We start from the raw sequence: 115343 nt of genomic DNA, 5'->3' as shown, positions 1-115343 counted from the left end.
TCACGGGTGGCCGTGGTCTCCATACCGCCGGCGACGTCGCTGCCGCCGTGCGGCTCGGTGAGCCCGAACGCGCCGATCTGTTCCATCCGCGCCATCGGCGGGAGCCAGCGCTCGCGCTGTTCCGGCGTGCCGCCGGCGAAGATCGAGCCCATGGCCAGGCCCGTGTGCACGCCGTAGAAGCTGTTCACCGACGGGTCGATCCGGCAGATCTCGGCGTGCAGGAAGCCCAGGAACAGCCGGCGTGCGGGCGGGTCGGCGTAGCCGGCGCCGGCCAGGTCGAGCGCGGCGAAGCCCTTGATCAGCTGCTGCGGGAACTCGTCGCGCTGCCAGGCCTCGTCGACCACCGGTGCCACCTCGGCCGCCAGGAACTCCCGGACCCGCCGCAGCTGCGCCCGCTCGTCGTCGGTGAGCAGGTCGGCGTAGTGGAAGTAGTCCGCGACGTGCGGGGCGTCCGGATCCAGGTCCAGGCGGGGACGGGGCAGGACGGAGTGCTCTTTCGGCATGTCCTCACTGTCGTCTCGGCCGGGCGGGACCGCACGGTCTGACCGGGGGCTCGTCGGTCACACGCGCGCGAGGATCGCCCGGTCGGGTTAGCGTGGGCCGACCGAGCGGCCGATCAGCGGCCGCCGTGGCGACGGGGGTTGCCCGGATGATCGAGTTCCGGGGCGTGACGAAGCGGTTCCCGGACGGCACGGTCGCCGTCGACGAGCTGGATCTCGTCGCCGAGCAGGGGAAGATCACCGTCTTCGTCGGACCGTCCGGCTGTGGAAAGACCACGTCCGTCCGCATGATCAACCGGATGGTCGAGCCGACCTCCGGGGAGCTGCGGGTGGACGGCGAGGACGTGCTCGCCGGCGACCCGGCCGAGCTGCGCCGGGGGATCGGCTACGTCATCCAGCAGTCCGGCCTGTTCCCGCACCGCACGATCGTGGACAACATCGCGACCGTGCCGGTGCTGATCGGGCAGGGCAAGCGCGACGGCCGTCGCCGGGCGATGGAGCTGATGGAGACCGTCGGGCTCGACCCCTCGATGGCCAAGCGGTACCCGAACCAGCTCTCCGGCGGCCAGCAGCAGCGGGTCGGGGTGGCCCGCGCGCTCGCCGCGGACCCGCCGGTGCTGCTGATGGACGAGCCGTTCAGCGCCGTCGACCCGGTGGTCCGGGAGAGCCTGCAGGACGAGCTGCTGCGCCTGCAGTCCGACCTGGGCAAGACGATCGTGTTCGTCACCCACGACATCGACGAGGCGATCAAGCTCGGCGACAAGGTCGCGGTGTTCCGGGTCGGCGGGAAGCTGGCCCAGTACGACGAGCCGGGCGTGCTGCTCTCCCGCCCGGTCGACGAGTTCGTGGACAACTTCGTCGGCCGCGACCGCGGCTACCGGGGCCTGGGCTTCCTGACCTCGGACACGATCCCGATCCGCGAGCTCGACACCGTGGCCCTGGGCGACGACGCCCCCGGGCAGGGCTGGTACGCCGTGCTCGACGCCGAACGACGTCCGCTGGGCTGGTTCGAGGGCGGCACCGGGGGACCGGTCGGCGAGGGTGACGTCGTCCCCGGCGGGTCGCTCTACGAGGTCGGGTCCGGATCGCTGCGCGGCGCCCTGGACGCCGCGCTGTCGTCGCCGTCCGGGCGCGGGGTGGCCGTCGACGCCGACGGCCGGGTCGCCGGCTCGATCAGCGCCGACGACGTGCTCGCGGCCCTGCCCGACGCCCGCCGTCACGACCCGGCGGCCTGACCGGTCATGGACTGGGTCTTCCGCAACTCCTCGCTGGTGCTGGAGCTGACCGGCCAGCACATCGTGTTCTCGCTGGTCCCGGTGCTGATCGGGCTGGTGCTCGCGGTGCCGCTGGGCTGGCTGGCCAACCGCACCCGGATCGGCCGCTCGCTGACGCTCAACATCGCCGGGTTCCTCTACACGCTGCCGTCGCTGGCGCTGTTCGTGTTCCTGCCGCCGATCATCGGCACCCGGATCCTCGACCCGCTCAACGTGATCGTGGCGCTGTCGGTGTACGTGCTGGCGCTGCTGGTGCGCACCGTCGCCGACGCGCTGAACTCGATCCCGTCGACCGTGGTCAACTCCGCCACGGCGATGGGCTACCGGCCGGGACGGCGCTTCCTCACCGTCGAGCTGCCGCTGGCCGTGCCGGTCATCCTGGCCGGGCTGCGGGTGGCCGCGGTCAGCTCGATCAGCCTCGTGACCGTCGGCTCGGTGATCGGCTTCGGCGGCCTGGGCAAGATGTTCACCGAAGGGTTCCAGCGGGAGATCCCGCAGGAGACGATCTCCGGCATCGTGCTGGTGCTCCTGCTGGCGATCGTCGTCGACGGCCTGCTGCTCCTCGCCGGGCGCGCCCTGACCCCGTGGGACCGGCCCGCCCGCACACGCCGCACCGCAGGGACGGCGTCATGACGTATCTGAGCTGGCTGTTCAGCGCCGAGAACTGGGCCGGCGGCGCGGATAACCCGGGCATCGCGCAGCGACTGGTCGAGCACCTGGGCTATACCGCGCTGACGCTGGTCATCGCCCTGGTGATCGCGTTGCCGCTGGGGGCCTGGATCGGGCACTCCGGCCGCGGCGGGTTCCTCGTCGTCGGGATCGCCAACGCCCTGCGCGCCCTGCCCACCCTGGGCCTGCTGGTGCTGCTGTTCCTCGCGGTCGGGCTGGGCCTGCTCGGACCCCTGATCGCGCTCGTGATCCTCGCCGTCCCGCCGCTGCTGGCCGGTACCTACTCCGGCGTGGCCAACGTCGACCCGCAGATCGTGGACGCGGCCAAGGGCATGGGCATGCGCGGACGTGAGGTGCTGTTCAAGGTCGAGCTGCCCAACGCCCTGCCGCTGATCATCGGCGGGGTGCGCAGTGCGCTGCTGCAGATCATCTCGACGGCGACGATCGCGGCCTACGTCGGTCTGGGCGGGCTCGGCCGGTTCATCCTCGACGGCCTGTCCCAGCGCGACTTCCCGCAGATGATCGGTGGCTCGATCCTGGTCGCACTGCTCGCGATCGTCGCCGACGTCGTGCTCGGCGGCCTGCAGAAGCTGCTCGTCTCGCCGGGGCTGCAGGAGCGCTCCGCGGCGTCGAAGCCGGGGCGGCTGCGGCTGATCCGGGGCGGCGCGGACACCGGGGCCTCCCGTGCGGCCTGAGCGAGGGAGATCGATGAGGCGTCTGCTCGCGCTTCTGCTGGTCGCGGTGCTGGGCCTGACCGCCTGCGGGGGCGATCCGCTCTCCGGCGGCGGGTCCGAGTCCGACCCGAACGTGATCGCGATGGGGTCCGGGAACTTCACCGAGAGCCAGCTCGTCGCCGAGATCTACTCCCAGGCCCTGCAGGGCGCCGGTGTGCAGGTCGAGGAGCCGGTGGCGATCGGCTCGCGGGAGGCCTACTTCCCGGCGCTGCAGGACGGCTCGGTGGACCTGATCCCCGACTACAGCGGCGCGTTGCTGCAGTACCTCGACGAGAGCGCCCAGCAGCGCCGCTCCGCCGAGGTCTACGCCGCGCTGCAGAAGGTGCTGCCCCCGGAGCTGGTCGCCGGGGCGATGTCGCCGGCCCAGGACAAGGACGCCGTGATGGTCACCCGGGAGACCGCGGACCGGCTGCGCCTGCGCTCGCTCGACGACCTGACGCCGCACTGCAAGGACATCGTGTTCGGCGGGTCCCCGGAGTTCCAGACCCGCCCGGACGGCATCCCCGCCCTGCGCGAGAACTACGACTGCGCGTTCAAGTCCTACCGGTCGCTCGACGCCGGTGGCGTGCTGACCGTGACCGCGCTCGTCGACGGGGACGTCCAGGCCGCCGACCTGTTCACCACCGACCCGGCCGTCGCCCAGAACGGGCTGGTCGTGCTGGAGGACCCGAAGGAGAACTTCGCCGCCCAGAACATCGTCCCGGTGATGGTGAAGCGCAAGGCGACCCCGCAGGTCACCGGCGTGCTGGACCGGGTCTCGGCGAAGCTCACCACCGAGGAGCTGCTGGCGGTCAACACCGAGGCGGCCGGGCCGGACAAGCCGGCGCTGCGCACGGTCGCCGCCGACTGGCTCGCGCGCAACGGGCTGGCCGGGAACGCACCGTAGGCTCGGTCCGCACACACAGGTGGAGGTGACCGCGATGGCCGCGGAGATCGTCGGATCGGTGGCGTCGCTGCACCGCTACCCGGTGAAGTCGATGCTCGGCGAGGACGTCGACGCCCTCGAGCTCGACGAGCACGGCGTCGTCGGGGACCGCGGGCTGGCGCTGCTCGACACCGCGACCGGCCGGGTCGCCACGGCCAAGCAGCCCCGCTGGTACCGGGACCTGCTCAAGTGCCGAGCCGAGTCCGGCCGCGACGGCGTCACCGTCACGTTGCCCGACGGCCGCGGCCTGCCGGCGGGCGAGGCCGACGAGGCGCTGTCGGCCCTGCTCGGACGCGACGTCCGGATGGCCGCCGAGCGCGCCGACGGGGCGTCGGTCGAGCGCCCGGACCCGGAGGACGTGCTCTCGCACGGTCTCGACGCCGACGTCGAGGCCGCGATCCTGGAGATCGCCCAGGGCACTCCGGGCGGACGGTTCGTCGACCACTCGCCGATCCACCTGATCACCACCGCCACGCTCGACGCCCTCGGCGTGGAGGCGCTGCGCTACCGGCCGAACCTGGTGATCGCCACCCCGCCGGGACACCCGGCGTTCTCGGAGAACGAGTGGGTCGGCCGTGAGTTCACCGTCGGCGGGGTCCGCCTGGCCGGTGCGCTGCCTACCCCGCGCTGCTCGGTCCCGACCCTGGAGCACGGTGACCTGCCGCGCTCGCCGCAGTCCCTGCGCCCGCTGATGACACTGAACCGGGTCGAGGTGGAGGGCTTCGGCGTCCTGCCGTGCGCCGGTCTCTACGCCCGTGTCCTCACCGGCGGCACGGTCCGCACCGGGGACGCGCTGTCCGGCTGAGCGCGGGCAAGGCGCCCGCGAGGACGGGTGCGGCGTATCCCCGTGTCGGTCTTCCATGATCGATCGGAGTGTGACGATCGGTGCCACCGACGGCACCGATCGTCTCCCACAGATCGATCACTGCGGGGAACGGCGCCCGTGCGCCAGGGCGAGCAGCCGGTCGATCTCGGGCAGCGTCGCGTCGGTGGGGTTGAGGACGGCGACCCATCCCTGACGTCCGTAGGCCGGGTGCGGGACGATCCGGTCCAGGACGGAGACGTCCGGTCGGCACTGCTCGAGCTCGGCCGGCGGGGTGCCGAACAGGGCCTCGAACTCCTCGCGCCCGACCCCGATGTTGAGGCGGAACACCCCCGGCCGGTGCAGGGCTGATCGCTCGTCGAACCCCGGTGTGTCGTGGACGACGATCGTCGCGAACGGCATCCGCGCCCCGTCGACGGAGAAGAACCAGTCGCCCATGCTGTGCGCCGCCGCCTCGTGGTCCTCGCCGACCCGCAGGTGCGTGATGCCGGGCAGATCGCGCAGGATCCGGGCCGCGAGGTCGGCGTCGGTGGGCGGTGCCGTGGTCGTGAGCGGGGCGCCCGGTGAGGTCGCCACGTGCAGGACGGCGTCGGCGTGGTCGAGGTTCTCCGCCGACAGCGGGGCGTAGCCGCGGTCGCCGCTCGCGTCGGTCCGGGTGTGCAGGCCGTCGCGGGGGACCTGGCTGGTGGGCAGCAGCGCGCTCCCGCCGGCGACCCGTTCCAGCGCCCCCTCGAACGTCGACGGCGCCGGTGCCGGGAGCCCGTTGACGCTGCTCGCGCCCAGGCTGCCCGCGACGACGGTGCAGCGCTCGACGCCGACCGCGGCGACGATCGCGCCCGCGCCGGACCACTCGACGTCCATCCCGGGGATCGCCCACCGGGCCGGGTGGCGCAGGAGGTGCGCGTTCTGCGCGAAGACGAACGTCGGTCCGCGGTGCCGTTCACGGGCGCGGACGGCGTGCAGGTGCTCGGCCATCAGCGCGCTCCGGATCCCCAGCAGCCGCGACAGGCGCTCCCCGGGACCGCGGCCGGGGTCGGCGGCGTGCGCGTGGATGCGGAGCAGGCCCAGCGCGGAGCGACCGTGCACGGCGGCCGCGTGCCAGTCCTCCGGCGAGGTGGCCGCGACCAGCCGGGGTGCGCCGGTGTGCAGTGCGGTCATCAGGTCGTCGGTGAGCACCCGCAGCGCGCGGGCCTCGGGGGAGCCCCCGATCGAGACCGCGGCGTCGTACAGGGCGGCCCGGTCGGACCAGCGGTCGTCGTCGCCGAGCAGCCGGTCGAGCCCGCCCTGCTCTCGTGTCGCGGCGTCGCGGGGCAGCTCCGCGGGATCCAGGTGGTCGAACAGGTAGCGGTGCAGGTGGGTGAGGTAGGGGCGGGGGCTGGGGATGAGGTCCGCCTCGGTCGGGGCGTCGACGCCGTGGAAGGCCAGGCGCCGGGCCGGGGGCAGCGTGTCGTTGTGGGCGCGCATCCAGGCCACCAGCTCCCGGTTGGCCGGGAGCTCACCGAACCCGTGGGTGAACCCGGACGCCATCACCGCGTCGAGCGTGCCCGTCCCGCCGCGCACGTACGCGTCCACCTCGAGCGCGGCGACGGCGTCGGTCTCCAGCGCGATCGAGCCGAAACCCCGCTCGGCCAGCAGCGCGAACAGCCGGTTGCGCATGGTCGGCAGCGCGGGTTCGCCGTGCGTCGGCTCCCCGAGGGCGAGCAGGTCCGGGGTGGGATCCAGCAGCGCGTCCAGTGCCGCGGCGAGGGCGGTGTCGTCGTCGAAGCCGAAGGAGGGGACGCGATTCGGGGCCGGGAACGAGGAGGTCATGGGCGTTCATCGTATCCTTGAACGACCCGGTGAAGGTTTTCCGCCGAACCTGCAGGAGAAGCATGGTGAAGTCTCAAACCGGAGGTAATGGGCAGTACCGCCCGGTCGACCTCGCCCGGGAGCACGGCCTGTCGGCCCAGGCGGTCCGCAACTACGAGCGCGACGCCGTCCTGCCCCCGGCCCGGCGCACTCCGAGCGGCTACCGCGTCTACACCGAGCGGCACGCGGTCGCGTTGCGCGCGCATGTCGCCCTCGTCGCCGCGCACGGGCACGCGACCGGATCCGAGGTGATGCGGGCGGTCGGCCGCGGTGACCGGGCGGCCGCGCTGCGGGCGATCGACGAGAGCCACGTACGGCTGCTGCGCGACCGGGAGACCCTCGACGCCGTCGAGAAGGCCGTGGGCGCCCTGGCCCGTCCGTCGGTACCGGCCCGTCCGTCGGTACCGGCCCGCCCGTCGGTACCGGCCCGCCCGTCGGTACCGGCCCGCCCGGCGGCGGAGCGCCCGCAGCGGCTGATCCCGATCGGCGCGCTGGCGCACCGGCTGAGCGTGGTCCCGGCGACGCTGCGGGCGTGGGAGCGCGCCGGGATCCTCGTCCCGGACCGGGAGGGTGGCGGTAGCCGCCGCTACTCCGCCGACGACGTCCGCGACGCGGAACTGGCGCACCTGCTGCGCCGCGGCGGCTATCCGCTCGCCCACATCGCCGTCGTCGTCGACCAGGTCCGGCGGGCCGGGGGACCGGAGCCCCTCGCCGCGTCGCTCGACGACTGGCGGGCGCGCCTCGACGCCCGTGCCCGCGCCATGCTCACCGCGGCCGGCCGGCTGGCGGACCACCTGCGGGCCTGCGAGGCCGACCCCGGCCCGTGATCGGCGTCCCGGCACCGATCGCGGCCACCGGTGGCCGCGATCGGGACCCGGCCGCCGATCACGGGCCCGGGGCGGGACTCAGAACAGCCGCTGCTGGACGTCGGTCACCAGCAGGGCCAGGAACAGCACCGACGAGATGCCCAGGATCGCGTTCGACAGCCACCCGGAGCGGCCCTCGGCCACCACCCGCTTGGTGTTCAGCAGGAGCAGCAGCGTGATGGCCAGGAACGGCATGAAGAACGAGCCCAGCACGCCGTAGACGAGCGTGAGCCCGAACGGCTTGTCGAAGAGCAGGAGCAGCATCGGCGGGAACGTCAGCCACAGCAGGTACCCGCGGAACGGAAGGCTCTTCTCCGCAGCCCGTGCCTCGTAGGCGCTCGGCCGTCCCGGGCCGTCGCCGGTGCGCTCGGGCACGGACTCGCCGGGCACGATCGCGTTCGGGGTGGCCGCGTCGGCGCCGACGTCGGCCTTGCGCCCGTGCGGCAGGCGGATCGTCCGGGTCCAGTCGGTGAACAGCAGCGAGACGCCGTTCCAGACCCCCAGCAACGACGTCAGCGTGACGGCCAGGAAACCGACCAGGAACAGGATCCGCGCGGGCTGGCCGTACAGCTCGGCGAGCCGGTCACCGAGCACGAGCAGGCCGGAGTCGGACTCGGTGAGGTCCTGCCCGAGCAGGATCGTGGACCCGACGATCAGCATCGACACCACGAAGATGCCGGTCATGATGTACCCGACGGCGTTGTCGAGGCGCATCATCGACAGCCAGCGCGGGCCCTTCCAGCCCTTCGCGAAGAGCCAGTACCCGTAGGACGCCATCGTGATCGTGCCGCCCACACCGCCGATCAGCCCGAGCACGTAGACCGTCGACCCGGACGGCAGCCGCGGCACCAGCCCGGAGAACAGCGAGCCCAGGTCCGGCCCGACCAGGACCGCGATCGAGACCACCGAGACGAACTTGAGGAGCACCAGCACGGTCATGAACTTCTCGAAGACCTCGTAGCGCTGCGCCCACACCAGGGCCAGGCCGAGCACTCCGGCGATCATCCCCCAGTACCGCACCGACAGGCCGCCGAACAGCGCGTTGAGCGGGAGCCCGACCGCCGACATCGCGGTCGCGCCGTAGACGAAGCCCCAGATCACGATGTAGACGCCGAAGAAGACCGTCGCCCAGTAGCCCAGCCGCCGCCAGCCGTCGAGCATCGTGGCGCCCGAGGCCAGGTGCCAGCGTCCGACGCCCTCGCCGAGCGCGAGCTTCACGGCCGTGCCGACGAGCGCGGCCCACAGCAGGACGGTGCCGAAGCTGGCCCCGGCCACCATCGTCGCGACGAGGTCACCCGCCCCGACCCCGGTCGCGGCGGCGAGCAGTCCGGGCCCGATCGCCCGGATCTTCGCCGACCCTGTCGGCGGCTCGAGGGTGTCGGGCTGCGCGGCGGGGGACGCCATCGTCACACTCCCAGGTCGGGGTCGTCGGAACCTCACGGTAAGCGGCCGAACGGCCCTGCCGGGGAACGAACCGGTCACGACTCCCGTTCACGGCGTCGCGCGTCACGCTCGGCTACGTTGCGCCCGGTGACGGCGCGGCTCACCATGATGACGGCGGTTGCGCCCTAGGTTGCACACGGCGGCCGGACGGAGAAGGTCGCACGCACTCGCACGGAGGGCCTCATGGCGAACATCGACGAGATCCGCGCAGGGATCGGACGGGCCAACCAGCAGGCCACCGAGAGCCTCGGCGCGCTGCGGCACGCCCGTCAGGCCATCCAGGAGGCCGGCGCCGCCTTCGCCCAGAACATCTACGGCACGGCCCAGAACGACGCCGACGACGCCCGCGCCCGTTTCGCCGCCGCGTCGGAGAAGATCGACGAGGTCGAACAGGCCCTCCAGATCGCGATGCAGTCCGCCGACGACGTCGCCGGCCGGCTGTGAGAGCCGTCGACCACCTCGTGTGATGGGCCGTCGCAGCGATCGGATCCGCAGCGCGTTCGCGGCGTTCCACGCGGCCGCCTCCGCCGCGCTCGGGTCCGCCGAGGCGCGCCGGGACGCGGCCGCGCGGCGGCACGCCGAGGTGCTCGCCGAGCTGTGGCTGCGCGAGACCGGGCACGACGCGGCACAGCAGGATCCGGGACTCGCCCGGGTGCTGGCCAACCCCCGGTTCGCCGACGTCTTCGCCCGGGTCGCCGACGACCGCGCGCACGCGTTCGACCGCTGGCAGGGCGACTCGCCGGCCGAGCTGAACGACATCGTCTCCGCCGCCGCGCCGGGTGCCGCCGGGGACCACCCCCGCGACTGGTCGCCGGACGCCGGCGTCGTCGAGGCGGTCGGGCCTGTCCCCGAGATGTGGGCCCTGGGCACCGGCTCGGTGGAGGGCGGCGCGCCGTTCCGCGTCGCCGTCCCGCTGCTGGACGGCGCGCACCTGCAGGTCGTCTCGACCCCGGCCACGCGTGAGCGGGCCGAGGCGATGGTCGAGGCGCTGGTGTTGCGGATGCTGCGCCACTTCCGGCCCGGCGTGGTGAACGTGCACGTGTGGGACGTCGGGCAGCTGGCCGGCGCGCTGCCGGGGCTCTACCCGCTGACCCGGACGGGCCTGCTGACCGTGCACGACCCGACGCGCCTGGAGGCGCTGCTCTCCCAGCTCGCCGACCGGATCCGCCGGGTCCAGACCCGCGTGCTCGCCGAGGGCAGCTCGTCGCTGAAGGAGCTGGCGCAGCGGACCGGGCGGCGTCCGGAGTCCTGGATGGTGGCCGTGCTCGTCGGCGGCGGCCGCGAGCTGCCGGAGGCGGAGCTGCGCCAGCTGCAGCGCGTCGCACGCGGCGGGATCGCGGCCGGCGTCGTGCTGGTGCTGCTCGACGTCCCGGCGGCGTTGCCCCGGCCGGTCGAGACGGTGACGTTCGGCGACCCCCCGGGAGTCGACCCCGAGGGCGTCCCGGCGCCGGTGCGGACGTCGCTGACCGGGCCGCACGTGCTCGTCGGGCCGGACGTCCCGCAGTCCCCGGACGCCGTCACGCGGATCTGCGAGCAGATCGTCGCGGCGCACGAGGAGTGGCGTGGCCGCCTCGGCGCGTTCCGCGACCTGCTGCCCGCCGACGGCGACCGGTGGACCGAGCGCTCGCACGACGGCCTGGTGACCCCGATCGGGGTCGCGGACGGCATCGACGCCGAGCTGCGCCTCGACGACCACTCGCCGCACGCGCTCGTCGGCGGGCCCAGCGGCTCGGGCAAGACGAACCTGCTGCTGGGCTGGATCACCGGGCTCGCCGCGCGCTACGGGCCGGACGAGGTCGAGCTGTACCTGCTCGACTTCAAGGAGGGCGTCTCGTTCGCCCAGTTCGCGCCCGATCCGGACGGGCGCCGCACGGACCGGCTGCCGCAGGCCCGGCTGATCGGCGTCAACATCAACACCGACCGGGAGTTCGGGCTCGCGCTGCTGCGCCACCTCGCCGCCGTCATGCGCTCCCGGGCCGAGACCGCGCGCCGCTTCGGCGCCACCAAGCTCGCCGAGCTGCGCGCCGAGCTGGCCGACCGCGACATCGACGACGAGCGCGCCCGGTTGCCGCGCATCGTCGCCGTCATCGACGAGTTCCAGTTCCTGTTCACCGGCCGCGACGCGGTCAGCGCCGAGGCCACCGCCCTGCTCGAGGACGTCGCCCGGCGCGGCCGTTCCCAGGGCGTCCACCTCGTGCTGGCCAGCCAGGACATCTCCGGCATCGACGCGCTCTGGGGCCGGTCGGCGATCTTCGAGCAGTTCGTGCTGCGGGTCGCCCTGCCCCGCGCGCGGCGGATCCTGGCCCAGGAGAACGAGGCGGCGCTGACGCTGCCGCGCTGGCACGCGATCGTCAACCACGACTCCGGCGTCGAGCACGGCAACCAGGTCGTCACGGTGCCGGAGGTCGGCGGGCCCCAGGTCCGCAAGGTGCAGCCGGACGCGTTCGCGGCGTTCCCGGACACGCCCGAGCCGGTCGTGTTCGACGGGGCGCGCGCCCCGGGCCACGACGCTCTCGCCGCACGCCTGCCGTCCGACGGTGTGCCACGCGCCCTGATCGGCCAGTTCGTCGACGTGGCGGGCAGCCCGGCGGCGCCCGAGCTCGGCGACTCACCGGGCCGCAACCTCGGCGTGATCGGCCCGGATCCGCGCGTCGCCGTCCCCCTGCTGTGCGCCGCCGCCGAGTCCTACGCCGCGACCCTGCCCGAGGAGGGCACCCGCATGGTGCTGGTGCCGCTGGCCGCGGAGGCGGTCGCGGCGGCGGAGGACCTCGCGGCCCGTCTTCCCGTCGACGTCGACAAGGTGTTCGCCGACGGGTTCGTCGCCCGCGTGGGCGAGCTCGCCGGGGTCGTCCGGGACCGGGCGGCCTCGGGCAGCACCGGCGGCGCACACCCGACGCTCGCGGTCGTGGTCTTCGGGGCCGACGTCGCGGAGACGATGCTCGACCGGACCGGTATGGAGGACCTGCGCTCGGTGCTGCGGCACGGCCCCGGTGTCGGGGTGCACGTACTGGGGTGGTGGCAGGGCGCCCAGCGGCTCAAGAGCCTCCTCGCGCCACCCGGTGCGGCGATCGACGACCTCGGGGCGTGGGTGGCGACCGGCGTGCAGGGGGCCGACCTGACGCCGCTGCTGGGTGGTGCGCCGGTGGACTGGCCGGCGTCGCCGGGACGGGGCCTGCTGCTCGACCGTGCCCGCCACGGACGTCCCCAGCTGGTGATCCTGACCGATCGGGGTGGTGGGCAGCGATGAGCGCCGTCGAGCAGTACCGCGACGTCGTCGCCCGGCTGGCCGGAGCCGTCGTCGAGCTCCGCGAGGTCGACGCCGCACGGGCCGAGGAGCTGCGCGGCGAGCTGCGGTCGGCCGAGCGCGAGCTGCACGCCGCCGGTGACGCGCTCGTCCTCGCCCGGGGCATGTTCGAGCTGCGCTGGGAGGACGCGCTGGCGCTGATGTGGTCGACGAGCGAACCCGGCAAGCCGCGGCCACGACCGGACCTCCGGGCCGACCCGACCGCTCACCACGAGCTGGAGAACAACGCCGACGAGGCCCTCGAGACGCTCCGCGCGTCGGGGGACCGCCGCCTGTTCCGCCGCCGCCCCAAGGACGGGTGAGGCGGCGCCGCGCGGAGGACCTCAGTCCTCGAGGTCGTCGGAGTCGTCGCGGGCCAGGAAGCTGGACAGGCGCTCGACCGCCGTCTCGAACTCCGGGTTCAGGTCGACGAACGTGCGCAGGCGCAGCGCCAGCCACTCGATGCTGACCTGCTCCTCGCCACGCCGGTCGACGAGCTCCTCGATACCGCGGTCGGTGAAGTACACGCCCTCCAACGTAGCGAAGCCGGTCGCGGGCGGTGCCCGCGACCGGCTTCGACGACGAGACGGGTCAGTCGCGCGAGAAGGCCTTGTCGATCAGCTCGGCCTGCTCGACCTCGTGCACCTTCGACGAGCCGGGTGCCGGGGCCGCCATCCGGCGGCGCGAGACCCGGGTGATCACCGACAGGCGCTCGGGCAGCTTCTGCGGCAGCTCCAGGCCGTAGTAGGGCCACGACCCCTGGTTCGCCGGCTCCTCCTGGACCCAGCGGACGTCGGAGGCGTTCGGGTAGCGGTCCATCACGGCCTCGATCTGGCGCAGCGGCATCGGGTAGAGCTGCTCGATCCGCACGATGGCCGTGTTCTCGATGGCCGTGTCGCCGTCCTTGCGACGCTTGTCGCGCGCCGCGGCCAGCTCCCAGTAGATCTTGCCGCTGCAGAACAGCACGCGGTCGACCGAGGCGTTCGGGCCGTCCTGGGTGCGGTACTCCGGGTCGTCGATCACCGGGCGGAACCGGCCGCCGGTGAAGTCCGACAGCGGGCTGACGACCTGCTTGGCGCGCAGCATCCACTTCGGCGTGAAGACCACCAGCGGCCGGCGCACCCCGTCGAGGGTGTGCTGGCGCAGCAGGTGGAAGTAGTTCGCCGGCTCGGACGGCAGCGCGACCGTCATCGAGCCCTCGGCGCACAGCTGCAGGAACCGCTCGATGCGGCCGGAGCTGTGGTCCGGGCCCTGGCCCTCCAGACCGTGCGGGAGCAGCAGGGCGACGTCGGACATCTGCCCCCACTTCGCCTCACCGGAGGAGATGAACTCGTCGATGATCGACTGGGCGCCGTTGACGAAGTCGCCGAACTGCCCCTCCCACATCACCAGCGCGTCGGAGTTGGCCACCGAGTAGCCGTACTCGAAGCCGACGGCGGCGAACTCGGACAGCGCCGAGTCGTAGGGCAGGAACCGGCCCTGGCCCTCGGCCAGGTTGCGCAGCGGGTAGTACTCCTCGCCGGTGTGCCGGTCGATCAGGACCGAGTGCCGCTGCACGAACGTGCCGCGCCGCGAGTCCTGCCCGGACAGCCGCACCAGGCGCCCGTCGACGGCCAGCGAGCCCATCGCCAGCAGCTCGGCGAACGCCCAGTCGACGTCGCCCTCGCGGGCCATCTTCGCCCGCTTGGTCAGCACGGGCTCGACGCGCTTGTGGACGGTGAAGCCCTCGGGCAGTGTGCCGTGCGCGTCGCCGATCCGGTGGATGATCTCCAGCGGGATCGAGGTGTCCAGGTCGGCCGGGACGCGCTGCTCCTCCTCGACCGAGGGGGAGACGACCGGCGGGGTCCTCTCCAGCTCGCGGACCTCGTTGAACACGTGCTCGAGCTGGTTGGAGAAGTCCTTGAGCGCGTGCTCTGCCTCCTCCATGGTGATGTCACCACGGCCGATCAGCGACTCGGTATAGATCTTCCGGACGCTGCGCTTGGCGTCGATGATGTCGTACATCGACGGCTGGGTCATCGAGGGGTCGTCGCCCTCGTTGTGACCGCGGCGGCGGTAGCAGATCATGTCGATGACCACGTCGTTGTGCCACTTCTCGCGGTACTCGACCGCGAGCTTGGCGACCCACACGCAGGCCTCGGGGTCGTCGCCGTTCACGTGGAAGACCGGCGCGCCGATCATCTTCGCGACGTCGGTGCAGTACTGCGAGCTGCGGGCGTGCTCCGGCGCGGTGGTGAAGCCGACCTGGTTGTTCACCACGACGTGCACGGTGCCGCCGGTGCGGTAGCCGCGCAGCAGCGCCAGGTTCAGCGTCTCGGCGACCACGCCCTGGCCGGCGAACGCGGCGTCGCCGTGCATCAGCAGCGGCAGGACGGTGAAGCCGCCGTCGCCCTTGTCGAGGATGTCCTGCTTGGCCCGGACGATGCCCTCGAGCACCGGGTCCACGGCCTCGAGGTGCGACGGGTTCGCGGTCAGCGACACGCGCGTCTCGCCGTCGCCGAACATCCGGAAGTACTTGCCCTCGGCGCCGAGGTGGTATTTCACGTCGCCGGAGCCGTGCGCCTGGCCGGGGTCGAGGTTGCCCTCGAACTCGCGGAAGATCTGGCTGATCGGCTTGCCGACGATGTTGGCCAGGACGTTGAGCCGGCCGCGGTGCGGCATGCCGACCACGACCTCGTCCATCTCCTGCTCGGCCGCCTTGTCCAGGACGGCGTCCATCAGCGGGATGACGGTCTCGCCGCCCTCGAGGGAGAACCGCTTCTGCCCGACGTACTTGGTCTGCAGGAACGTCTCGAACGCCTCGGCCGCGTTGAGCTTGGACAGGATGTACTTCTGCTCGTTGCCGGTCGGCTTCTGGTGCGGGACCTCGATCCGCTCCTCGAGCCAGGCCCGCTGCTCCGGGTCGGCGATGTGCATGTACTCGGTGCCGATCGTGCGGCAGTACGAGTCGCGCAGCAGGCCCAGGACGTCGCGCAGCTTCATGTGGCTCTGGCCGCCGAAGCCGCCGACGGCGAACTCGCGGTCGAGGTCCCACAGGGTCAGGCCGTGGCTGAGCACGTCGAGGTCGGGGTGCCGGCGCTGGCGGTAGTTCAGCGGGTCGGTGTCGGCCATCAGGTGCCCGCGGGTGCGGTAGGACTCGATCAGCTCGAGCACCCGGGCGGTCTTGTCGACCTCGCCCTCGGGGATGTCCTGCACCCAGCGGACCGGCTCGTACGGCACCCGCAGCGACGTGAAGATCTCGTCGTAGAAGCCGTCGTCGCCGAGGAGCAGGCGGTGCACCCGGCGCAGGAAGTCGCCGGACTCGGCGCCCTGGATGATCCGGTGGTCGTACGTCGAGGTCAGCGTGATGATCTTGCTGATGCCGAGCTGCGCGAGTCGCTCCTCGCTGGCGCCCTGGAACTCGGCCGGGTACTCCATCGCCCCGACGCCGACGATCGTGCCCTGGCCGGGCATCAGGCGTGGCACCGAGTGGTTCGTGCCCAGCGTTCCCGGGTTGGTCAGGCTCAGGGTGGTGCCCTGGAAGTCCTCGGCGGCGAGCTTGCCGTTGCGCGCCTTGGCGACGATGCCCTCGTAGGCGGCCCAGAACTGCGCGAACGTCAGGTTCTCGCAGCCCTTGATCGACACGACGACGAGCGAGCGCTGCCCGTCCTTGCCCGGCAGGTCGATCGCCAGGCCCAGGTTGACGTGCTCCGGCGCGACGACCGTCGGCTTGCCGTCGGTCTCGGCGAAGTGCCGGTTCATCGTCGGGAAGTCGCGCAGCGCCCGCACCACGGCGTAGCCGATGAGGTGGGTGAACGACAGCTTCCCGCCGCGCGTGCGCTTGAGCTGGTTGTTGATGACGATCCGGTTGTCGGCCAGGAGCTTGGCCGGGACGGCGCGCACGCTCGTCGCGGTCGGCAGCTCCAGCGACGCGGTCATGTTCTTGACGACCGCGTTCGCCGCGCCGCGCAGCGGCGTCGTGGTGACCCCGCCGCCGTCGTTCGCCTGCTTGGCGGCCTTCGAGGTGCTGCCCGCGGCCGGCTTGGCGTCGGTGCCCTTGGGGGCGGGCGCGCTGCCGTTGCCGCCGGCGGCGGGAGCCGGACGTGCCGCCTGCCGCAGCTTCTCGTCCCCCTCCGGGGGCTCGGCCTTCTTGACGGGGGCGGGCGGGACGTCGGCGGCGGAGCCCGAGGACGCGCCGGTGGTCCGCTTGCCGTCGTCCACCGCCCGCTGCGACGGGGCCGAGGTCGTGTCGCCGGTGGGGGTGTCCGCGCCGGTGCTGTCGTCCTCGGTGGCGGTGCCGCTGGTGACGCCGCCGGAGACGCCGTTGCCGCTGTTCGTCCCGGTGGTCTCCGCGGTCTTCGTGCCGGATGTCGCGGGGGAGGAGCCGTTGCCGGTGTCGGTACCACCAGGGCTGTAGTCGGCGAAGAACTCGTGCCAGGCCGGGTCGACCGCGTCCGGATCGTCCTGGAATCGCTGGTACATCTCCTCGACGAGCCACTCGTTGGGGCCGAACCCGCTCGCCTGATGGGAAGTACTGCTCGATGACACGCTACGTCAACCGCCTTGATCAGCTGCTCGAAAGTTGTCGCGACCGGCGTCCAGGTTAGTCCTCCGTGAACGGACACAGGGACGGAGGACGTGCCTACCTCGTCACCGGATCGATACGGAGACGATTCAGCGCCGGCACGGACCCTCTCAGAAGCCCGGCAGCGAGCCCAGACCGTCGACGACCGACGTCGACACGGCCGTCTCGGCGATGACGGTGCCGACCGGCGGACCGACCCGGGCCGGGCGCCGCACGGTGTCCCGCTCGCCGGCGTACTGGCCGTCGACGGGGGAGATCAGCAGCTCGCTGCGGACCGGGCCCTCGTCGTGGATCAGCGCCGTGTGGACCTCGCCGTCGAGGTTCGCGGCCTCACCGACCGAGACGGCGGGCAGCTCGCGCAGCGCCGCGTAGAGGACCGAGCGCAGCTCGGCCGGGACGGCGCAGGTGCGCAGCGCGTCGACGGCGCTCTGGAACGGGCCGGTGTAGCCGCGTCCGGGCGGGCTGTCGTCGACCAGGCGGCGCAGCAGCGCGTCGGGGTCGCGCGGGAGAGCGGCCAGGAACGCCGGGGTGGGCGCGACCCAGCACCCCGGCCGCGCGGCCGGGGTGTGCCCGTGCAGCTCGGCGTAGAAGTCGCCGTAGGGGGCGCGGAAGCGGCCGGTCGGGAACTGGTCGGCGAGGGAGAACCCGGCGTCGACGGCGGCCGCGCCGTCGCCCGAGAGCCAGAACATCCGGCCGGTCAGCTCGCGGTCGAGCAGCCAGTCCTGGGCCGGGTCGGCCGGGGTCCACTGCTGGTGCAGGTGCTCCGAGTAGTGGACGTGCAGGTCGTCGGCGGCGAAGAACGTCCCCATCCACCAGGCGTGCGTCGCGGTGTGCCGGTACTGGCCCGGTGCGATCGGTTCGTCGGAGGTCCGGATGGCCAGCTCGAGCAACGTGCGCTCCTCCTCTACCCGGTTCCCTGCCGACGGCCGGAGATCGCGGCCTCGGGCGTGGAACACGTGGACGACGTCACACATTGTGGAACGAGCCGGATACGCGTGGTGACCCGGCCCCGCCAATTGCGCCGTCCGGCGCAAGGGTGACACGGCCGAAGGGGCCAGCCCGGCAGGGCACGCCGTGCACTCAGGCCCGCGCCGGTTCCAGCACGAAACCGCGGTACCCGTCCTCGGCGACGTCGGTGCAGGTGCGGGTGTAGCGGGCGAAGCCGCCGGCGTAGGGCATGAACACCCGGGGCTTGCCGGGCACGTTGGCACCGAGGTACCAGGAGCTCGCCGCGCGCGGTAGCAGCGTCGCCTCCGCGGCCTCCTGTACGTGCTCGCCCCACGCCCGCTCGGCCTCGGGGTCGGCCTCGATCCGGTCCACCCCGTGCTCGCGCAGGTGCGCCAGGCAGCCGGTGATCCAGTCGACGTGCTGCTCGATCGTGGTGGGCATGTTCGTCAGCACCGACGGGCTGCCCGGGCCGGTGATGGTGAACAGGTTCGGGAACCCGCTCACCTGCAGCCCCAGGTAGCCGCGCGGCCCGGCCGCCCAGGCCTCGCGCAGCGTGGTGCCGCCGGTGCCGGTGATCTCGAACGAGAGCAGCGGCCCGGTCATCGCGTCGAACCCGGTGGCGAACACCAGGTGGTCGAGCTCGATCACGCCCTCCGACGTCCGGACGCCGGCGGGCACGATCTCCTCGATCGGCGTCGCCTTCACGTCGACCAGGCTCACGTCGTCGCGGTTGTAGGTCTCGAAGTAGTGCGTGTCGATCGGCGGGCGCTTGGTGGCGAAACCGTGGTCGCGCGGCACCAGCTTCTCGGCGGTCTCCGGGTCGTCGACGACGTCGCGGATCCGGTCCCGCAGGAACTCCGAGGCGGTCTCGTTCGCGTCGGGGTCGGCGAGCAGGTCGCGGAAGGACGCCCGGAAGCGCAGCCCGCCGCGGTCCCACGCCTCTGCGTAGATGCGGTCCCGCTCCTCGGGGGTGGCGTCGAGTGCGGACCGGTCGCTGACGACGAACGGGTGCCCGTTGGTCGACGCCGCCTGCACGGCCCGGATGTCGTCGTAGGACGCCTTGTAGGCCGCGGACTCCTCGGCGCTCAGCGGCCCGTTGCGGGCCGGGATGGAGTAGTTCGCGGTCCGCTGGAACACCGTCAGGTGGGCTGCGTCCTCCGCGAGCACCGGGATGGCCTGGATGCCGGTGGACCCGGTGCCGACGATGCCCACCCGCTTGCCGGTGACGTCCACGCCCTCGTGCGGCCACCGCCCGGTGTGGTTCCACCGCCCGGCGAAGGTCTCCAGGCCGGGGATGTCGGGCACGTTCGCCGCGGACAGGCAGCCCACCGCGGTGATCAGGTACCGGCAGGTCAGGGTGTCGCCGGCGTCCGTGGTCACCGCCCAGGACCGGGAGTCCTCGTCGTAGCGCGCCGCCGTGACGGCCGTGTCGAACCGGATGTCACGGCGCAGGTCGAAGCGGTCGGTGACGTGGTCGAGGTAGCGCTTGATCTCCGGCTGGCGGGGGTAGCGCTCGGTCCACTCCCACTCCTGTTCCAGCTCTTTCGAGAAGGCGTAGCAGTAGTAGTAGCTCTCGGAGTCGCAGCGCGCGCCCGGGTACCGGTTCCAGTACCAGGTCCCGCCGACGCCGGACGCGCGTTCGAGGACGAGCGCGCCCATCCCCAGCCCGCGCAGCCGGTGCAGCATGTAGAGCCCGGCGAACCCGGCTCCGACGACGACGGCGTCCAGGTCCGTGGTGGTCTTCTTCTCGGACGACACGGTGCTCCTCCTGCGGGGACGGACGGGTCAGGTGCTGAGGGCGAACCCGGGGTAGCCGCGTGCGGCGACGTCGTCGCAGAGGCGGGTGTAGGCGCCCAGGCCCCCGGCGTAGGGCATGAACACCCGCGGCTTGCCGGGGACGTTCGCCCCCAGGTACCAGGACGACCCGGCGAGCGGCAGCAACGTCCTGTCCGCGGCCGCATTGACGTGGTCGACCCACCGGTCCTCGGCGTCGGGCTCGGCCTCGATGAGGGTGGCGCCGCGCTCGTCGAGGTGCACCAGGGCCTCGGCGATCCAGTCGACGTGCTGCTCGATGCACGTCGGCACGTTCGCCAGCACCGACGGGCTGCCCGGCCCGGTGATCGTGAACAGGTTCGGGAACCCGGCGGTCTGCAGCCCGAGGTAGGTGCGCGGCCCGGCCGCCCACTTCTCCGACAGCGCCAGGCCGTCGCGGCCGTGGATGCCCATCCGCAGCAGCGGCCCGGTCATGGCGTCGAACCCGGTCGCGAACACGATGGTGTCGAGCGGGTGCTCGGCCGACTCCGTGCGGATCCCGGCCGGGGTGATCTCGACGATCGGGTCCGACCGGACGTCGACGAGCGTCACGTCGTCGCGGTTGTAGGTCTCGAAGTATTCGGTGTCGATCGGCGGGCGCTTGGCCGCGAACGGGTGGTCGAACGGGAGGAGCTTCTCCGCCGTCGCCGGGTCCGTCACGACCTCGCGGATCTTCGAGCGCAGGAAGTCCGACGCCGCGTCGTTGGCGGCCTTGTCCACCATCATGTCCGAGAACGCGGCCCGGAACTGCAGACCCCCGCGGGCCCAGCCGTCCTCGTAGATGCGGGTGCGCTCCTCGTCGGGGACCGACAGGGTCGCGCGGTCGGCGATCAGGTACGGGTGCCCGTTGGTCGAGGAGCGCTGCAGCCGCCGGATCGCGCCGTAGTGGGCCTTGAAGCTCGCGTTGTCGGCCTCGGTCAGCGGACGGTTGCGCGCGGGGATGGAGAAGTTCGGGGTCCGCTGGAACACCGTCAGGTGCGACGCCGGCTCGGCCAGCTTCGGGATGACCTGGATGCCGGTGGACCCGGTGCCGATCACACCGACCCGCTTGCCGGTGACGTCGACGCCGTCGTGCGGCCAGCGCCCGGTGTGGTGCTGCTCCCCGGCGAACGACGCGCGGCCGTCGATGTCGGGGACGTTCGCCGAGGACAGGCAGCCCACGGCGGTGATCAGGAACCGGGCGGTGAGCACGTCACCGGTGTCGGTGCGGACCTCCCAGTCGCCGTGGGCGTCACGGAACGACGCCGCGGTGACCGTGGTGCCGAAACGGATGTCGCGGCGCAGGTCGAACCGGTCGGCGACGTGGTCGAGGTAGCGCAGCATCTCCGGCTGGCTCGGGTAGCGCTCGGCCCACGTCCACTCCTGCTCGAGCTCGGGGGAGAACGAGTAGGAGTAGGACCAGCTCTCGGAGTCGCAGCGCGCGCCCGGGTACCGGTTCCAGTACCAGGTGCCGCCGACCCCGTCGCCGGACTCCAACACGACGGCGTCCAGGCCGAGGCCGCGCAGCCGGTGGAGCATGTACAGACCGGAGAAACCGGCCCCGACGACGATCGCGTCGAGGGCCGGTCCCCGGGTGCCCTGCGGAACGGTCATTGTTCCTCCCGCAGGTCAATCCATCACAGGACCCGTACGCGGGCAACACGGGTACGGGAACACGGAACCGCCTAGGAGATCCACTCTTTCAGCCGCGAGAGCAGCTTCGGCGAGTCCTGGGTCATCGGGTTGACGTGCAGGTAGGTGATGCCGGCCTCGCGCAGCGCTGCGATGCGCTCGCGGACGTGGCCCTCCGGTCCGATCAGGGTGACCTTGTCGATGAAGTCGTCGGGGAGCGCCGCCATGGCCTCCTCCTTCTTCCCGTCCAGGTAGAGGTCCTGCACGAGCTTCGCCTCGGCCTCGTAGCCCTGCTTGGCGAACACCGTGTTGTAGAAGTTCTTCCCGCGCGCGCCCATGCCGCCGATGTAGAGGGCGTACATGCCGCGGGCGGCCTGACGCGCCGGCTCGAACATCTCCTCCTCGATCGCGCAGACGCCGCCGCCGGCGATCTGCAGCGGACCGAGCTCCGGGTCGCGCTTCGCGAAACCGGCGTCGAGGGCGTCGCCGAAGACGTCGCGGATCTTCTCCGGGAGCACGACGTGCGGCAGCCAGCCCTGGGCGAGCTCCGCGGTCATCGTCAGGTTCTTCTCGCCGAGCGCGGCGACCCAGATCGGGATCGAGTCCCGCTTCGGGTGGTTGATCAGCTTCAGCGGCTTGCCGAGGCCGGTGCCCTCCCCGGCCGGCAGCGGGATCTTGTAGATGCCGTCGCTGTGCACCTTCTCCCGGCGCCAGGTCTGGCGGCAGATCTCGATGATCTCCCGGGTGCGCCCGATCGGCTTGTCGTAGGGGACGCCGTGGAAGCCCTCGATCACCTGTGGGCCGGACGCGCCCAGGCCCAGGTTGAACCGGCCGCCGGACAGCGCGTCCAGGCCGGCCGCCGTCATCGCGGTCAGGGTCGGGGTGCGGCTGTAGATCGGCAGGATCGCGGCGCCGATCTCGACCCGCTCGGTGCGCGCGGCCAGGTAGCCCAGCAGCGAGACGGCGTCGAAGCTGTAGGCCTCGGCGGCCCAGATGGCGTCGAGACCCGCCTTCTCCAGCCCGGTCACGGCGTCGGCGTTGCGGATGGGGTCGTCCCCGTACGGGAGGATCGTGGAGAGCTTCACGCGCATGTGACTAGCCCAGTGGTTACTCGCCGGTCAAGTTGTGCCGGTCGAGTTGCGCCGCTCACACCCCGGAGCGGTTCGGGTTACGCACATCACGCCTTCTGCCGCAACCCGAGGCCGGATAGGGGGGATTACCGCACTGTCTCCCCGTCCGGAGTCGGGTGTCCTTGAATCATGACCCTCGAGGCCGCACCTCCCCGCACTCAGACCGGCACCGCGCCGGCCCCCGGCAAGGCACCGACCACGCTCGGCAGGACCCCCGCCGCCGAGACCCTCCTGGTCGGCATCTTCGTCGCCGTCCCGATGCTGGCTCTGATCGCCGCCGTCCCGTTCGCCTGGGGCTGGGGGCTGAGCTGGCTCGACGTCGGCCTCGCCTTCGTCTTCTACGTCGCCTCCGGCCTCGGCATCACGGTCGGGTTCCACCGCTACTTCACGCACGGCTCGTTCAAGGCCAAGCGCCCGCTGCGGATCGCGCTCGCCGTCGCCGGCAGCCTCGCGCTGCAGGGCGGCGTCATCGACTGGACGGCCGACCACCGCCGTCACCACGCGTTCTCCGACAAGGAGGGCGACCCGCACAGCCCGTGGCTGCACGGCGAGAACGTGGCCGGGCTGGCGAAGGGCTTCTGGCACGCGCACACCGGCTGGCTGTTCACCAAGGAGGTGACCAACCAGAAGCGCTACACCCCGGACCTGCTCGAGGACCGCGACATCGCGCTCGTGCAGAAGCTGTTCCCGGCGATCGTCGTGGTGAGCCTGCTGCTCCCCGCCGCCATCGGTGGCCTGGTGACCATGTCCTTCTGGGGCGCCTTCACCGCGTTCTTCTGGGCCGGTCTGGTCCGAGTCTCGCTGCTGCACCACGTGACCTGGTCGATCAACTCGATCTGCCACATCTGGGGCGAGCGCCCCTTCGCCGCCCGTGACCGGTCGGCCAACGTCTGGTGGCTCGCGGTGCTGTCGTTCGGCGAGTCGTGGCACAACCTGCACCACGCCGACCCGACCTGCGCCCGCCACGGCGTGAAGAAGGGCCAGGTCGACATCTCGGCCGCCGTCATCCGCGGCTTCGAGAAGCTGGGCTGGGCGAGCAACGTCCGCTGGCCCACCACCCGCCGGCTGGAGAAGCTGAGCAAGCCGAAGGTCGAGGCTGCCGCAGCCTGACCGCGACCTCGTAGGGACATACGGGCCGTACACCCCCACCCGGGGTGTGCGGCCCGTTCCGCGTTCCGGGGTCACCATGGGCGGATGGACGACGGACGGCGGCGGCACTTCGGGCGGTTCTACGGGCTGACGCCCCTGCCGGACGGGCCGGTGGCGCTGGTGCACGGGAACTGCCAGGCCGAGTCGCTGCGGGTGCTCCTCGCGGGGTCGCCGACGTTCCCGCTGACGGCCGTCCGGATCCCGCCGGTGCACGAGCTCACCGCCGACGACCTGCCACACCTGCACGCGCTGCTCGCCCGCACCCGTCTGCTCGCCAGCCAGCCCGTCCGCGACGGCTACCGCGACCTCCCGACCGGCACCGGCGACCTCGCCGCGCACCTCCCGGCCGGAGCCTCCGTCGTCCGCTGGCCGGTGATCCGGCACCCGGCCCTGCACCCCTGGTCGGCGATCGTGCGTCACCCGGACGACCCGTCCGCCGTCCCGCCCGGGGTGCCCTACCACGACCTGCGCGCACTGGCCTCCGCCGCGGGACGTGTGCCCGGCCCGGCACCGTCGCCCGGGGACCTGCGTGAGGTGGGGGACCGCGGGATCGCCGAGCTGGCCCGGCGCGAGGGCCGGGACACCGACGTCGGGGTGTCGGACCTGCTCGACGGCCTCGGTGCCGCCGCGGCGCACACGCTCAACCACCCCGGCAACCCCGTGCTGATCGCACTGGCCCGCCGGATCCAGTCCGCGGCCGGCGCCCCGGCCGACGCCTCCGACCCGGGGCGGGAGCTGCTCGGCGGCATCCGTTCCCCGCTGACGGCGCCGGTGATCGAGGCGCGGTCGCTGGACGCCGAACCCCGGCTTTCCTGGACGGTCGGGGACCGCCGGATCAGCGAGGAGCAGGTGCAGCGGGAGCAGATCCGCTGGTACGCGACGCATCCGCAATGGGTCGAGGCCGGCCTGTCACGGCACGCGGAGACGATCCGCCTGCTGGGGCTGTAGCCCGCCGCGTCAACGCGGGGCGACGGGCTGGCGCAGGATCGTCCGGAGCTTCGACGGCTCCACGCGGCGGGAGTCGCTGAGGTAGATCTCGTGGTGCCGCCCGGTCATGGTCAGGCCGTGGGCGGGGACGAACTCGTGATGCATCCGGCGGAGCAGCCCGGCCTCGTCGTCGTAGGACCCGATGTGCAGCGCCTGGACGCACAGACCCTCGGACAGGGTCTCCATGCGTACGTCGCCGAGACGGGCGGGACGGTCCTTCGCGGCGACCTTCGCCCGGGCCGCGGCGAGCATCTCCTCGCTCGTCCAGTCCGGCACCATGATCATCAGCGTCCAGTCCCACCGCGTCTTGTCCCGGGCGTCGGTGTAGGTGTCCATGTCCTCGGCCCACCACAGGCCTTCGAGCGGCATCACGACGTGGTCGCGGCCCAGCTCCTTCCTGCTCGCGAACTTCAGCGCGTAGGCGACGGGGTAGAGCGTCGACACCGCCTCGGCGAAGGCCGCGGTGTTGGGGTCGCCGTGGCCGTCGAGCATGAGATAGCGCAGGTCCGGCACCTCGACGAGGGCGGGCGTGTCGCGCTTCGCCCGGTAGCAGTCGAGGGTCCGCTTGAAGTCGACCTTGTCGGTCATGCCCGCTCCCGGCTCCGGTGTCCGCCCGACCGCCGCCGAGCGGTACACCACGGTTCTTCGATCATGTGACGACAGCCGTGACGTACCGCTCGGTGGCCGGTGGGAGTGGTGGCTCAGACGGTCTGGCGCTCGCGGCCCTCCCAGTACGGCTTGCGGAGGTCCTTCTTCAGGATCTTGCCGGTGGGGTTGCGCGGCAGCTCGTCGAGCACGTCGACCGACTTCGGGCACTTGAACGACGCCAGGTGCTCACGGCAGTAGGCGAGCAGGGCGTCCGCGTCGACCTCCTGCCCGGGCGTGGCGACGACGACGGCCTTCGGCACCTCGCCCCAGCGCTCGTCCGGCACGCCGATCACCGCGACGTCGGCCACGGCCGGGTGCTCGGCCAGCACGCGCTCGATCTCGGCCGGGTACACGTTCTCGCCGCCGCTGACGATCATGTCCTTGATCCGGTCGGTGACGAAGACGTAGCCGTCGGCGTCGATGTGCCCGCCGTCGCCGGAGCGCAGCCAGCCGTCGTCGGTCAGGGCCGACGCGGTCGCGTCCGGCTTCTCCCAGTACCCGCTCATCAGCTGCTCGGTGCGCACCCAGATCTCGCCGGGCTCACCGGCCGGCACCGGTGCGCCGGACTCGGGGTCACGGACCTCGATCTCGACGCCGATGATCGGCTTGCCGGCGGAGACGAGGCGGTGCGCCACGGACGGGTCGGTGTGGTCCTCGGGGCCGAGCGAGCTGACCACGCCGCAGGCCTCGGTCATGCCGTAGACCTGGTGCAGCTTGGGCCCGAACAGCTCCAGGCTGGCGCGCATCACCGGCAGCGGGCACGGCGAGGCGCCGTAGGACACCGCGCGCAGCGACGAGTAGTCGCGGGCGGACGCGTCCGGCACCTGCGTCATCGCGCCCATCAGCGCGGGCACCAGGAACGTGTGCGTGATGCCCTCGTCGGCGAACATGTCGAGCAGCGTGGCCGGGTCGGGCATCCGGGCCATCACGATCCGCGCGCCCTGCCCGAGCGCGAGCAGCGCGTAGCTCATCCCGCCGACGTGGAACAGCGGCATCGCGACCTGGACGACGTCGGTCGGGGCGAGCGCGAAGTCGTGCGCGACGTGCTCGGCGTGGCTGAGCATGCCGCGGTGGGTGAGCATCGCGCCCTTGGGGAAGCCGGTGGTGCCCGAGGTGTAGAGCTGCACGAAGCAGTCGTCGGGGGCGGCGTCGTAGGGGTTCTCGTCCGGCTCGTGCGCGGCGAGCCAGGCCTCGTACTCGTCGGAGGCACCCCCCACGTGCAGAACCTTGCGCACCGACGGGAGCTTGTCGCGCACCTGCTCGACGGCCCCGGCGAACTCCGGGCCGACGGCCAGGATCGCGGCCTTCGCGTCGTTGATCACGTAGACGATCTCCGGCGGCGCCAGCCGGAAGTTGACGACGGCGTTCGCCGCCCCGATCCGCGCGCAGGCCAGCGTCAGCTCCAGGCACGACGGGTGGTTGAGGTCGAGCACCGCGACCCGGTCGCCGACGCCCACCCCTTCGGCACGCAGGGCCGCGGCGACGCGCCGGACCCGCTCGTCGAGCTGTGCCCAGGTGTGCCGGGTCGCGCCGAACCGGACGGCCTCGTCGTCGGGCCGCTCGGTGGCCCAGCGCTGCAGCAGGGTGGACACGGTCGGTCGGGTGTCGCTCACGGTGCTCCTTCGAACCTCGAATCGAACGCCGCCATCGTGACCTCCGGTGGCGGGCAACACCAGAGTCGTTCCGGACCGCCTGTCCGTTTCGTCCCCTCTCCGGACGACCCCTGTCCTCACCCGTGTGGTGGAGCAGGGAGGATGGGTCGCGCATGTCAGAGACGATCGGGGGAACCGGCCGTGCAGAGCACGCACACACCGGACGGCCACGCGGGACGGATCACCGTCGAGGGCCTCGGCAAGCGCTTCGGGCCCGTCGAGGCCGTCCGTGACCTGTCGTTCTCGGTCGAGCCGGGGTCGGTGACCGGCTTCCTCGGGCCCAACGGCTCGGGCAAGACCACGACGCTGCGGATGATCCTCGGCCTCGTCGGCCCGACGACGGGGACCGCGCTCGTCGAGGGGATCCCGTTCGCCGCGCACTCCTCGCCGGGCCGGGTCATCGGAGCCGTGCTCGAGGTGCAGGGCGGGCACCCGAAGCGGACCGCGCGGGCGCACCTGCGGGCCGCCGCCGCCGCGATCGACGTGCCGGACTCCCGTGTCGAGGAGGTCCTGGCACTGGTCGGGCTGACCGACGCCGCGGACCGCGCGGTCGGCGGCTACTCGCTCGGGATGAACCAGCGCCTGGCCCTGGCCGCGGCGCTGCTCGGCGACCCCCGGATCCTGGTGCTCGACGAGCCCGGCAACGGCCTGGACCCCGACGGCATCGCGTGGCTGCGCTCGTTCCTGCAGTCCTTCGCCGCGTCCGGTCGCAGTGTCCTGGTCTCGTCGCACCAGCTCGCCGAGATTGAGCTGACCGCGCAGCGCCTGGTGGTGATCGACCACGGGCGCTGCCGCTTCGACGGTCCGATCGACGCATTGCGCCAGACCCAGAGCGGACGGGTGATGGTCCGCCCGGCCGACCCGGCGAAGCTGGCCGAGGCGCTGGTCGGCGAGGGACTCACCGAGGTCGACGCCGTCGACGGCGGCTGGCTGGCCGTCTCCGGCGCGGACGCGGTGCGGGTCGGCGACGTGGCACTGGCCGCCGGGATCGCGATCTACGGCATGGCCGAGGAACGGGTCGGGCTGGAACAGATGTTCCTGCGACTGCTGGCGGGGGAGAACGCATGACGACCTCTGACGTCCCGAGGGCCGGACTCCTGGCGACGATCGGTCCGGCGAGCCGGTGGCGGGCGGTGCTGCGCTCCGAGGTCCGCAAGACGACGTCGGTGCGGATGTACTGGCTGCTGCTGATCCCGATCGTCGTGCTGGCGCTGGCGATGAGCCTGTTCGGCTCGCTGATCACGCTGCTGGTGCCGGCCGCGAGCGACACCTCGCCGGTGCTGCTGCTGGCCGGGCTGGCCTCGACGCTGAGCGCGGTGTCGATCGTCGGCGGGGCGTTCGGCGCGCTGACCGCCAGCGGGGAGTACCGGCACCGGACCGTCACCCAGGCCTTCCTGACCGGGTCCCGGGGCCAGGTGCTCGGCTCCAAGGTCGTGGTCGCGGCCGTCGTCGCGGCGGTCTACGGGCTGCTCATGGCCCTGCTCGGGCCACTGCTCGGCGGTGCGGTGCTGGGTGGGCAGACATTGCCCACCGCGGGGGCGCTGATCTCGCTGGGCCTGGTCGGCATGCTGGTCTGCGCGCTCTGGGGCGTGATCGGGGTCGCGATCGGCACGCTGGTGCCGAACCAGGCGGGCGCGGTCGCGCTGGTCGTCGGCTACTCGCTGATCGGGGAGAACGTCCTCGCCGGCGTCATGCGGGCGGGCGACGACAGCGACTCGGTGTTCGCGCGGCTGACCTCGTTCCTGCCCGGCAACGCCGGCGACATCGCGCTCTACGAGAGCCCGGTGACCGCGGCGAACCAGGGCGGCGACGGCACGCAGATCCTGGAGTTCCTGGCCGGGGTCAGCTCCCCGCCGCCGGGATGGGTCGCGCTGCTGGTGCTGCTGGCCTGGACCGCCGCCGCGGTGGCGCTGGCCGCCGTCGTCGGCGGGCGTCGCGACATCACCTGATCCCGCGTCCCCCGATGCAGGCGGCCCGCCGGAGGTCTCGCGGGTCACGCCCGATCGGCGGGCGAACTGTCGGGGGCCGGGCATAGCCTGATCCGGTGCCGTCGCCCTCTGCCTCCGCTCCCGCCGGGGGATCGTCCGCACCCCCCGCCGGTTGGATCCGCCGTCTCACCCGCGCGTGCCTGAAGCACCGGGCGGTGACGATCGGCGCGATCGTGGCGTCGATGCTCGGGGTCGGGCTGGAGGCGATCGGCCCGCTGCTGACCAAGGTCGCGGTGGACGGCGCCGTCGTCGGCGAGACGGCCGTGCTGATGCCGGTCGTGTTCGCGATCCTCGGCCTGGCGCTGGTCCGTTTCGGGTCGGCGTTCCTGCGCCGCTACCTCGGAGGCCGGATGGCCCTCGACGTGCAGCACGACCTGCGACGTCAGGTGTTCGCCGCGGTGCAGCGGATGGACGGCGTGCGCCAGGACCGGCTGCGCACCGGGCAGGTCGCGTCCCGGGCGATCTCGGACCTGCAGCTGGTGCAGGGCCTGCTCTCGATCGTGCCGCTCAGCGCGGGCACCGTCGTCCTGGTCGTGACGTCGATCGCGGCGATGCTGTGGCTCTCGCCGCTGCTCACCGTCGTCGCGCTGGTGATGCTGCCGGTGGCGGCTTACATCACCAACCGCACCCGCAAGACGCTGTTCCCGGCCACGTGGTCGGCCCAGCAGCGGGCGGCCGAGATCGCCCAGCAGGTCGAGGAGACGGTCACCGGCGTCCGGGTCGTGAAGGGCTTCGGACAGGAGGCCCGCGAGGTCTCCGGGCTGGAGGGCCGCGCGCGGACGCTGTACGGCGAGCGGCTGCGCGCGGCACGGCTGACCGCGCGGCTCAACCCCGTCCTGCTGGCGCTGCCCGGGCTCGGGCAGGTCGCCGTGATCGGCCTCGGCGGCTACCTGGCCATGACCGGCTCGATCACGCTCGGCACGTTCCTGGCCTTCACCACCTACGTCGGTCAGCTGATCGGCCCGGCCCGGCTGATCGGCGCGCTGATCGTCGCCGCGCAGCTCACCCGCGCCGGCGCCGAGCGCGTCTACGACCTGGTGGACTCCGAGCCCGACGTCACCGACCCGCCGCACCCACGCGATCTTCCCGACGGCGCGCTGGCCGTCGAGCTCGACGACGTCGCCTTCGGCTACACCGACACCGAGGCCCGCAGCGAGCCGGTGCTCGACGGGCTGTCGTTCCGCGTCGAGCCGGGGGAGACGGTCGCGCTCGTCGGGCCACCGGGCTCGGGCAAGTCGACGGTCGCGCTGCTGCTGCCGCGGTTCTACGACCCGCAGGCCGGGGCGCTGCGGATCGGCGGGGTGGACCTGCGCGAGCTGCGCCTGCACGACCTGCGCGCCGAGCTCGGGGTGGTGTTCGAGGAGGCGTTCCTGTTCTCCGACACGATCCGGGCCAACATCGCCTACGGCCGCCCGGACGCGGGCGAGGACGAGATCCGCGCCGCCGCGGCCGCCGCTCAGGTCGCCGGGTTCGTCGAGGAGCTGCCCGAGGGCTACGACACCGAGGTCGGCGAGCGCGGCCTCACGCTGTCCGGCGGGCAACGCCAGCGGATCGCGCTGGCCCGGGCGATGCTCACCCGTCCGCGGGTGCTGGTGCTCGACGACGCGACGTCCGCGGTCGACACCGCCACCGAGGCGGCCATCCACGACACCCTGCGCGAGCTCACCAGCGACCGCACCACCCTGCTCGTCGCGCACCGCCGTTCCACCCTCGCGCTGGCCGACCGGATCGCGGTGCTCGACCACGGCCGCGTGGTGGACATGGGTACCGAGGACGAGCTGCGCGGACGCTGCGCGCTGTTCCGCGAGCTGCTCGCCACCGGGCCCCGGTTCGCCCCGGACAACCCCGTCCCCGCCCCGGACGGGACCACCACTGCCGCGAACGGGACCACCCCCGGGAGCGGGACCGCCGCCGGGAACGGGAACGCCGGGGGCAACGGGTCGACGTCGCCGGCCGCACCGAAGCCGGTCCCAGCCGGGACGGTGTCGGCGGAGACGGTGTCGGCGGAGACGGTGCCTGCAGGGGCGGTGCCGACGGGCGGGGACGTGGCCGCGCCCGCGGGCTTCACCCCGGCGCTGTGGCCCGAGCAGACCGCGGCCGGTCGTCAGCCGGCGACCGCGGGGTCCTCCGCCGCCACGTCCGGTCCGCCCGGCGCGGCCGGGGTCGCCGGCGGGATGCCGGCCACCCCCGAGCTGCTCGCCTCCGTCGACGCGTTGCCGCCCGCCACCGAGCTGCCCCGCCTGCGCGGCGAGTCCGACCCGACGGCACCGGACCCGTCGTTCCGCCTCGCGAGCCTGCTGCGTCCCGTGCGCGGGCTGCTCGTGCTGGCCGTCGCCCTGATCGCGGCGGACGCCCTGGCCACCCTCGCGCTGCCGACGATCGCCCGCTACGCCGTCGACGGCGGGATCACCCCCGGTGTGCAGCGGGTCCTGCTGCTCGCCGCGCTGGCCGGGGTCCTCGTGGTGGCGCTGGACGCGGCCGTCGTCGGCGCGCAGACCGTCGTCACCGCGCGGGCCGGCGAGAGCCTGCTCTACCTGCTGCGCGTGCGCAGCTACGCCCACCTGCAGCGGCTCGGGCTGGACTTCTTCGAGCGCGAGCTCTCCGGCCGGATCATGACCCGGATGACGACGGACGTCGACGCGCTGTCGACGTTCCTGCAGACCGGGCTCGCCCAGGCGTTCGTCAGCCTGCTGACGATCGTCGGCGTCGCGGTCGCGCTCGTGCTCACCGACGCCTCGCTCGCGATCGTCGCACTGGCCGGGCTGCCGATCCTCGTCGTCGCCACGGTGATCTTCCGGCGGTACTCCTCGCAGGCCTACGAGGAGGCCCGGGAACGGGTCAGCCTGGTCAACGCCGACATGCAGGAGAACGTCTCCGGCGTCCGGGTCGCGCAGGCCTACGTCCGCGAGGAGATCAGCGCCCGGCGCTTCAGCGAGCGCAGCGCCGACTACCGCCGCTCCCGGCTGCGCGCCCAGCGCTACATCGCCACCTACTTCCCGTTCGCGGCGCTGATCGCCGACGTGTCGCAGGCCGTCGTGCTCGGGGTCGGCGCGACCCGGATCGCCGGAGGCGACCTCACCCCGGGCGTGCTGACCGCGTTCCTGCTCTACCTGGCGATGTTCTTCGGGCCGGTGCAGCAGCTGTCGCAGGTCTTCGACGGCTACCAGCAGGCCCGGGTGGGCCTGAACCGGATCTCCGGGCTCCTCCGCACCCCGACCTCGGTGCCCGAGACGCCGGAGGGCGAGCAGGTCGCCGTGCCGGAGCGGCTGCGCGGCGGGGTGGAGCTGCGCGACGTCACGTTCCGCTACCCCGGTGTCGAGGAGCCCGCGCTGGACGACGTGTCGCTGCGGGTCGCACCGGGGGAGACCGTCGCGCTGGTCGGGGCAACCGGCGCCGGCAAGTCCACGTTGATCAAGCTGCTGGCCCGGTTCTACGACACGGGCGAGGGTGCGGTGCTGGTCGACGGCGTCGACGTGCGCAGGTTCCCGCTGGCCGACTACCGGCACCGTCTCGGCGTGGTGCCGCAGGAGGCGCACCTGTTCACCGGCGACGTCGCCTCGAACATCGCCTACGGCCGCCCGGACTCCGACCCGGCGGCGATCGAGTCCGCGGCCCGCGCCGTCGGGGCGATGGACCTGGTGCGGTCGCTGCCGGACGGCTTCCGGACGCCGGTCGGCGAGCGTGGCCAGGGCTTGTCCGCGGGGCAGCGCCAGCTCGTCGCGCTGGCCCGGGCCGAGCTGGTCCAGCCGGACCTGCTGATCTTCGACGAGGCCACCGCGGCCCTCGACCCGGCCACCGAGGAGACCGTGCTCTCGGCCGGTGAGGAGCTGACCCGTCGACGCACCTCGTTCGTCGTCGCGCACCGTCTGGCCACCGCGGCCCGCTCGGACCGGATCGTGGTCCTCGCCGGCGGCCGGATCGTCGAGGAGGGCCCGCACGCCGAGCTCGTCGCCTCCGGCGGCTGGTACGCCTCGCTCTGGAAGGCCGGCGAGCTCGAACCCGAGCCCGACTCCCCACTCGCGACCCGCTGACCGGACCGCCGCCGCCCGCCGAGGGCCGGGCGTCCAGCGACCGGCACGTTCGTCGGAAAGGTTGCGACGAGAGTGCCTCTCGCTGATCCGCGGCGAGGCGTGCCCGCCCGCTGCGGGGCCTCGCTGGTTGTCCGGGAGGTGGGCCGGTCCGCTCGCTGCGGGGCCGGGCGTTCAGCGACCGGCACGCTCGTCGGAAAGGTTGCGACGAGAGTGCCGCTCGCTGGACCGGTGGGCGTGGCTACGGCGCTGATAGCAGGAGGCCGGAAGCGGTTGGGGGTGGCGAAGGTGCTGGTTTCTGCCCGATAGCGGGCAGGATTCTCGACATCGACGGCGTTCCGGGCGCATGGTGGTGGCGTGCCGGCCCACGACGACCTCATCGCCCATCTGGTGCGCAGCACGCCGTTGAGCCCCGGTGAGGCGACGCGGGTCGTGGCCGACGTGCTCGGGTACTTCGCCGAGCCGGCCGAGGACTTCGTGCGCCGCCGGCACTCCGAGCTGCAGGCGCGGGGCCTGCGCAACGACGAGATCTTCGACCGGGTCGCGGCCGAGCTGGGGCAGCGCCGGGTGCCGGCTCCGGCGTACTCGGCGCGTCAGCTGCGTCGCCTCGTCTACGGCTGAACCGCCACCACCGACCTTAAGGACACACGCATGTGCGGAATCGTGGGATACGTCGGGCCGCGGGACGCCGTCCCGGTCCTGCTGGAGGGCCTCGGACGCCTGGAGTACCGCGGCTACGACTCGGCCGGGCTGGCCGTGGTGCACAAGCCGTCGAAGGGCCCGGCCGAGCTGCGGGTCCGCAAGACCCCCGGACGCGTCGACGACCTCGCCGCGGACCTGCCCGCCCGGTTCCGCGGCAGCCCCGGCATCGGGCACACCCGCTGGGCCACGCACGGCGAGCCGACCGCGGCCAACGCGCACCCGCACACCGACGCGTCCGGGCGGATCGCCGTCGTCCACAACGGGATCATCGAGAACGCGGACGCGCTGCGCGCCCAGCTCACCGCGGACGGCGTCGTGTTCGCCTCGGAGACCGACACCGAGACCGTCGCGCACCTCGTCGCGGCCGCGTTCGCCGACGGTGCGAAGGACCTGGAGGAGGCCGTCCGGCGGGCGCTGCACCGGGTCGTCGGGGCCTACGGGATCGCCGTCCTCGACGCCGAGCACCCGGACCGGGTGGTCGTCGCCCGCAACGGCTCGCCGGTGCTGCTCGGGGTCGGGGACCGGGAGATGTTCGTGGCCTCCGACGTCGCCGCGATCGCCGGCTTCACCCGCCAGGTCGTCTACCTCGACGACGGCGAGCTGGCCACGCTGACCGCCGGCGGGTACCGCACGTTCACCCTCGACGACCGCGCCACGGCCAAGACGCCGTCCACGGTGGACTGGGACGTCGCCGGAGCCGAGCGTGGCGACCACGACCACTTCCTGGCCAAGGAGATCGCCGAGCAGCCGCGGGCGATCGAGCGCACCCTGTCCGGCCGGCTCGAGGAGCGCTTCTCCACCGCGCACCTCGGCGGGCTCAACATGGACGTGCGGGAGGCGCGCGCGTTCAGGCGGGTCACGATCCTGGGCTGCGGCAGCGCGTGGTTCGCCGGCGAGCTGGGCGCGCAGCTGATCGAGGACCTGGCTCGGATGCCCGCGCACGCCGAACCGGCGTCGGAGTTCCGGTATCGCAACCCGGTCGTCGAGCCGGACACGCTCTACGTCGCGGTCAGCCAGTCCGGCGAGACCGTCGACACCCTGGCCGCGGTGCAGGAGCTGCAGCGCAAGGGCGCCCGGGTGATCGGGATCGTCAACGTCGTCGGGTCCACCATCGCCCGCCAGGTCGACGGCGGGATCTATCTGCACGCCGGGCCGGAGATGTCGGTGGCCTCGACGAAGTCGTTCACCTCGACCGTCGTCGCGTTCGCGCTGCTGGCCCTGCACCTGGGCCGGATGCGGGACCTGTCGCCGAGCGACGGCGGACGGATCGTCGCCGGCCTCGCGGCGCTGCCCGGGCAGATCGAGCAGATCCTCGACGACGAGAAGCGCACCGGCGTGATCGCCGCCGCCGCGGCCGAGCTGGCCCCGAGCGAGAGCGTGCTCTACATCGGACGCCGCCACGGCTGGGCGGTGGCGAAGGAGGGCGCGCAGAAGCTCAAGGAGATCTCCTACTGCCACGCCGAGGCCTACGCCGCGGCCGAGCTCAAGCACGGTCCGCTGGCACTCGTCGGTCCGGAGCTGCCGACCGTCGCGGTGGTGCCCGACGACGACCTGGCCGAGAAGAACACGTCCACGCTGGCCGAGATCCGGGCCCGGCGCGGGCCGGTGGTCGCGGTCGGGCACCGGGAGATCCCGGGCGCCGGGCGCACGCTCGTCGTCCCGCGCAGCGAGCCGGAGCTGGACCCGGTGCTGCTCTCGATCCCGCTGCAGCTGCTGGCCTACCACGCCGCGGTCGCGCTGGACCGCGACGTGGACCGGCCGCGCAACCTGGCCAAGAGCGTCACCGTGGAGTGAGGTCCATCGGGATGAGGACGGCGATCCGGTACCCGTCGTCGTCGTTGTCGGAGACCAGTTGGTAGCAGAAGCGTTCCCGCGCCACCCCGCCGTAGGTCCACCTGACGTCGGCCCACACGCTGCCGGAGGCGGCCGCGCCGATCTCCGGTCTCGCGGTGCTCGGCCCGACCGTCGGCGACAGCGCCGCGTCCGCGATGCGGAAGCTGGTCGCCGCGGTGCGCCCGGCGGAGGAGCCCTAGTCGAGCAGGCGCTGCGCCCGGGCCGCGACGGCGGCGCGGCGCGGGTCGTCGGGGCCGAGGAGCTCGAGCAGCCGCTCGTGCGCCTCCAGGTCCTCCTCGGCCAACGGGTGCTCGGCGAAGCGGTGGGTGAGCTCGACGTCGTCGGAGGCCAGGACCGCGTGGCGCAGACCGGCGGTCAGCTCGTCGCGCAGGTCGCGCACGGCGGGGGCGTCCGAGCGCGGCAGCAGCGGGCCGTGGCAGGCGTCGAGCGCCTCGCCGACCCGTCCGGCGCGCAGGGCCGCGCGGACCCGGAGGAAGTCCGCGTCCGGCACGGCGGCGAGCCGGTAGGGGCGGGTGAGCAGCAGGTCGTTGCCGAGCAGCGCGCGCAGCCGGTGGATCTCGCCGCGCAGTGTCGTGGGGTTGCCGTCGTCGCCGTAGAGCATCAGCGTGAGCTGCTCTCCGGTGAGGCCGTCGGGGTGTAGCGCCAGCGCGGTGAGGATCTCGGCGGGACGCAGCGAGGCCGGGACCTCACGCTCGCCCATGGTGATCAGCGGGGTGCCGGTGCCGGTGAACCGCAGCGCGACCCCGGGCGCACGCTCCGCGGTGCGCACCCGCCGCCGTCCGGTCCCGGGGTGGAGCAGATAGCCCTCGGACAGCGACTCGACGACCATCTCCCGGCCGTCCTGCAGCAGGACCCGGTCGGTGCCCTCGGGCACGCGGACCCGTTCCGGGAACTGGCCGTACGGCGCGCTGGCGATGACCCGGCCGGACTTCGAGAGCAGCGCGCCCTCCGTGCCGTCGAGGCGGGTCAGATGCGGCATGTTGCGCACACGCAACCGCTCGTCGGCGATGGCGAGACGGACCCGGAGCTGGTTCTCGGCCAGCTGCGCCGTCGCCGACACGAGCTGGACCAGCGCCGGATGAAGGGTGTGCAACGGCCCGCTGATGTCGATCGCGCCGACGATCGACCCGGTGTCCGGATCGTGCACGGGCGCGGCCACGCACGTCCAGTCGTGGTAGGCGCGGACGAGGTGTTCGGCGGAGTGGATGCGGACCGGGGCGTCCACCGCGAGCGCGGTGCCCATCGCGTTGGTGCCGATCGCGTCCTCGGACCAGCGGGTGCCCTCGAATAACCCGACGTCGTCGGCCGAGCGCAGCAGCCCGTGCGCGCCGTCGCGCCAGAGGATGTGGCCGTCGGCGTCGGTCACGAGCATGACGTGCATGGCCTCGTCGGCGATGCTCACCAGCGTCGTGCGCAGCAGCGGCATGACCTCGTGCAGCGGGTGGCCCTCGCGCAGGTCCGCCACGTCCTCCGGCGCGTAGACGACGGGTGGCGTCCGGTTCTCCGGGTCGATCGCCGCGGCCAGGCTGCGCTGCCAGGAGTCGGACACGATCGACCGCGGGCTCCCGGCGCTGCCGCCGGATCCGAGGTCGTCGTCATAGATCCGGCGCAGCCGCATCGCGTCCGCGACGAGTTCGTCGGCGGACGACGCGGCATCACCGTGGCCCATCGTCACCTCCGCAGAATCCGGCACCGCCGGGCGCCGGAACGTCCCAGGGTCCCCAGCGTAGGCCGATCGCCGCAACCGGTCGCGCACGACCGTTATTCGGACCTCGTATGACCCGGTCACCATGTTACGCACGTCACAACTGCATGTGCAGACGGCTGCAACGTCGAGGCAACGTGGCAGTACCTACCGTGCGTCCTCAAGTACCCGCCATCGGCGGTGGGACCTGCACGTCCGGGAGGACATGGCGATGACGCTGGAAGCCGTTCGCGAGGCCACCGACGTGACGCGACGGGGTCGCGACGCCGGCGAGGTCGTACGGCGGACGGCCCGGGTGCTGGTCGTGGACGCGGAGCCGATCGTGCGTCACGGCCTGCGCGCCCTGATCGCCGCCGAGCCGGACCTCGTCCACGCCGGGGAGGCCGCCTCCCCGCGGGACGCGCTGATGGCCGCCGAGCGGACCCGCCCGGACGTGATCGTCGTCGACATCGAGTTCGCCCGCGACGAGCGCCCCGGGCTGGACCTGGTCCGTGCCCTTCTCGAACGGTGCAAGGGCGCGCGCGTGCTCGTGCTGACCGGGTGCCGCGACCGCGAGGCGATGATGCGGACCGTGCGCCTGGGCGTGCACGGCTACCTGCGCAAGGGCGCCGAGACCGCCGACGTCGTGCGGGCCGTCCGGTCGGTACTGCGCGGCGAGGGCGTGTTCGACCCCGGCACGAACGGGGCGCCGCTGCAGGTGCTGCGCGATCCGGCCGGTGACGACGTCCCGGACATGTGCCGCACCGCGTCGCTCACCGACCGGGAGAACCAGGTGCTCAAGCTGCTCGCGGTGGGCATGAGCAACCGGGAGATCGGCACCCGGCTGGTGATCTCCGAGGCGACCGTGAAGTTCCACGTGCGCAACCTGCGGGACAAGCTCGAGGTCCGCCGCCGCACCGAGATCGTCTACACCGCCGCCCGCCAGGGCATCGTCTAGCCGGGCCGGGGCGGTGAGGAACCTCCCGCCCCGGCCTGTGCAGCCCGATCGGTGCAGCCCGGCCTGTGCAGCCCGATCAGGGCCGTGTCGTCAGCCGAAGAAGACCTCGGCCTCGGCGTAGAGCGCCGGGTCGACGGTCTTGAGCGTCGTCGTGGCCTCGGTCAGCGGGCAGGTGACGATGTCGGTGCCGCGCAGGGCGACCATGCTGCCCCACTCGCCGTCGTGCACGGCGTCGATCGCGTGCAGCCCGAACCGGGTGGCCAGCCAGCGGTCGCGCGCGGTGGGCGTCCCGCCGCGCTGGACGTGCCCGAGGACGGTCGTCCGGGTCTCCCTGCCGGTGCGGGTCTCGACCTCGCGGCCCAGCCAGTCGCCGACGCCGCCGAGACGGGCGTGGCCGAACGCGTCGGTCTCGCCGGTGTGCAGCGCCTCGTCGCCACCCCGGGGCTTCGCGCCCTCGGAGACGACGACGATCGGGGCGTACTCGCTGCGGAAGCGGCTCTCCACCCAGCGGCAGACCTGGTCGACGTCGAACTCGACCTCGGGGATCAGGATCGCGTTCGCGCCCCCGGCCATGCCCGAGTGCAGCGCGATCCAGCCGGCGTGACGGCCCATCACCTCGACGACCAGCGCACGGTGGTGCGACTCGGCGGTGGTGTGCAGCCGGTCGATGGCCTCGGTCGCGATCTGCACCGCGGTGTCGAAGCCGAACGTGTAGTCGGTGCCGGACAGGTCGTTGTCGATCGTCTTCGGCACGCCGACGACGTGTACCCCGGCCTCGTGCAGCTTCGCCGCGACGCCGAGCGTGTCCTCGCCGCCGATCGCGATCAGCGCATCGATGCCCTGGTCGGTGAGCGTCGTGCGGATCCGGTCGACGCCGTCCTCGAGCGCGAGCGGGTTGGTCCGCGACGAGCCCAGGATCGTGCCGCCGCGCGGGAGCAGGCCGCGCACGGCCGGGATGTCGAGCGTCATCGTCAGACCCTCGAGCGGTCCGCGCCAGCCGTCGCGGAAGCCGACGAAGGAGTACCCGTACTCCGGGACGCCCTTGCGGACGATCGCCCGGATGACGGCGTTGAGCCCGGGGCAGTCGCCGCCTCCGGTCAGTACTCCGACGCGCATGGTGCGCCCTGCTCTCACTCGGTCCAGTGGCGGCGCACACGCTAGTGCTCCGGTGGGGCCCCGGGCCGCCGCCCTCCCGGCCGTTCGGGCCGGGTGATCCGGCCGCTGTGTCGCAGACCTCGTGAACCGGACGATTCGTTCACCCGCCGTCCATGCGCGGGCCATCCTGCGGGCGCGGGCGCTACCTAGCGTGGCCGTGACCACCACCGACGGCGTGATCCGTGCGCCGCCCACCACCCCCAGGAGGACGACCGTGGCCCAGCCCTGCCCCGGCGCCCACGAGGCGCACGACGCCCCGGCCCGCCGCTCCCTGCCCCTTCTGAGTTCGAGCGGACCCCTGTTCGACCGGCGTCCCGCCCGCGGCGAGCGCCAGGGCCTGACCTGCCGCTACCGCTGCGGTGACGCGTGCTCGAAGGAGGCGCCGAACCCGACGTCGAACACGTACTTCGGCGACGTGATGGCGCGTGTGCTCGACCGGCGCGGGATGCTGCGCGCCGGAGCGGTCCTCGGCCTCGCGGCCGGCGCCGGGCTCGCCGTGGGAGCGACCCCCGCCGCCGCGGCCACCCCGGCCGTCACCCCGCTCGGGGCCCCCGCCGCGCCGAAGCCGGGCGGGCAGCCGCCCCGCGGCCTGCGCTACGAGACGGTCGCGCCGAGCAGCGTCGACGCCGTCACCGTGCCGAGGGGCTACGCGAGCGACGTCGTCATCCGCTGGGGCGACCCGATGTTCCCGGACTCGCCGCCGTTCGACTTCGAGGCCCAGACCGCCGCGGCCCAGGAGCGCCAGTTCGGCTACAACAACGACTTCTGCGGGATCCTGCCGATCGAGGGCCGGGGCCAGCGCTTCATCATGTTCTCCAACCACGAGTACACGCTCGAGCCGCTGATGTTCCGCGGCTACGACGAGGAGAACCCGACGCCCGAGCAGGTCCGGATCGGGATCGCCGCGCACGGGCACGGGCTGGTCGAGCTCGTCCGCGAGCGCGCGACCGGGAAGCTGACCGCGGACCGGAACGGCACGCTCAACCGGCGGATCACCGGCAGCACCGAGTTCGCCGTCGACGGCCCGGCCGCCGGGTCGCCGCTGCTGCGTACGAAGGCCGACCCGACCGGCACCGTCGTCCTCGGGACGCTGGGCAACTGCGCCGGCGGCGTGACGCCGTGGGGCACGTTCCTCTCCGGCGAGGAGAACTTCAACGGCTACTTCGCCTCGCCCGCGGTCACCGATCCGCGGCTGCAGCGCTACGGCTTCGAGGAGGGTCCGTCCGAGCGCCGCTGGGAGACCGTCGACCCGCGCTTCGACCTCGCCAAGGAGCCGAACGAGGCGAACCGTTTCGGCTACGTCGTCGAGACCGATCCGCTGAACCCGACCGCCCGCCCGGTCAAGCACACCGCGCTCGGCCGGTTCAAGCACGAGGGCGCGACGATCCGCCTGACCCGCGACGGCCGCGCGGTCGCCTACATGGGCGACGACGAGCGCTTCGACTACGTCTACAAGTTCGTCTCGGACAAGGCGATGCGCCGCGGGCAGAGCCGCGCCGCCCGTGAGCACAACGCGACGCTGCTGTCGTCGGGGACGCTCTACGTCGCGACGTTCACCGGCGACAGCCCGGCCGCGGAGATCGTCGGCACCGGGAAGCTGCCCGCGGACGGGAAGTTCGACGGCGCCGGGAAGTGGACGCCGCTGGCGTCGGGGAAGCGCTCGTTCGTGCCCGGGATGAGCGCGGAGGAGGTCTACGTCTTCACGCGCCTGGCCGCGGACAAGGTCGGCGCGACCAAGATGGACCGTCCCGAGGACGTCGAGGCGCACCCGCGCACCGGCGCCGTCTACATCGCGTGCACGAACAACTCCGACCGCGGCAAGGCCGGCGCCAAGGCGGGCCCCGACGAGGCGAACCCGCGCAAGGAGAACAAGCACGGGCACGTCATCGAGCTGGTGGAGAAGGGCTCGGACCCGGCCGCGACGACGTTCGGCTGGTCGATCCTGCTCGTCTGCGGCGACCCGAAGGACCCGGGCACCTACTTCGGCGGCTACGACAAGTCGCAGGTCAGCCCGATCACCTCACCGGACAACCTGGCGTTCGACGAGCAGGGCAACATGTGGATCGCCACCGACTCCGGCGAGGCACTGAAGATCAACGACGGGCTGTACGGCGTCTCCCTGGAGGGCCCGACCCGCGGACGCACGACGCTGTTCGCCTCCGTTCCGCGCGGGGGCGAGTGCTGCGGCCCGATCGTGCGCGACGACTTCGTGCTGATCTCGGTGCAGCACCCCGGCGACCTCGACGACGCGTCCCCGGAGAAGCCGGCCTCGACCTGGCCGGACGGCCCGGGCACCCAGCCCCGGCCGTCGGTGGTCGCGATCCGGCGCGTCGGCGAGGGCGGACGCCCGGGCAAGATCGGCGCCTGACCCTCGTGCGCGGATATCGCTGCCCGGGCAGCGATATCCGCGCACGGCTGTCTCAGGCGCAGCGGCCGAGGTCCGGGTTGCCGCTGCCGGCGCTCTTGTCGAACGAGATGTGCACGTGGTCGTTGTGGTTGGCGGTGTCGCCGCCGCGGTCCTCCATGGACTCCCAGCCGTCGCCGGAGTTCATCCGCTGTTCCCAGATCACGTACTTCACGCCGAGCTCGTCGGCGTTGGCCAGGGCGCACTCGGCGATCCGGTCGCCCTTCTCGCCGCGGACCATCAGGTCCAGGGCGTGCCCCGTCGGATGGTCGGAGGCGTTGCCGCGGTTGCCGACGCCGAGCAGCTCGGGCTGGTCGTAGGCACAGCCCAGGAACTGTGCTGCGTCGCTGACCCAGCTCTTCACGTCGCCCAGGCCGCTGGTGTCGATGTCGCAGGAGGCACTGCTCGGACCGCCGCCGGCCGGGGCCTCGCTTTCCCCGTCGTCACCGCCGCCACCGCCGCCACCGGCGGGACGGGCGGCGGCGGCGCGCGCCGCCTGCTCGATCCGGCCGCGCTCGGCGACGACGGCCTGGCCGGCGCCACCGGCCGCCTCCAGCAGCCCGGACGCCTTCACGAGCTCGTCCGCGCCGGCGAGCACCGGCTCCGTGCGCGGGCCCGAGCTCGCGGTGGCGGCCGCGGCGGTGGACGAGTTCTCGGCGGCGAGCAGGAACGCGCCGGTGGACTCGCCTGCGGCGTCGCCGAGGTCGTCGAGTCCGACGGCCGGGGTGACGACGGCGAGGGCGCCACTGGCCACGGCGGCCGCGGTGGCGACGTTGCGCAGACCGTCGGCGCGCAGCCGTGCGGTGCGTCGATGTCGGGACACGGGCGTATCTCCTCCACCACGCGGCTCGGGCGGGCGTGCTGGGGAGCGTGGATCTGGGGAATCCGTGCCCGTCGGGGGGAGCCGAGCCGTGCGATTCGTACTCGACGGTAGCGGATCGTGCCGAGATGTCCGGATGGAGGCACGCCTGCGAGGTGATCGGATCGTTATCTGCGACGAGTGGCGCCGGTCGTTCCGATTCTTCCGGAAACGGGCCCCGCGGTGCGACGCTGACGCCGGCCGGCCGAGGGCGTCCGGCCGGGGGGAGCTCACTGATGTCGCCAGAAGCCGGTGCGGTCGAACAGGCCGAGCACGTCTCCGACCCGCGCCAGCTGCGCCGGGTCTCGATCGCGAGCGCGATCGGCACGACGATCGAGTGGTACGACTACTTCATCTTCTCGACCGCGGCCGCGCTCGTGTTCAACAGCCAGTTCTTCTCGTCGTTGTCGCCGGCGTCCGGGACGCTCGCCGCGTTCGCCACCCTCGGCGTCGGGTTCGTGGCCCGGCCGGTCGGCGGGGTGGTCTGGGGCTACTTCGGGGACCGGATCGGCCGCAAGGCGATGCTGGTGACGTCGCTGATGCTGATGGGTGTCGCGACGGTCGGGGTCGGCCTGCTCCCGACGTTCGCCCAGGTCGGGGTGCTGGCGCCGATCCTGCTGGTGCTCATGCGGCTGCTGCAGGGCGTCAGCGCCGGTGGTGAGTGGGGCGGCGCGGCGCTGATGGCCGTCGAGCACGCCCCGCCCGGCAAGCGCGGGCGCTACGGCTCGTTCGCCCAGATCGGCGTGCCGGCCGGGCTAATCCTGGCCCAGATCGTGTTCTTCGCGGTCAGCAACCTGACCACCTCCGAGCAGTTCCAGGCGTGGGGCTGGCGGATCCCGTTCCTGCTCTCGATCGTCCTGGTCGTGGTCGGGCTGCTGATCCGGTTGCGGATCGAGGAGAGCCCGGTGTTCACGGCGCTGCGCACGGAGGCGGCGCGCAGCGGCAGCCCGATCGCCGAAGTGTTCCGGGAGCGCCCGCGCGAGCTGGTGCTGGCGTCGGTCAGCTTCATCGCCAACACCGCGATCGGCTACGTCTTCCTGGCCTACCTGCTGTCCTACGGGACGTCGGTGTTGAAGGTGAACCGGAACCTGATGATCGCGATCGTGATCATCGGCAGCGTGAGCTGGCTGGTCAGCATCGTGGCGGCGGCCATCTGGTCGGACCGCGTCGGCCGCAAGCCCGTCTACCTGGCCGGTTCGGTCCTGCTGGTGGTGTGGCCGGTGCCGTTCTTCCTGCTGCTCGACACCCGCAGCACGGTCCTGATGATCGTCTCGGTGATCGTGCTGACGATCGGCCTCGGGCTGTCCTACGGGCCGCAGTCGGCGTTGTTCTCGGAGATGTTCGAGCCCCGGTTCCGCTACAGCGGGGCCTCGTTCTCCTATGCCGTGGGCGCGGTGCTCGGCGGCGGGTTCGCCCCCCTGATCGCCGCCGCGCTGCAGGCCCGGACCGGCACGTCGCTGGCCGTCTCCGGCTACATGGTGCTGGTCGCGGTGATCAGCCTCGTGGCGGTCGTGCTGATCCGCGAGACGCACCGGCCGGCGCGGGTGGCGGCGGGCTGACGTCCGCGGCCCCGCGCTCTCCCGGGGCGCTCTCCCGGGGCAGTTTCCCGGGGCGGCTTCCTGGGGCGCGGCTCAGAGCAGGGCGGAGCGATGCCGTCCGGAGTCGGTGGCACCGGAGAGGTCGCGGGCCCGCCGGCGTCCGGCGACGGAGGGCTGCAGCTCCTCACGGGCCGCCGGCGCGTGGCCGGCGTCGCGGGTGCCCGGCAGGCCGCCCGAGTTGATGTGCCGGGCCTCCTCGGCCAGCTCGCGCGTCACGCACGGCCACGCCGCGCTGACGCCGGTGGCGTCACGGCACTCACGGCAGTACCCGTTCGCGTCCGGCGTGTGCTCGTCGAGCGTCCGGCGCAGCAGATCGGGCATCTCGGACAGGATCGATGCGAGTGCCAAGACTCACCTCCAGGTCGATTGCGGGGCACGCTAGTACTCACGATCTTGTCCGGGACAGGGGGCCGGGCCCGTCGCCGGTTCGCCGGAGAACGGCGGTTCCCGGGGATGTCGACGATTCCGGCGGTGTGTTCGATCACGTTCCGACGGCGCCGATCGACGATTCCCGAGACGGCCGCCGATTTCTTTTCCGGTGCGTTCCCCGGTGCCGTTCCCGGCGCGATTCACGGCGCCGCCGGGCCGGGTGCGAGGCTCCGTCGTCGTGCGAGGCGGCCACGGACGGTCACCTACACCCGGCGCACGTCCGGCTACGTTCCGTAGATCGGCGGTTCGACCGGCCGGGTCGGTCCCGGAGCGGTCGGGTCACCTCGGCGCGCCGAGCGGTCGCCGTCCCGGTCCTGTCCGTACGGCGTGTCGGCGCGGTGTCGCCGGTTCGGCCGACCGGTCCGGGGCTCGCCCGTGGGCGCGTCACGCCGGTCGCGAGGTGCCCGCTCCCGATGCGGTCGGTGACGGCGGACCGGGCGTTCCCCGTCGGCCCGACGGCCGAACGCACCCGGCTCCGTTCGGTGGACACCATTCCGGCCGGGCCGTGGAATCGTCGTCATCGCGTCGGTGTTCGCGTAATCGCCCGGCACCGGCGGACGTGTCGAATCGGCGACCATTCCCGGAAACGGCCTGACTTCGCCGAGCGAAGCCGTGAGCGGTTCGGTGAACGGTGTCGGGGTCGCGGCGAGAGGTGTTTCGGGTGTGGACGGTCGCCGTGGATTCAGCTCGCGACGGGGCTCGCCGCCGGGGCCCGGCGGGTGCAGGCCAGGACGACCCCGGCGCAGAGCACCGTCAGCACGATGCAGACGACGACGGCGACGTCCCAGCCGTCGAGCAACACCTCCGGCGACTCGGTGCCGGAGGGTGTACTCAGGACGGACACCAGCGTCACGCCGATCGCGGCGCCGAGGTAGCGGCTGGTGTTGTTGATCCCGCTGCCCATGCCGGCCCGGTTCGCCGGAACGCTGGCGACGGCTTCACGGCCCAGTGTCGCGTTGACGACGCCGGTGCCCAGCCCGGCGACGATCAGCCCGGTCAGCACGAGCCATGCCCCGGAGTCCGGACGCACCCAGACCATCGGGACCATCCCCACCGCGACCACCACGAGCCCGGCACCCAGGCGGACGGCTCCGGTGATCCGCTCGCTGATCCGGCGGGTCAGCAGGGCGGTGACGATGCTCGTCCCGGACCAGCCCAGGAGCAGCAGCGCCGCGAACAACGCTCCGTGACCCTGACCGCGCTGCAGCACGACCGGCAGGAACGACGACACCGCGATCACGCCGAGCCCGGTCGCCAGGCTCGCGGTCGTGGCCGCGACCAGCCCGGGACTGCGGAAGAGTCCGAGCGCGACCATCGGGTGCGACGAGCGCCGCTGCACCACCACGAACCCGGCGAGCAGCAGCACCCCGACGACGAGCAGCAGGATCGGGACCGGCCCGATCGGCAGCCGGCGTGCCTCGGTGAGACCGGCCAGCAACGCCGACAGGCCGGCCGCGAGCAGCACCATGCCCGGCAGGTCGACCCGGCGCGGTTCGCCCGAGGTGGACTCCGTCAGCAGCGACCGGGCGGCCACGGCGATCCCCAGCGCCGCCATTGCGATCAGGACGTAGAACACCCGCCACGGGATCAGCGCCGACAGGACCGGTCCGGAGGCGATGCCCGCGGCCAGCGCGGCACCCCAGAGACCGGTCGCGCGGGCCCGCGCCGGTCCCGGCGGGATCGCGTGACTGATCAGGGCGAGGCTGCAGGCGATCATCGCGGCGGCGCCCACGCCCTGCACGACCCGCCCGAGGACGAACACCACCGTGCCCGGAGACGCCGCACCGGCCGCCGAGGCCACCGCGAGCACCACCCCGCCCAGCACGAACAGCCGCCGACGGCCGTGCTCGTCGGCCAGCGTGCCGGCGGTGAGCAGTGCCGCGGTGAGCCCCAGACTCATCGAGCTGAGGATCCACGACTGCCCGGACGGTCCCGACCCGAGATCGGCGGAGATGGACCGCAGCGTGGTCAGCGGCGCGGTGTAGGACACCAGTGCGAGCAGCGTTCCGAGCGCGGAGACGGTGACGGTGCGGCGTTCCATGGGCGTCTCCCGGGCGAGGGTTCGATGGCCGAACCGGACGCTAGCACGATGCGGTTCGGTGATCGAACCATGCGCGTACGATGACGGGATGCCGCTCGGATCCGACTACGCCTCGCAGGCCTGCTCGCTGGCCCGCGCGCTCGAGGTCGTCGGCGAGCGCTGGACGTTGCTGATCCTGCGGGACTGCTTCTACGGCGTGCGCCGGTTCACCGATCTGCACCGTCATCTCGGAGTGCCCCGGGCGGTGCTGGCCGAGCGTCTGGAGTCGCTGACCGAGGCCGGTGTGCTGCGCCGCGAGGAGGCCGGTCCGGGCCGGGTCGAGTACCTGCTCACCGAGCGCGGGCAGGAGCTGTGGCCGGCGCTGCACGCGCTCTACGGCTGGGGCGAGCGGCACGCCGCGGCCGTGCCCCGCCGACGGATCTTCCGGCACGTCGCCTGCGACACCGGATCCGGCGACGCCGAGCTCGACGACGCCGGCCGGTGCCCCTCGTGTGGCGCGACGCCGGAGGCGGGTGAGATCCGGGTGCACCCCGGACCGGGCCTGGCGGGCGAGCCGGAGCCCGCCGAGCCCGTCGGCCGGGCACTCCTGTCCCCGCAACGCCTGCTCGAACCACTCACGTAGCGGTTCGGCCGAACCGCGGACGCGGCCCGACAACCGCCGAGATGCGTCTCAGCGTTGGGCGGAGATCGACGATTCGCGATGAGCCGCATCTCGGCGCGCACGGTTCGGTTCCGGGCCGTCGGTATCGGGGTGCGGAACCACCGTCACCCCGGAGCCAGGTTCTCGAGGCCGAGCTGGGCGAAGCGACGTGCCTCGTTGCAGCCGGTCTGGAGGTCGGCCGGGGACGCGGCGTCGACGTCGAGGGTCTTGTAGATGAACTGCATGCTCGACGTGTCGCCGGTGTCGACAGTGATCGCGCAGTCGGCGGGGGATCCCCGCGTGAGACGCGCCTCGACCGCGCCGAACCCGTCCACTTCGGTTTGGGTCGGATTCGTCAGTCCTTCGATACCTTCCTGGCCGGGAGCACCGGGCAGCAGCTTTGCCGCAGGCGTGTACTTGAGCAGTTGGGCCGTATAGCTGACATCACCCGCCGTGCGGAAGGCGCAACTCGGCAGGGATGGCCTGACGTCGACCCTCGACGACGTGGTGATCTGCCACTCCTGCGCCTGAACAGTGGTCATGGCGCGACAGGGATCGAGCGACTCGATGTCGACGGCCTGAGGACGGTCGGGAAAGACACCGTCACGGGGCGGCGAAGCGGATCCCGCGGCGCCGCAGGAGGTGGCGACAAGGGCGGTGAGGCAAGTTGCCCCTACTGCCACGAGGTACGGAAATCTCACCACCTCAGTTTGACCGATTCGAAGGACTGCTCGATCTGCTCTTCGGTGAGGCTGTATCGCCGGGCGACATCCTTCAATCCTTCCGCTGCGGTATTCAGATCGGCGACATACCGCTTGCAGTCGCCGACCACGGCGTCGATCTTCCGCTGGAACGAGATCTGGGCCGGCCCGGAGACCGGATCGTCGCTGCAGCGCCCGATGCGGAAGCCGCTCGCCGGCGTCCCCATCCGACCCGGCGCCTCCGGCTCTCCGGCGAAGTCGCTGGGGTTTTCGTACCGGTCGATCGTGTCGCGAAGCCGTCTCACCTCTTGGAGGAGCACTTTCCGCACGCCCAGCACGTTCTCCGGTGTCACCTGCGTCATCAGGTGATCCACCGCCCCGCGCAGATGCGGGTTCACGATCTCGGCCACGCAGGGATTCTACGAGCGGTTCGCGACAGCCCGTGGCGGTTCGGCCGAGTCGGTAAGGATTAGATGATCGGCGGATCGGCGGCGATACGCGACACCACTGTCGCGTATCGCAACCGAAACACTGATCACTCCTCCGGCACCTCACGACGGATCTCCTCCAGCCAGATCCGGGCCGACATGTCCGACGGCGCACGCCAGTCCCCGCGCGGCGAGAGGGCACCCGTCGGGGAGACCTTCGGGCCGTTCGGCAGGGCCGAGCGCTTGAACTGGCTGAACGAGAAGAACCGCTGCGCGAACACCTCGAGCCATCGGCGGATCTCGGCGGGGGAGTACTCCGGGCGACGGTCGTCCGGGAACCCCGGCGGCCACTGCCCGGCGGAGGCGTCGGACCAGGCGTGCCCGGCCAGGAACGCGATCTTCGAGGGCCGGAAGCCGTAGCGGAGCACGTGGTGCAGCGTGAAGTCCTGCAGCGCGTACGGGCCGACCTTGGCCTCGCTCGACTGCACCTCCTCACCCTCGGCCGTGGGCACCAGCTCGGGGGTGATCTCGGTGTCGAGCACCGACTGCAGGACGGCGCTGACGTCGTCGTCGAACTGCTCGGAGCTGATCACCCAGCGGATCAGGTGCTGGATCAGCGTCTTCGGCACCCCGCCGTTGACGTTGTAGTGCGACATCTGGTCGCCGACGCCGTAGGTGGACCACCCCAGCGCCAGCTCGGAGAGGTCGCCGGTGCCGAGCACGATCCCGTTCCGCTGGTTGGCCAGCCGGAACAGGTAGTCGGTGCGCAGACCGGCCTGCACGTTCTCGAACGTCACGTCGTAGACGGCCTCGCCGCGGGAGAACGGGTGGTCCATCTCGGCCAGCATGGTGCGCGCCGTCGGCGTGATGTCGATCGTCTCGATCGTGACGCCGAGGGCCTCGGACAGCGCGATCGCGTTGTTCTTCGTGTGCTCGCCGGTCGCGAACCCGGGCAGGGTGAACGCCAGGATGTCGCTGCGCGGACGGTCCTCGCGGTCCATCGCCCGGGCCGCGACGATCAGCGCGTGCGTGGAGTCCAGGCCGCCGGACACCCCGATCACGACCTTCGGCTGCCCGATCGCGCGCAGCCGCTGCTCCAGCCCGGACACCTGGATCGAGTAGGCCTCGTAGCAGTCCTGCTCCAGGCGCTCGGGGTCCGCGGGCACGAACGGGAAGCGCTCGACGGACCGCTTCAGGCCGATGTCGCGGTCCGGTGGGTCGAGCGTGAACGCGATCGTCCGGAACCCGTCGACGCGGTCGGCGTGGGTGCGCCGGTTGTCGTCGAACGTGCCCATCCGGCGGCGCTCGGCGGCGATCAGGTCCAGGTCGACGTCGGCGACGGCCCGCTGCGCGCCCTTCGGGAACCGGTCGGACTCGGCGAGGCGCTCGCCGTTCTCGTAGATCATCGTCTGGCCGTCCCAGGCGACGTCGGTCGTCGACTCGCCCTCGCCGGCCGCGGCGTAGACGTAGGCGGCCAGGCAGCGCGACGACGCCGAGCGGCACAGCAGCCGTCGCTGGTCGGCCCGCCCGACCGTGATCGGGCTGCCGGAGACGTTGGCCAGCACGGTCGCCCCGGCCAGCGCGGCCTCCGCACTCGGCGGGACCGGCACCCAGAAGTCCTCGCAGACCTCGGCGTGCAGCACGAACCCCGGCAGGTCGGTGGCACTGAACAACAGGTCGGGGCCGAACGGGTGATCGTCGCCACCGATCCGGATCGTGCCCCGCTGGTCGTCGCCCGGGGCGACCTGGCGGCGCTCGTAGAACTCCCGGTACGTCGGCAGGTACGACTTCGGCGCGACCCCGAGGATCCGTCCACGGTGGATCACGACGGCCCCGTTGTAGATCCGGTGACGGTGCCGCAACGGGGCGCCGACGACGAGGACGGGCAGCAGGTCCGCGGTCGCGGCGGCCAGAGCGACGAGGTGCTGCTCGACGACGTCGAGCAGCGTGTCCTGCATCAGGACGTCCTCGATGGAGTAACCGGACAGCGTCAGCTCGGGGAACACGACCAGGCCGACGCCGTCGTCGTGGCACTCCCGCGCCGTCGTCAGCACCGCGTCGGCGTTCGCGGCCGGGTCGGCCATCGTGGTGCGGATCGTCGCGGCGGCGACGCGCAGGAAGTGGTGCCGGTAGGCGGAGCGGAACGTCATCGGGGAGCTCTCCGGTGTGGCGGGTGCGGTGGTCCGCAGTCTGCCGCAACAACGTCGAGGCCCACGTGCGAGCCGAGGCGACACCCCGTCGCCACGATCGATGGGTGTGACAAGGATTACCCGTCCGGGAAAATGGGAAAGAAGGTGACGTGCGGACCTCGTCCGCCCCTGCCGAGAGGAACCCCCCGATGTCTACCCGTCCCGCACCCGGTCCCCGTGCGAGCGATGTGCGCCCCGCTCCGTCCCCCGCCGTCGACCCGCTCGCGGTCGCGCTGCATCAGCGTCTCGCGGGGGTCCTCGCCGGGCTCACGTTCCCGGCGCCGCGCTGGCAGGTCGTCACCGAGGCCGAGTGGTACGGCTGCGACATGGTGACCCGGTCGATGCTCGACCGGCTCCCGGACCGTACCTACGTCTCGCTGCCCGACCTGGTCGCGGTGCTCGCGGGCGTGCTGAACAGCCGTCCGGCCGCCTCGCCGCCGGCGGTGGCGCAGCGTCCCCCGCGCCTTCCGTCCCCGGTGCGCGCGGCCGTCCCGTCGTCGGGTGCTCCGGTCGCGCGACCCGTCGCCCGGCCCGCCCCCGGTCTCCGGAGCCCCGCCGCCTGACCCGCCGGGTCGCCCGGCCGGGCCGGGTCAGGTGCCCGCGGCCCGCAGGTCGGCGTTCTCCTTCTCCAGGACGGCGATCCGGTCGCGCAGCCGGGCGACCGCCGGGGCGAACTCCTCGACGGTGTAGCGCGGGGCGATGTGCTGCGGGCAGTTCCACGTCGCGGCCTCGACCCGGATCGCGACGATCCGCTCCACCCGCCCGTCGGTACGCGGCTCCCACAGCTCGGCCGCGAGGTCCGGGGCCGCGTCCGGGTCGATCTCGCGGGCGTGGCCGAGGACCTTGAGCCGGGTCGTGCGGGCGTAGTCCATGAAGAACAGCGCGACCCGGTCGTCGTCGCGCAGGTTGCCGGTCGTGACGTACTACCGGTTGCCGCGCACGTCGGCGAACGCGATCGTCGCGCCGTCGTCGACGACGTGTGCGAAGCCCGCCGGACCGCCCCGGAACTGCACGTACGGCCAGCCCGAGGAGCCGACGCTGGCCAGGTAGAAGCCGTCGCGGGCGGTGACGAACGCGGCCTCGTCGGGGCCCAGCCGCTCCGGTCCCGCGCCGTCGAGCATCCGGCCGACGGCGCGGTCGCTGCCCTCTTCACGCTGGACCTCGCGGACCGACGGGGTGAAGGCGACCTCGGCGAATCGGCTCATGACCCGAAAGTAGGCCGGTCCGGCCGGGGTGCGCACCTACGATCTGCTCCCATGCCGGAGGTGCGGGTCGGGGTCGCGGCCGTCGTCGAGGATGCGGGGCGGTGGCTGGTGCTGCGCCGTGTCGGAGCGCACGGCGCCGGGACGTGGGGCCTGCCCGGCGGGCACCAGGAGTTCGGCGAGTCCCCGGAGACGACGGCGGTGCGCGAGACCGCCGAGGAGACCGGGCTGACGGTCACCGCAACGGCCCGGCTGGGGTTCACCGACGACCCGATGCCCGAGGCCGGACGCCACTACGTGACGCTGTTCCTCGCCTGCACCGTCACCGCCGGGACGGCGACGATCCTCGAGCCGGACAAGGCCGCCGGCCTGGCCTGGCTCACCCCCGGCGAGCTCCGCGCCCGCGACGACCTGTTCGCGCCCCTGCGCCGTTTCCTCGACGAGCACCCCGGCGGCTGATCGTCAGGGGCCCGGTGCCGCGGTCGGCAACGCGCGGGCCGGCACCGGCGGGGCGGGGACGACCTCGGCGCCGGCCGCCGTCGGGGCGTCCGTTCCGTGCGGCGGGGGCAGGTGCCGGCCCAGCCAGTCCACGATCACGGGCAGCTGCGCGCGGACCGCGTTCTGGTTGTGCCCGCCGCCGGGGAAGACCATCGGCTCGACCGTCACCGGTGCCGTCGCCGCGGCCGTGACCCGCTCCAGGGCGGCGCGCTCGTCGGTCTCGTCGTCGCCGGCGGTGACCAGGATCGCCAGCGGGGCCGGGTGCCCGCGCAGCGCGACGACGACGTCGTTCGCCGCGGCGAGGTCGGCCCGCCCGCCCAACAGGTTGCCGGTCACCACGTCGGACGGGGTCCGGTCGTAGCCACTCTGGCTGACGGCCACGCCGTAGAGGTCGGGGTGGCGCAGCGCCAGGTTCATCGCGCAGTAGCCGCCCGAGGACCACCCGGACAGCGCCCAGGCGTCGCGGTCGGTGCGGACCCGCAGCGTCGCGCGCACCCAGTCCGCGACGTCGGTGCTCAGGTAGGTGTCGTCGGCGACGCCGTGCTCGGCGTCCACGCACTCCTCGTCGTGGCCGAAGCGGGGCTCGCCGTTGATGTCCGGGATCACCACGACCGCCGGCGGCATCCGGTGCGTCGCGATCGCGGCGTCGACCAGATCGGGCACCCCGAACAGTGACGCCACCTCGCGCGGCTCGCCGGGGAACCCGGACAGCCACTCGACGACGGGGTAGTGCAGGTCGGCGTTGTCCGGGTCGGTGTACCCGGCGGGCAGGTAGACGTCGGCGTCGCGGGTGATCCCCGACCGCCCGCCGTGCAGGAGCAGGTGCACCGTGGAGCCGTGCCCGTCCGCGGAGCGGGCGGCGATCAGCGGCAGCGCCGCCGCCAGCCCGGTGCCGTCCGGCCCGATGTCGGCGACGGTGCCCTCGCCGGGGTTGGGCGAGGACCCGAGCAGCGAGCCCAGCGTCGGGTAGAAGCCGCCGAGCAGGTTCGCGCCCGCCCCGCACGCCGCGACGACCGCCGCCGTCGCGACCAGCGCGGTCACCGACCGCCCGATGGCGGGACGGCGGCGCCAGGACCCCCAGCTCCACCCGAGCACCAGCACCGCGACGACGGCGACCCCGGCCAGCACCGCGACCACCGCACCGCTGTCGAGCCGGACCGTCGAGGCGTGGAACCCGAGCAGGCCGTCGCCGTTCGGGTCGACGAACGGGATCGGCGTCACCGGCGCAGGAAGCGCAGGAGCAGCGGCGGGCGTCCCCCGAAGCCCTCGGCCTCCAGCACCACGAACAGGATCCGCGGCAGGTCGCGCACCGCCGGGAACATGACGTAACGCGGCGACCACTCGGGCCGGAACTTCGCGTTGAAGCGGTACAGCGAGTCGATCTGCCACCAGCGCGACGCGAAGTGCAGCAGCCGCGCCCAGAACCGGGCCACCGGACCGGCCCCGATCCGCTCGCCGCGCTCCAGCGCGGAACGGAACACCGCGAAGTTCAGCGACACCCGCTTCACCCCCAGGCCCGGCGCGGCCGCCATCAGCTCGGCGATCAGCAGCTCGTTGACGCCGTTGTCGGCGTCGGCGGGGCGCACCATCAGGTCCAGTGACAGCCCGTCCGGGCCCCACGGGACGAGCTGCAGCAACCCGCACGGCTCGCCGTCGCGTTCGGCGGTGACCAGCACGGCCTCCGGGTCGGCGGGGTCGGCGACACGCGACAGGGCCATCGAGTAGCCACGCTCGATGGGCTCCTCGGCGGACCGGGCATCCCCACCGTCGCCGGTGCCTCGCCAGCGGTGTGCGCGCTCGGCGACCTCGGACCGCTCCGCCTCGTCGAGGTCGGACAGGCGGCGCACGACGGCGGTGTGCCCGGCCCGCTGCATCCGGTTGACGGCCTGGCGTACGCCGCGCATCGGGCGTCCGTCCAGGGAGAACGTGGCGGCGTCGAGCACCGCCTCGTCGCCCAGCTCCAGCGCGTCCAGCCCGGCCTTGGCCCACGCCGTCGCACCGCGTTCGGAGCACCCGAGGACGGCCGGGGACCAGGCGTTCTGCACGCACTCCTCGAGAAACGCCTCGATCGCGCCGGGCCAGGCGCCGACGTCGCCGACGGGGTCGCCGGAGGCGAGCGCCACCCCGGCCATGACGCGGTAGGACACCGCGGACTTGCCGCCGGGGGAGAAGACGGCGCCCTTGTCACGGCGCAGCGCGAAGTAGCCCAGCGAGTCGCCCTCGCGGCGCGCCAGCAGCGCGCGCAACCGCTCCTCGTCCTCGGCCGCGAGGCTGGGGCGCGGCTCGGGGGAGCGCAGGAGGTGGTAGCCGGCGACGACGATCGCGACCACACCGAACGTCAGGCCGATCGTGGCCGTCAGGTCGTCGAGCCACTCGGCGCGGAACGCGATCGGGCCGGACACCCCGACCAGTGACAGAGCGGCCTGCGCGGCCTCCTGCCCCCACCCGGGCCGGCCCTCGAGACGACGGTGGTTGAGCGCCAGCAGCACCCAGACCAGCACGAACCCCGCCAGCGCGAACTCCAGGAGCGAGCGCACCGACCGCCCGAGCCCGCCGGGGTCCTGCCGGGCGACGAAGTAGCGCCGGGTCAGGTACAGGGCCACCAGCAGTGCGACGGTGGCGATCGTGGCGACGAGCCCGCGCCGCTCGTCGACCATGTGCAGCACGTTGACCACGGTCAGCACCACGGTCGTCGCGACAGCCAGCCACCACGCCCGCTGCTTGCGCCGGCGCAGCCCGGTGGCCAGCAGCAGCACCGCGACGCCGGCGACGAGCGTGAGCACCGTGCCCGCCAGGCCGACCGCGGGCGGCAGGCCGAGCGAGCTGCGCAGCTCCCCGCCGAACATCCGTCGCGGCGCCGGGAAGACGGCCGTGGCGATCGTGAACAGCGCGACGAGCCGGGCGAACCAGACGACGGCACGCACGGTGGCCGCATCGGACAGCCGCCGGCGGCGGGCCTCCGGATCCGGGACGACCGTCGCGGCACGCCGCGCGGGCGGCTGCTCCTCCGGCTCGGTCCCCGTCGTCTCAGGCCGGTTCACGACGGCCTCCTCCTTCGCCGGTCACGACCGGGCCCGCGAGGTGCGAGCCCAGCCACTGCAGTTGGTCGTCGAGCACGGCACCGGCGCCGGTCCCGGCCGGGACGATCTCGGTGCCGACCGGCGCCGACGGTGTCGACGCGCCGCCGATCCGCCGCGCGGCGCCCACGTCGTCGGGGCGGTCGGCGAGCGCTGTCGCCAGGATCTGCGACGGGCGGGGGTCGTGCGGGAGCTCCCGGCACGCCCGTCCGGTCGCTGCCGCGTAGTCGGAGGGTGCGCGCAGCGCCACGTCGACCGGGCAGCGACCGTCGGACACCGGGCCGACGACGGCCCAGGCCTCCCGGTCCGGTCGCAGGCGCAGCAGGGATCCGGCCACGGCGCGCAGTCCGCGGACCCGGCCGCCCGGGGCCGCGAGCACCACGACGGGCGGCATCCGGTCCCCGTCGACCGCCGCGTCGAGGCGGTCCGGCAGCGGTGAGGCCGACAGCGGGCCGCCGGTCCACACGACGGTGGGGAACAGCGCCTGCGCCAGGGTGGGGTCGGAGTAGGCGGCGGGCAGGTAGGCCTCGACGTCACCCAGCCCGTGTCCGGGGTGCAGCGTGGTCAGCCGTCCGCGTCCGGTCCGGACCGGGACCCGCGCCACCGGCACGACCCCGCCCGGCGGGGTCGCCGACAGCGAGCCGAGCGTCGGGTAGAAGCCGCCGGCCCGGTTCACCAGCACGCCGCCGGTGGCGACCACGGCCGCGACGGCCACCAGCAGCGACACCGCGCGCGCGGGCCCCGGGTGCGACCACCGGTTCCAGCCCCCGGCCAGCACCACCACCGCGAGCATCGCGACGGCCACGACACAGACGACGACGACCGTCGACTCCAACGGGATCGTGGCCGCATCGACGCCCAGCACGCGACAACGATGCCATGACCCGGCGGGGCCACCGAGCGCGGGCGGAATTGGCACGCTTTCAGTGGAACGCCCCTCTCGTGCCCGTCTCGACCAAGATCGTCCCCGTTCCGGAGGGGCGGACACCTGCCCGGGGACGGGGTCCCGCAAACTCGACGATGAGCGGTCGCACGGTCCGGTCCGGTCGTCACCCCGGGTTGTCCGGAAGCACCCCTTCGGGTCCCGTAAGAGGCACTGACCTCCCTCGATGGGCTTGTGCGGCAAGGATTCGGTGTATCAACCGGCGCCGCTGCCGACCCTGGTTGTGTCAGCGATCACGAGCACGGCGATCGCACACACCGCACCAGCACGGAGGCTGAAACCGAAATGATCACCGAGAAGATGACCCGCGAGATCATCGGCCGTCAGGCGTACGACGCCCAGGGCGAGAAGGTCGGCAAGATCGGCCAGGTCTACCTCGACGAGCGCAGCGGCACCCCGACGTGGGCCACGGTGAACACCGGCCTGTTCGGCATGAAGGAGAGCTTCGTGCCGCTCGACGGCGCCGACGTCAAGGGCGGCGACGTCGCGCTGGGCGTACAGAAGGCGGCCGTGAAGGACGCCCCGCACGTCGGCCAGACCTCGGAGCACCTCTCCGGTCGCGAGGAGGACGAGCTGCGTCGCCACTACAACGTCTCCGGCGACCACGCCGCGACCGGCCACGGCGACGCCACCGGCCGGACGGCCGCCGGCGACGTCCGCGACCGGGACCGTGCCACCGACCGGGCCACCGACCGTGACGACAAGGGCTCAATGACCCGTCACGAGGAGCGCCTGCGCGTCGGCACCGAGACCGAGGAGACCGGCAAGGTCCGCCTGCGCAAGTACGTCGTGACCGAGGACCAGCAGGTCACCGTGCCGGTCAGCCACGAGGAGGTGCGGCTCGAGCGCGAGCCCGTCGCCGACGGCACCCCGGCCCGTGGCGCGACGATCGGCGAGGACACCCACGAGGTGACCCTGCACGCCGAGCGCCCGGTCGTCGACAAGACCACCGAGGCCGTGGAGAAGGTCCGCCTCGACACCCGCACCGTGACCGAGGACCACACCGTCTCGGACAAGGTCCGCAAGGAGCAGGTCGAGATCGACGACCCGAACCACCGGGTCTCGGGCCGCGACAAGCACTGATCGACCTCGATCGCACCGGCCGGACCTCCGGCCCCCACGCCGCCGGGCACGCATCGCGTGCCCGGCGGCGGGCGTCTGTACGGGCCCTCCCGGTCCGGGGAATAGTGGAGAGCGCCACGAGGTCGTTGCATCTGCAACTACGCGCCGGGAGGATCCACCCATGACCGAGACGACGCTCGCCCCCCGGGTCGACGTCCGCCGTGCCGCCGACCGTTTCGCGACGGCGATCCCCTGGCTGTACTCGCACCACTCGTTCTCCTTCGGCGGGCACTACGACCCGGGCAACACCCACCACGGCCTGCTGATGGTCAACAACGACGACGTCGTGACGGCCGGGCAGGGCTTCGACACCCACCCGCACCGCGACATGGAGATCGTCACCTGGGTGCTGCAGGGCTCACTGGTGCACCAGGACTCCACCGGTCACTCCGGCGTCATCTACCCCGGGCTGGCCCAGAGGATGAGCGCCGGCACGGGGATCCTGCACTCGGAGAAGAACGACTCCTGGCGCCTGCAGGGCGGTGACGCCCACAGCGAGCCCGTGCACTTCGTGCAGATGTGGGTCCTGCCCGACTCCGCCGGTGTCACCCCCGGCTACGAGCAGCGCGAGATCGACGCCGAGCTGCTCTCCGGCGCGCTGGTGCCGGTCGCGTCCGGGATGGAGCGCCACGACGGCGACACCGCGATCCGGATCGCCAACCGTCACGCCGCGCTGCACGCCGCGCGCCTGCAGCCGGGACAGCACGTCGAGCTGCCGGACGCGCCGTTCCTGCACCTGTTCGTCCCGCGGGGTGAGGTGGTGCTGGAGGGTGCCGGGCCGCTGGGCACGGGCGACGCCGTCCGGTTCACCGCCACCGGGGGGCAGAAGGTGACCGCGACGCAGGCCTCCGAGATCCTGGTCTGGGAGATGCACGCGACGATCGGCGGCTGAGGCCTCGCCCACCCCTCCCGAACGCCCCTCGAACGAAGGAGAGACCCATGTCCGACAAGGCGTCGTTGATCACCGAGGACGAGCGCAAGGACCTGAGCGAGTCGCGGGACCGGATCCGCGACGAGTTCCTGTTCTCCCACGACCACCGCCCGGCGAGCACCGGGCGGGGCATCCACCACACTGCTCTGATCTGCGCCGACGTCGCCACGACCGTCGAGTGGTACCAGAACGTGGCCGGCTTCCCGGTGACGGTGCTGTTCGAGAACCGCGACCTGGCGGGGTCGACGCACTTCTTCTTCGACGTCGGCAACGGCAACTGCCTGGCCTTCTTCGACCTGCCCGGCGTGAAGCCCGCGCCGTACGCGGAGGTCCTCGGCGGGCTGCACCACGTCGCGATCTCGGTGCCGGAGAAGCAGTGGCACGAGATCAAGGGCCGGCTCGACGAGCGGGGCATCGAGTACTTCGTGCACTCCGGATCCTCGATCTACACCCAGGATCCCGACGGCGCCCGGATCGAGTTCATCTCCGACCCGCTCGGCGAGATGTACGGCGAGCCGACGACCTGAGTGTCACAACACCTTCACTGCACCGTTCCCGGCGGTTAGGCTGGCCTGGGTAACGGTGAGGGAGGGCTCATGTCGCTACGTCTGCCGACCGACAGCATCACGGTGCTGCTCGGCCCGTCCGTGCCACGGCGCCGGCTGATGAATCGCCTCGACGACGCGACCGGGCGCTGCGGGTCCGGCCACGACGCCGCCGTCGTGCGGCTGCGCGCGCGGGAGGCCGACCCGGTGGGCGACCGGCTCGCCGCCGTCGCCGCGGCCCGGGGCGGGGACACCGCGATGGTCCTCGTCGACCGCCTCACCGACGGTCTCGACGCGCACGACCGCGGCACGGTGCTGGCCGCTCTGCGCGACCTCGCCACCGGCGGGGTCGCCGTCCTGGTGGACGACATCGACCCGGTGGCGGCCCTCGCCGTCGCCGACCGCGCGCTGCGGGTCGACCGGAACGGCGAGGTCGCCTGGGAGGAGCTGCTCTACCTGGCCTCGTAGGTGAGGCAGTCGGCGGCGTCGGCGCCCTTGCCGATGTTCACCGACGACGCGGTGCACTCGAGCTTCTCGTTGAACCGGCACTCGGAACGGTGGCAGGCGCCGACCAGGGCGTTGCCGCCCGAGCCGCCGCGGAACGAGATCTCGACGAACGTTCCGCAGTGTGCGTGGTCACCGGAGATCGTGATCGCCCCCGCGCCGCAGCTGGAGTCTTCGTTGTACGAGCACTGGGTGGCGGAGCACTGCTGAACCTGGGGCATGTCCTGGGCGGTGGTCATGCGCGTCAGGTTGTCGTGATCGCGCGGCCGTCACCAGCAAACAGAGGCTCCCCTGACCGGCGGTGGGGGCAGGCTGAATCGGTCCGTGCGCTGCACGGACGCTGGGCCAAACGCGCCGTCGTGGTGGTATGCGTCACGACGAGTCACCTCTGTTCGGGTGACGGCGCGGGGCTAGCGTCCTCGCCGTGGACGAACCCGGTTTCCTGCGCGCGACCCGGGAGTCCTACGACGCCCTCGCCGACGACTACGCCGAGCACTTCCGCGACGAGCTCGCTGGGAAGCCGCTGGACCGGGCCGTGCTGGGGCTGTTCGCCGAGCTCGTGCGCTCCACCGGCGACGGCCCGGTGCTCGACGTCGGCAGCGGCGCCGGGCACGTGACGGCGCACCTGCGACGGCTCGGCCTCGCCGTCTCCGGTGTCGACCTGTCCCCGGGGATGGTCGCCGCGGCCTCGGTGCGCTACCCGGAGGTCACCTTCGCCGCCGGCTCGATGACCGCCCTCGACGTCGCCGACCTCTCGCTCGCCGGGCTCGTCGCCTACTACTCGACGATCCACGTCCCCGACGACGACCTGCCCGGGGTGTTCACCGGGTTCCACCGTGCCCTGGCGCCCGGCGGGTACCTCCTGCTGACGTTCCAGGTCGGTGACGAGCCGAGCCGTCTGTCCGAGGCCCTCGGCCACGACATCGCCCTGGACTTCCACCGTCGCCGCCCCGACGACGTCGCGGCGCTGCTGACCACGGCCGGTCTCGACGTCCGGATCCGCACCGAACGCGCCGCGGACCGCGGGGAGAGGACGTCGCACGCCTACCTGGTGGCGCGGCGGCCCGCGGCGTGATCGACACGCATCGAAGCGACCGCACCCGGTTCGGCGCCCTGGAAGGGCCCGCGCCCCGTCCGACGACGGAGGGCATGGGTCAGAGGAGTTCGAGGCCTTCGTGTTCGGCGAAGTCGGCGAAATCCTTGCCGTTGAGTTTCGCGAGCGGGAGATCACGGGCGAGGCAGCACGCGGCGATCCAACTGTCGTTGATCGGACGTGGCCGCCCGCGGATCTGGGCGTGCGCCTGGACCTCGCCCCAGATCGTGGCGACCCTGGTGCTGTAGGGGAGGACGACGACTCCCGAGACGAAGCGGTCCAGCCCGGCGCGGCGCTGCGGTCCCCAGTTCCGGAGGAAGGTCCACTGGGTGAGTTCGCCGACGGTCACGAACGTGATGGCGAGTCGGCGTCCGGTGAGCGAACGGGCGAGCGAGGCGGGCACGCGGCCCTTCAACACCGCTGAGGCGACGTCGGTGTCCAGGACGAGCGGAGTCACTCCAGCCCGGCGCGCCGCGAGGCGTAGAGGTCGTCCAGGAAGTCCTGGTACTCCTCGTCCGACTCCCATAGACCCGGTTCGGCCAGGTCGGACAGGGAGTCGATCGGCTTCACCCCCTGCCTGAGAGCGAGATCGTCGAACGACAGGTCGTCGTCCGTCGGAGCGGGTTCGGGCTGGTCGGTGAGTGAGTTCATCGCGCACCTCCTGGAAGTCCGGACCATCGTGACACGGCCCCTGCTGCCGGATGGTGCGTTCCGGGGGAACCGCACCGGCGGGATCGCTCGAACGTGAACGGGTGGGCCGTTCTCATGCCCGACGCGACACGAGAACGGCCCTTCACCAGGTCGAGAAGGTGAAGGGCCGACTGCGTGATCGTGGCACCGGATCGGTGCCCCCGGCAGGATTCGAACCTGCGCTTTCGCCTCCGGAGGGCGACGCTCTATCCCCTGAGCTACGGGGGCCGTGCACCGTGAACTCTAACGCACCGGGCCGACGGGCCCGCGTGGGGCCTCGTCGACGATCATCCCGGCGACCGGGCCCGCCTACAGCGGCAGCGGCCGGGCCCCGCGGCGGGCCAGCTGCTGCTTCATCAGCTCGGCCTCGGAGGTCTGGGCGCTGAGGATCTGGGTGGCGAGGTTGCGCACCTCGACGGTCTCGGCGTGGTCGCGGCCGTACTCCAACATGCTCACGCCGCCCTCGTGGTGACGCAGCATGAGCTGCAGGAACACGACGTCGAGTGCGGGCTCGGGGGTCTGGCGCATCCGGCGCAGATCCGCGCTGGAGGCCATGCCGGGCATCGTCGCCACGGACATACCCGCGCCGTGTCCGTCGTGCGCGGCGTCGTCCATCCAGGCCATGTGCCCGCCGGTGCCGACCGCCGGCTGGTCCCAGAGGCCGAGCCAGCCCTGCATCCGCCCGACCTGCTGGTTCTGCGTCGTCTCGATGTCGAACGCGAGCTGGCGCAGCGCCGGGTCGGCGGTGCGGTCGCGTTCCCAGGACGCCATCTCGACGGCCTGACGGTGGTGCACCGACATGTCCTGGGCGAAGCCGACGTCGACCGACTCGGCGTCCGGTGACGCGGCACCCGGACCCGTCGCCCCGACGAGCAGCCCACCCAGCAGGGCGACGACGGCGAGCAGCACGACCACCGACCACCACGGCGCCCCCGACGGCCCCGGGCGCGGTGGCCCCGGGGTCGCGGTCGTCGCCGGTTCGCGTGTGTCGGTCTGCTCGCTCACGTCACCACTGTGCCTTCCGGCGGGGTTCCGCCGCGGCGTCCCGCGGGGCAGGCGCCGAGAGTCACGCCCGTGAGGACGGTCACTGCCCGGGGACGGCGCCGTCCTGCTGCGCACCCTGGGCGCCGGCGTCACGCTCACCGAAGACGGTCTGCCGGTTCACCGCGGACTGCGGCGGGGCCGGCACGAACGGCGGCGGGTTGTCCTGGTCGAACGCGCCCGGCCCGAGGGCGTCACAGCTCGCACCGACCTCGGGGTAGGTGAAGCGGTTGAGCCGCAGCGAGCGGATGAACTGGTCGATCCGCTCGTCGTCGGCCGAGGCCAGCTTGAGCTGGTGGCCCCAGGACTGCAGCGCGATCGGCTGGTCCAGACCGGGGTAGGGCGACATCACCGTGTAGGGCTGCCCGTCGACCTTCGCCGTCAGGGTGTCCAGCGCCGCACCGTTGATCCGGGCCGGGTCGTAGGCGATCCACACCGCGCCGTGCTCGAGCGAGTGCACGAGGTTCTCGCTGCGCACCGCGTTCGGGTAGACCACGCCACCGCAGGCGGCCCAGTAGCCGTCGTGCGTGCCGCCGAAGGGCGGGCTGTTGGTGTAGGCGACCTGCTGGTTCGGCAGGATGTGCTGCCCGGCCTCGTACTGCTGGGTGACGACACCGGGGATCGCGAGCGACGGGTCGCGGTTGTCGTCGCTGGGCACGAACGCGCGGTTCTCGTTGCGCTGGAGCAGCGGATAACCGATGAAGACCGCGGCCAGGACGACGACCAGGGCGATGCCGCCGATCATCAGCCAGGGGGTCTGGCGCTGGTTGACCGCGCTGACGTTCGGCTTGCGCTTGTTCTTGCTGGTCTTGCCGCTGGCCATCGGATCCCTCTGGTCGGCGCCGGCCCCCGTCGCGGACGACGCCGGGGGAGATGCGGGCGGGCGTCACGTGTGGCCGAGTCTACGAACGCCGGGGCGCATGCCGTTCAGCGCCACCTCCTAGAATCATCACGGTGAATCCCGACGTGCTCGCAGAACTGGTCCGTGACGTCGCCCGGGACGTGCTGACCGAGCGAGCGCTGGACCTCTCGGCGCTGCCGGACGACGTCGGCGTCGAGCGTCCTCGCAACCCCGAGCACGGCGACTACGCGACCAACGTCGCGCTCCGCACCGCGAAGAAGGCTGGCGTGCCGCCGCGTGACCTCGCGACCTGGCTGGCCGAGGCGCTCGCCGCCCGCGACGGCATCGCCGCCGCCGAGATCGCCGGCCCCGGCTTCATCAACCTGCGCCTGGCCGCGGACGCGCAGGGCGCCGTCGTCGGCGACGTGCTCGCGGCGGGCACCGCCTTCGGCACCGGCGACGAGCTCGCCGGCACGAAGCTCAACCTCGAGTTCGTCTCGGCCAACCCGACCGGGCCGGTGCACCTGGGCGGCACCCGGTGGGCCGCCGTCGGCGACGCGCTGGGCCGGGTCCTCGCCGCGCGGGGAGCCGACGTCACCCGCGAGTACTACGTCAACGACGCCGGGGCGCAGATCGACCACTTCGCGTCGTCGCTGATCGCCGCGGCGACCGGCGCACCGACGCCGGAGAACGGCTACGGCGGCGCCTACGTCGGCGAGATCGCCCAGCGTCTCGTGGACGCCGACCCCGGTGTGCTCGACCTGCCCGAGGCGCAGCGCCACCAGGCGTTCCGCGACCGGGGCGTGGCGCTGATGCTCGAGGAGATGCGCAGCTCGCTGCACGAGTTCGGCACCGACTTCGACGTGTGGTTCAGCGAGCTGTCGCTGCACGCCTCCGGCGCGGTGGAGGAGTCGGTCCAGCAGCTCAAGGACAGCGGCGCGCTCTACGAGAAGGACGGCGCGTGGTGGCTGCGCTCCACCGAGCAGGGCGACGACAAGGACCGCGTCGTCATCAAGAGCGACGGCACCCCGGCCTACATCGCCGGTGACATCGCCTACCTGCGCGACAAGCGCGCCCGCGGCTTCGACCGCTGCATCTACATGCTCGGCGCCGACCACCACGGCTACACCGTGCGGCTCAAGGCCGTCGCGGCCGCGTTCGGCGACGACCCGTCGGTGGTCGAGGTGCTGATCGGGCAGATGGTGAACCTGGTCCGCGGCGGCGAGCCGGTCCGGATGAGCAAGCGTGCGGGCACGATCGTCACGCTCGAGGACTTCGTGGAGGCCGTCGGCGTGGACGCCGCCCGGTACTCGCTGGTGCGCTCGTCGGTGGACTCGAGCCTGGACGTCGACCTGGACGTGATCAGTCGTCAGACCAGCGACAACCCGGTGTTCTACGTCCAGTACGCGCACGCCCGCCTGTCCTCGCTGGCCCGCAACGCGGCCGACCTCGGGCTCACCCCGGGCGACGCCTACGGCCTGCTCGAGCACCCGCGGGAGGGCGACCTGATCCGCACCCTCGGCGGGTTCCCGGACGTGGTCCGCTCGGCCGCCGAGCTCCGCGAACCGCACCGGGTCGCGCGGTACCTGGAGACGCTGGCCAGCGCGTACCACAAGTTCTACGACGCCTGCCGCGTGCTGCCGATGGGCGACGAGGAGATCTCCGACCTGCACCGGGCCCGCCTCGCGCTCTGCGTCGCGGCACGCCAGGTGCTCGCCAACGGTCTCGCCCTGATGGGCGTCAGCGCGCCGGAGCGGATGTGAGCACCGACATGATCGGTCCCGTGGAGGTGCAGTCATGAGGGCGCACCCCGCCGGCCCGATGCACGCCGGCATCTCGCAGCCGCCGGAGTCGGTCGGGCCGCTGCCGGCCGGGCCGGAGGACCTCGACCACCTCGCGCCCGCGGTGTGGCCGCGCAACGCCGGACGCGGCGACGACGGTGCGCTGCGTGTCGCGGGCGTCGACGTCCGTGACCTCGCGGAGCGCTACGGCACGCCGTTGTTCGTCCTCGACGAGGACGACTTCCGCTCCCGCGCCGCGGAGTTCGCGGCGGCGTTCGGGGCGTCGTCGGTGCACTACGCGGCGAAGGCGTTCCTGTGCACCGAGATCGCGCGCTGGGTGGAGCAGGAGGGCCTCTCGCTCGACGTGTGCTCCGGCGGCGAGCTGGCCGTGGCCCTGCGCGCGAACTTCCCGCCCGCCCGGATCGCGTTGCACGGCAACAACAAGTCCACCGACGAGCTCGTCGCCGCGGTCGAGAACGGCGTCGGACGGGTGGTGCTGGACTCCTTCCACGAGATCGCCCGCCTGGACGCGATCGCGCGCGAGCGCGGCGTCGTCTCGCCGGTGATGATCCGGGTGACGGTCGGCGTGGAGGCGCACACGCACGAGTTCATCGCCACCGCGCACGAGGACCAGAAGTTCGGCTTCTCGATCTCCGACGGCGACGGTGACTCCGACGCCGTGGAGGCCGCCCGCCGGGTGATCAAGTCCTCGAACCTGGAGCTGGTGGGCCTGCACAGCCACATCGGCAGCCAGATCTTCGACACCGAGGGCTTCGAGGTCGCCGCCCGCCGCGTCGTGCGGCTGCTGGCCCGGCTGCACGCCGAGCACGGCACCGAGAACCTGGGCGCGCTGCGCACGCTCGACCTCGGCGGCGGCGTCGGGATCGCCTACCGCCCGGACGAGACCCCGCTGTCGGTGCCGGACCTGGCCGAGGAGCTGCGCGGCATCGTCAAGCGCGAGTGCCACGCCGCCGAGCTGGACGTGCCGGAGATCGCCGTCGAGCCCGGCCGGGCGATCGCCGGGCCCGGCACCGTGACCGTCTACGAGGTGGGTACGACCAAGGACGTCCCGCTCGGCGGGTACGCCCGGCGCTACGTCAGCGTGGACGGCGGGATGAGCGACAACATCCGCACCGCGCTCTACGACGCCGCCTACGACGTCCGGCTCGTGTCGCGGGCGTCCGCGCTCGACAGCGCCCCGGCCACCGACGGCAGCGCGGCCGACGGCGGCCTGCCCGGCGGCACCCCGGTGCTCTCACGCGTCGTCGGCAAGCACTGCGAGTCCGGCGACATCGTCGTCCGCGACTGCTGGCTGCCCGCCGACCTCGCTCCCGGTGACCTCCTGGCGGTGGCCGCGACCGGCGCCTACTGCTACGCGATGGCCAGCTCCTACAACCGCCTCCCGCGCCCGGCCGTGGTGGCCGTGCGGGAGGGGCGGTCCCGGGTGCTGTTGCGCCGGGAGACACTGGAGGACCAGTTCCGCTTCGAGGTCTCCCCCGAGGAGAGCGCCGAGGTGCGGAACGGGGAGACCGCCGCTCCGGTGGCCTCGAACGGTCACGCACGCGAGACCGGGGCGTACGCCGGTCGGTGATGAGTCGTCGGCCACCCGCCGTCGCGGCGACGTGGTGCGACCAGGAATGATCGGCGCCCGGTCGGCGGTGTCGTCAGGGCGTGGGCAAGCACGGAACGAGGAGGCGTGGTGGGCAGGGGCGAGGGCGCAGCGGTCCGGGTCGCGTTGCTGGGATGCGGCACCGTCGGTACCGAGGTGGTCCGGCTGCTCACCGGCCAGGCCGCGGACCTGACCGCACGGATCGGCACGCCGGTCGAGCTGGTCGGGGTCGCCGTGCGGCGCCCGCACCGGCACCCGTGGCTGACCGAGAACTTCCCGGACCTGGTCACGACCGACGCCGCGGCGCTGGTCGCGCGGGACGACGTCGACGTCGTCGTCGAGGTGATCGGCGGCATCGAGCCGGTGCGCACGCTGCTGCTCGAGGCGCTCAAGGCCGGCAAGTCCGTCGTCACCGCGAACAAGGCGCTGCTGGCCGAGGACGGCCCCGCGCTGGCCGAGGCGGCCGATGCCTCCGGTGCCGACCTCTACTACGAGGCCGCGGTGGCCGGGGCGATCCCGCTGCTGCGCCCGCTGCGCGAGTCGCTCGCGGGGGACCGGATCACCCGCGTCGCCGGGATCGTGAACGGCACCTCGAACTTCATCCTCTCCGCGATGGCGAGCTCCGGCGCCTCCTACGGCGACGCGCTGGAGGAGGCGACCCGGCTTGGCTACGCCGAGGCCGACCCGAGCGCCGACGTCGACGGCTACGACGCCGCGTCCAAGGCCGCGATCCTGGCCACGCTGTCGTTCCACACCCGCGTCACCGCCTCCGACGTGCACCGCGAGGGCATGCGATCGGTCAGCGCCGCCGACATCGCCGCCGCACGCCTGCTCGGCTGCACGATCAAGCTGCTCGCCATCTGCGAGCGGGTCGAGTCGAACGGCGGCGAGGCCGTCTCGGCCCGGGTCTACCCGGCGATGATCCCCACCTCGCACCCGCTGGCCAGCGTCGACGGCGCGTTCAACGCCGTGTTCGTCGAGGCCGAGGCGGCCGGGCAGCTGATGTTCTACGGCCAGGGCGCGGGCGGGGCCCCGACGGCGAGCGCGGTGCTCGGCGACCTGGTCGCCGTCGCGCGCAACCACGTCGGGGGTGGCCGCGGACCCCGCGAGTCCGCCTACGCCGGGCTGCCGGTCCGCCCGGTCGGCGACGTGCCCACCCGCTACCACGTCGATCTCGAGGTGGCCGACCGCGAGGGTGTGCTGGCCGCGATCGCCGGCGAGTTCGCCCGCTCCGGCGTCAGCATCGCCGCGGTCCGCCAGACCGGCGGCGCGGCCGGTGACCGCGACGGCGACCCCGGGCAGGCCCGGCTCACCGTCGTCACGCACTCGGCGCCGGACGCCGCCCTGGCCGGCACCGTCGCCGCTCTGGCCGACCTCGACGTCGTGCTCGGGGTGGCCAGCGTGCTGCGGGTGGAGGGGCTCGGTCGCGCGGTCAGCGCGCTGGGCATGCCCGGATGACCGAGAACCATGCGATCCAGGAAGGCCCGTGGAGATGACCGGTAGCGCTGCCAGGACCGAGCAGCACGGCGTTCCGCGCCAGGAGATCCGGCCCGGCGCCGTCGCACCGCCCCCGCCCGGGCACTGGCCCGGGGTGATCGAGGCCTACCGCGACCGGATGCCGGTCGAGCCGGGCTGGCGCGTGGTCACCCTGGCCGAGGGCGGCACGCCGCTGCTCCCCGCCCCGCGGCTGTCCGAGCGCACCGGCTGCCAGGTCTACCTCAAGGTCGACGGGGCCAACCCGACCGGCTCGTTCAAGGACCGCGGCATGACGATGGCCGTGACCGCGGCGCTGGCCGAGGGCAAGCAGGGTGTGCTCTGCGCGTCCACCGGCAACACGTCGGCCTCGGCCGCGGCCTACGCGGCCCGTGCGGGGATGACCTGTGTCGTGCTCGTGCCCCAGGGCAAGATCGCGCTCGGCAAGCTCGCCCAGGCCGTCGCGCACGGCGCGCGGATCCTGCAGATCGAGGGCAACTTCGACGACTGCCTGGAGCTCGCCCGCAAGACCACCGCCGACTACCCGGTCGCCGCGCTGGTCAACTCGGTGAACCCGACGCGGATCGCCGGGCAGGCCAGTGCCGCCTACGAGATCTGCGACCAGCTCGGGCAGGCCCCGGACGTGCACTGCCTGCCGGTCGGTAACGCCGGCAACATCACCGCGTACTGGAAGGGGTACCGCGGCTACCACGCCGACGGCCTGATCTCCGACCTCCCGCGGATGTTCGGTTTCCAGGCCGCGGGTGCGGCGCCGCTGGTGCACGGTGCCCCGGTGACGTCGCCGGAGACGATCGCGACGGCCATCCGGATCGGGTCGCCGGCCTCCTGGAACGGTGCGGTCGCCGCCCGTGACGAGTCCCACGGCAAGATCGCCGCCGTCAGCGACGACGAGATCCTCGCCGCCTACCGGATGCTCTCGGCGGAGGAGGCCGTGTTCGTCGAGCCGGCGTCGGCCGCGAGCGTCGCCGGGCTGCTGCAGTCCTCGGCGGACGGCACGCTGCCGCGCGGGTCGCTGGTGGTGTGCACCGTCACCGGGCACGGCCTCAAGGACCCCGACACCGCGTTGCTCACCGCGCCGGAACCGGAGATCGTCCCGATCGATCCGGGGGCGGTGGCGTCCGCCCTCGAGCTGGCCTGATGGGGCGGCCCTCCGAGGTCCGGATCCGCGTCCCCGGCTCGACGGCGAACCTGGGACCGGGCTTCGACTCGCTCGGTCTCGCGCTCGGCATCCACGACGAGCTGCACGTCTGCGCGACGTCCGAGCCCGGCCTCTGGGTCGACGTCGCGGGGGAGGGCTCCGCGCACGTGCCGCGCAACGGGCGTCACCTCGTCGTGCGCGCGATGCGCCAGGCCTTCGAGCTGTTCGGCGACGCCCCGGCCGGCATCCGGCTGCGGTGCACCAACGCCGTCCCGCACTCGCGCGGGCTGGGCAGCTCCGCCGCCGCCGCGGTGGCCGGTGTGGCGGCCGCGGCCGTCCTGACCGGACGCGACGTCGAGGACGAGCACGAGGCGTTGTTGCAGCTCAGCGCCGCGATGGAAGGCCACGCGGACAACGCGGCGGCGAGCCTGATGGGCGGGTTCGTACTCGCCTGGGAGACCTCCGGGCAGGCGCGCCGGTTCCACGCCGAGAAGCTCGACGTGCACCCGGACATCCACCCGGTCGCGTTCGTCGCGGGCACCGAGTCGGCGACGAAGACCACCCGCGGGCTGCTCCCCGAGCAGGTCCCACTGCACGACGCCGCGTTCACCGGCAGCCGCACCGCGCTCGCCGTGCTGGCCATGACCGCGCGCCCGGACCTGCTGATGTACGCCACCGAGGACCGGCTGCACCAGCCCTACCGGCGTCCCGCGTACCCGTCGTCGCTCGAGCTCGTCGAGTCGCTGCGTGCGCACGGCGTGCCCGCGGCGATCTCCGGCGCGGGGCCGACGGTGCTCGCGCTGACCGCCGACGGGACCGTCCCCGACGGACTGCACCTCGACGGATTCACCGTCGCGCCCCTGCCCGTCGACGCCGACGGCGTGCGCGTCGAGACCGCCTGACCCCGTCGCTGACCAGGCACGACACGCGCGAGCGTGGGGGGTTGTTGCCGCCCGTGCCGGATACGTCTAGTGTCGGCCCTGCATGGCGATCCACGCGTCGAACGCGTAGTCTTGTGGCTGGGCCCGCTCGCCCGATCCCCCTCTGGCTGGACTCGGAATCCCGAACGGGCGGCCTGACTCCCGTGACGTCGTCGTGGGGGAATCATCTTTTCCAATTGCCGTCGGCACGGGTCTACCTGCCGGATGAGCGTGTGAAATCCCCTGACCTGGACAGGACAACCGGGTCGGTCAGGAAGGAAATTCGTGAGCGAGACCGATCTCGTCGGCTCCCAGTCCGCAGACACCGAGGCGGCCCCGCGTCGCCGTGGCGGCCTCTCCGGCATGGTGCTGGCCGAGCTGCGTGAGTTGGCCACCGAGCTGAACGTCCCCGACATCGCCGGCATGCGGAAGGGGGACCTGATCGCCGCCATCAAGGAGCGCCAGGGCGCCGCCTCCGCTCCCGCCGCCAAGCGTGCGTCGCGCCCCGCTCCCCGGGCCGCCACCTCCTCGGACGACAGCCCCGCCGAGGCGCCGCAGCTGGCCCTCGGTGACACCGGCGCCTCCAACGGTGCCGTGACCAGCGACGACGCTGCCGAGACGCCCGCCGCTCCGGCTGCGCCGACGCGTCGTCGCCGGGCCGCGAGCCGTCCGGCCGGCGCCCCGTCGACCGAGTCGAAGCCCGCCGCGGTGACCACCGAGACCGCACCGTCCACTCCGGTCGCCGAGGCCGCTCCCGCCGTCGAGGCGCCCGCGAGCGCGGCTCCGGTGCAGGAGGTCGGCGACGGCGCGGGCTCCCGTGGGTCGCAGGACTCCTCGTCGCAGGACGGCGCGTCGGACGACACCGGGTCGAAGGACACCGCGACCACGGACGCCGGATCGCAGGATTCGCAGCCCGAGGGCGGTGGCCGTCGTGGACGGACCCGTCGTCGCGGCGGTGACACCGAGAGCGCCGACGCGCAGGAGCAGAACGGCTCCGCGAACGGCACGCCCACCGAGTCCCCGCGCACCGACGACGGCCGCCAGAACGGCAACGCCGACGGCGACACCCGTCAGGAGCGCCGCGAGCGCAACCGCAGCCGCGGCGGCAACGACCAGGGCGACAACGGCCGTGGCTCGGACAACCGGGGCGAGAGCCGGGACCGCAACGGCGGCAACCGGGACGGCAACGGCCGGGGCAACGACACCGCACGCGGCAACGACAACGGCCGCGGCGGCGACAACGGGCGTGACAGCGGCCGCGGGAACGACAACGGCCGGGGCGGCAACGACACCCGCAACGACCGCAACGACTCGCGGAACGACTCCCGCAATGACAACGGCCGGAACAACGACAACGGCCGCGGCGGGAACGGCAACCGCAACGACCGCAACGACAACCGGGGCAACGACGACACCCGCGGGGGCAACGGCCGGGGCGGCAACGACACCCGCAACGACGTCGAGGACGACGACGGTGACGGCCGCGGCCGTCGCGGCCGCCGGTTCCGTGACCGTCGCCGGGGCCGTGACCGCGAGCGCACCGGCAGCGGTGGCGGCGGCAACGTCGACACCGAGATCCGCGACGACGACGTGCTGCTGCCCGTCGCCGGGATCGTCGACATCCTGGACAACTACGCGTTCGTCCGGACCACCGGCTACCTGTCCGGCCCGACCGACGTCTACGTCTCGATGTCGATGGTGCGCAAGAACGGCCTGCGCCGCGGTGACGCGATCACCGGTGCGGTCCGCCAGCCGCGGGAGAACGAGCAGCAGCGGGCGAAGTTCAACCCGCTGGTGCGCGTCGACACCGTCAACGGCAGCGACCCCGAGGTCGCGAAGGCCCGTCCCGAGTTCACGAAGCTGACGCCGCTCTACCCGAACGAGCGCCTGCGCCTCGAGACCGAGCCGACGAACCTGACCACCCGGGTGATCGACCTGGTGATGCCGGTCGGCAAGGGGCAGCGCGCGCTGATCGTGTCGCCGCCCAAGGCAGGCAAGACCACGATCATGCAGAACATCGCGAACGCGATCACCACGAACAACCCGGAGTGCCACCTCATGGTGGTGCTGGTCGACGAGCGGCCCGAAGAGGTCACCGACATGCAGCGGTCGGTGAAGGGCGAGGTCATCGCGTCGACCTTCGACCGGCCGCCGTCGGACCACACCACGATCGCGGAGCTGTCCATCGAGCGGGCCAAGCGCCTGGTCGAGATGGGCTACGACGTGGTCGTGCTGCTGGACAACATCACCCGCCTGGGCCGCGCCTACAACCTGGCCGCACCCGCGTCGGGCCGGATCCTCTCCGGTGGTGTCGACTCCACGGCGCTCTACCCGCCGAAGCGCTTCCTCGGCGCCGCGCGCAACATCGAGGACGGCGGCTCGCTGACCATCTTCGCCACCGCGCTGGTCGAGACCGGTTCGACGATGGACACGGTGATCTTCGAGGAGTTCAAGGGCACCGGCAACGCCGAGCTCAAGCTGGACCGCAAGATCGCCGACAAGCGCGTCTTCCCGGCGATCGACGTCGGTGACAGCGGCACCCGCAAGGAAGAGCTGCTGATGTCGGCCGACGAGCACGCGGTGATGGTCAAGCTGCGCCGGGTGCTCGCTGCGCTCGACGACCAGCAGGCCATCGACCTGGTGCTCAACCGGCTCAAGAAGTCGAAGACCAACATCGAGTTCATGATGGAGGTCGCGAAGTCGACCCCCGGCAAGGACGAGGACTAGAGCGTTCTCCACACCGGCCCCGGCGGGAACAACCGCCGGGGCCGGGTGGTTGAATGAGATGTCAGCTTCCGGCACCGGTTCACCCGCTCCATCGACATGATGCGGCGGGACCCGGCGGCCACGATGAGAGGAAACGCCATGCGTCCGGGCATCCACCCCGAGTACGTCGAGACCCAGGTCACCTGCGGTTGCGGCAGCTCGTTCACCACCCGCAGCACCAAGACGAGCGGCAAGATGTTCGTCGAGACCTGCTCCGCCTGCCACCCGTTCTACACCGGTAAGCAGCGGATCCTGGACTCCGGCGGTCGCGTCGCCCGCTTCGAGGCGCGCTACGGCAAGCGCCGCGCGGGTTCGGCCAAGTAGCTCTCCGATCGGCGCCCGTCACCTCCCACACGAGGTGACGGGCGCCGTTCGTGTGTCAGAGCCTCTCCCCGCCCCATCCAGAACGGAAACCGCCAGCGATGAGTACCCCGGCCCCGGCCCTGTCCGTCGACGCGCTCTTCGACGAGCACGCCGAGCTGGAGCAGCGCCTGGCCGACCCGGAGGTGCAGGCCGACCCGGCCGCCGCGCGCAAGCTCGGTCGCCGCTACGCCGAGCTGGGTCCGGTCGTCGCCGTCGCCCGTGAGCTCTCCGGGGCCCGCGCCGACCGCGACGCCGCCCTCGAGCTCGCCTCCGAGGACCACGCGTTCGCGGCCGAGGCCGACACGCTGACCGGCCGGATCACCGAGCTGGAGACGCAGCTCGCCGAGCTGCTCGTGCCGCGTGACCCGCACGACGGCGACGACGTCGTCCTCGAGGTGAAGTCCGGTGAAGGCGGCGAGGAGTCCGCGCTGTTCGCCGCCGACCTGGTGCGGATGTACACCCGCTACGCCGAGTCCCGCGGCTGGCGCACCGAGATCCTCGGGTTCACCGAGTCCGACCTCGGCGGGTACAAGGACGTCACCGTGTCGGTGCGGTCGAAGGACCCGTCGGTCGGGGTGTGGGCGTCGCTGAAGTTCGAGGGCGGCGTGCACCGGGTGCAGCGCGTGCCCGTCACCGAGTCGCAGGGCCGCGTGCACACCTCCGCGGCCGGCGTCCTCGTCTTCCCCGAGGTCGACGACGCCCCCGACATCGAGATCGAGGAGAAGGACCTGCGCGTCGACGTCTACCGCTCCTCCGGGCACGGCGGCCAGAGCGTCAACACGACCGACTCCGCGGTCCGGCTCACGCACCTGCCCACCGGCATCGTCGTGACCTGCCAGAACGAGCGTTCGCAGCTGCAGAACAAGGCGCGCGCGATGGAGGTCCTGCGCTCCCGGCTGCAGGCCAAGGCCGAGGCCGAGGCGTCCGCGCAGGCGTCGGCGGACCGTCGCTCGCAGGTGCGCACGGTGGACCGCTCCGAGCGGATCCGGACCTACAACTTCCCGGAGAACCGGATCTCCGACCACCGCGTCGGGTTCAAGGCGCACAACCTCTCGACCGTGCTCGACGGCCACCTCGACGACGTGCTGGGCGCGCTCTCGGCGGCCGAGCGCGCCGAGGCGGTCGCCACGAGCACCGGCGGCCAGGCGACGGCTGAGTGATCGTCTCGTGAGCAGGATGCCGCTGCGGGTCGCGGTGGGGGAGGCGACGCGGGCGCTGGAGGCGGCCGGGGTGTCCTCCCCGCGGGTGGACGCCGAGCTGCTGGCCGCACACGTGCTCGGTGAGCCGCGGTCGAAGCTGCCGATGATCCCGCTGGTCGACCCACCGGTGGTGGCGCGGCTGCGTGAGCTCGCCGCCCGCCGGGCCACCCGCGAGCCGCTGCAGCACATCCTGGGGACCGCCGTCCTCGGGCCGGTGGAGGTCGCCGTCGGGCCGGGCGTGTTCGTCCCGCGCCCGGAGACCGAGCTGCTGTTGGAATGGGGCCTCGGCGCACTGCGCGACGTGCCGAAACCGACCGTGCTCGACCTGTGCACCGGGTCCGGCGCCCTCGCGCTGGCGTTCGCCGCGTCGCGCCCGGACGCGACGGTGCACGCCCTGGAGGCCGACACCACGGCCCTGAGCTGGGCGAAGCGCAACATCGACACCCACGTCGCCGCGGGCGGACGTCCGGTCGTGCTGCACCACGCCGACGTGCGCTGGTCGAACCTGCTCATCGACCTCGAGGCCGCGGTCGACCTGGTCGTCTGCAACCCGCCGTACGTTCCGGACGGCACCGCCCTGCCGCCCGAGGTCACCGAGTGGGACCCGCCGGACGCCGTGTTCGGCGGCCCGGACGGCACCGAGATCATCGCGGCCGTCGTCGGCACCGCGACCGGGCTGCTGCGCCACGGCGCGTCCCTGGCCATCGAGCACGACGACACCCAGGGCGACTCCGTTCCCGCGCTCCTGCGCCGTCGCCGGACGCTGTCCGACGTCGTCGAGCACGCCGACCTCAACGGGCGGCCCCGGTTCGTCACCGCCCGTCGGGTGCCCGCTCGTGCCGGTGCCCGCCTTCCCGGGGGCCGGTCGTAGGCTCCTTCACCGTGACTTGGGTGAACACCGTCCCGACGTTCGACTGCTCCGATCCCGACGAGCGTGTCCGCGGTCTCGCGGCGGCGGCCCGGGCGGTCCGGACCGGCGGCCTGGTCGTGCTACCGACCGACACCGTCTACGGCCTGGGCTGCGACGCGTTCTCGGGTGAGGCCGTCCGCGCGCTGCTGGCCGCGAAGAACCGCGGCCCGGACATGCCGGTCCCGGTGCTCGTCGGCTCCTGGACCACGATCGACGGCCTGGTCACCGGCGTCCCGTCCGGTGCCCGCTCGCTGATCGAGGCGTTCTGGCCCGGCGCGCTGTCGCTGGTCCTGCCGCACGCGCCGTCGCTGGCCTGGGACCTGGGCACCACCCGCGGCACGGTGATGCTGCGGATGCCGCTGCACCCGGTCGCGCTGGAACTGCTCCGCGACGTCGGCCCGATGGCCGTGTCCAGCGCGAACACCTCCGGGCGCCCGCCGGCGTCGAACGTCACCGAGGCCGCCGACCAGCTCGGCCCGAGCGTCGGCGTCTACCTCGACGGCGGCCCCTCCGGCGCGCCGGTCGCGTCCACGATCGTCGACCTCACGGACGCGACCCCCCGCCTCCTGCGCGAGGGCGACATCACCGCCGCCCAGGTCAGCGAGGTCCTCGGCGAGCAGGTCCTCCCCGCCTGACCCGACCCCACGTCGAGCGGCCCGGTCCTGCACCGAGCGGGGTGTCACGGCTCCCGAAACATGATCGAACAGCCCTGACGCCCCGCTCGCCGACGTTCGCGATGGTGACCGACCCGGCGGATCGGGCCCGGGACGGCGAGCTGGACGGCACGCTGCCTGTATGGGGCTGGAACCGTTCCGTGGATCCGAGGCGATCGCGTCCGGGCGGGTGACCCGCGGTGTGCTGCGCGGTCCCCGATATCGCCGGTTGTTCGAGGACGTCTACGTCGACGCGTCGGTGACGCTCACGTGTGCGGTGTGGGACCGGGCCGCGTACCTGCTGGCCGCGGCGTCGGGCGGCGTGCTCGCGGGGTACTCGGCGGCGGAACTGCTCGGTGCGTCGTGCGGCCCGTGGTCCGCACCGGCCGAGATCCTGGCCGCCGGTCACGTGAACGGACGCTCCGGGCTGTGTGTCCGCCGGGGTGCGGTCTCCGCGGCCGACGTCGGAGCCGTCGACGGTGTGATGACGACGTCGCCGGAGCGCACCGCGTGGGACCTCGCCCGCCGGCTCGACCTGGTGGAGGCCGTCGTGGCGGTCGACGCCCTGGCCGCCGCGCGACGTCGGCGGCCCACGTTCGTCCCCGGTCCGGTGCACGGGCCGGAGGCGGTCCGGCGGTCGAGGACGCTGTCGCTCTCACCCGGCTTCGACCCGGCGGCACTGCTCCGCCGGCGTGTCGCAACCCCGGGTGCCCGGGGGGTCCGGCGGCTGGACCGAGTGGTGGAGCTCGCCGACCCGCGGGCGGAGTCGCCACCCGGGACCCGGCTGCGGCTCCTGCTCGTCCTGGCCGGCCTGCCGGTACCGGAGGTGCAGTACCGCATTCAGGACGACCGTGCCGGCGTCGACGTCCGGTTCGACCTCGCCTACCCGGAGGCCGAGCTCGCCATCGAGTACGACGGCGAGGAGCACGACGACGCGCTCGACCGCGCACGCGACCTGCGCACCGCCGGGCTCGGATGGCACACGCTCCGCCTGCTGCGACCGGACCTGACCCGCACCCCGGCCCGAACGGTCGCCGTCGTCCGAGACCTGCGTGCCGCGCGCGCCGGACTGCTGACGAACGCGCCGAGCGGGGCGTGAGGGCTCCCGCGGCAAGATCGAACAGCCCTGGCGCCCCGCTCGGTGTGAGGTGTGACCCTGTGCGGCCCGGACCGGCGGGTCGGTGTCGTGCGGGTAACGTGTACGGGCGTGAGTGAGCAGACCTTTTGGGGCCCGGATTTCACCGCGCTGCAGTCGCAGGATCCCGAGATCGCCGGGGTCGTACTGGACGAGCTCGACCGCCTGCGCGGGGGACTGCAGCTGATCGCCAGCGAGAACCTGACGAGCCCGGCCGTCCTGGCCGCGCTCGGGTCGACGCTGTCGAACAAGTACGCCGAGGGGTACCCCGGTCGTCGCTACTACGGTGGTTGCGGCGTCGTGGACCAGGCCGAGGAGATCGGCAACGCGCGGACCAAGGAGCTGTTCGGCGCAGAGCACGTCAACCTGCAGCCGCACTCCGGCGCCAGCGCCAACCTCGCCGCCTACGCCGCGTTCGCCAAGCCCGGCGACACCGTGCTGGCCATGGACCTCAAGCAGGGCGGCCACCTCACCCACGGCAGCAAGGTCAACTTCTCCGGCCTGTGGTTCAACGCCGTGTCCTACCTCGTCCGCGAGGACACCGAGCTGATCGACTACGACCAGGTGCGCAGCCTGGCCCACGAGCACAAGCCGAAGATCATCATCGCCGGTGCGACCGCGTACCCGCGCACGATCGACTTCAAGATCTTCCGTGAGATCGCCGACGAGGTCGGCGCGAAGCTGATGGTCGACGCCGCGCACTTCATCGGCCTCGTCGCCGGCAAGGCGATCCCGTCGCCGGTGCCCTACGCCGACGTCGTCACCGCCACCACGCACAAGGTGCTGCGCGGGCCGCGCGGCGGCATGGTGCTGTGCCGGGCCGAGCACGCCAAGGCCATCGACAAGGCGGTGTTCCCGTTCTCCCAGGGCGGCCCGCTGATGCACGCCGTCGCGGCCAAGGCCGTGGCCATGCGCGAGGCGGCGCAGCCGGAGTACCAGGCCTACGCCCGTCAGGTGATCGCGAACGCGCAGGCACTGGCCAAGAGCCTCGAGGCCGAGGGCATGCGTGCCGTCTCCGGCGGCACCGACACCCACCTGTCGCTGATCGACCTCCGCCCGATCGGCGTGACCGGTTCGGACGCCGAGACCCGCTGCGACCGCGCGAACATCACGCTCAACAAGAACGCCATCCCCTACGACCCGGCGCCGCCGATGAAGCCCTCGGGCCTGCGCGTCGGCTCGCCGAGTGTCACCACGCAGGGGATGACCGAGCCGGACATGGCCGCGATCGGGTCGCTGCTGGCCCGCGCGGTCAAGGCCGAGCACGACACCCCGGCCGGTGACCGCGAGCTCGACGCCGTGCGCGACGAGGTCGCGACGCTCGTCGGGCGCTCGCCCGCCTACCCGCGCGGCTGACCGGGCCGACGACGACGAGCACACCGGGGCCGGTCACGAACGTGGTGTCGTACCTCGCGCAGGAGCAGAGCTCGTTCGGCTACGGGCTCCCGATCCGGGAGTACCTGCTGGTCGGGCTCTGCGCCGCGGTGGTGACGCTGCTGCTGACCGGCCCGGTGCGGATGCTCGCGCTCAAGGCCGGAGCGGTCGCCTGGCCGCGCGGCCGCGACGTGCACGTCACCCCGACCCCGCGCTGGGGCGGGCTGGCGATGTTCGGCGGCGTGCTCGCCGGGATCGGGCTCGCCGCCCAGCTCCCGGCCCTGCGGCTGGCCTTCTTCGAGGGCAGCACCGACGTCCTCGGTGTCCTGCTGGCCGTCGCGCTGCTGGTCGGGGTCGGCCTGCTCGACGACCGCTACGACCTCGACGCCGTCACCAAGTTCGCCGCCCAGGTCACCGCGGGCGGGCTGCTGGTGCTGTTCGGCCTGCAGATGTCGGTGTTCTGGATCCCCTGGGGCGGCGGGGGGACCGGCATCTCCGGCTCCTACCTGCTGCTCGGGCAGTCCCAGGGCGTGCTGCTCACCGCGCTGCTGACCGTGGCCCTGGTCAACGCCATCAACTTCGTCGACGGGCTGGACGGCCTGGCCGCGGGTATCGGCATGATCACCGCGCTCGCGACGGCGGTGTTCTGCGTCGGGCTGATCCAGGAGAACGGCAACGACCCGTCCACCTACGTCCCCGCGCTGATCGCGGTCCTGCTGGCCGGGGCGTGCCTGGGGTTCCTGCCGCACAACTTCAACCCGGCCCGGATCTTCATGGGCGACACCGGGTCCATGCTGGTCGGGGTGATGCTCGCGGCGGCCACGAGCAGTGCCTCGAACCGGATCGTGATCGGCGTCGGCCCGACCGACTTCCTCGCGCTGCTGACGCCCCTGATCGTGCTGGCCTGCATCGTGTTCATCCCGCTGCTGGACCTGCTGCTCGCCGTCGTACGCCGGACCCGGGCCGGGACCAGCCCGTTCAGCCCGGACAAGATGCACCTGCACCACCGCCTGCTCGAGGTCGGGCACAGCCACCGCCGCGCGGTGCTCCTGGTCTACCTGTGGGTCGCGGTGCTGGCCTTCGGCGGTGTGGCGCTCGCACTCGTCGACGACATCGCGGTGGTCCTCGGGGCGATCCTCGGCGGGCTCGTCGTCGCGGTCGTCGCCTCCGCCGTGCCGTACCGGGCGCGGTCGCGGGCCCGGGGCGGACCGGCCGTCCCTCCGGCTCCGCGGGGCTGACACCGGGGCCCGACTACCATGACGTCCGGGCGGGGAGGACCCTCCCGGCACCGTGGACGGAGGGATCGACCGTGTGGCGTTGGGATCGTTGGGGGACCGTGGACTACGACGGTCCCGCGGTCGGCCAGGCCCAGGTGATCCGCCGGCTCTCCGGTTCGATGGCGCGGGGTGCCGCCCTCGTCGGGGTCGCGACGTCGTTGGTCTGCGTCGCGGTGGCCGCGGTCGTGATGGGGACGCCGGGTGTCTACGGGGCCGCGTTCGCCGGCGTCGTCGCGACCGGGTCCGCACTCCTCACCCCGGTGCTGATGCTCCGCACGACGGAACTGGACCCGGCCGCTGTGATGCTGGCCTCATTCGTCGGACTGGCCACGAAGGCCATCATCCTCCTGATCGTCCTGTTCACCCTGGGGAACGACAGCGGCCTGCACCGCATGTCACTGGCCGTGACCCTGCTCGTCGTGTTCGTCGCGACGACGGCGGCCGAGGCGTGGGCCGGACACAAGATCAAGATCCTGATCGGGTCGGATCCGGCCTCGCCGAGCGCCTGACCTGCTGCTCCCTGACCGTTTTGTCAGGTTCTCCGAAGCCCTGGGAGACGCCTTCGTCACGGCCCGTGGAGACGGTTCGCGGGGAGTTCCACCGGTATTACCTCCGGATTACCCGGACGGCTCCCGGCGGGTCGCCAAGATCGTTGCAAGGCGCGAAGGTGCTGGTGAGTCGCGTGCCAGCCCACGACACGGCGTAGAAGAACGGCTGATAGCATCCCGGCATCGGCGATGTGGGTGACTCCCGGCTCTGACGTCCGGGCATCCGGAGACATCGCGTCACGAGGCACCTTGCAGGCGATCCTCCGTTCCGTACGACCACGGGACGGGAGCACCGGAAGGACCCCCATTGGGCACGTTAGTACTGGCGGCCGAAGAGTTCACGCCTCCCGGCGCGAGCCTTTTCGAGTACCCGCCGATCTTCGGCTCGGTCACCAAGCCGATGGTGCTGGCCGTGCTCTCGCTGGTGATCATCGTTGCGGTGTTCACGCTCGGCACACGCAAGCTGTCGCTGGTACCGAGCAAGGGCCAGTTCGCACTGGAGTCCTTCTACGACATCCCGCGCAACACGATGGCGCGCGACCAGATCGGCTCGCAGGACTTCAAGAGGTTCATCCCGCTGATCCTGGGCCTGTTCAGCTTCATCCTGGTGAACAACCTGTTCGCGATCGTGCCGGTGATCCAGTTCCCGACGCTGTCGCGGATCGGCTTCCCGCTGTCGCTGGCGCTGTTCGTCTACGTCTTCTACCACTACGCCGGGTTCAAGAAGCACGGCTTCGCGGGCTACATCAAGCACGCCGCACTGCCGCCGGGCGTCCCGGTCTTCATCGCGCCGCTGATCATCGTGATCGAGCTGCTGCAGAAGTTCGTGGTCCAGCCGCTCTCGCTGGCCCTGCGTGTGTTCGCGGCCATGTTCGCCGGGCACCTCATCATCGCGCTGACCGCGGTGGCCTCGGCGTTCCTGATCACCGCCGGTGGGGCACTGGTGATCGCCGGACCGTTCGCGTTCGTCGCCGGCATCGCGTTCACGTTCCTGGAGGCGCTCGTCCAGGTCATCCAGGCCTACGTCTTCGCCCTGCTCGCCGCCGTGTTCATCGGTGCGGCGATCTCGGAGGACCACTAGACCCCGGCGCCACCCGGCGCCGATCCGATCCGCCGGTACTCCCCGGCACGATTCACCGAACGACCCCGCTTCCCGCGGACCCGACGGAAGGAAACCTGAAGTGAGCGCAATGGTTCTGGCCCAGGAGGCCGCCAACATCAACCCGGGCCTCGCGGCCATCGGCTTCGGCGCCAGCGCCATCGGCGCCGGCATCGGCGTGGGCCTGATCTGGTCCGCCGTCATCAGCGGCACCGCCCGTCAGCCGGAGGCCCGTGGCCAGCTCATGGGTATCGGCTGGACGACGTTCGTTCTCGCCGAGCTCGTCATGCTGATCGGCCTGGTCCTGTTCTTCATCGCCCAGGGCGGCTGAGCATCTCCATGCCGGTCCCGTCACGGGCGGCCACTTCTGGGAAGGACACACGGTGGATTTGATTCTCGCCGCCGAGGAACCACTGCCGATTCTCCCGCACGTCGACGAGCTCGTCCTCGGCGTCGTGGCGTTCGCGATCCTGCTCTTCGTGCTCTGGAAGTTCGCGGTCCCGCGCTTCGAGGCGATGTACGAGGAGCGCACGGACGCGATCGAGGGCGGCCTCAAGCGCGCGCAGGAGACGCAGGAACAGGCCGACCAGCTCAAGAAGCAGTACGAGGAGCAGCTGGCGGGCCTGCGGGCCGAGGCGGCGCGCATCCGCGACGACGCCCGTGCCGAGGGCCAGCAGATCAAGACCGAGCTGCGGGAAGAGGCCGAGCAGGAGGTCGCGCGGATCAAGGCCCGTGGCGAGGAGCAGATCGCTGCTGCCCGCGAGCAGGCCGAGCGCAACCTCCGTGGCGAGGTCGGCGGGCTGTCGGTCCAGCTGGCCGAACGCCTGCTGGGTGACTCGCTGGCCGACGACTCGCGTCGTTCGGCCACGATCGACTCGTTCCTGGGTGAGCTCGGCGGGATGACCGGCCAGCGGACCGGAGCGAGCTGATGGTGGCCGTCCTGCAGCCGTCGAGCCGCAAGTCCCTGGCGACCCTGGTCGAGCAGCTGGACTCCTACGTCGACCGCACCTCGGCCGAGGAGCTGTCGACGACGGCGGGAGAGCTGTTCTCGGTCACCCGGCTGCTCGCCGGTGAGCGGGAGCTGCGCCGGGTCCTGGCGGACGACTCCTCCCCGGAGGAGTCGCGGGTCCAGCTCGTCGAGCGGGTGCTCGGCGGGCAGCTCTCGGCCCCGACGATGGACCTGGTCCGCGGTCTCGTGACGGCGCGGTGGTCCGCGTCGATCAACCTGGTCGACGCGGCCGAGTCGCTGGCCCGGCAGGCCACCCTCTCGGTGGCCGACAAGGACGGCTCCCTCGACGACGTCGAGGACCAGCTGTTCCGCTTCGGCCGCATCCTGGACCAGCAGCCGGAGCTCGCGGGGCTGCTGGCCGACACCACGGAGCCGGCCGAGGGCCGGATCGGTCTGCTGGACCGGGTGCTCGGCAACCAGGCGGCCCCGGTGACCTCGACGCTGCTCAACGAGACGCTGCGCCTGCCGCGCGGACGGCACCTGGACGTCGCCGCGGAGGAGCTGGCCGATCTGGCCGCCGCCCGCCGCGGGCGGTCGGTGGCCAGGGTCCGCACGCCCGTCGCGCTGTCCGAACAGCAGGAGTCGACGCTCGCCGACACCCTGGCCCGCATCTACGGCCGCACGATCTCCCTGCAGATCGAGCTCGACCCGAGCCTCCTGGGCGGACTGGTCGTCCAGGTCGGCGGTGAGGTCATCGACGGCAGCGTCGCGGGCAAGCTGGCCGCCGCTCGCCGATCCCTGCCCAGCTGACCACCAGACCCCCGTTCGAGAGAAGGAACGACGCAGCCATGACAGAGCTGACGATCTCCTCCGAGGAGATCCGGAGTGCGATCTCCAGCTACGTCTCGTCGCTGGAGACCGGAACCACCCGTGACGAGGTGGGCACGGTCGCCGACACCGGCGACGGCATCGCCCACGTCGAGGGCCTGCCCTCGGCCATGACCAACGAGCTGCTCGAGTTCGAGGGCGGCGTGCGCGGTGTGGCGCTGAACCTGGAGCAGCACGAGATCGGCGCGGTGATCCTGGGCGACTACGCCGGGATCGAGGAGGGCCAGCAGGTCACCCGCACCGGCAACATCCTCTCCGTCCCCGTCGGTGACGGCTTCCTGGGCCGGGTCGTCGACCCCCTGGGTGCGCCGATCGACGGCCTGGGCGACATCGAGGCCGAGACCGAGCGCGTGCTCGAGCTGCAGGCCGCCTCGGTGGTCGAGCGCCAGAGCGTGAGCGAGCCGCTGCAGACCGGCATCAAGGCGATCGACGCCATGACGCCGATCGGGCGCGGACAGCGCCAGCTGGTGATCGGTGACCGCAAGACCGGCAAGACCGCGGTCTGCGTGGACACGATCATCAACCAGAAGGAGAACTGGGACTCCGGGGACCCGAAGAAGCAGGTTCGCTGCATCTACGTGGCGATCGGCCAGAAGGGCTCCACGATCGCCGGTGTCCGGCAGTCGCTGGAGGACGCGGGCGCGCTGGAGTACACGACGATCGTCGCCTCCCCGGCGTCCGACCCGGCCGGCTACAAGTGGCTCGCCCCCTACACCGGCTCGGCCATCGGCCAGCACTGGATGTACCAGGGCAACCACGTCCTGATCGTGTTCGACGACCTGTCGAAGCAGGCCGAGGCCTACCGCGCGATCTCGCTGCTGCTGCGCCGCCCGCCGGGCCGCGAGGCCTACCCGGGCGACGTCTTCTACCTGCACTCCCGCCTGCTGGAGCGTTGCGCGAAGCTCTCGGACGAGCTCGGCGCGGGCTCGATGACCGGTCTGCCGATCATCGAGACCAAGGCGAACGACGTGTCGGCCTACATCCCGACCAACGTCATCTCGATCACCGACGGCCAGGTCTTCCTGGAGTCGGACCTGTTCAACCAGGGTGTCCGCCCGGCGATCAACGTCGGTATCTCAGTCTCCCGGGTCGGTGGTTCCGCGCAGATCAAGGCGATGAAGACGGTCTCCGGATCGCTGCGCCTGGACCTGTCGCAGTACCGCGAGCTGGAGGCGTTCGCCGCGTTCGGCTCGGACCTCGACGCCGCCTCGGCGCGTGCGCTGGGTCGCGGTGAGCGTCTGGTCGAGCTGCTCAAGCAGGCCCAGTACTCGCCGTTCGCGGTGCAGGACCAGGTCGTCTCGATCTGGCTGGGCACCTCCGGCCAGCTCGACTCGGTGCCGGTGGCCGACATCGGTCGCTTCGAGTCGGAGTTCGAGGACCACCTGCGTCGCAACGAGTCCGGCGTGCTGGACGAGATCCGCGACACCGGCAAGCTCTCCGACGAGAACACCGAGCGCCTGACGAAGGCCGTGGAGAAGTTCAAGAAGGACGACTTCACCGCCACCGACGGCTCCTCGGTCGTGCCGAAGGAGCAGAAGCAGGAAGCCCTCGACGAGGACGACGTCGACCAGGAGACGGTCACGGTCAACAAGCCGGCTCCGGGCGGCGCCCGCAAGGCCGACACCTCGTCGTCGGACGAGAGCTAGGGACGGCGCGATATGGCGGCACAGATCCGGGTGCTGCGGCGGCGGATCAAGTCGACGCAGTCCATCAAGAAGATCACCCGGTCCCAGGAGCTGATCGCGACCTCACGGATCGCGAAGGCCCGGGCCCGGGTGGACGAGGCGCGGCCCTACGCCGAGGAGATGACGCGCACGCTCTCCGAGCTCGCGTCCAACTCGGCGCTGGACCACCCGCTGCTGGTGGAGCGCGAGGAGCCCAAGCGGGCCGCGGTGCTGGTCGTGACCAGTGACCGCGGCCAGTGCGGCGGCTACAACGCGAACGTGCTCAAGGAGGCCGAGCGGCTCCAGGAGCTCCTGCGCGAGCAGGGCAAGGAGCCGGTCCTCTACGTGATCGGGCGCAAGGGAGTGAGCTACTACCGCTTCCGCAAGCGCGAGGTCGAGCAGTCGTGGACCGGGTTCTCCGAGCAGCCGACCTACGAGCACGCGGCCGAGGCGGCCCGCACGCTCGTCGCGTCGTTCATGGCCGGTGTCGACGACACCGACGACCACGACGGCGTGCGCGGCGTCGACGAGCTGCACCTCGTCTACACCAGCTTCAAGAACATGATCACGCAGACTCCGCAGGCACGACGGATGGCGCCGCTGGAGGTCGAGTACTCCGGCGGGGTCTCGGCGGCGGTCGCGGACGCCGAGGCCGAGGAGGAGCAGGACGGCACGTCCTCGCGCTCCAAGGAGCCGGGTCAGCTGCAGTCGCTCTACGAGTTCGAGCCGGACCCGGACACGCTGTTCGACGCCCTGCTGCCGAAGTACATCGGAGCCCGGCTCTACGCCGCGCTGCTGGAGTCGGCGGCCTCGGAGTCGGCGAACCGTCAGCGGGCCATGAAGGCCGCGACGGACAACGCGAACGAATTGATCCGTACCCTGACCCTGGAAGCCAACCAGGCACGTCAGGCCCAGATCACCCAGGAGATCAGCGAGATCGTCGGCGGCGTCGACGCACTCGCGACCGCAGGAAGTGAGAGCTGATGACCGCAACTGCCGATGCCGGCACCCAGACCACCACCGGCCGGGTCGTCCGGGTCACCGGCCCGGTCGTCGACGTCGAGTTCCCGCGCAACCACGTGCCGGACCTCTACAACGCGCTCACGCTGGACGTGAAGTTCGGCGAGGAGACCCGGAAGCTGACCCTGGAGATCGCCCAGCACCTGGGTGACCACCTGGTCCGCACGATCTCGATGCAGCCCACCGACGGCGTGGTCCGCGGCCAGGAGGTCACCGACCTCGGCCGTCCGATCTCCGTCCCGGTCGGCGACCAGGTCAAGGGGCACGTGTTCAACGCGCTCGGCGAGTGCCTGGACAAGCCCGACCTGGAGATCACCGGCGACCTGTGGGGCATCCACCGCAAGGCGCCGTCGTTCGACCAGCTCGAGGGCTCGACCGAGATGCTGGAGACCGGCATCAAGGTGCTCGACCTGATGACCCCCTACGTGGTCGGCGGGAAGATCGGCCTGTTCGGCGGCGCGGGCGTGGGCAAGACCGTGCTCATCCAGGAGATGATCCAGCGCGTCGCGCAGAACTTCGGTGGCACCTCGGTGTTCGCCGGGGTCGGCGAGCGCACCCGTGAGGGCAACGACCTCATCACGGAGATGACCGAGTCGGGCGTCATGGAGAACACCGCGCTGGTGTTCGGCCAGATGGACGAGCCGCCGGGCACCCGTATGCGGGTCGCGCTGTCCGCGCTGACGATGGCGGAGTACTTCCGCGACGAGCAGAACCAGGACGTGCTGCTCTTCATCGACAACATCTTCCGGTTCACCCAGGCCGGCCAGGAGGTCTCCACCCTCCTCGGCCGCATGCCGTCCGCGGTGGGGTACCAGCCCACCCTGGCCGACGAGATGGGCGAGCTGCAGGAGCGGATCACCTCGACCCGGGGCCGGTCGATCACCTCGATGCAGGCGATCTACGTCCCCGCGGACGACTACACCGACCCGGCGCCGGCGACCACGTTCGCCCACCTGGACGCGACCACCGAGCTCTCCCGGCCGATCTCCCAGAAGGGGATCTACCCGGCGGTGGACCCGCTGACCTCGACCTCCCGGATCCTCGACCCGCAGTACGTGGGCGACGAGCACTTCCGGGTCGCGAACGAGGTCAAGCGGATCCTGCAGAAGTACAACGACCTGCAGGACATCATCGCGATCCTCGGTATCGACGAGCTGTCCGAGGAGGACAAGCAGCTGGTCGGCCGCGCACGGCGGATCGAGCGCTTCCTGTCGCAGAACCTGCTGGTGGCCGAGCAGTTCACCCAGCAGCCCGGTTCGACGGTCCCGCTCAAGGAGACCATCGAGGCGTTCGACAAGATCGCCAAGGGCGAGTTCGACGACGTGCCCGAGCAGGCGTTCTTCCTCTGCGGTGGTCTGGACGACCTGGACAAGAACCGCAAGAAGCTCGAAGGCTGATCGGATATGGCGGAGATGACGGTCGACCTGGTGTCGGTCGAGCGTCGGCTGTGGTCGGGTGAGGCGTCGTTCGTCCTCGCCCGGACCACGGTCGGGCAGGTCGGCATCATGCCGGGTCACCAGCCCCTGCTGGGCCAGCTGGAGGAGGCCGCGGTCATCCGCATCGACGGGACCGACGGCACGTCGCAGACCGTTGCGGTGCACGGCGGGTTCCTCTCGGTCTCGGCCGAGCGGGTGTCGATCCTGGCCGAGTACGCGGAGATGTCCGACGAGATCGACACGGACCGGGCCCGCAAGGCGCTCGACCGTGCCGACGCCTCCGACGACGAGGGTGCCGCCGCCAGGGCGCGCGCCGAGGTGCGGCTGAAAGCCGCGGAAGCCTCTTCCCGATAGTCGAGGGAGAAGACGCGGCAGTGGAGCTCGTGGCGACGATCGTCGGGGTTCTGCTGCTGTGTCTGATCCTTCCCCTGGTCTGGCTCGCCGTACGGCGGGTCCGGCTCATGCGAGGCGGCGGTGTGGACCTGTGTCTGCGCCGCCGTTTTCTCGTCAACGACTGGCACTTCGGTGTCGGCCGGTTCCGGGGCGACGAGTTCGTCTGGTTCCGGCTCACCAGCTTCCGGATCGGCCCGACGGTCGTTCTCGACCGGGCGGACCTGGAGATCGTCGACCGGCGGGCGCCACTGCGGTCCGAGGACTTCGCGATCCCGTCCGCGGTCGAGGTCCTGCGCTGTCGTGAGCGCGGTGGCGCCGACGTCGAGCTGGCGATGTCCGCCGACGTCCTGACCGGCTTCCTGGCCTGGGTCGAGGCGACCCCGCCCGGACGACACTCGGGCTGGCCCCGCGCCTCCTGAGCCCCGCGCCCCCTGAGCGCCGCGCCCACCCGTCGGACGAGAGCTCCTCCCGTCCGACGGGGACGTACGAGATGGGCTCTCGTGCGTGCTCTCAGCCCGCGGAGGGAGCTCCGTGGGGGCCGCCGGGCTGCCACAGGACGTCGCCGTCGGGGTTCGCGACGCGGCCGAGGATGAACAGCAGGTCCGACAGGCGGTTGAGGTAGGTCGCGGTGAGCGGGTTCGTCCGCTCCGGGTCCGACTCCAGCAGGGCCCAGACCGAGCGCTCGGCGCGCCGGGTGACCGTGCGGGCGACGTGCAGGTACGCCGCACCCGGGGTGCCGCCGGGCAGGATGAACGAGTTCAGCTTCGGCAGCTCGGGGTTGAACTCGTCGCACCAGGCCTCGAGGCGGTCCACGTAGCCCTGGGTGACCCGCAGCGGCGGGTACTCGGGGTTCTCGACGATCGGCGCGCACAGGTCCGCTCCGACGTCGAACAGGTCGTTCTGGATCTGGCGCAGCGGCTCGATCACCCGGTCGGCCAGCCCGCCCACGGTGACCGCGACGCCCAGCGCCGCGTTGCACTCGTCGGTGTCGGCGTAGGCCGCCAGACGGACGTCGGTCTTCGGGACCCGGGAGAAGTCACCGAGGTTCGTCGTCCCGTCGTCACCGGTCCGGGTGTAGATGCGCGTCAGGTGTACGGCCACGCGGCGAGCGTATCCCGGTGACCCGACGATCGGCGCCGCGCCGGTGGATCGACCACCTGTCGGGCGGATGCGCCGAATGGGACACCCGGGTGCCGAGGGGCAGGGGCAGCCGGGGCGGGGCCGTCCCCGGTGGCTACCGTCGTGGGCGTGGTGGAGCATTTCGCGGTCCGTGGTGGAGCCCGTCTGACCGGGTCCGTCGACGTCGTCGGCGCCAAGAACAGTGTGCTCAAGCTCATGGCCGCGGCGTTGCTCGCCGAGGGGCGCACGACGCTGGAGAACTGCCCGGAGATCCTCGACGTGCCGCTGATGGCGGACGTGCTGCGCAGCCTCGGGTGCGAGGTCTCGATCGACGGCACGACCGTCCTGATCGACGTGCCGGCCGAGCCCGGCGCGGAGGCGGACTACCGGTCGGTCTCGCGCCTGCGCGCCTCGGTCTGCGTGCTGGGCCCGCTGGTGGCCCGCTGCCGGCGTGCGGTGGTGCCGCTGCCCGGCGGGGACGCGATCGGGTCCCGGCCGCTGGACATGCACCAGAACGGTCTGCGCAAGCTCGGCGCGACGACCGAGATCGAGCACGGCTGCGTCAAGGCCCGCGCCGAGGACCTGCACGGCGCCCAGATCTGGCTGGACTTCCCCAGCGTCGGCGCGACCGAGAACATCCTGATGGCGGCCGTGCTGGCCGAGGGCACCACGATCATCGACAACGCCGCGCGCGAGCCGGAGATCGTCGACCTCTGCGTGATGCTCGTGCAGATGGGCGCGAAGCTCGAGGGCATCGGCTCGTCGACGTTGATCGTGCACGGCGTGACCGGCCTGCAGCCGACCGAGCACCGCGTGATCGGGGACCGGATCGTGGGCGCGACCTGGGCGTTCGCCGCCGCGATGACCTCCGGTGAGGTCACGGTGCGCGGGGTGGACCCGCACCACATCGACCTGGTGCTGGACAAGCTGCGCAGCGCCGGCGCAGAGACGACCGTGGGCGAGCAGGAGTTCACCGTCGCGATGCCGGGCCGGGCGCAGGCCGTCGACTTCGTGACGCTGCCCTACCCGGGCTTCGCGACCGACCTGCAGCCGATGGCGATCGCGCTCTCCGCCGTCGCCGAGGGCACGTCGATGATCACCGAGAACGTGTTCGAGGCCCGGTTCCGATTCGTCGACGAGATGATCCGCCTCGGCGCCGACGCGCGCACCGACGGGCACCACGCCGTCGTCCGCGGCCGGGAGCTGCTCTCCAGCGCCCCGGTGTGGGCCAGCGACATCCGGGCCGGTGCCGGCCTGGTGCTGGCCGGGCTGTGCGCGGAGGGGACCACCGAGGTCTGGGACGTCGCGCACATCGACCGCGGCTACCCGCGTTTCGTGGAGAACCTCAGCTCGCTCGGCGCCGACATCTCCCGGGTGGTGGGCGAGCCCGACCGCTGACCCGGACGGCGCAACACCGTTGCGCCGTGGGCCCGGTGTCGGGGATGTGTGGGACGGTTCGGCTCTTCCCAGCCCCTGGAGGCCGCGATGTCCGGTGTGCCCGACACCTCCGACGTGTCCCGAGCCGCGGACGCGGCCGGGTCCTCGGCCAAGCAGGCGGCCCGCAGCAAGCCCGTCCGGGTCATGGCCCGGGTGGGCATCGCCTCGAACGGCCTGCTGCACCTGCTGATCGCGTTCCTGGCGGCGCGGATCGCGCTCGGTTCGGGCGGTCAGGCCGACCAGAACGGCGCGCTGGGCGCGATCGCGGCCGAACCGGCCGGCCGGGTGCTCCTCGGGGTGCTGGTCGTCGGGTTCGCCGCCGTCGTGCTGTGGCGGGTCGTGTCCGCGATCTGGGGCTTCCCCTACATCTCCGACGACAGGAAGCGGATCGCCAAGCGCGTCTCCAGCGGTGGGCAGGCCGTCATCTACGCCGCGCTGGCCGTCACGGCCGCGACGACGGCGGTGCAGGGCCGCTCGTCGGGCGGCGGGGGAGGGCAGGCCACCGCGGGTCTGCTCGGCCTGCCGGGTGGCCAGATCCTGGTCGCGCTCGTCGGGCTCGGCGTCGTGATCGGCGGCGGCGTGATGATCTACCAGGGCTACACCGAGGCCTTCACCGAGGACCAGGACCTCGGCGGGGTGGACCGGCGGGCGCGCCGGCTGAACGAGCGCACCGGGCAGGTCGGCTACATCGCCAAGGGTGTCGCGATCATCGTCCTGGGCCTGCTGATCGGCACGGCCGCGATCACGTTCGACCCGCAGCAGGCCAACGGGATGGACTCCGCGCTCAAGACCCTGCGCGAGCAGCCCTACGGGGTGTTCCTGCTGCTGGCGGTGGCGCTCGGGATCGCCTGCTACGGCGTGTTCTGCTTCTTCGACGCCCGCTACCACCGGGTCGTCTAGCGCCCTACTCCAGCGCGCCGCGGCTGAGCACGACGCGGGCGTCCTTGACGTCGTCCGGGAACACCAGCAGGCGGTAGCCGTCGAGACCGGCACGCGAGACCGTCGACCGGATGCCGTTGCCGTGCAGCCGCCCGCGCAGCACCTGGGCGGCGGACTCCGTCGGCACCCGGGAGACCTCTTCGAGCAGACCGTCGTCGACCGGGTCGGCCGGGTCGTTCACGGGAGGGCGCCGCGCGTTCTGGGTCCCGAACGTCCAGCGCAGGAGGAACACCATCGCGACGATGACGAGCGCCGCGACGCCGTACTCGAAGATCCCCTGAGGAACGCCCATCCGGTGATTGTGCGCGCCGCGCCCGGCCGACGCGCCCCGGCTCGCGTACCTCCCCGGAAGCAGGGGAGGTGGACCGATCCAGTGCGCGGTTTCCCGAACGATTCGCGTAGTTTTCCGACCAATCTGGTGTGACGAGGGTCGTCCGGTACCGGGCTTCGGGCTACCCGCCGGTAGGGTCCTCTCCGTCAACGACGCGGAGGTGTCCGGTGCCGTACCCGACCGATCGTGAGCGCGACCGCCCGTGGGTGATCCGCACCTATGCGGGGCACTCGTCGGCCGAGAAGACCAACGAGCTCTACCGGCGGAACCTGTCCAAGGGCCAGACCGGTCTCTCGGTGGCCTTCGACCTGCCCACCCAGACCGGCTACGACCCCGACGACGAGCTGGCCAAGGGCGAGGTCGGCAAGGTCGGCGTGCCGGTCAGCCACATCGGAGACATGCGCACCCTGTTCGAGGGCATCCCGATGGCCGAGGCCAACACCTCGATGACCATCAACGCCCCCGCCATGTGGCTGCTCGCGCTCTACGTCGCGGTCGCCGAGGAGCAGGCCGAGGAGCAGGGCCTCGACTACAGCGAGGTCCGTTCCAAGCTCGCCGGCACCACGCAGAACGACATCGTCAAGGAGTACCTGTCGCGGGGCACCTACGTGTTCCCGCCGGCTCCGAGCCTGCGCCTGATCACCGACATGGTGGCCTGGTCGGTGACCGAGATCCCCAAGTGGAACCCGATCAACATCTGCAGCTACCACCTGCAGGAGGCCGGGGCGACGCCGACGCAGGAGCTGTCCTACGCCCTGTGCACGGCGATCGCGGTGCTGGACTCGGTGCGCGACTCCGGGCAGGTGCCGCCGGAGAAGTTCGGTGACGTCGTCGGGCGGATCTCGTTCTTCGTCAACGCCGGTCTGCGCTTCGTCGAGGAGATGTGCAAGATGCGGGCCTTCGCCCGTCTCTGGGACGACATCACCCGCGAGCGCTACGGCGTCGAGAACCCCAAGCAGCGACGCCTGCGCTACGGCGTGCAGGTCAACTCGCTCGGGTTGACCGAGGCGCAGCCGGAGAACAACGTCCAGCGGATCGTGCTGGAGATGCTCGCGGTCACCCTGTCCAAGGACGCCCGTGCCCGCGCCGTGCAGCTGCCGGCGTGGAACGAGGCGATGGGCCTGCCGCGGCCGTGGGACCAGCAGTGGGCGCTGCGGATGCAGCAGGTGCTGGCCTACGAGACCGACCTGCTCGAGTACGAGGACATCTTCGACGGCAGCCACGTGATCGAGGCCAAGGTCTCCGAGCTCGTCGAGGGCGCACGGGCCGAGATCGACCGGGTGCAGGAGATGGGCGGCGCGGTCGCCGCCGTCGAGAGCGGCTACATGAAGGGCGAGCTGGTCAGCTCGCTGGCCGAGGGGCGTCGTCAGCTGGAGTCCGGCGAGCGCGTCGTGGTCGGGGTGAACAAGTTCGACACCACCGAGCCCAGCCCGCTGCAGGCCGAGGGCGCCGAGGCGATCTTCACCGTCGACCCAGCGACCGAGAAGGGTGCGATCGAGGCGATCGGACAGTGGCGCGCGGCCCGGGACGCGACCGCCGTCGAGGAGGCCCTGCGGGCGCTGCGCGACGCGGCGAAGACCGAGACGAACCTGATGCAGGTCTCGATCGACTGCGCCAAGGCCGGTGTCACGACCGGGGAGTGGTCCGGCGCGCTGCGCGAGGTGTTCGGCGAGTTCCGTGCCCCGACCGGGGTGTCGGCGGCCGTGTCGTCCGGGGAGGCCTCGGTGGAGATCGCGGACGTGCGTGAGCGGGTTCGCGCCACCGGCGAGGAGCTCGGCTCGAGGCTGCGGCTGCTGGTCGGCAAGCCCGGCCTGGACGGGCACTCCAACGGCGCCGAGCAGGTCGCGGTGCGGGCCCGCGACGTCGGGTTCGAGGTGATCTACCAGGGCATCCGCCTGACGCCGGCGCAGATCGTCTCGGCCGCGGTGCAGGAGGGCGTGCACGCGGTCGGGCTGTCGGTGCTCTCCGGGTCGCACCTCGAGGTGGTGCCGGCCGTGGTCCGCGGGCTGCACGACGCGGGCTCCGACGACGTGCCGGTCGTGGTCGGGGGCATCATCCCGCCGGAGGACGAGCGCAAGCTCCGCGAGGGCGGCGTGGCCGCGGTGTTCACGCCGAAGAACTACCAGCTCACCGACATGATGGACGAGCTGGTGACGCTGATCCGCGGAGCCAACGGGCTGAGCTGAGCGTGCCCGCCCCGCCCGGGTTCCCGACGGGCGGGGTCAGAGCCGGCCGTTCGCCGCGGTGACGAGACGGGCGGCGATGGCGCACTTCTGCTCGGTCGTGCCCGTTCCCTCGACCTTCACCCGCAGCTCCTCGGCACGCGGCTTGCCGTCGACGCCCAGGAACTGTCGGCGGGGGATCTCGCCGTTGCAGGAGTCGTCGTCCTGCTCGCGGACGAAGGCGGGTGCGCCCGGGACCGGGCGTCCGGTCTCCGACGGCGGGGCGTAGCGGTCGAAGGTCAGCGTGATCCCCAGCTCGGGGTCGCGGCCGTCGCTCCAGTCGCACGACCAGCCCGCGAAGCCGCGGTAGGTGTCGGTGCGCCGGTCCGGCGGCAGGAACGACAGGTCCTCGGGCCGGATCAGCGTGCACGCGTCCGCCGATCCCAGCGGATCCTGCGGGGCCGGCCGGCGGGGCACGCCGCGCTGCGCCAGCGTCGTCACCGCGGAGGCGACGGCCGCGTCGGCGACCGTGCAGGGCGCGGCGATCGGCGCCTGGTCGCCGGTGAAGGCCACGCTGATGTCGGCCTGCGTGCCGTCGGTGAGCAGGACGTAGCGCTCGCAGCTCACGTCGTCGGTCGGCGGGCGGCGCACCACCAGGAGGTCGCCGATCCGCTGCTGCTCGCCCTCCGGCGGGTCCGAGGCACTCGGGCGCCACCGCACCGGGACGTCGTAGGAGTCCGAGCCGCGCTGGGTCAGGTCGACCGAGCAGCCGGCGAGGTTGCCGTAGTCCGGGATCAGGGTCGGCTTCCCGAACGACGACAGGGCCGCCGGGTCGATCAGGCAGGGGTCGGCGGTGCGCTCGTCGCCGATGAGGACGGTGCCGACCGAGGCCGGCAGCGACGGCGGCCCGGAGGCGGCGGGCGTCTCCGGCTGCTGCCCCGAGCCCCGGATCAGGACCGTGCCGGCCACGACGGCGAGGGCGAGGACCACGGCGACCGCGGCCAGGACCGTCGGCCGCCGGTACCAGGGGCGGGACCCGTCGGAGGGCAGGTACGTGGGCTCCGAGTGCGGGGGAGTCGGCCCGGAACCGTCCCCGCGCGGGTCCGTCCCGTCCGGGCGCGGGGCACCGGGCGCCGGGGCCGTCCCCCCGGCCGTCCCCGCGGGGGTGACGGCCGGGTGCACCGGCTCGGGCCGGTCGGCCAGTGCCCAGAGCTGCTGGACGGCGTCCGCGGCGCTCGGGCGTCGGGCGGGGTCCGTGTCGGTCATGCAGGACACCAGCTCGCCCAGCGGCCCGCCGATCGTCGGCTCGGGGACCTCCTCGGCGGAGATCCGGCGGATCAGCTCGAGCGGGTTCTCGCCGCTCCACCCGAACGGCGGGGCTCCCTGGGTCACCGCGGCCAGCGTCGCGCCGAGTGCGTAGACGTCCGCGGCGGGGGTGGGGTCGCCGCCGCGCGCGACCTCCGGGGCGAAGTAGGCGGGGGTGCCGATCCCGGTCGGGATGAGCGTCTGGGAGCCCGGGATGTGCGAGATGCCGAAGTCCGCCAGCTTGGCCGACCCGACCGGGTCGCCGGGGGAGACCAGCACGTTGCCGGGCTTCACGTCCCGGTGCACGATGGCGGCGGCGTGGGCGGCGGCCAGGGCCTCGGCGACCTGGGCACCGATCCGCGCGGCCACGCCGGGGGTGAGCACCCCCAGCTCGGCGACGACGGCGCCGAGACTGCGCGAGGGCAGGTACTCCAGCACCAGCAGCGGCCCGTCGGCGTCGTCGATGACGTCGAAGATCGAGACGATCCGCGGGTGGTGCACCCGGGCGGCGATCTCGGCCTCGCGCAGGGTGCGCCGCCGGGCCTGCCCGGCCTCGGCGTCGTCGAACCCGCTCAGCAGGACCTGCTTGAGGGCGACCTCGCGCTTGAGCCGGGTGTCGGTGGCCCGGTAGACCACGCCCATCCCGCCGGAGCCGACGCGCTCGTGCACGCGGTAGCGGTCGGCGACCACACGGTCGTCCGCGGGGCCGGTGCCGGGCGGCCCGTTCCCGGGTGGTGGCCCGTTCCCGTGTGGCCCGGTCATCCGGCCGGGTCCGCGTCGAGCAGGGCCAGGTCGGTCGGGATGATCGTGGTCGAGCGCAGCAGCTCGGAGATCAGGCTCTCGTTCAGTGCGTTGCCGACCGGGTCGCCCCACTCCTCGCGGGTCAGCCCGGGCACGCCGGCCTTGGACAGCCGGGCCCGGATCGCCGTCACCAGGTGCTCGACGCGGCGGTGCGTCCAGCCGGCGTCGGGCTGCACGCGCGCCACCTCGGCCTCGACCTGGCGCCAGGACTGCGGCGCCGGCTGCGGCTCGTGCTGCAGGTAGCGACGGGCGAGCGCGACCAGGACGAGGTGCTCGGTCGCGTCCATCGGCCAGGTGCGCGGGGCCCGGGTGTGGTCGTCGGGACGGACCGGCGCGCTCCGGTCGGGGCCGCTGACCCGGATCTCCAGCGCGTGCTCACGTCCGCTGGACCCGGTGACGAACAGCAGCGTGTACCCCGGCGCCAGTGGGATCGGCGGCTCGGACTCGAACAGCATCCTGCGGTCCGGGAATCGGATCGGGGTGCGGCCGGTGGTACGCACGCACCAGCTCCCGTCGTCGAAGAACAGGGTCCCGTGGTGACGGCTCACCTGGGGGTCGTCCTCGCCGACGCAGACGTGCACCTCCGGCCGGTTCCGGCCGAACAACAGCTCGCGGCCCTGTTTCGGGCCGACCGTGATGCCCCCGGTCAGCGCCTGTACGAAGATCGTGTTCTCGACGGCAGGCGGGGCCTGCGTGCGCCCGTCCATGTAGATCCTCCTCGGCGCAGAGACTAGGTCGCCGAGGGCCCACTCGGCATCATGGGCACGCGATCGCCCACGACGGTCCGGGAGGGCTCCCGGCGCACCGGGCCCACACTCGTCCCCGTCCGGCCCCGGCGGCGTGCGGATCGAGGGGTCATGCCGCCCGGGCCGGCGACCGTTCTCTCAGGCGTCCTCCTTCTCGCTGCCCCGCTTGCGCAGGAACGAGAACCCGGGGACGCCGTTGATCGCCTGACGGACCTCCTTGAGGACGTCGAGGAGCTCGTGCACGTCCGGCCCGACCCGGTCCAGCGTGGCCAGGATCGGCAGGATGTCGGACTCGACGCTCTCGGTCACCGTCGGCAGGGTGTCGACGAGCTTGATCGCGGCCTGCAGCTCCGCCTCGGAGAACTCCTCGACGAAACGGCTCGCCAGCGGTGCGGCCCGCCGGGCCATCGGGACGTAGAGGTCGAGCAGCTCGGTCGCGGTCGTGCTGGCGCCCGACGCCGCCTCGACGACCTCGCCGGCCCGGGAGGCGACCGCGTTCGCGGCCTCCACGACGCCGGTCGCGTTCTCGGCGACCCCACCGACCCGGGCCACCAGCCCGGTGGCGTCCTCGGCGACGACCGACACCCGCCGGACGAGCCCCGAGGCGTCGTCGGCGACGGCGTCGACGCGCGTGACGAGCCCGGTCGCGTTCTCCGCGACGACCGACACGCGCTCCACCAGACCGGTCGCGGAGTCCGAGACCACGGAGACGCGCTCGACCAGACCGGTCGCCTCGTCGGCGACGGTGGAGACGCGCTCCACGAGTCCGGTGGCGCTGTCGGCGACGGTCGACACGCGGTCGACGAGTCCGGTCGCGCTGTCGGCCACGACGGAGACCCGCTCGACCAGCCCCGTCGCGTCCTCGGCCACCGTCGAGACGCGGTCGACGAGCCCGGTGGCGTTCTCGGCGACGGTGGAGACGCGGTCGACGAGCCCGGTCGCGTTCTCCGCGACGACGGACACGCGTTGCACCAGCCCGGTCGCGGAGTCCGCGACGACCGAGACACGCTCGACGAGCCCGGTGGCCGAGTCCGCGACGGTGGAGACCCGCGTGATCAGACCGGTGGCGTCGTCGGCGACGGTCGAGACCCGGGTGACGAGCCCGGTGGCGGTGTCGGCGACGGTGTCCACGCGCTCGATCAGGGTGCTCGCGCGGGCGGCGACGTCGTCGACGCGGTCGAGCAGACCGTCGACCCGGTCGGCGATCGTGTGGATCCGGCCGACGAGCCCGGCGACGTCGTCGAGCAGGTCGGCGGCCCGGGACGGCAGCGACGCCACCACCTCGGCCGCGTCGCCGGTCCAGTCGAGGACCGTCGCCGCCCCGGAGAGAACCTCGGTCGGTCCGGGGACGGTCAGCCCGGCGATGCGCAGTGCCATGACCGCGATCCTGTCAGGAGGAGGGCGAACGGGCACACAGCGACTCGGTGGTCAGGCCGGGCGGGGGCAGGTTGTCGGCGGTGAAGCCGAACGGCGCGGTCAGCTCCAGCCAGCGCCCGGAGGACTGCAGCGCCGTCAGCCCCTGGTCGAACGCGGCGCGGAACTCGGTGTCCTCGGGCCGGAACGCGAACGCGCCCGCGCCCAGGGCCCGCCTACCGTCGACGACCGGGTAGAAGCCCCGCGTGACCTCGACGTTCGTGGCGGCGTTGCGGCGCACCTCGTCGAGCAGCGAGATGCGGGTCAGCGCGCCGACCTCGACCGTGCGGTCGGCGACGCCGCGGAACAGGGCGCTCTGCGAGTCGAACGTCGTGATCAGCGTCGGCGGGATGCCGGCGGCCAGCGCGTACTCCTGCTCGGCGCTCGCCTCGAGCACGCCGAGCCGGGTCGAGGTGTTGCGGACGCCCTTGAGCGTGAGCAGGCCCCGCGGGTTGCCCGAGGGCACGAGCAGGCCGGTGGCGGCGACGAAGTCGGGGCGGGAGAAGCCGACCTGCTGGCAGCGCCGCGGGGTGATCGACAGGCCGACCGTGATCATGTCGAACTGTCCGTCGCGCAGACCGCTGATCAGCCGGTCGAACGGGAGCTGGACGGCCACCAGGCCACCGCCGCCGAGACCGGTGACGACGGCCCGGGCCACCTCGGGGCTCTCACCGGTCGCCCGGCCGGAGGAGTCGGTGAAGCCGAAGGGGCGCTCGCCGTCCAGCCCGATCGTGATGTCGCCGCCGGAGCGCAGCCGCTGCAGCGGATCGCCGCCGGAGCCTCCGCACCCGGCGAGCACCGTGCCGCCGAGCGTGGCCGCGGCTCCCGCGCCGGCGAGCCGCAGCAGACGTCTACGTGTCAGTTCCCGGGTCATGACAGGGCGGAGCCTAGGTGATCGGTCCCGCGGTCAGTCCGTCCACTCCGGGTGGCGCTTGTCCAGGAACGAGGCCATCCCCTCGCGGGCGCCCGGGCTCTGCGACATCGACGCCATCACCTCGACGGCGATCGCGTAGGCGTCGGCCTCGGGGCGGTCGAGCTGGGCGTGGAGGGTCTGCTTGCCGACGGCCTTGGAGAAGCGGCTGCCGCGGGTGGCGCGGGCCAGGAGGTCGTCGACCCGTGCGTCCAGCTCGTCGTCGGCGACGGCGTAGTTGACCAGGCCCCAGTCGGCGGCGGTCGCGGCGTCGACCGCGTCGCCGGTCAGGGCCATCTCCATCAGGCGCTTGCGGCCGATGTTCCGCGCGACCGGGACGGCCGGGGTGTGGCAGAACCAGCCGCCCTTGCCGCCGGGCAGGGCGAACGTCGCCGACTCCGCGGCCACCGCCAGGTCGCACGAGGCGACGAGCTGGCAGCCCGCCGCCCACGCGGTCGCGTGCACCCGGGCGATCACGACCTGCGGCACGTCCTCGATCGTCCGCATGACCGTGGTGCACAGACGCAGCAGGTCGCGCACCCCGGCGAGGTCGCGACCGGCGACGTCACCGAAGTCGTGCCCGGAGGAGAAGGCCTTCCCCTCGCCGGCCAGGACGATCCCGGTCGCGTCGGAGCGGCCCGCGGTCTCGAACGCGTCCAGCAGCTCGCGCAGGTGCTCCTCGGTCAGCGAGTTGCGGCGCTGCGGCCGGTTCATCGTGATCCGGACGGTGTCGCCCTCGTTCTTGACCAGCAGGTGTTCGTAGTCGGCCATGCCGTCGACGGTATCTCGACACCGGACCCCGGCGGGTCTACCGTGACCACATGACCAGAGTTCGAATCTGGTCATATGGTCAGAAACGGAGGGCGAATGAGCGCAGAACCGGCCGGACCGGACACCGGCGAGCGCGCCGACCGCGTGCTCGACTCCGCCGCGGACCTGCTGCTGCGCTGGGGGTACCGGCGGGTGACGATCGAGGACGTCGCGCGGCACGCCGGGATCGGCAAGGGCACCGTCTACCTGCACTTCCGGACGAAGGACGCGCTGTTCCTGACTGTCCTGCTGCGGTCGCAGCGCCGGACGTTCACCGACCTGGCCGACCGGATGGAGACCGACCCCGCGGTCGCGCTGCCGTGGCGGATGGTCCGGATCGTCTACGAGGCACTGCAGTCCGACGAGCTCGCCCGGGTGCTCTACATGGGCGACGCCGAGGTGCTCGGACGGCTCGTGCAGGAGTCGGCCGGCACGCTCGGCGAGCTGGCGGCGCGGCGCAACGAGATCGTGCGCGCGCACTTCCGGCTGCTGCGCGAGGCCCGGCTGGTCGCCACCGACCTGCCGCTGGACGAGCAGGTGCACGGGTACGGCGCCGTCACCACGGGGTTCTTCGTCGCCGCCGGCACCCCGCCGGAGGCCGACCCGTTCGCGCCCACCGACCCCGTCCGCCGGGCCGAGCTGCTCGAGCACGTCCTGCGCTCGGTCCTGGCCGGGCCCGCCGACCCGGACGCCGTCGCGGACGTCGCGCCCGCCGTCGCCGCGCTCTACCGCCCGCTCGTCGAGCACATCGACACCGAATGGCAACGCCGCGCCCGGTGACCCCGGGCGGCGTCAGGAAGGGCTGTGCCCCATGAGAGAGGAAGGGCCCATGACCACCACACCCGTCGACCTGTTCTCGCCGGATCTGCTGGCCGACCCCTACGCCGGGTTCGCGCGCCTGCGCGAGCAGGCGCCCGTGCTGACGGCGAGCATGATGGGCGGCCCGCCGATGTGGCTGGTCACCCGCTACGCCGACGTGCGCACCGTGCTCACCGACCCGCGGTTCGCGAACAACCCGGCCACCGCGGGCGGGCCGGACATCCGGGCGGCGCTGATGGCGCAGCTGGGGATGCCCGAGGAGATGACCGACTACCTCGCCCAGAACATCCTCAACTCCGACGGCGCGGACCACACCCGGCTGCGCAAGCTCGTCTCCCGTGCGTTCACCGTCCGCCGGGTCTCCGCGCTGCGGCCCCGGGTCGAGGAGATCACCGCCGGGCTGCTGGACGACCTCGCCGCGGCCGGCGCCGGCGGCACCCCGGTCGACCTCGTGGAGGCGTTCGCCTACCCGCTGCCGATCACCGTGATCTGCGAGCTGGTCGGCATCGACGAGCCGGAGCGCGCGCAGTGGCACCGCTGGGGCCGGGACCTGTCGGCGATGGACCGCGAGGCGATGCCGGTCGCGCTGACCGAGATGGTCGCCCACGTCCAGGACATGATCGCCCGCCGGCGTGCGGAGCCGGCCGACGACCTGCTGACGGCACTGGTGGCGGCACAGGAGGACGACGGCGACCGGCTCACCGACAAGGAGATGGTCACCATGGTGATCGCCCTGGTGATCGCCGGGCACGAGACCACCGCGCACCTGGTGAGCAACGCCGTCCTGGCCCTGCTGACCAACCCGGACCAGCTCAACCGCCTCCGCGCGGACGACTCGCGCTGGCCGCAGGCCGTGCACGAGCTGATGCGCCTGCGCGGGCCGGTGCAGATCCTGCAGACCCGGTACGCGACGACCGAGGTGGAGCTGGACGGGACGACGATCCCGGCCGGTGCGCCGGTGCAGGCCGTCGTCGTCTCCGCCAACACCGACCCGCGCGAGTTCGACGACCCGGACCGGCTCGACGTCGACCGCGATACCGGGCGCGGCGAGGGCCACCTCGGGTTCGGCCAGGGTGCGCACTACTGCCTGGGTGCGGCACTGGCCCGTCAGGAGGCGGAGGTCGCGCTGCGGGCGTTGTTCACCCGCTTCCCGGATCTGCGCCTGGCGGTCCCGGCCGAGGAGATCCGGTTCGTGGAGCGCCCCGGCTTCCGCCGGGTGGAGGCGCTGCCCCTGACCGGGTTCTGAGGGTCAGCGGGCGTCGTGCAGGCGCAGGAGGGTGTAGGCGGCGAGGGTCTGGGCGTCGGTGAGCTCACCGCGGGCGATCTTCGCGTCGAACTCGGCGGGGCTGAACCAGGCCGCGCGCATGTCCTGCTCGGTGTGCTCGCGCCGTGGCGGCCCGGCGGTCAGCTCGGTGGCCAGGTAGACGTGCCCGCGCTGGCTGGACATGCCGGGCGCGACGTCGAGCATGCCGAGCAGCTCCATCCGTCCCGCGACCAGGCCGGTCTCCTCGACCAGCTCGCGCACCGCGAGCTCGGCCGGGTCCTGGTCGGCGCGCTCGGGCGCGGTACCGGCCGGGAACTCCCAGCGGCGCTCGCCGACCGGGTAGCGGAACTGTTCAACCAGGTGCAGCGCTCCGGCGTCGTCGCGCGGGACGACGAGGGCGTAGGTCGGCTTGTCGACCACGCCGTAGATCCCCTCGCTGCCGTCCGGGCGGCGGATGCCGTCCTCGCGGACGGTCATCCAGGAGTTCGCGTAGACCTGCCGGCTGCTGAGGGTCTCGATGCGCACGCTCCCACTGTGGCGGGCGGGCGTGCGGCACGATCACCGGGGTGCGCGCCTCCCGCCTGGTCACCCTGCTGTTCGTGCTGCAGCGGCGCCGCGCGGCCACGGCGTCCGAGCTGGCCGCGGAGCTGGAGGTCTCCGAGCGCACGATCTACCGTGACGTCGCCGCGCTCACCGAGGCCGGCGTCCCGCTGTGGACCGAGCCCGGGCCGTCCGGCGGGATCCGTCTGGTCGAGGGCTGGCGTTCCCGCCTCGACGGCCTGACCGCGCCGGAGGCGGCCGCGATCCTCGGTGTCGCCGCGCCGCAGGTCCTGGCCGATCTGGGCCTGAGCTCGGCGCTGGCCGGGGCGCAGGCCAAGCTGCTCGCGACGCTGCCCGAACCGCTGCGCGCGCACGCGGCGATGGTCGCCGAGCGGGTGCACCTCGACGCCCCGGGCTGGTTCCACACCCCGCGCGAGGTCACGGCGCTGTCGACGGTGGCCGAGGCGGTCTGGTCGCAGCAGGTGCTCCACGTGCGCTACCGGCGCGGCGTGGGGGAGAACGCGACCGAGGTGGAACGGACGGTCGAGCCGCTGGGCCTCGTGCTCAAGGCGGGGGTCTGGTACCTGGTCGCGGCGGTCGCCGACGGGGGAGAGGTGCCGGTGCGGACCTACCGGCTCGACCGGATCGCGGGCGCGACGCCGTCCGGGGCGACGTTCTCCCGTCCCGCGGACTTCGACCTGGCCGCGCACTGGGCGCAGGGGGCGCGACGGTTCGAGGGGTCGCTGCTGCGGGCGAGCGTGCGCCTGCGGCTGTCCCCGCGGGGCCTGCGCCGGCTCCCGCTCGTCACCGACACCGAGGCCGCGCAGCGAGCCGTCGACGCCGCGCAGGAACAGGACGACGGCTGGTCGCTGGTCACGCTCGAGACCGAGGGCGACGAGATCATCGCCGGGCAGCTGCTGTCCCTCGGCCCGGAGGTGGAGGTGCTGGAACCGGCGGCGGTGCGCTACCGCCTGGCCGCGACCGCCCGTCGCGTCGCGGAGCTGAACGCCGATTCGTGACGACCCGGGCGTGGTGGGTCGGGCGCGGCCGGCCGGGCGCGCGTCCCTACAGTGGCCCGGGTGCGTCTCGTCATCGCCCGCTGCCAGGTGGACTACGTCGGCCGGCTGACCGCCCATCTGCCGATGGCACCCCGGTTGCTGCTGGTCAAGGCGGACGGGTCGGTCAGCATCCACGCCGACGACCGCGCCTACAAGCCGCTGAACTGGATGACCCCGCCGTGCTGGCTCACCGAGGAGCCCGGTGTGTGGACGGTGAAGAACAAGGCCGACGAGTCGCTGGTGATCACCATCGACGAGGTGCTGCACGACTCCAGCCACGAGCTCGGCGTGGACCCGGGCCTGGTCAAGGACGGCGTCGAGGCACACCTGCAGGAGCTGCTCGCCGCGCACCCGACGACGCTCGGGGACGGCTACACGCTCGTCCGCCGCGAGTACATGACCGCCGTCGGGCCGGTGGACCTGCTCTGCCGCGACGCCGAGGGCCGCCACGTCGCGATCGAGGTCAAGCGCCGTGGCGAGATCGACGGCGTCGAGCAGCTGACCCGCTACCTCGAGCTGATGAACCGCGACCCGCTGCTCGCCCCGGTCGCCGGGGTGTACGCGGCGCAGCAGATCAAGCCGCAGGCGAAGACGCTGGCCACCGACCGCGGGATCCGCTGCGTGACCGTCGACTACGACGCCCTGCGCGGCATGACGAGTACGGACCTGCGCCTGTTCTGAGCCGGTCGTGAGCGGACATCGTCGCTCCGGCGGTGATTTCCGTGCACGGGGGGTCGGGTGGGCCACGTTCGGCACCGCCGGACCGGTGGTCGCGGCCTAGGGTTGCGCGCGTGAGCGTCACCGAAGCCCCCGCCGCCAGCACGGACGAGAACCCCACGTTCGCCTCCCTCGACCCGCGCACGGGCGCGGAGGTGGGACGGCACCCGATCCACGACGGCGCGCACGTCCGCGCCGCCGTCGCCGCGGCCGCCGAGGCCGCGACCTGGTGGGAGGAGCTGGGCTTCGCCGGACGGCGCAAGCGGCTCGGTGCGTGGCGCAAGGTGCTCGTCGCCCAGCTCGACCGGCTGGCCGAGGTGATCCGGTCCGAGACCGGCAAGCCGTTCGACGACGCGCGCCTGGAGCTGGTGCTCGCGATCGACCACCTGGACTGGGCGCTGAAGAATGCCGAGGGCGTGCTGAAGAAGCGCAGCGTCGCGCCGGGGCTGCTGATGGCCAACCAGGCCGCGACGCTGGCCTACCGGCCGTTCGGCGTGATCGGCGTGATCGGTCCGTGGAACTACCCGGTCTTCACCCCGATGGGCTCGATCGCCTACGCCCTCGCGGCCGGCAACACCGTCGTGTTCAAGCCCAGCGAGCTGACGCCCGGCGTCGGCGTCGCGCTGGCCCGCACGCTCGCCGAGGCGATCCCCGAGTCGGCGGCGCACCCGCTGCTCACCGTCGTCACCGGGTTCGGGCAGACCGGCGCCGACCTCTGTGGCGCCCCGGGCGTCGGGAAGATCGCGTTCACCGGGTCGACCGCGACCGGGCGCAAGGTCATGGCCGCGGCGTCACAGAACCTGACGCCGGTGCTGATCGAGTGCGGCGGCAAGGACCCGCTGATCGTCGCCCCGGACGCCGACATCACCGCCGCCGCGGACGCCGCGGTCTGGGGCGGGATGTCCAACGCCGGGCAGACGTGCGTCGGGGTGGAGCGCGTCTACGTCGTGGACTCCGTCGCCGACGCCTTCCTCGCCGCCGTCACCGCGGGGGCCCGCAAGCTGCGCGTCAGCACCGTGACCGCCGACGGCGACATCGGCCCGATGACGATGCCGTCGCAGACCGACGTCGTGCGCCGGCACGTCACCGACGCGATCGAGCGCGGGGGACGGGCCGTCGTCGGCGGGGCGGACTCGGTCGGGGAGACCTCGGTCGACCCGGTCGTGATCGTCGACGTGCCGGAGGACTCCAGTGCCGTCACCGAGGAGACGTTCGGGCCGCTGCTCGTCGTCAACCGCGTCCCGGACGTCGACGAGGCGGTTCGCCGCGCCAACGCCACCGGCTACGGCCTCGGCGCCACCGTGTTCTCGGACAAGGACGGCGACACGATCGCCGCGCGCCTGCGCTGCGGGATGGTGTCGGTGAACGGCGTCATCTCCTTCGCCGCGATCCCGGCGCTGCCCTTCGGCGGCGTCGGCGACTCCGGGTTCGGCCGCATCCACGGCGCCGACGGCCTGCGCGAGTTCACCCGCCCGCAGGCCGTCGCCCGTCAGCGTTTCGCCCTGCCGATCGCGGTGACCAGCTTCCAGCGGACGGCCAGGGGCATGTCGGCGCTGGTCGGTCTCGTCCGCACCCGCCACGGCCGCTGACGCGCGTCCGGCCCTGACCGCAAGGGGTGGCGCAGGTCGCACGGGTTACCCATGGGTAGCGCGTCGATGGCAGGATCACGCGCGATCGGGCGTCGAACATGGAGGTTGGCAGCGTGGCACGCGAGTTCCGGACGGTCGGAGTAGTCGGCCTGGGCACGATGGGCGCGGGGATCGTGGAGGTCTTCGCGCGTAGCGGCCTGCCGGTCGTCGCGGTGGAGGTCGACGCGGCCGCGGGCGAGCGGGGCCGCACGCACCTGGAGGCGTCCACCTCGCGCGCGGTCAAGCGCGGGAAGCTGAGCCAGGAGCAGGCCGACGAGCTGCTCGGGCGCATCACGATCGCGACCTCGCTGTCCGACCTGGCCGGGGTCGACCTCGTGGTCGAGGCGATCCCGGAGAGCCTCGACGCCAAGGCCAAGCTGTTCGCCGAGGTGGACAAGGTCGTCGGCGAGGACACGATCCTCTGCTCCAACACCTCCTCGCTCTCGGTCACCGAGCTGGCCGTGCGCACCGGGCGTCCGGGCAAGGTCGTCGGGATGCACTTCTTCAACCCGGCGCCGGTGCAGAAGCTCGTCGAGCTGGTGCGCACCGTCGTCACCGAGCCCGACGTCGTCGACGACGTGAAGGCGTTCGCCGAGTCGCTGGACAAGGTCGCCGTCGTGATCGGCGACCGGGCCGGGTTCATCGCGAACGCGCTGCTGTTCGGCTACCTCAACCACGCCGCGCGGATGTACGAGGAGTCCTACGCCAGCCGCGAGGACCTCGACGCCGGCATGCGCTACGGCTGCGGCTACCCGATGGGCCCGCTGGCGCTGCTCGACCTGATCGGCCTGGACACCGCCTACGAGATCCTCGAGACGATGTACGCCGAGTCGCGCAATCTGCTGCACGCCCCGGCCCCGGTGTTCAAGCAGATGATCACCGCCGGGCTGCTCGGCCGGAAGTCCGGCCGCGGCTTCTACACCTACGAGGCCGCGCACTCCTCGACCGTCGTGCCGGACAAGCTGACCCCGGCCTCGACGATCCCCGAGGACGCGACCGTCCGCGACATCGGCCGGGTCGGCGTCGTCGGCACCGGCACGATGGCCAGCGGCATCGTCGAGGTGTTCGCCAAGGCCGGCTACGACGTGCTGGTCCGCGGCCGCAGCGAGTCCAAGGTCGAGGGTGCGGTCGCGACCGTGCGCAAGTCACTGGACAAGTCGGTCGCCCGCGGCCGTCTGGAGGAGGCCGACCGGGACACGATCCTGGCCCGGGTCTCCGGCACCACCGCGCTCGAGGACTTCGCCGACGTCGACCTCGTGGTCGAGGCCGTCGCCGAGGAGCTCGACGTCAAGCGGGCGATGTTCGGTGCGCTGGACGAGATCTGCAAGCCCGGCGCCATCCTGGCCACCACGACGTCGTCGCTGCCGGTCGTCGAGTGCGCCGCGGCCACCTCGCGGCCCGGCGACGTGATCGGCATGCACTTCTTCAACCCGGCCCCGGCGATGAAGCTTGTCGAGGTCGTGTCCACGATCGGCACGTCGGCCGACGCCGCGGCGACGATCCTCGACGTCTGCCAGAAGCTCAAGAAGGTCCCGGTGAGCTGCGGCGACCGCGCCGGGTTCATCGTCAACGCGCTGCTGTTCCCGTACCTCAACGACGCGGTGAAGATGCTCGAGGCGCACTACGCCACCGCCGACGACATCGACGCGGCCATGAAGACCGGCTGTGCGCTGCCGATGGGGCCGTTCGAGCTGCTCGACGTCGTCGGGCTGGACGTGTCGCTGGCGATCGAGCGCTCGCTGTACTCGGAGTTCCGGCAGTCCGGGTTCGCCCCGGCGCCGCTGCTCGAGCACCTCGTCACCGCCGGACGCCTGGGCCGCAAGACCGGCCACGGCTTCCGGGACTACGCCAAGCGGTAGGCGGTATGGCGCGCGGACGACGGCCCCGCCCCGCTCAGCGCGGGCGGGGCCGACCCGTGGCCCCACCGCTCGGGGCCTCGATGGTCACGCAACGCGAGTCCGGCCGCGACGGCGAGTGGAACGTCCGGCACGTCCCGGGCGGCTCCTCGGTGAAGGACTACCGCTGTCCCGGGTGCGACCAGATGGTGCCCTCGGGCAAGGGGCACGTCGTGGCGTGGCCGGCCGAGGGCTACGGCGGGGTCGAGGACCGCCGGCACTGGCACCTGCCGTGCTGGAACGCCCGGGAACGCCGGCGTCCGGGGTTCCGGCGGCACTGAACGCCGCACCGGCCCCGCTGTCTCCTCCGGCGACGGCCGGTCCCGCGGGACGGGTCAGATGACCCGCGCGGTGCGCTGGGGCTCCGGCCGCGCGCCGTTCTGGGCCGGGACACCGCTGCTCTCGGTGGAAGCGTCGCCGGTGGGCTCCTCGGAGCCGGCGTCGGCGTGCCGGGCTCCGGGCGGGCCGCCCAGGACGCCCAGCTCGGCGTCGATGGTCGCCCGGCTGCGACGGAGCTGGTCGGCCACCTGCCCGCGCAGGGCGGTCAGCTCGTCGACCTTGCGCTGCGCCTCGTCGACCAGCTCGCCGGCGTTGCGCTCGGCCTCGGCGCGGATCTGGCGGGCCTGCTCGTCGGCCTCGGCCCGGGTGCGCTGGGCCTGCTCGGCCGTCGTGCGGCGGGTGCGGGCGTTCTCGTCGGCCAGCGCGGCACGCTCGGCCACCAGCGCGGCGAGCGCCTCCTGACGGCGCTGGTCCATCGCGATCTTGAAGTCGCGGTCGACGGTGGTCCGCGTCGACTCGGACTCGGTCTCCAGCCGGGTGCGCTCGGCCTCCGAGGCGCTCTCGGCCTCGCGGATCCTGCGTGCGCTCTCGGTCTCGCGCTCGCCGGTCTCGCGTTCGACCCGCTCCCGTAGCTCGGTGGTCTCCCGCTCGGTCCGCTCGCGCTGCTCGGCCAGCTCTCGCTCGATGGTCTCGCGCTTCTCGGCGAGCTCGCGCTCGGTGGCGTCGCGGTGCTGGGCGACCTCGCGCTCGGTGCTGCTGCGCAGCTCGGCGATCGCGGCCCGCTCGGCGTCGGCGGCCGAGGCGGCACGCTCGGTGTCCGCGGCGGCGTCGGCGACGAGGCGCTGGGCCTCGGCACGGGCCTCGGTCACGATCTGGCGGGCGTGGTCCTCGCCCTGACGGCGCTGCTCGGCGATCTCGGCGTCGGCGCGGGTGTGCATCTCGGCGACCTCGTCCTCGGCCAGCCGGAGCATCGACCGCAGGCGTTCGCTCATGCCCTGGACGCTCTGTGGGGGACCGGCGAGGCGGTTCACCTGCTGGTGCAGGGCCTCGCTGCGGGTCCGGGCGTCGTCGAGTTCGCGACCCAGCCTCGCGTTCTGGGCCACGGCGGCGTCCCGGTCCGCCGCGAGCATGCGCACCTCGGCGTCGAGCCGTCGAAGGTGACTGTCCACCTGCGCCTGGTCATAGCCCCGCCGGGTGATCGTGAATCCGGTCCGGGGAACGGGAGCGTGCTGGTCACCGGCCATGTCCCCCACCGTACCGCCGTCGCGCGTCATTGCGGTGTGTACGCGGCCGGACGCGAGATGGTTCACCCCGTCCACGCACGAGGGCCCCCTCCGGGTGAACGGAGGGGGCCCTCGGGTGAGCGGGTGCGGAGGCGGTCGGACCCCGCGTCAGCGCAGGCGGTCAGACCCCGCGGAAACGGTTGATCGCGTCCAGGTGCTGCTCGCGCAGCTCCGGGTTCGTGACGCCCAGGCCCTCCTCCGGGGACAGGGCCAGCACGCCGACCTTGCCCTGGTGCAGGTTCTGGTGCACGTCGTTGGCCGCCTGGCCGGTCTCGGCCAGCGGGTACACGCGCGACAGGGTCGGGTGGACCATGCCCTTGGCGATCAGCCGGTTGGCCTCCCAGGCCTCGCGGTAGTTCGCGAAGTGCGAGCCGACGATCCGCTTGAGGTTCATCCACAGGTAGCGGTTGTCGAACTCGTGCATGTAGCCCGACGTCGAGGCGCACGTGACGATCTGGCCGCCCTTGCGGGTGACGTAGACGCTCGCGCCGAACGTCTCGCGGCCCGGGTGCTCGAACACGATGTCCGGGTCGTCGCCGCCGGTCAGCTCGCGGATCTTCGCGCCGAGACGCTTCCATTCCTTGGGGTCCTGGGTCTGCGGGTCGGACCAGAACTTGTAGCCCTCGGCGTTGCGGTCGATGACCAGCTCGGCCCCCATGTCGTGGCAGATCTTGGCCTTCTCCGGCGAGGACACGACGCAGATCGGCGTCGCGCCGCCGTTGAGGGCGAACTGGGTCGCGTAGGAGCCCAGACCGCCGGACGCGCCCCAGATCAGGACGGTGTCGCCCTGCTTCATGTCCGCGCCGTTCTTGGACACGAGCTGCCGGTAGGCGGTGGAGTTCACCAGCCCGGGGGCGGCGGCCTCCTCCCAGCTCAGGTGCTCGGGCTTGGGCATGAGCTGGTTGGACTTGACCAGCGCGAGCTCGGCGAGCCCGCCGAAGTTCGTCTCGAAGCCCCAGATGCGCTGCTCCGGGTCCATCATCGTGTCGCCGTGCCCGTCCGGGCTCTCCAGCTCGACCGAGAGGCAGTGCGCGACGACCCGGTCGCCGGGCTTCCAGGTGTTGACGCCCGGGCCGGTGCGCACGACGACGCCGGCCAGGTCGGAGCCCACCACGTGGTAGGGCAGGTCGTGGCGCTTGGCCAGCGGGGAGAGCTTGCCGTAGCGGCGCAGGAAGCTGAACGTCGAGACCGGCTCGAAGATGGAGGTCCAGACGGTGTTGTAGTTGATGGCGCTCGCCATCACCGCGACCAGCGCCTCGCCCGGGCCGAGCTCGGGGGTGGCGACCTCCTCCAGGCGCAGGCTCTTGCGGGGGTCCTTGTCCCGCGTGGCCAGGCCGTCGAACATCTCGGCGTCCTCGGCGCGCACCGTGACCCCGTTGTAGTGGTCGGGGACCTCGAGGGATCCGACGGCGTCGAACTCCTGGGCGAGGATGGCGTCTCGGATGTCATGCACGGCTGGCCTCCGTTGGCGTGGTCGGCGGTGCTCTGCGTTGTCTGAACGGAGCAAGTGCTTGGTATACCAAAGTTACTGCGCAGTATGGTACTGGCGGGATGAGGGTAACCGCGCCGGCGCAGGGTTTCATCGTGACGGGTGCCACGGGGTCCCGGCCCTCTCCGGGAGGCCAGGTACCTGCGACGACGCGGTGCCGGACGAGCGGACCCGCGGGCCCGCTGCTCAGTGCCCGGCGGAGGCCGGTTCCACCAGCTCCACCAGCACGCCGCCGGCGTCCTTGGGGTGCACGAAGTTGACCTTCGAGTCGGACGTGCCGCGCCGCGGGGCGTCGTAGAGCATCCGCAGGCCCTTCGCGCGCAGCGCGTCACCCGCGGCGGCGACGTCGGTCACCCGGTAGGCGACCTGCTGGATGCCGGGGCCGTTGCGGTCGATGAACTTCGCGATCGTGGAGCTCTCGTTCAGCGGCGCGAGCAGCTGGACCATCGTCGCGCCGGTGGCGTCGCCCGGGGCGGCCAGCATCGCCTCACGGACGCCCTGCTCCTCGTTGACCTCCTCGTGCGTGGAGACCAGGCCGAAGGTGTCGGCGTAGAAGCGGATCGCCTCGTCCAGGTCGGGGACCGCGATCCCGACGTGGTCCACGGCTACGACCAGGGGCTTGAGTGCGTCGTCAGAGGGTGCCATGGGGCCAGAATGTAGCTTGCCTACTCGTGGGTAGCTCAGTGTGCGGCTGCTCACCCCATCCCTTCGGCCCGTCTCGGTACCGACGGTGACGGGTATCGTGTCGCCACATTCTTCGCCATCGATGCTGCTGGAGGACGCCGTGTCCGGAACCGTGATCGTCGCCGGGGCCCGTACCCCGATGGGCCGGCTGCTCGGCTCGCTGAAGGGCTTCTCGGGTGCCCAGCTCGGAGGGGTCGCCATCAAGGCCGCGCTCGAGCGCGCCGGGGTCGCCCCCGAGCAGGTCGAGTACACGATCATGGGGCAGGTCCTCACGGCCGGCGCCGGCCAGATCCCGGCCCGTCAGGCCGCGGTCGCCGGCGGCATCCCGATGGACGTCCCGGCCCTGACCATCAACAAGGTCTGCCTGTCCGGCCTCGACGCCATCGCCCTGGCCGACCAGCTCATCCGCGCCGGTGAGTTCGAGATCGTCGTCGCCGGTGGCCAGGAGTCGATGACCCAGGCCCCGCACATGCTCGGCAAGTCCCGCGAGGGCACCAAGTTCGGCGACGCGACGCTCGTCGACCACATGCAGTACGACGGCCTGTTCTGCGCGTTCGACCAGGTCGCGATGGGTGCCTCGACCGAGAAGCACAACGCGCGCTACGACATCACGCGCGCCGACCAGGACGAGTTCTCCGCCCGCTCGCACCAGCGCGCCGCCAAGGCCGCCGAGAACGGCGTGTTCGACGAGGAGATCGCCGCGGTCGAGATCCCGCAGCGCAAGGGCGACCCGATCACCTTCTCCACCGACGAGGGCATCCGCGGCGACACCACCGCCGAGGGCCTCGGCAAGCTCAAGCCGGCCTTCGCCGCGGACGGCACGATCACCGCCGGCTCCGCGTCGCAGATCTCCGACGGTGCCGCCGCGGTGGTCGTGATGAGCAAGGCCAAGGCCGAGGAGCTGGGCCTGAGCTGGATCGCCGAGATCGGCGCGCACGGCGTCGTCGCCGGTCCGGACGCCAGCCTGCAGGAGCAGCCGGCGAACGCGATCGTCAAGGCGTGCGAGAAGGAGGGCATCTCGCCCTCGGACCTCGACCTGGTCGAGATCAACGAGGCGTTCGCCGCGGTCGGCGTCGTCTCCACCCGCAAGCTGGGGATCGACGAGGAGAAGGTCAACATCAACGGCGGCGCGATCGCGCTGGGCCACCCGATCGGCATGTCCGGCGCCCGGATCGCCCTGCACCTGGCACTGAGCCTGCGCCGCCAGGGCGGCGGCGTCGGTGCGGCCGCGCTGTGCGGCGGCGGTGGTCAGGGCGACGCGCTGATCGTGCGCGTGCCGAAGTCCTGATCGTCCCCGTTCCACCGAACCCGCAGGAGACCCTCACGTGCCCGCCGCCCAGGACCCGCTGGAACTGGTCGCGCGGGCGCGTGAGGGGCAGCAGCGCGCGGTCGCGAAGCTGATCTCGCTGGTGGAGAACGCCAGCCCGCAGCTGCGCGAGGTGGCGGCGGCGCTGGCCCCGCACGCCGGGAACGCCCAGATCGTCGGGCTGACCGGGGCGCCGGGCGTCGGCAAGTCGACGACGACCTCGGCGCTGGTCACCGAGCTCCGGGCCCGTGACCTGCGGGTCGGAGTGCTGGCGGTGGACCCGTCGTCGCCGTTCAGTGGCGGGGCGCTGCTCGGTGACCGGGTCCGGATGGGCGAGCACGCGACCGACGACGGCGTGTTCATCCGCTCGATGGCCACCCGCGGGCACCTGGGCGGTCTGGCCTGGGCCACACCGCAGGCCCTGCGGGTGCTCGACGCGGCCGGCTGCGACGTCGTGCTGGTCGAGACGGTCGGGGTCGGACAGTCCGAGGTCGACGTCGCGCGCCTCGCCGACACCACCGTCGTGCTGCTCGCACCCGGGATGGGCGACGGCGTGCAGGCGGCCAAGGCCGGGATCCTGGAGATCGGCGACGTGTTCGCCGTGAACAAGGCCGACCGCGACGGTGCCCGGCAGACCGTGCGCGAGCTCAAGAACATGCTGCACCTGCGGGAGGGCGCCGAGGCGGCCGACCACGGGACCGGGACCGAACCGTGGACGCCGCGGGTGCTGTCCATGGTCGCGTCCCGCACCGAGGGGATCGACGCCCTCGCCGACGCGGTCACCGAGCACCGGGCCTGGAGCGAGAGCTCCGGTGCACTGCGTGAACGCCGGCGACGGCGCGCGCAGAGCGAGATCGAGGCGATCAGCCTGGAGCAGGTCCGTCTCCGGATGGAGGGCCTGCGGGGCGGGTCGGCGCTGCCCTCTCTGGCCGACCGGGTGCTGGCCGGGGAAATCGACCCCTACCGCGCGGCCGACGAGCTCCGCGCCGGCGCCGTCGACGTCTGAGTTCCGGGGCCGAGCATCTCCGCGACCAGCGCGGCGATCCGTGGTGCGCCGATCCGCAGAGCCAGCAGGTCGGCACGACGGGCGTGGGTGACGGCGTCGTCCGCGCGCCCGGCCCGGCGCAGGGCCAGCGCCAGTACGGCGGACGCCTCCGCCCGCTCGCGGACCGGTCGCGCATCGTCTCCCGCGGCACGTTCCAGCGCGGTGCATGCGCCCTCGTCGCCCGAGGAGGCTCGCGCGAGATTCCTGCGGTGCCGGATCGCGTCGACCTCCACGGTGAAGCCGGGGCGGACCGCGTCGATCCTCGTGCGCCCCGGGCCGTCCGTCCCCTCGCCCGCCGGCTCGCCCCCGGCGACCGTGCTGCCGGCGACGGCGTCGCCCGCGCCGTCCACGTCGCCCGAGCCGCCCGCGTCGGCCGCGGAGCGGACGACGGCCGACCACGCGTCGTCGGCGTCGCCGACGAGCGTCCGGGCGCGGTCCGGTTCGCCCATGTCGAGCAGGAGGCCGGCTCGCCCCGCCCGCGCCCGCGCGGCGAGGTCGGGCCGTCCGGCCTCCAGCGCGGCCGCCCTCGCCGTCCCGTAGCGGGACCAGGACGGGACGGGCCGCGCGCGGTCGCGTTCCAGGTCCCCGGCCAGCAGCGCGGCCTCGGCCAGCAGCGCGCAGAGATCCCGCCGGAGGGTCTCGGACAGGACGTGGTCGGCCAGCGTGACCAGCCGCTCGACCTGGGCGGCGAGCACGTCCGCGGCACCGGCGGGGCCCAGCCGGTGGTCGAGCCGGGCGGTGGCCGCGACCTGTTCACGGAGCAGGCCGAGCGCCGTGTCGTCGAGTGCCTCGGCCTCGGCGAGCGCTCCGATCAGCGACCCGGGCTGCCCCGCCGGGACCTGCCCCTCCGCGGCGAGCCCGAGGCCGGCCGGAGCGCTGTCGTAGAGGGTCCCGAGCAGTGCGCGGTACTCGGGCTCGGGGGTCGCGTGCCCGTTCTCCCAGCGGGACAGCTGCGTCTTCAGGCTCGCCGGTCCGGCGACGGTGACCCCCGTGCGCTCGGCCAGGGCGGAGAGCTCGCGCGCGGCGTCGGCCTGTGACCAGCCGCGGTCCCGCCGGGCGGCCCGCAGCAGCGCCCGTCCGTCGGTCGCCCGCCCGCCGGTCGCCCGCCCGCCGGGCGCCCGCCCGCCGGGCGCCCGTCCGTCGGGGACACGCCCCGGTGGCGGGGCCGCGACAGCTCCGGTTCCGTGGCTCGTGGTCGTCACGACGCGGAATTCTGTCGGTGGTGCCGCCTACTGTCAACGCTGTTGACGCAACAGGTCGTCAACGGTGTTCGGGGAGGACGGCATGGACGTGACGTCGTACGTGGTGTGCGCGCTGGTCGCCGGCGCGGCCGGGGGAACGGCCGGGTGGTGCACGGTCCGCGGGATGCTGGGCGGACGGCCTCGACCGCGCGGCCGGGGTCCGGGGGCGGGCGCGACGATGCGGGGATGGCCCGGCCCGGGCGCCCCGCACGGCGACGAGACGGAGGGGTCACGCCGGCGTCTCGGCCGCACCCGGCGGCCCGGGCGGTGGCGCCGATGAGGGCGCCGACGGCGACGGTCAGTCGAAGTCGCCCGCGGCGCGGCGCACCGCGCGCAGGAGTCCGGTCAGCTCGTCGCGCTGCTCGCCGGAGAGCCCGGCCAGGCCGAAGTCGATCCCGGTCACCGCCGTCGTGGCCTCCGCCAGGCGGGTCCTGCCGTCGTCGGTCAGCTCGACCAGCGTGGCCCGCCGGTCGGTCGGGTGCGGCACCCGGCGGA

General features: G+C 72.7%; 105 protein-coding genes and 1 tRNA gene (2 of these 106 only partly in view). 62 read left to right on the top strand and 44 right to left on the bottom strand.

The window, feature by feature from the left end; genetic code table 11:
• Window positions 1-503: the beginning of an acyl-CoA dehydrogenase family protein gene (locus EV383_RS24945; RefSeq protein ID WP_130292184.1), read on the bottom strand. Its footprint begins 727 nt before the window's first position; only the first 503 of its 1230 coding nucleotides appear in the window; its start codon is at window positions 501-503; its stop codon lies beyond the left edge, outside the window.
• 146 nt (window positions 504-649) lie between these two features.
• Here EV383_RS24945 and EV383_RS24940 point away from each other — a divergent pair, with 146 nt between their 5' ends.
• The 5 genes from EV383_RS24940 to EV383_RS24920 are packed head-to-tail and all read left to right on the top strand — an operon-like array spanning window position 650 to window position 4907.
• Window positions 650-1735: an ABC transporter ATP-binding protein gene (locus tag EV383_RS24940; RefSeq protein WP_130292183.1), complete on the top strand. Its 1086-nt coding sequence runs from the start codon at window positions 650-652 to the stop codon at window positions 1733-1735.
• A gap of 6 nt (window positions 1736-1741) precedes the next feature.
• The gene (locus tag EV383_RS24935; protein WP_130292182.1) at window positions 1742-2407 is read left to right on the top strand and encodes an ABC transporter permease; all 666 of its coding nucleotides are present in this window, start codon (window positions 1742-1744) and stop codon (window positions 2405-2407) included.
• Window positions 2404-3138, top strand: coding sequence for an ABC transporter permease (locus EV383_RS24930; protein WP_130292181.1), 735 nt, complete (start codon window positions 2404-2406; stop codon window positions 3136-3138). Before EV383_RS24935 ends, EV383_RS24930 begins: the two co-directional genes overlap by 4 nt.
• 13 nt (window positions 3139-3151) lie before the next feature.
• Window positions 3152-4063, top strand: a complete 912-nt coding sequence (locus EV383_RS24925) for an ABC transporter substrate-binding protein (RefSeq protein ID WP_130292180.1) — start codon at window positions 3152-3154, stop codon at window positions 4061-4063.
• A gap of 34 nt (window positions 4064-4097) precedes the next feature.
• Window positions 4098-4907: an MOSC domain-containing protein gene (locus EV383_RS24920; RefSeq protein WP_130292179.1), complete on the top strand. Its 810-nt coding sequence runs from the start codon at window positions 4098-4100 to the stop codon at window positions 4905-4907.
• A gap of 117 nt (window positions 4908-5024) precedes the next feature.
• On the opposite strand, the gene EV383_RS24915 is transcribed toward EV383_RS24920, so the two are convergent.
• Complete coding sequence (locus tag EV383_RS24915) at window positions 5025-6734, bottom strand: DUF6194 family protein (protein WP_130292178.1); 1710 nt, start codon at window positions 6732-6734, stop codon at window positions 5025-5027.
• Window positions 6735-6796: 62 nt separating this feature from the next.
• Between EV383_RS24915 and EV383_RS24910 the strand changes: the two genes are divergently transcribed.
• Window positions 6797-7600: a MerR family transcriptional regulator gene (locus EV383_RS24910; protein WP_130292177.1), complete on the top strand. Its 804-nt coding sequence runs from the start codon at window positions 6797-6799 to the stop codon at window positions 7598-7600.
• Window positions 7601-7678: 78 nt separating this feature from the next.
• On the opposite strand, the gene EV383_RS24905 is transcribed toward EV383_RS24910, so the two are convergent.
• Window positions 7679-9043 carry an Nramp family divalent metal transporter gene (locus EV383_RS24905; RefSeq protein ID WP_130292176.1) on the bottom strand — a complete coding sequence of 455 codons (1365 nt, stop codon included), beginning with the start codon at window positions 9041-9043 and terminating at the stop codon, window positions 7679-7681.
• Between the two features lie 222 nt (window positions 9044-9265).
• Between EV383_RS24905 and EV383_RS24900 the strand changes: the two genes are divergently transcribed.
• From EV383_RS24900 to EV383_RS31430, 3 genes are read left to right on the top strand one after another with little or no spacing between them, the layout of a single operon-like run.
• On the top strand, window positions 9266-9526 hold the full coding sequence (locus EV383_RS24900) for a hypothetical protein (protein ID WP_130292175.1): 261 nt from the start codon (window positions 9266-9268) through the stop codon (window positions 9524-9526).
• Window positions 9527-9548: 22 nt separating this feature from the next.
• Window positions 9549-12329, top strand: a complete 2781-nt coding sequence (locus EV383_RS24895) for an FtsK/SpoIIIE domain-containing protein (protein ID WP_130292174.1) — start codon at window positions 9549-9551, stop codon at window positions 12327-12329.
• The gene (locus EV383_RS31430; RefSeq protein WP_165438496.1) at window positions 12326-12688 is read left to right on the top strand and encodes a hypothetical protein; all 363 of its coding nucleotides are present in this window, start codon (window positions 12326-12328) and stop codon (window positions 12686-12688) included. Before EV383_RS24895 ends, EV383_RS31430 begins: the two co-directional genes overlap by 4 nt.
• Before the next feature lie 21 nt (window positions 12689-12709).
• Here the strand turns inward: EV383_RS31430 and EV383_RS24885 are convergent, their stop codons facing one another.
• The 6 genes from EV383_RS24885 to EV383_RS24860 all read right to left on the bottom strand — a co-directional run bounded on the left by EV383_RS24885 (window position 12710) and on the right by EV383_RS24860 (window position 22385).
• Entirely contained in the window at window positions 12710-12892 is a 183-nt protein-coding gene (locus tag EV383_RS24885) for a DUF6104 family protein (RefSeq protein ID WP_130292172.1), read from the bottom strand.
• A 64-nt stretch (window positions 12893-12956) separates the two neighbouring features.
• A complete protein-coding gene (locus EV383_RS24880) occupies window positions 12957-16826 on the bottom strand; it encodes a multifunctional oxoglutarate decarboxylase/oxoglutarate dehydrogenase thiamine pyrophosphate-binding subunit/dihydrolipoyllysine-residue succinyltransferase subunit (RefSeq protein WP_242623298.1) in 3870 nt (1289 codons plus the stop codon).
• Between the two features lie 213 nt (window positions 16827-17039).
• Entirely contained in the window at window positions 17040-17819 is a 780-nt protein-coding gene (locus tag EV383_RS24875) for a hypothetical protein (RefSeq protein WP_130292170.1), read from the bottom strand.
• Window positions 17820-18009: 190 nt separating this feature from the next.
• The gene (locus tag EV383_RS24870) at window positions 18010-19635 is read right to left on the bottom strand and encodes a flavin-containing monooxygenase (RefSeq protein WP_242623297.1); all 1626 of its coding nucleotides are present in this window, start codon (window positions 19633-19635) and stop codon (window positions 18010-18012) included.
• Between the two features lie 27 nt (window positions 19636-19662).
• Window positions 19663-21282 carry a flavin-containing monooxygenase gene (locus EV383_RS24865; protein WP_130292169.1) on the bottom strand — a complete coding sequence of 540 codons (1620 nt, stop codon included), beginning with the start codon at window positions 21280-21282 and terminating at the stop codon, window positions 19663-19665.
• Between the two features lie 71 nt (window positions 21283-21353).
• Window positions 21354-22385, bottom strand: coding sequence for an LLM class F420-dependent oxidoreductase (locus EV383_RS24860; RefSeq protein WP_423213663.1), 1032 nt, complete (start codon window positions 22383-22385; stop codon window positions 21354-21356).
• Window positions 22386-22559: 174 nt separating this feature from the next.
• Here EV383_RS24860 and EV383_RS24855 point away from each other — a divergent pair, with 174 nt between their 5' ends.
• Both EV383_RS24855 and EV383_RS24850 read left to right on the top strand, forming a co-directional pair.
• Window positions 22560-23540: an acyl-CoA desaturase gene (locus EV383_RS24855; RefSeq protein WP_130292167.1), complete on the top strand. Its 981-nt coding sequence runs from the start codon at window positions 22560-22562 to the stop codon at window positions 23538-23540.
• 84 nt (window positions 23541-23624) lie between these two features.
• Window positions 23625-24527, top strand: a complete 903-nt coding sequence (locus EV383_RS24850; protein WP_130292166.1) for a WcbI family polysaccharide biosynthesis putative acetyltransferase — start codon at window positions 23625-23627, stop codon at window positions 24525-24527.
• A gap of 9 nt (window positions 24528-24536) precedes the next feature.
• Here EV383_RS24850 and EV383_RS24845 read toward each other — a convergent pair whose 3' ends face one another.
• Both EV383_RS24845 and EV383_RS24840 read right to left on the bottom strand, forming a co-directional pair.
• Window positions 24537-25154: a GyrI-like domain-containing protein gene (locus EV383_RS24845; RefSeq protein ID WP_130292165.1), complete on the bottom strand. Its 618-nt coding sequence runs from the start codon at window positions 25152-25154 to the stop codon at window positions 24537-24539.
• 113 nt (window positions 25155-25267) lie between these two features.
• Window positions 25268-26827, bottom strand: coding sequence for a long-chain-fatty-acid--CoA ligase (locus tag EV383_RS24840; protein ID WP_130292164.1), 1560 nt, complete (start codon window positions 26825-26827; stop codon window positions 25268-25270).
• A gap of 180 nt (window positions 26828-27007) precedes the next feature.
• On the opposite strand from EV383_RS24840, the gene EV383_RS24835 reads away from it, so the two are divergent.
• The 5 genes from EV383_RS24835 (at window position 27008) to glmS (ending at window position 35378) form a co-directional block, all read left to right on the top strand.
• A complete protein-coding gene (locus EV383_RS24835; RefSeq protein ID WP_242623296.1) occupies window positions 27008-27934 on the top strand; it encodes an ATP-binding cassette domain-containing protein in 927 nt (308 codons plus the stop codon).
• A complete protein-coding gene (locus EV383_RS24830) occupies window positions 27931-28815 on the top strand; it encodes an ABC transporter permease subunit (protein WP_130292162.1) in 885 nt (294 codons plus the stop codon). Before EV383_RS24835 ends, EV383_RS24830 begins: the two co-directional genes overlap by 4 nt.
• Before the next feature lie 95 nt (window positions 28816-28910).
• Window positions 28911-32885 carry an ABC transporter ATP-binding protein gene (locus tag EV383_RS24825; protein WP_278044847.1) on the top strand — a complete coding sequence of 1325 codons (3975 nt, stop codon included), beginning with the start codon at window positions 28911-28913 and terminating at the stop codon, window positions 32883-32885.
• Between the two features lie 354 nt (window positions 32886-33239).
• On the top strand, window positions 33240-33503 hold the full coding sequence (locus EV383_RS24820) for a hypothetical protein (protein ID WP_130292161.1): 264 nt from the start codon (window positions 33240-33242) through the stop codon (window positions 33501-33503).
• A gap of 30 nt (window positions 33504-33533) precedes the next feature.
• Entirely contained in the window at window positions 33534-35378 is a 1845-nt protein-coding gene (gene glmS, locus EV383_RS24815; RefSeq protein WP_130292160.1) for a glutamine--fructose-6-phosphate transaminase (isomerizing), read from the top strand.
• On the opposite strand, the gene EV383_RS32770 is transcribed toward glmS, so the two are convergent.
• Window positions 35365-35496, bottom strand: a complete 132-nt coding sequence (locus tag EV383_RS32770; protein WP_278044846.1) for a hypothetical protein — start codon at window positions 35494-35496, stop codon at window positions 35365-35367. The two genes, glmS and EV383_RS32770, sit on opposite strands and share 14 nt — an antisense overlap.
• 117 nt (window positions 35497-35613) lie before the next feature.
• Window positions 35614-37107 (bottom strand): helix-turn-helix domain-containing protein, encoded by a 1494-nt coding sequence (locus EV383_RS24810; RefSeq protein ID WP_130292159.1) that lies wholly within the window; start codon window positions 37105-37107, stop codon window positions 35614-35616.
• Between the two features lie 247 nt (window positions 37108-37354).
• On the opposite strand from EV383_RS24810, the gene EV383_RS24805 reads away from it, so the two are divergent.
• Window positions 37355-38080, top strand: coding sequence for a LuxR C-terminal-related transcriptional regulator (locus tag EV383_RS24805; RefSeq protein WP_130292158.1), 726 nt, complete (start codon window positions 37355-37357; stop codon window positions 38078-38080).
• Window positions 38081-38170: 90 nt separating this feature from the next.
• Here the strand turns inward: EV383_RS24805 and EV383_RS24800 are convergent, their stop codons facing one another.
• A complete protein-coding gene (locus EV383_RS24800; protein WP_130292157.1) occupies window positions 38171-39196 on the bottom strand; it encodes a 6-phosphofructokinase in 1026 nt (341 codons plus the stop codon).
• A gap of 310 nt (window positions 39197-39506) precedes the next feature.
• Here EV383_RS24800 and EV383_RS24795 point away from each other — a divergent pair, with 310 nt between their 5' ends.
• On the top strand, window positions 39507-41603 hold the full coding sequence (locus EV383_RS24795) for a PhoX family protein (protein ID WP_423213701.1): 2097 nt from the start codon (window positions 39507-39509) through the stop codon (window positions 41601-41603).
• A gap of 52 nt (window positions 41604-41655) precedes the next feature.
• On the opposite strand, the gene EV383_RS24790 is transcribed toward EV383_RS24795, so the two are convergent.
• Window positions 41656-42462 (bottom strand): VldE C-terminal domain-containing protein, encoded by an 807-nt coding sequence (locus tag EV383_RS24790; RefSeq protein WP_130292156.1) that lies wholly within the window; start codon window positions 42460-42462, stop codon window positions 41656-41658.
• 272 nt (window positions 42463-42734) lie between these two features.
• On the opposite strand from EV383_RS24790, the gene EV383_RS24785 reads away from it, so the two are divergent.
• Window positions 42735-44057, top strand: coding sequence for an MFS transporter (locus EV383_RS24785; protein WP_130292155.1), 1323 nt, complete (start codon window positions 42735-42737; stop codon window positions 44055-44057).
• Between the two features lie 72 nt (window positions 44058-44129).
• On the opposite strand, the gene EV383_RS24780 is transcribed toward EV383_RS24785, so the two are convergent.
• Window positions 44130-44444, bottom strand: coding sequence for a hypothetical protein (locus EV383_RS24780; RefSeq protein ID WP_130292154.1), 315 nt, complete (start codon window positions 44442-44444; stop codon window positions 44130-44132).
• 763 nt (window positions 44445-45207) lie between these two features.
• Window positions 45208-46566 carry an MFS transporter gene (locus EV383_RS24775; RefSeq protein WP_130292153.1) on the bottom strand — a complete coding sequence of 453 codons (1359 nt, stop codon included), beginning with the start codon at window positions 46564-46566 and terminating at the stop codon, window positions 45208-45210.
• An 88-nt stretch (window positions 46567-46654) separates the two neighbouring features.
• On the opposite strand from EV383_RS24775, the gene EV383_RS24770 reads away from it, so the two are divergent.
• Window positions 46655-47188 (top strand): winged helix-turn-helix transcriptional regulator, encoded by a 534-nt coding sequence (locus EV383_RS24770; protein ID WP_130292152.1) that lies wholly within the window; start codon window positions 46655-46657, stop codon window positions 47186-47188.
• A 143-nt stretch (window positions 47189-47331) separates the two neighbouring features.
• Here EV383_RS24770 and EV383_RS24765 read toward each other — a convergent pair whose 3' ends face one another.
• The 3 genes from EV383_RS24765 to EV383_RS24755 all read right to left on the bottom strand — a co-directional run bounded on the left by EV383_RS24765 (window position 47332) and on the right by EV383_RS24755 (window position 50485).
• Window positions 47332-47748, bottom strand: a complete 417-nt coding sequence (locus tag EV383_RS24765) for a hypothetical protein (RefSeq protein WP_130292151.1) — start codon at window positions 47746-47748, stop codon at window positions 47332-47334.
• 155 nt (window positions 47749-47903) lie between these two features.
• Window positions 47904-48317: a hypothetical protein gene (locus EV383_RS24760; protein ID WP_130292150.1), complete on the bottom strand. Its 414-nt coding sequence runs from the start codon at window positions 48315-48317 to the stop codon at window positions 47904-47906.
• Between the two features lie 125 nt (window positions 48318-48442).
• On the bottom strand, window positions 48443-50485 hold the full coding sequence (locus EV383_RS24755) for an NAD(+) synthase (RefSeq protein ID WP_130292149.1): 2043 nt from the start codon (window positions 50483-50485) through the stop codon (window positions 48443-48445).
• A 188-nt stretch (window positions 50486-50673) separates the two neighbouring features.
• On the opposite strand from EV383_RS24755, the gene EV383_RS24750 reads away from it, so the two are divergent.
• On the top strand, window positions 50674-51087 hold the full coding sequence (locus EV383_RS24750; RefSeq protein WP_130292148.1) for a DUF2795 domain-containing protein: 414 nt from the start codon (window positions 50674-50676) through the stop codon (window positions 51085-51087).
• A 27-nt stretch (window positions 51088-51114) separates the two neighbouring features.
• On the opposite strand, the gene EV383_RS32425 is transcribed toward EV383_RS24750, so the two are convergent.
• Together EV383_RS32425 and EV383_RS32420 are read right to left on the bottom strand one after the other, a co-directional pair.
• Entirely contained in the window at window positions 51115-51396 is a 282-nt protein-coding gene (locus tag EV383_RS32425) for a hypothetical protein (protein WP_242623294.1), read from the bottom strand.
• A gap of 51 nt (window positions 51397-51447) precedes the next feature.
• Window positions 51448-51729, bottom strand: coding sequence for a hypothetical protein (locus tag EV383_RS32420; protein WP_242623293.1), 282 nt, complete (start codon window positions 51727-51729; stop codon window positions 51448-51450).
• Between the two features lie 51 nt (window positions 51730-51780).
• Between EV383_RS32420 and EV383_RS24740 the strand changes: the two genes are divergently transcribed.
• On the top strand, window positions 51781-52185 hold the full coding sequence (locus tag EV383_RS24740; protein ID WP_130292147.1) for a nucleotide triphosphate diphosphatase NUDT15: 405 nt from the start codon (window positions 51781-51783) through the stop codon (window positions 52183-52185).
• Between the two features lie 3 nt (window positions 52186-52188).
• Here the strand turns inward: EV383_RS24740 and EV383_RS24735 are convergent, their stop codons facing one another.
• The 3 genes from EV383_RS24735 to EV383_RS24725 form a co-directional block, all read right to left on the bottom strand.
• Window positions 52189-53445, bottom strand: coding sequence for an alpha/beta hydrolase (locus EV383_RS24735; protein WP_242623292.1), 1257 nt, complete (start codon window positions 53443-53445; stop codon window positions 52189-52191).
• Window positions 53442-55166, bottom strand: a complete 1725-nt coding sequence (locus EV383_RS24730; protein ID WP_130294973.1) for a GNAT family N-acetyltransferase — start codon at window positions 55164-55166, stop codon at window positions 53442-53444. Before EV383_RS24730 ends, EV383_RS24735 begins: the two co-directional genes overlap by 4 nt.
• An 85-nt stretch (window positions 55167-55251) precedes the next feature.
• Window positions 55252-56166 carry a hypothetical protein gene (locus EV383_RS24725; protein ID WP_165438495.1) on the bottom strand — a complete coding sequence of 305 codons (915 nt, stop codon included), beginning with the start codon at window positions 56164-56166 and terminating at the stop codon, window positions 55252-55254.
• A gap of 363 nt (window positions 56167-56529) precedes the next feature.
• Between EV383_RS24725 and EV383_RS24715 the strand changes: the two genes are divergently transcribed.
• From EV383_RS24715 to EV383_RS24700, 4 genes are all read left to right on the top strand, one after another.
• Window positions 56530-57327, top strand: coding sequence for a DUF2382 domain-containing protein (locus EV383_RS24715; protein ID WP_130292144.1), 798 nt, complete (start codon window positions 56530-56532; stop codon window positions 57325-57327).
• A 160-nt stretch (window positions 57328-57487) separates the two neighbouring features.
• Complete coding sequence (locus tag EV383_RS24710; RefSeq protein ID WP_130292143.1) at window positions 57488-58258, top strand: pirin family protein; 771 nt, start codon at window positions 57488-57490, stop codon at window positions 58256-58258.
• A gap of 47 nt (window positions 58259-58305) precedes the next feature.
• Window positions 58306-58824, top strand: coding sequence for a VOC family protein (locus EV383_RS24705; protein ID WP_130292142.1), 519 nt, complete (start codon window positions 58306-58308; stop codon window positions 58822-58824).
• Between the two features lie 69 nt (window positions 58825-58893).
• A complete protein-coding gene (locus EV383_RS24700; RefSeq protein WP_130292141.1) occupies window positions 58894-59310 on the top strand; it encodes a hypothetical protein in 417 nt (138 codons plus the stop codon).
• On the opposite strand, the gene EV383_RS24695 is transcribed toward EV383_RS24700, so the two are convergent.
• On the bottom strand, window positions 59295-59585 hold the full coding sequence (locus EV383_RS24695; protein WP_130292140.1) for a DUF1540 domain-containing protein: 291 nt from the start codon (window positions 59583-59585) through the stop codon (window positions 59295-59297). The genes EV383_RS24700 and EV383_RS24695 overlap by 16 nt on opposite strands.
• A 185-nt stretch (window positions 59586-59770) precedes the next feature.
• Here EV383_RS24695 and EV383_RS24690 point away from each other — a divergent pair, with 185 nt between their 5' ends.
• Window positions 59771-60421, top strand: coding sequence for a class I SAM-dependent DNA methyltransferase (locus tag EV383_RS24690; protein WP_130292139.1), 651 nt, complete (start codon window positions 59771-59773; stop codon window positions 60419-60421).
• 79 nt (window positions 60422-60500) lie between these two features.
• Here the strand turns inward: EV383_RS24690 and EV383_RS24685 are convergent, their stop codons facing one another.
• From EV383_RS24685 to EV383_RS24665, 5 genes are all read right to left on the bottom strand, one after another.
• Window positions 60501-60896: a type II toxin-antitoxin system VapC family toxin gene (locus EV383_RS24685; RefSeq protein ID WP_130292138.1), complete on the bottom strand. Its 396-nt coding sequence runs from the start codon at window positions 60894-60896 to the stop codon at window positions 60501-60503.
• A complete protein-coding gene (locus EV383_RS24680) occupies window positions 60893-61090 on the bottom strand; it encodes a hypothetical protein (protein ID WP_130292137.1) in 198 nt (65 codons plus the stop codon). The genes EV383_RS24685 and EV383_RS24680 overlap by 4 nt, the downstream gene beginning before the upstream one ends.
• 195 nt (window positions 61091-61285) lie before the next feature.
• Window positions 61286-61357: transfer RNA gene (locus EV383_RS24675), tRNA-Arg, on the bottom strand.
• 81 nt (window positions 61358-61438) lie between these two features.
• Window positions 61439-62134, bottom strand: a complete 696-nt coding sequence (locus tag EV383_RS24670) for a DUF305 domain-containing protein (RefSeq protein ID WP_165438494.1) — start codon at window positions 62132-62134, stop codon at window positions 61439-61441.
• A 79-nt stretch (window positions 62135-62213) separates the two neighbouring features.
• Window positions 62214-62993 (bottom strand): DUF3105 domain-containing protein, encoded by a 780-nt coding sequence (locus EV383_RS24665; protein WP_130292136.1) that lies wholly within the window; start codon window positions 62991-62993, stop codon window positions 62214-62216.
• Window positions 62994-63124: 131 nt separating this feature from the next.
• On the opposite strand from EV383_RS24665, the gene argS reads away from it, so the two are divergent.
• The 23 genes from argS (at window position 63125) to EV383_RS24550 (ending at window position 88046) form a co-directional block, all read left to right on the top strand.
• Window positions 63125-64774, top strand: coding sequence for an arginine--tRNA ligase (gene argS / locus EV383_RS24660; RefSeq protein ID WP_130292135.1), 1650 nt, complete (start codon window positions 63125-63127; stop codon window positions 64772-64774).
• 34 nt (window positions 64775-64808) lie between these two features.
• Window positions 64809-66383 carry a diaminopimelate decarboxylase gene (lysA, locus tag EV383_RS24655; protein ID WP_130292134.1) on the top strand — a complete coding sequence of 525 codons (1575 nt, stop codon included), beginning with the start codon at window positions 64809-64811 and terminating at the stop codon, window positions 66381-66383.
• A 108-nt stretch (window positions 66384-66491) separates the two neighbouring features.
• A complete protein-coding gene (locus EV383_RS24650) occupies window positions 66492-67859 on the top strand; it encodes a homoserine dehydrogenase (protein WP_423213662.1) in 1368 nt (455 codons plus the stop codon).
• A gap of 157 nt (window positions 67860-68016) precedes the next feature.
• A complete protein-coding gene (gene thrC, locus EV383_RS24645; RefSeq protein WP_242623506.1) occupies window positions 68017-69033 on the top strand; it encodes a threonine synthase in 1017 nt (338 codons plus the stop codon).
• Window positions 69033-69935 (top strand): homoserine kinase, encoded by a 903-nt coding sequence (thrB, locus tag EV383_RS24640; protein WP_130292132.1) that lies wholly within the window; start codon window positions 69033-69035, stop codon window positions 69933-69935. Before thrC ends, thrB begins: the two co-directional genes overlap by 1 nt.
• 303 nt (window positions 69936-70238) lie before the next feature.
• On the top strand, window positions 70239-72680 hold the full coding sequence (gene rho, locus EV383_RS24635) for a transcription termination factor Rho (RefSeq protein ID WP_242623291.1): 2442 nt from the start codon (window positions 70239-70241) through the stop codon (window positions 72678-72680).
• A 138-nt stretch (window positions 72681-72818) separates the two neighbouring features.
• Window positions 72819-73043, top strand: a complete 225-nt coding sequence (gene rpmE / locus EV383_RS24630; RefSeq protein WP_130292131.1) for a 50S ribosomal protein L31 — start codon at window positions 72819-72821, stop codon at window positions 73041-73043.
• Window positions 73044-73141: 98 nt separating this feature from the next.
• Window positions 73142-74242, top strand: coding sequence for a peptide chain release factor 1 (prfA, locus tag EV383_RS24625; protein WP_130292130.1), 1101 nt, complete (start codon window positions 73142-73144; stop codon window positions 74240-74242).
• Between the two features lie 7 nt (window positions 74243-74249).
• Complete coding sequence (gene prmC / locus EV383_RS24620; protein WP_130292129.1) at window positions 74250-75152, top strand: peptide chain release factor N(5)-glutamine methyltransferase; 903 nt, start codon at window positions 74250-74252, stop codon at window positions 75150-75152.
• Between the two features lie 20 nt (window positions 75153-75172).
• Window positions 75173-75826, top strand: a complete 654-nt coding sequence (locus tag EV383_RS24615) for an L-threonylcarbamoyladenylate synthase (RefSeq protein ID WP_130294967.1) — start codon at window positions 75173-75175, stop codon at window positions 75824-75826.
• A gap of 160 nt (window positions 75827-75986) precedes the next feature.
• Entirely contained in the window at window positions 75987-76943 is a 957-nt protein-coding gene (locus EV383_RS24610; RefSeq protein ID WP_130292128.1) for a hypothetical protein, read from the top strand.
• Between the two features lie 108 nt (window positions 76944-77051).
• Complete coding sequence (locus EV383_RS24605) at window positions 77052-78335, top strand: serine hydroxymethyltransferase (protein ID WP_130292127.1); 1284 nt, start codon at window positions 77052-77054, stop codon at window positions 78333-78335.
• A 41-nt stretch (window positions 78336-78376) separates the two neighbouring features.
• On the top strand, window positions 78377-79591 hold the full coding sequence (locus EV383_RS24600; protein ID WP_242623290.1) for a glycosyltransferase family 4 protein: 1215 nt from the start codon (window positions 78377-78379) through the stop codon (window positions 79589-79591).
• Window positions 79592-79689: 98 nt separating this feature from the next.
• Window positions 79690-80139 (top strand): Cg1360 family ATP-synthase-associated protein, encoded by a 450-nt coding sequence (locus tag EV383_RS24595; protein ID WP_130292126.1) that lies wholly within the window; start codon window positions 79690-79692, stop codon window positions 80137-80139.
• A gap of 346 nt (window positions 80140-80485) precedes the next feature.
• Window positions 80486-81259, top strand: a complete 774-nt coding sequence (gene atpB / locus EV383_RS24590; protein ID WP_130292125.1) for a F0F1 ATP synthase subunit A — start codon at window positions 80486-80488, stop codon at window positions 81257-81259.
• A gap of 100 nt (window positions 81260-81359) precedes the next feature.
• Window positions 81360-81608: an ATP synthase subunit c family protein gene (locus tag EV383_RS24585; protein WP_165438493.1), complete on the top strand. Its 249-nt coding sequence runs from the start codon at window positions 81360-81362 to the stop codon at window positions 81606-81608.
• A gap of 52 nt (window positions 81609-81660) precedes the next feature.
• On the top strand, window positions 81661-82206 hold the full coding sequence (locus EV383_RS24580) for a F0F1 ATP synthase subunit B (RefSeq protein ID WP_130292124.1): 546 nt from the start codon (window positions 81661-81663) through the stop codon (window positions 82204-82206).
• Complete coding sequence (locus tag EV383_RS24575; RefSeq protein ID WP_130292123.1) at window positions 82206-83036, top strand: F0F1 ATP synthase subunit delta; 831 nt, start codon at window positions 82206-82208, stop codon at window positions 83034-83036. Before EV383_RS24580 ends, EV383_RS24575 begins: the two co-directional genes overlap by 1 nt.
• A gap of 38 nt (window positions 83037-83074) precedes the next feature.
• Window positions 83075-84760 (top strand): F0F1 ATP synthase subunit alpha, encoded by a 1686-nt coding sequence (gene atpA, locus EV383_RS24570; protein WP_130292122.1) that lies wholly within the window; start codon window positions 83075-83077, stop codon window positions 84758-84760.
• Between the two features lie 12 nt (window positions 84761-84772).
• A complete protein-coding gene (locus EV383_RS24565) occupies window positions 84773-85762 on the top strand; it encodes a F0F1 ATP synthase subunit gamma (protein WP_130292121.1) in 990 nt (329 codons plus the stop codon).
• Window positions 85762-87195, top strand: a complete 1434-nt coding sequence (gene atpD, locus EV383_RS24560) for a F0F1 ATP synthase subunit beta (protein ID WP_130292120.1) — start codon at window positions 85762-85764, stop codon at window positions 87193-87195. Before EV383_RS24565 ends, atpD begins: the two co-directional genes overlap by 1 nt.
• Window positions 87196-87201: 6 nt before the next feature.
• Window positions 87202-87588, top strand: a complete 387-nt coding sequence (locus tag EV383_RS24555) for a F0F1 ATP synthase subunit epsilon (protein ID WP_130292119.1) — start codon at window positions 87202-87204, stop codon at window positions 87586-87588.
• 20 nt (window positions 87589-87608) lie between these two features.
• Window positions 87609-88046: a DUF2550 domain-containing protein gene (locus EV383_RS24550; RefSeq protein ID WP_130292118.1), complete on the top strand. Its 438-nt coding sequence runs from the start codon at window positions 87609-87611 to the stop codon at window positions 88044-88046.
• Between the two features lie 91 nt (window positions 88047-88137).
• On the opposite strand, the gene EV383_RS24545 is transcribed toward EV383_RS24550, so the two are convergent.
• Entirely contained in the window at window positions 88138-88728 is a 591-nt protein-coding gene (locus tag EV383_RS24545) for a cob(I)yrinic acid a,c-diamide adenosyltransferase (protein ID WP_130292117.1), read from the bottom strand.
• 147 nt (window positions 88729-88875) lie between these two features.
• Here EV383_RS24545 and murA point away from each other — a divergent pair, with 147 nt between their 5' ends.
• Window positions 88876-90144, top strand: a complete 1269-nt coding sequence (murA, locus tag EV383_RS24540; protein WP_130292116.1) for a UDP-N-acetylglucosamine 1-carboxyvinyltransferase — start codon at window positions 88876-88878, stop codon at window positions 90142-90144.
• Window positions 90145-90231: 87 nt separating this feature from the next.
• Window positions 90232-91083: a DUF1206 domain-containing protein gene (locus tag EV383_RS24535; protein WP_130292115.1), complete on the top strand. Its 852-nt coding sequence runs from the start codon at window positions 90232-90234 to the stop codon at window positions 91081-91083.
• A gap of 4 nt (window positions 91084-91087) precedes the next feature.
• On the opposite strand, the gene EV383_RS24530 is transcribed toward EV383_RS24535, so the two are convergent.
• Window positions 91088-91414: a hypothetical protein gene (locus tag EV383_RS24530; protein ID WP_130292114.1), complete on the bottom strand. Its 327-nt coding sequence runs from the start codon at window positions 91412-91414 to the stop codon at window positions 91088-91090.
• Between the two features lie 206 nt (window positions 91415-91620).
• On the opposite strand from EV383_RS24530, the gene EV383_RS24525 reads away from it, so the two are divergent.
• Window positions 91621-93639 carry a protein meaA gene (locus EV383_RS24525; RefSeq protein ID WP_130292113.1) on the top strand — a complete coding sequence of 673 codons (2019 nt, stop codon included), beginning with the start codon at window positions 91621-91623 and terminating at the stop codon, window positions 93637-93639.
• 36 nt (window positions 93640-93675) lie between these two features.
• Here the strand turns inward: EV383_RS24525 and EV383_RS24520 are convergent, their stop codons facing one another.
• The 5 genes from EV383_RS24520 to EV383_RS24500 all read right to left on the bottom strand — a co-directional run bounded on the left by EV383_RS24520 (window position 93676) and on the right by EV383_RS24500 (window position 99561).
• Entirely contained in the window at window positions 93676-95682 is a 2007-nt protein-coding gene (locus tag EV383_RS24520) for a serine/threonine-protein kinase (RefSeq protein WP_130292112.1), read from the bottom strand.
• Entirely contained in the window at window positions 95679-96428 is a 750-nt protein-coding gene (locus EV383_RS24515; RefSeq protein WP_130292111.1) for an FHA domain-containing protein, read from the bottom strand. The genes EV383_RS24520 and EV383_RS24515 overlap by 4 nt, the downstream gene beginning before the upstream one ends.
• Window positions 96429-96605: 177 nt before the next feature.
• Window positions 96606-97844, bottom strand: a complete 1239-nt coding sequence (locus EV383_RS24510; RefSeq protein ID WP_130292110.1) for a hypothetical protein — start codon at window positions 97842-97844, stop codon at window positions 96606-96608.
• A gap of 13 nt (window positions 97845-97857) precedes the next feature.
• Window positions 97858-98754, bottom strand: a complete 897-nt coding sequence (locus EV383_RS24505) for a transporter substrate-binding domain-containing protein (protein WP_130292109.1) — start codon at window positions 98752-98754, stop codon at window positions 97858-97860.
• A gap of 33 nt (window positions 98755-98787) precedes the next feature.
• Window positions 98788-99561, bottom strand: coding sequence for an enoyl-CoA hydratase-related protein (locus EV383_RS24500; protein WP_130292108.1), 774 nt, complete (start codon window positions 99559-99561; stop codon window positions 98788-98790).
• 96 nt (window positions 99562-99657) lie between these two features.
• Here EV383_RS24500 and EV383_RS31820 point away from each other — a divergent pair, with 96 nt between their 5' ends.
• The gene (locus EV383_RS31820) at window positions 99658-100380 is read left to right on the top strand and encodes a TetR/AcrR family transcriptional regulator (protein ID WP_207223649.1); all 723 of its coding nucleotides are present in this window, start codon (window positions 99658-99660) and stop codon (window positions 100378-100380) included.
• A 49-nt stretch (window positions 100381-100429) separates the two neighbouring features.
• Window positions 100430-101665 carry a cytochrome P450 family protein gene (locus EV383_RS24490; protein ID WP_130292107.1) on the top strand — a complete coding sequence of 412 codons (1236 nt, stop codon included), beginning with the start codon at window positions 100430-100432 and terminating at the stop codon, window positions 101663-101665.
• A gap of 3 nt (window positions 101666-101668) precedes the next feature.
• On the opposite strand, the gene EV383_RS24485 is transcribed toward EV383_RS24490, so the two are convergent.
• Complete coding sequence (locus EV383_RS24485; RefSeq protein WP_207223867.1) at window positions 101669-102202, bottom strand: NUDIX domain-containing protein; 534 nt, start codon at window positions 102200-102202, stop codon at window positions 101669-101671.
• Window positions 102203-102249: 47 nt separating this feature from the next.
• On the opposite strand from EV383_RS24485, the gene EV383_RS24480 reads away from it, so the two are divergent.
• From EV383_RS24480 to EV383_RS24460, 5 genes are all read left to right on the top strand, one after another.
• Entirely contained in the window at window positions 102250-103242 is a 993-nt protein-coding gene (locus tag EV383_RS24480) for a helix-turn-helix transcriptional regulator (RefSeq protein ID WP_130292106.1), read from the top strand.
• 60 nt (window positions 103243-103302) lie between these two features.
• Window positions 103303-103962, top strand: a complete 660-nt coding sequence (gene nucS, locus EV383_RS24475; protein WP_130292105.1) for an endonuclease NucS — start codon at window positions 103303-103305, stop codon at window positions 103960-103962.
• 110 nt (window positions 103963-104072) lie between these two features.
• Entirely contained in the window at window positions 104073-105587 is a 1515-nt protein-coding gene (locus EV383_RS24470; RefSeq protein WP_130292104.1) for an aldehyde dehydrogenase family protein, read from the top strand.
• A 113-nt stretch (window positions 105588-105700) separates the two neighbouring features.
• On the top strand, window positions 105701-107485 hold the full coding sequence (locus tag EV383_RS24465) for a 3-hydroxyacyl-CoA dehydrogenase family protein (protein WP_130292103.1): 1785 nt from the start codon (window positions 105701-105703) through the stop codon (window positions 107483-107485).
• A 56-nt stretch (window positions 107486-107541) separates the two neighbouring features.
• Window positions 107542-107802 carry a hypothetical protein gene (locus EV383_RS24460; RefSeq protein ID WP_423213661.1) on the top strand — a complete coding sequence of 87 codons (261 nt, stop codon included), beginning with the start codon at window positions 107542-107544 and terminating at the stop codon, window positions 107800-107802.
• Window positions 107803-107856: 54 nt separating this feature from the next.
• Here the strand turns inward: EV383_RS24460 and EV383_RS24455 are convergent, their stop codons facing one another.
• From EV383_RS24455 to mce, 3 genes are all read right to left on the bottom strand, one after another.
• On the bottom strand, window positions 107857-109044 hold the full coding sequence (locus EV383_RS24455) for a hypothetical protein (RefSeq protein ID WP_130292102.1): 1188 nt from the start codon (window positions 109042-109044) through the stop codon (window positions 107857-107859).
• A gap of 160 nt (window positions 109045-109204) precedes the next feature.
• The gene (gene ccrA, locus EV383_RS24450) at window positions 109205-110536 is read right to left on the bottom strand and encodes a crotonyl-CoA carboxylase/reductase (protein WP_130292101.1); all 1332 of its coding nucleotides are present in this window, start codon (window positions 110534-110536) and stop codon (window positions 109205-109207) included.
• 222 nt (window positions 110537-110758) lie between these two features.
• A complete protein-coding gene (gene mce / locus EV383_RS24445; protein WP_130292100.1) occupies window positions 110759-111217 on the bottom strand; it encodes a methylmalonyl-CoA epimerase in 459 nt (152 codons plus the stop codon).
• A gap of 139 nt (window positions 111218-111356) precedes the next feature.
• Between mce and EV383_RS24440 the strand changes: the two genes are divergently transcribed.
• On the top strand, window positions 111357-112544 hold the full coding sequence (locus EV383_RS24440; protein ID WP_207223648.1) for an acetyl-CoA C-acetyltransferase: 1188 nt from the start codon (window positions 111357-111359) through the stop codon (window positions 112542-112544).
• Between the two features lie 37 nt (window positions 112545-112581).
• Window positions 112582-113568 (top strand): methylmalonyl Co-A mutase-associated GTPase MeaB, encoded by a 987-nt coding sequence (gene meaB, locus EV383_RS24435; protein ID WP_207223647.1) that lies wholly within the window; start codon window positions 112582-112584, stop codon window positions 113566-113568.
• On the opposite strand, the gene EV383_RS31425 is transcribed toward meaB, so the two are convergent.
• A complete protein-coding gene (locus EV383_RS31425) occupies window positions 113523-114809 on the bottom strand; it encodes a helix-turn-helix domain-containing protein (protein WP_165438491.1) in 1287 nt (428 codons plus the stop codon). The two genes, meaB and EV383_RS31425, sit on opposite strands and share 46 nt — an antisense overlap.
• A 337-nt stretch (window positions 114810-115146) precedes the next feature.
• Window positions 115147-115343, bottom strand: the 3' end of a protein-coding gene (locus EV383_RS24420) for a MarR family winged helix-turn-helix transcriptional regulator (protein WP_130292097.1). Its footprint extends 307 nt past the window's final position; only the last 197 of its 504 coding nucleotides appear in the window; its start codon lies off the right edge, out of view; the stop codon is at window positions 115147-115149.

The organism is Pseudonocardia sediminis (genome assembly GCF_004217185.1).
Taxonomy (GTDB): domain Bacteria; phylum Actinomycetota; class Actinomycetes; order Mycobacteriales; family Pseudonocardiaceae; genus Pseudonocardia; species Pseudonocardia sediminis.
Note: the sequence above shows the minus strand (reverse complement) of the source record. Positions and strands in the feature narration are given on the sequence as shown.

What these genes read in the sequence shown, in the direction of transcription:
- EV383_RS24940 (WP_130292183.1), top strand. Translation starts at nt 650, where the DNA reads ATGATCGAGTTCCGGGGCGTGACGAAGCGGTTCCCGGACGGCACGGTC.
- EV383_RS24935 (WP_130292182.1), top strand. Translation starts at nt 1,742, where the DNA reads ATGGACTGGGTCTTCCGCAACTCCTCGCTGGTGCTGGAGCTGACCGGC.
- EV383_RS24930 (WP_130292181.1), top strand. Translation starts at nt 2,404, where the DNA reads ATGACGTATCTGAGCTGGCTGTTCAGCGCCGAGAACTGGGCCGGCGGC.
- EV383_RS24925 (WP_130292180.1), top strand. Translation starts at nt 3,152, where the DNA reads ATGAGGCGTCTGCTCGCGCTTCTGCTGGTCGCGGTGCTGGGCCTGACC.
- EV383_RS24920 (WP_130292179.1), top strand. Translation starts at nt 4,098, where the DNA reads ATGGCCGCGGAGATCGTCGGATCGGTGGCGTCGCTGCACCGCTACCCG.
- EV383_RS24915 (WP_130292178.1), bottom strand. Translation starts at nt 6,734, where the DNA reads ATGACCTCCTCGTTCCCGGCCCCGAATCGCGTCCCCTCCTTCGGCTTC.
- EV383_RS24910 (WP_130292177.1), top strand. Translation starts at nt 6,797, where the DNA reads ATGGTGAAGTCTCAAACCGGAGGTAATGGGCAGTACCGCCCGGTCGAC.
- EV383_RS24905 (WP_130292176.1), bottom strand. Translation starts at nt 9,043, where the DNA reads ATGGCGTCCCCCGCCGCGCAGCCCGACACCCTCGAGCCGCCGACAGGG.
- EV383_RS24900 (WP_130292175.1), top strand. Translation starts at nt 9,266, where the DNA reads ATGGCGAACATCGACGAGATCCGCGCAGGGATCGGACGGGCCAACCAG.
- EV383_RS24895 (WP_130292174.1), top strand. Translation starts at nt 9,549, where the DNA reads ATGGGCCGTCGCAGCGATCGGATCCGCAGCGCGTTCGCGGCGTTCCAC.
- EV383_RS31430 (WP_165438496.1), top strand. Translation starts at nt 12,326, where the DNA reads ATGAGCGCCGTCGAGCAGTACCGCGACGTCGTCGCCCGGCTGGCCGGA.
- EV383_RS24880 (WP_242623298.1), bottom strand. Translation starts at nt 16,826, where the DNA reads ATGTACCAGCGATTCCAGGACGATCCGGACGCGGTCGACCCGGCCTGG.
- EV383_RS24865 (WP_130292169.1), bottom strand. Translation starts at nt 21,282, where the DNA reads ATGACCGTTCCGCAGGGCACCCGGGGACCGGCCCTCGACGCGATCGTC.
- EV383_RS24855 (WP_130292167.1), top strand. Translation starts at nt 22,560, where the DNA reads ATGACCCTCGAGGCCGCACCTCCCCGCACTCAGACCGGCACCGCGCCG.
- EV383_RS24850 (WP_130292166.1), top strand. Translation starts at nt 23,625, where the DNA reads ATGGACGACGGACGGCGGCGGCACTTCGGGCGGTTCTACGGGCTGACG.
- EV383_RS24845 (WP_130292165.1), bottom strand. Translation starts at nt 25,154, where the DNA reads ATGACCGACAAGGTCGACTTCAAGCGGACCCTCGACTGCTACCGGGCG.
- EV383_RS24830 (WP_130292162.1), top strand. Translation starts at nt 27,931, where the DNA reads ATGACGACCTCTGACGTCCCGAGGGCCGGACTCCTGGCGACGATCGGT.
- glmS (WP_130292160.1), top strand. Translation starts at nt 33,534, where the DNA reads ATGTGCGGAATCGTGGGATACGTCGGGCCGCGGGACGCCGTCCCGGTC.
- EV383_RS24810 (WP_130292159.1), bottom strand. Translation starts at nt 37,107, where the DNA reads ATGGGCCACGGTGATGCCGCGTCGTCCGCCGACGAACTCGTCGCGGAC.
- EV383_RS24805 (WP_130292158.1), top strand. Translation starts at nt 37,355, where the DNA reads ATGACGCTGGAAGCCGTTCGCGAGGCCACCGACGTGACGCGACGGGGT.
- EV383_RS24800 (WP_130292157.1), bottom strand. Translation starts at nt 39,196, where the DNA reads ATGCGCGTCGGAGTACTGACCGGAGGCGGCGACTGCCCCGGGCTCAAC.
- EV383_RS24785 (WP_130292155.1), top strand. Translation starts at nt 42,735, where the DNA reads ATGTCGCCAGAAGCCGGTGCGGTCGAACAGGCCGAGCACGTCTCCGAC.
- EV383_RS24775 (WP_130292153.1), bottom strand. Translation starts at nt 46,566, where the DNA reads ATGGAACGCCGCACCGTCACCGTCTCCGCGCTCGGAACGCTGCTCGCA.
- EV383_RS24770 (WP_130292152.1), top strand. Translation starts at nt 46,655, where the DNA reads ATGCCGCTCGGATCCGACTACGCCTCGCAGGCCTGCTCGCTGGCCCGC.
- EV383_RS24765 (WP_130292151.1), bottom strand. Translation starts at nt 47,748, where the DNA reads ATGACCACTGTTCAGGCGCAGGAGTGGCAGATCACCACGTCGTCGAGG.
- EV383_RS24755 (WP_130292149.1), bottom strand. Translation starts at nt 50,485, where the DNA reads ATGACGTTCCGCTCCGCCTACCGGCACCACTTCCTGCGCGTCGCCGCC.
- EV383_RS24750 (WP_130292148.1), top strand. Translation starts at nt 50,674, where the DNA reads ATGTCTACCCGTCCCGCACCCGGTCCCCGTGCGAGCGATGTGCGCCCC.
- EV383_RS32425 (WP_242623294.1), bottom strand. Translation starts at nt 51,396, where the DNA reads ATGGACTACGCCCGCACGACCCGGCTCAAGGTCCTCGGCCACGCCCGC.
- EV383_RS32420 (WP_242623293.1), bottom strand. Translation starts at nt 51,729, where the DNA reads ATGAGCCGATTCGCCGAGGTCGCCTTCACCCCGTCGGTCCGCGAGGTC.
- EV383_RS24740 (WP_130292147.1), top strand. Translation starts at nt 51,781, where the DNA reads ATGCCGGAGGTGCGGGTCGGGGTCGCGGCCGTCGTCGAGGATGCGGGG.
- EV383_RS24715 (WP_130292144.1), top strand. Translation starts at nt 56,530, where the DNA reads ATGATCACCGAGAAGATGACCCGCGAGATCATCGGCCGTCAGGCGTAC.
- EV383_RS24710 (WP_130292143.1), top strand. Translation starts at nt 57,488, where the DNA reads ATGACCGAGACGACGCTCGCCCCCCGGGTCGACGTCCGCCGTGCCGCC.
- EV383_RS24705 (WP_130292142.1), top strand. Translation starts at nt 58,306, where the DNA reads ATGTCCGACAAGGCGTCGTTGATCACCGAGGACGAGCGCAAGGACCTG.
- EV383_RS24700 (WP_130292141.1), top strand. Translation starts at nt 58,894, where the DNA reads ATGTCGCTACGTCTGCCGACCGACAGCATCACGGTGCTGCTCGGCCCG.
- EV383_RS24695 (WP_130292140.1), bottom strand. Translation starts at nt 59,585, where the DNA reads ATGACCACCGCCCAGGACATGCCCCAGGTTCAGCAGTGCTCCGCCACC.
- EV383_RS24680 (WP_130292137.1), bottom strand. Translation starts at nt 61,090, where the DNA reads ATGAACTCACTCACCGACCAGCCCGAACCCGCTCCGACGGACGACGAC.
- EV383_RS24665 (WP_130292136.1), bottom strand. Translation starts at nt 62,993, where the DNA reads ATGGCCAGCGGCAAGACCAGCAAGAACAAGCGCAAGCCGAACGTCAGC.
- lysA (WP_130292134.1), top strand. Translation starts at nt 64,809, where the DNA reads ATGAGGGCGCACCCCGCCGGCCCGATGCACGCCGGCATCTCGCAGCCG.
- thrC (WP_242623506.1), top strand. Translation starts at nt 68,017, where the DNA reads ATGCCGGTCGAGCCGGGCTGGCGCGTGGTCACCCTGGCCGAGGGCGGC.
- thrB (WP_130292132.1), top strand. Translation starts at nt 69,033, where the DNA reads ATGGGGCGGCCCTCCGAGGTCCGGATCCGCGTCCCCGGCTCGACGGCG.
- rpmE (WP_130292131.1), top strand. Translation starts at nt 72,819, where the DNA reads ATGCGTCCGGGCATCCACCCCGAGTACGTCGAGACCCAGGTCACCTGC.
- prfA (WP_130292130.1), top strand. Translation starts at nt 73,142, where the DNA reads ATGAGTACCCCGGCCCCGGCCCTGTCCGTCGACGCGCTCTTCGACGAG.
- EV383_RS24610 (WP_130292128.1), top strand. Translation starts at nt 75,987, where the DNA reads ATGGGGCTGGAACCGTTCCGTGGATCCGAGGCGATCGCGTCCGGGCGG.
- EV383_RS24575 (WP_130292123.1), top strand. Translation starts at nt 82,206, where the DNA reads ATGGTGGCCGTCCTGCAGCCGTCGAGCCGCAAGTCCCTGGCGACCCTG.
- atpA (WP_130292122.1), top strand. Translation starts at nt 83,075, where the DNA reads ATGACAGAGCTGACGATCTCCTCCGAGGAGATCCGGAGTGCGATCTCC.
- EV383_RS24565 (WP_130292121.1), top strand. Translation starts at nt 84,773, where the DNA reads ATGGCGGCACAGATCCGGGTGCTGCGGCGGCGGATCAAGTCGACGCAG.
- atpD (WP_130292120.1), top strand. Translation starts at nt 85,762, where the DNA reads ATGACCGCAACTGCCGATGCCGGCACCCAGACCACCACCGGCCGGGTC.
- EV383_RS24555 (WP_130292119.1), top strand. Translation starts at nt 87,202, where the DNA reads ATGGCGGAGATGACGGTCGACCTGGTGTCGGTCGAGCGTCGGCTGTGG.
- EV383_RS24535 (WP_130292115.1), top strand. Translation starts at nt 90,232, where the DNA reads ATGTCCGGTGTGCCCGACACCTCCGACGTGTCCCGAGCCGCGGACGCG.
- EV383_RS24530 (WP_130292114.1), bottom strand. Translation starts at nt 91,414, where the DNA reads ATGGGCGTTCCTCAGGGGATCTTCGAGTACGGCGTCGCGGCGCTCGTC.
- EV383_RS24520 (WP_130292112.1), bottom strand. Translation starts at nt 95,682, where the DNA reads ATGACCGGGCCACACGGGAACGGGCCACCACCCGGGAACGGGCCGCCC.
- EV383_RS24515 (WP_130292111.1), bottom strand. Translation starts at nt 96,428, where the DNA reads ATGGACGGGCGCACGCAGGCCCCGCCTGCCGTCGAGAACACGATCTTC.
- EV383_RS24510 (WP_130292110.1), bottom strand. Translation starts at nt 97,844, where the DNA reads ATGGCACTGCGCATCGCCGGGCTGACCGTCCCCGGACCGACCGAGGTT.
- EV383_RS24505 (WP_130292109.1), bottom strand. Translation starts at nt 98,754, where the DNA reads ATGACCCGGGAACTGACACGTAGACGTCTGCTGCGGCTCGCCGGCGCG.
- EV383_RS24500 (WP_130292108.1), bottom strand. Translation starts at nt 99,561, where the DNA reads ATGGCCGACTACGAACACCTGCTGGTCAAGAACGAGGGCGACACCGTC.
- EV383_RS31820 (WP_207223649.1), top strand. Translation starts at nt 99,658, where the DNA reads ATGAGCGCAGAACCGGCCGGACCGGACACCGGCGAGCGCGCCGACCGC.
- EV383_RS24490 (WP_130292107.1), top strand. Translation starts at nt 100,430, where the DNA reads ATGACCACCACACCCGTCGACCTGTTCTCGCCGGATCTGCTGGCCGAC.
- EV383_RS24455 (WP_130292102.1), bottom strand. Translation starts at nt 109,044, where the DNA reads ATGGCCGGTGACCAGCACGCTCCCGTTCCCCGGACCGGATTCACGATC.
- mce (WP_130292100.1), bottom strand. Translation starts at nt 111,217, where the DNA reads ATGGCACCCTCTGACGACGCACTCAAGCCCCTGGTCGTAGCCGTGGAC.